At 35.9% G+C, this 115,343-nt stretch carries 95 protein-coding genes and 1 other RNA gene (1 of these 96 running past the window's edge); 89 read left to right on the top strand and 7 right to left on the bottom strand.

What is annotated here, in order from left to right; all coding sequences use genetic code 11:
- The 12 genes in view from ACWZFG_RS04510 to ACWZFG_RS04455 are tightly spaced (at most 54 nt apart) and all read left to right on the top strand, a layout consistent with a single transcriptional unit that may run on beyond the window.
- On the top strand, positions 1-401 hold the final stretch of the coding sequence (locus tag ACWZFG_RS04510) for a glycosyltransferase (protein ID WP_455577171.1). The gene continues 2,401 nt to the left of window position 1, outside the view; the window shows 401 of its 2,802 coding nt (coding positions 2,402-2,802); the start codon falls outside the window, past its left edge; the stop codon is at positions 399-401.
- Entirely contained in the window at positions 398-5,110 is a 4,713-nt protein-coding gene (locus tag ACWZFG_RS04505) for a glycosyltransferase (RefSeq protein ID WP_455577170.1), read from the top strand. The genes ACWZFG_RS04510 and ACWZFG_RS04505 overlap by 4 nt, the downstream gene beginning before the upstream one ends.
- Positions 5,111-5,130: 20 nt before the next feature.
- Positions 5,131-6,009, top strand: coding sequence for an NAD-dependent epimerase/dehydratase family protein (locus ACWZFG_RS04500; protein WP_455577169.1), 879 nt, complete (start codon positions 5,131-5,133; stop codon positions 6,007-6,009).
- Positions 6,010-6,037: 28 nt separating this feature from the next.
- A complete protein-coding gene (locus tag ACWZFG_RS04495) occupies positions 6,038-6,664 on the top strand; it encodes a D-sedoheptulose-7-phosphate isomerase (protein ID WP_455577168.1) in 627 nt (208 codons plus the stop codon).
- A gap of 34 nt (positions 6,665-6,698) precedes the next feature.
- Complete coding sequence (locus tag ACWZFG_RS04490; protein WP_455577167.1) at positions 6,699-7,523, top strand: N-acetylneuraminate synthase family protein; 825 nt, start codon at positions 6,699-6,701, stop codon at positions 7,521-7,523.
- A 5-nt stretch (positions 7,524-7,528) separates the two neighbouring features.
- Entirely contained in the window at positions 7,529-8,008 is a 480-nt protein-coding gene (locus ACWZFG_RS04485) for an HAD hydrolase family protein (protein ID WP_455577166.1), read from the top strand.
- A gap of 5 nt (positions 8,009-8,013) precedes the next feature.
- Entirely contained in the window at positions 8,014-9,789 is a 1,776-nt protein-coding gene (locus ACWZFG_RS04480; RefSeq protein WP_455577165.1) for a thiamine pyrophosphate-binding protein, read from the top strand.
- A gap of 54 nt (positions 9,790-9,843) precedes the next feature.
- Positions 9,844-10,989, top strand: a complete 1,146-nt coding sequence (locus ACWZFG_RS04475; RefSeq protein ID WP_455577164.1) for an FkbM family methyltransferase — start codon at positions 9,844-9,846, stop codon at positions 10,987-10,989.
- 12 nt (positions 10,990-11,001) lie between these two features.
- Positions 11,002-12,855: a B12-binding domain-containing radical SAM protein gene (locus ACWZFG_RS04470; protein WP_455577163.1), complete on the top strand. Its 1,854-nt coding sequence runs from the start codon at positions 11,002-11,004 to the stop codon at positions 12,853-12,855.
- Positions 12,842-14,008: a radical SAM protein gene (locus ACWZFG_RS04465; protein WP_455577162.1), complete on the top strand. Its 1,167-nt coding sequence runs from the start codon at positions 12,842-12,844 to the stop codon at positions 14,006-14,008. Before ACWZFG_RS04470 ends, ACWZFG_RS04465 begins: the two co-directional genes overlap by 14 nt.
- A 14-nt stretch (positions 14,009-14,022) precedes the next feature.
- The gene (locus tag ACWZFG_RS04460; protein WP_455577161.1) at positions 14,023-15,192 is read left to right on the top strand and encodes a radical SAM protein; all 1,170 of its coding nucleotides are present in this window, start codon (positions 14,023-14,025) and stop codon (positions 15,190-15,192) included.
- On the top strand, positions 15,185-17,359 hold the full coding sequence (locus ACWZFG_RS04455) for a hypothetical protein (protein WP_455577160.1): 2,175 nt from the start codon (positions 15,185-15,187) through the stop codon (positions 17,357-17,359). Before ACWZFG_RS04460 ends, ACWZFG_RS04455 begins: the two co-directional genes overlap by 8 nt.
- On the opposite strand, the gene ACWZFG_RS04450 is transcribed toward ACWZFG_RS04455, so the two are convergent.
- Entirely contained in the window at positions 17,356-18,471 is a 1,116-nt protein-coding gene (locus tag ACWZFG_RS04450) for an acyltransferase (protein WP_455577159.1), read from the bottom strand. The two genes, ACWZFG_RS04455 and ACWZFG_RS04450, sit on opposite strands and share 4 nt — an antisense overlap.
- A gap of 104 nt (positions 18,472-18,575) precedes the next feature.
- Between ACWZFG_RS04450 and ACWZFG_RS04445 the strand changes: the two genes are divergently transcribed.
- Both ACWZFG_RS04445 and rfbH read left to right on the top strand, forming a co-directional pair.
- Positions 18,576-20,438, top strand: coding sequence for a glycosyltransferase family 2 protein (locus tag ACWZFG_RS04445; protein ID WP_455577158.1), 1,863 nt, complete (start codon positions 18,576-18,578; stop codon positions 20,436-20,438).
- Positions 20,439-20,476: 38 nt separating this feature from the next.
- Positions 20,477-21,826 carry a lipopolysaccharide biosynthesis protein RfbH gene (gene rfbH, locus ACWZFG_RS04440; RefSeq protein WP_455577187.1) on the top strand — a complete coding sequence of 450 codons (1,350 nt, stop codon included), beginning with the start codon at positions 20,477-20,479 and terminating at the stop codon, positions 21,824-21,826.
- Positions 21,827-21,871: 45 nt separating this feature from the next.
- Here rfbH and rfbF read toward each other — a convergent pair whose 3' ends face one another.
- Positions 21,872-22,651, bottom strand: a complete 780-nt coding sequence (gene rfbF, locus ACWZFG_RS04435) for a glucose-1-phosphate cytidylyltransferase (RefSeq protein WP_455577157.1) — start codon at positions 22,649-22,651, stop codon at positions 21,872-21,874.
- A 155-nt stretch (positions 22,652-22,806) separates the two neighbouring features.
- Here rfbF and rfbG point away from each other — a divergent pair, with 155 nt between their 5' ends.
- The 32 genes from rfbG to rbsB all read left to right on the top strand — a co-directional run bounded on the left by rfbG (position 22,807) and on the right by rbsB (position 60,661).
- Positions 22,807-23,859 (top strand): CDP-glucose 4,6-dehydratase, encoded by a 1,053-nt coding sequence (gene rfbG / locus ACWZFG_RS04430; protein ID WP_455577156.1) that lies wholly within the window; start codon positions 22,807-22,809, stop codon positions 23,857-23,859.
- 12 nt (positions 23,860-23,871) lie between these two features.
- The gene (locus ACWZFG_RS04425) at positions 23,872-25,878 is read left to right on the top strand and encodes an O-linked N-acetylglucosamine transferase, SPINDLY family protein (protein WP_455577155.1); all 2,007 of its coding nucleotides are present in this window, start codon (positions 23,872-23,874) and stop codon (positions 25,876-25,878) included.
- Between the two features lie 10 nt (positions 25,879-25,888).
- On the top strand, positions 25,889-26,821 hold the full coding sequence (locus tag ACWZFG_RS04420; protein ID WP_455577154.1) for a tetratricopeptide repeat protein: 933 nt from the start codon (positions 25,889-25,891) through the stop codon (positions 26,819-26,821).
- 25 nt (positions 26,822-26,846) lie between these two features.
- Positions 26,847-29,435 (top strand): glycosyltransferase, encoded by a 2,589-nt coding sequence (locus ACWZFG_RS04415; protein WP_455577153.1) that lies wholly within the window; start codon positions 26,847-26,849, stop codon positions 29,433-29,435.
- A gap of 179 nt (positions 29,436-29,614) precedes the next feature.
- Positions 29,615-29,806 carry a YjfB family protein gene (locus ACWZFG_RS04410; protein WP_455577152.1) on the top strand — a complete coding sequence of 64 codons (192 nt, stop codon included), beginning with the start codon at positions 29,615-29,617 and terminating at the stop codon, positions 29,804-29,806.
- A 178-nt stretch (positions 29,807-29,984) separates the two neighbouring features.
- Positions 29,985-30,407, top strand: coding sequence for a PaaI family thioesterase (locus ACWZFG_RS04405; protein WP_455577151.1), 423 nt, complete (start codon positions 29,985-29,987; stop codon positions 30,405-30,407).
- A gap of 330 nt (positions 30,408-30,737) precedes the next feature.
- The gene (locus ACWZFG_RS04400) at positions 30,738-31,028 is read left to right on the top strand and encodes a zinc-ribbon domain containing protein (RefSeq protein ID WP_147670151.1); all 291 of its coding nucleotides are present in this window, start codon (positions 30,738-30,740) and stop codon (positions 31,026-31,028) included.
- Between the two features lie 117 nt (positions 31,029-31,145).
- Positions 31,146-31,919, top strand: coding sequence for a basic amino acid ABC transporter substrate-binding protein (locus ACWZFG_RS04395; protein WP_455577150.1), 774 nt, complete (start codon positions 31,146-31,148; stop codon positions 31,917-31,919).
- A 75-nt stretch (positions 31,920-31,994) separates the two neighbouring features.
- Positions 31,995-32,771 carry a basic amino acid ABC transporter substrate-binding protein gene (locus ACWZFG_RS04390; protein ID WP_455577149.1) on the top strand — a complete coding sequence of 259 codons (777 nt, stop codon included), beginning with the start codon at positions 31,995-31,997 and terminating at the stop codon, positions 32,769-32,771.
- A 260-nt stretch (positions 32,772-33,031) separates the two neighbouring features.
- Entirely contained in the window at positions 33,032-33,697 is a 666-nt protein-coding gene (locus ACWZFG_RS04385) for an amino acid ABC transporter permease (RefSeq protein ID WP_147670148.1), read from the top strand.
- Complete coding sequence (locus tag ACWZFG_RS04380; RefSeq protein ID WP_147670147.1) at positions 33,684-34,403, top strand: amino acid ABC transporter ATP-binding protein; 720 nt, start codon at positions 33,684-33,686, stop codon at positions 34,401-34,403. The genes ACWZFG_RS04385 and ACWZFG_RS04380 overlap by 14 nt, the downstream gene beginning before the upstream one ends.
- A gap of 102 nt (positions 34,404-34,505) precedes the next feature.
- On the top strand, positions 34,506-34,706 hold the full coding sequence (locus tag ACWZFG_RS04375) for a cold shock domain-containing protein (RefSeq protein WP_147670146.1): 201 nt from the start codon (positions 34,506-34,508) through the stop codon (positions 34,704-34,706).
- Positions 34,707-35,039: 333 nt separating this feature from the next.
- The gene (gene hpf / locus ACWZFG_RS04370; RefSeq protein WP_147670145.1) at positions 35,040-35,576 is read left to right on the top strand and encodes a ribosome hibernation-promoting factor, HPF/YfiA family; all 537 of its coding nucleotides are present in this window, start codon (positions 35,040-35,042) and stop codon (positions 35,574-35,576) included.
- A gap of 210 nt (positions 35,577-35,786) precedes the next feature.
- Positions 35,787-38,300: a preprotein translocase subunit SecA gene (secA, locus tag ACWZFG_RS04365; protein WP_455577148.1), complete on the top strand. Its 2,514-nt coding sequence runs from the start codon at positions 35,787-35,789 to the stop codon at positions 38,298-38,300.
- Between the two features lie 33 nt (positions 38,301-38,333).
- Positions 38,334-39,447, top strand: a protein-coding gene (gene prfB, locus ACWZFG_RS04360) for a peptide chain release factor 2 (protein ID WP_455577147.1) whose coding sequence is annotated in 2 segments (ribosomal slippage) — positions 38,334-38,405 and positions 38,407-39,447 — 1,113 coding nt in all. Because the reading frame shifts where the segments join, the coding sequence is not laid out codon by codon here.
- Positions 39,448-39,514: 67 nt separating this feature from the next.
- Complete coding sequence (locus ACWZFG_RS04355) at positions 39,515-40,204, top strand: LmeA family phospholipid-binding protein (protein ID WP_455577146.1); 690 nt, start codon at positions 39,515-39,517, stop codon at positions 40,202-40,204.
- A 68-nt stretch (positions 40,205-40,272) separates the two neighbouring features.
- The gene (locus tag ACWZFG_RS04350; RefSeq protein ID WP_455577145.1) at positions 40,273-42,321 is read left to right on the top strand and encodes a DUF5693 family protein; all 2,049 of its coding nucleotides are present in this window, start codon (positions 40,273-40,275) and stop codon (positions 42,319-42,321) included.
- The gene (csaB, locus tag ACWZFG_RS04345; RefSeq protein WP_455577144.1) at positions 42,314-43,420 is read left to right on the top strand and encodes a polysaccharide pyruvyl transferase CsaB; all 1,107 of its coding nucleotides are present in this window, start codon (positions 42,314-42,316) and stop codon (positions 43,418-43,420) included. The genes ACWZFG_RS04350 and csaB overlap by 8 nt, the downstream gene beginning before the upstream one ends.
- Positions 43,421-43,424: 4 nt before the next feature.
- Positions 43,425-44,267 carry a YitT family protein gene (locus ACWZFG_RS04340; protein WP_147670139.1) on the top strand — a complete coding sequence of 281 codons (843 nt, stop codon included), beginning with the start codon at positions 43,425-43,427 and terminating at the stop codon, positions 44,265-44,267.
- 75 nt (positions 44,268-44,342) lie between these two features.
- On the top strand, positions 44,343-45,071 hold the full coding sequence (locus ACWZFG_RS04335; protein ID WP_418626643.1) for a site-2 protease family protein: 729 nt from the start codon (positions 44,343-44,345) through the stop codon (positions 45,069-45,071).
- A gap of 116 nt (positions 45,072-45,187) precedes the next feature.
- Complete coding sequence (ftsE, locus tag ACWZFG_RS04330) at positions 45,188-45,874, top strand: cell division ATP-binding protein FtsE (RefSeq protein WP_147670210.1); 687 nt, start codon at positions 45,188-45,190, stop codon at positions 45,872-45,874.
- Positions 45,864-46,751, top strand: coding sequence for a permease-like cell division protein FtsX (gene ftsX / locus ACWZFG_RS04325; RefSeq protein WP_147670138.1), 888 nt, complete (start codon positions 45,864-45,866; stop codon positions 46,749-46,751). The genes ftsE and ftsX overlap by 11 nt, the downstream gene beginning before the upstream one ends.
- Before the next feature lie 12 nt (positions 46,752-46,763).
- Positions 46,764-47,885, top strand: a complete 1,122-nt coding sequence (locus ACWZFG_RS04320) for a murein hydrolase activator EnvC family protein (protein WP_177505039.1) — start codon at positions 46,764-46,766, stop codon at positions 47,883-47,885.
- Positions 47,886-48,137: 252 nt separating this feature from the next.
- Positions 48,138-49,268, top strand: a complete 1,131-nt coding sequence (locus ACWZFG_RS04315) for a S41 family peptidase (protein WP_177505038.1) — start codon at positions 48,138-48,140, stop codon at positions 49,266-49,268.
- Between the two features lie 150 nt (positions 49,269-49,418).
- Positions 49,419-51,473, top strand: coding sequence for an excinuclease ABC subunit UvrB (uvrB, locus tag ACWZFG_RS04310; protein ID WP_177505037.1), 2,055 nt, complete (start codon positions 49,419-49,421; stop codon positions 51,471-51,473).
- Between the two features lie 30 nt (positions 51,474-51,503).
- A complete protein-coding gene (uvrA, locus tag ACWZFG_RS04305) occupies positions 51,504-54,350 on the top strand; it encodes an excinuclease ABC subunit UvrA (protein WP_455577143.1) in 2,847 nt (948 codons plus the stop codon).
- 310 nt (positions 54,351-54,660) lie between these two features.
- Positions 54,661-55,695, top strand: a complete 1,035-nt coding sequence (locus ACWZFG_RS04300; protein ID WP_455577142.1) for a LacI family DNA-binding transcriptional regulator — start codon at positions 54,661-54,663, stop codon at positions 55,693-55,695.
- A 5-nt stretch (positions 55,696-55,700) separates the two neighbouring features.
- The gene (gene rbsK, locus ACWZFG_RS04295) at positions 55,701-56,639 is read left to right on the top strand and encodes a ribokinase (protein ID WP_455577141.1); all 939 of its coding nucleotides are present in this window, start codon (positions 55,701-55,703) and stop codon (positions 56,637-56,639) included.
- Positions 56,640-56,641: 2 nt separating this feature from the next.
- Positions 56,642-57,037: a D-ribose pyranase gene (rbsD, locus tag ACWZFG_RS04290; protein ID WP_455577140.1), complete on the top strand. Its 396-nt coding sequence runs from the start codon at positions 56,642-56,644 to the stop codon at positions 57,035-57,037.
- An 18-nt stretch (positions 57,038-57,055) separates the two neighbouring features.
- On the top strand, positions 57,056-58,549 hold the full coding sequence (locus ACWZFG_RS04285; protein WP_455577139.1) for a sugar ABC transporter ATP-binding protein: 1,494 nt from the start codon (positions 57,056-57,058) through the stop codon (positions 58,547-58,549).
- 4 nt (positions 58,550-58,553) lie between these two features.
- Positions 58,554-59,516 (top strand): ABC transporter permease, encoded by a 963-nt coding sequence (locus ACWZFG_RS04280; RefSeq protein ID WP_418627068.1) that lies wholly within the window; start codon positions 58,554-58,556, stop codon positions 59,514-59,516.
- A 203-nt stretch (positions 59,517-59,719) separates the two neighbouring features.
- Positions 59,720-60,661, top strand: a complete 942-nt coding sequence (gene rbsB / locus ACWZFG_RS04275; RefSeq protein ID WP_147670130.1) for a ribose ABC transporter substrate-binding protein RbsB — start codon at positions 59,720-59,722, stop codon at positions 60,659-60,661.
- A 45-nt stretch (positions 60,662-60,706) separates the two neighbouring features.
- On the opposite strand, the gene ACWZFG_RS04270 is transcribed toward rbsB, so the two are convergent.
- Positions 60,707-62,119 carry an acetyl-CoA carboxylase biotin carboxylase subunit gene (locus ACWZFG_RS04270; RefSeq protein WP_455577138.1) on the bottom strand — a complete coding sequence of 471 codons (1,413 nt, stop codon included), beginning with the start codon at positions 62,117-62,119 and terminating at the stop codon, positions 60,707-60,709.
- Between the two features lie 409 nt (positions 62,120-62,528).
- On the opposite strand from ACWZFG_RS04270, the gene uvrC reads away from it, so the two are divergent.
- From uvrC to ACWZFG_RS04245, 5 genes are all read left to right on the top strand, one after another.
- The gene (gene uvrC / locus ACWZFG_RS04265) at positions 62,529-64,340 is read left to right on the top strand and encodes an excinuclease ABC subunit UvrC (RefSeq protein ID WP_177505030.1); all 1,812 of its coding nucleotides are present in this window, start codon (positions 62,529-62,531) and stop codon (positions 64,338-64,340) included.
- A 322-nt stretch (positions 64,341-64,662) separates the two neighbouring features.
- Entirely contained in the window at positions 64,663-65,358 is a 696-nt protein-coding gene (gene cuyB, locus ACWZFG_RS04260) for a cysteate racemase (RefSeq protein ID WP_177505029.1), read from the top strand.
- Positions 65,359-65,422: 64 nt separating this feature from the next.
- Positions 65,423-66,271: a MurR/RpiR family transcriptional regulator gene (locus tag ACWZFG_RS04255; protein WP_177505028.1), complete on the top strand. Its 849-nt coding sequence runs from the start codon at positions 65,423-65,425 to the stop codon at positions 66,269-66,271.
- A gap of 347 nt (positions 66,272-66,618) precedes the next feature.
- A complete protein-coding gene (locus ACWZFG_RS04250; protein ID WP_177505027.1) occupies positions 66,619-67,443 on the top strand; it encodes a transketolase in 825 nt (274 codons plus the stop codon).
- Complete coding sequence (locus ACWZFG_RS04245; protein ID WP_147670124.1) at positions 67,440-68,357, top strand: transketolase family protein; 918 nt, start codon at positions 67,440-67,442, stop codon at positions 68,355-68,357. The genes ACWZFG_RS04250 and ACWZFG_RS04245 overlap by 4 nt, the downstream gene beginning before the upstream one ends.
- A 54-nt stretch (positions 68,358-68,411) precedes the next feature.
- On the opposite strand, the gene ACWZFG_RS04240 is transcribed toward ACWZFG_RS04245, so the two are convergent.
- Positions 68,412-71,192 (bottom strand): sigma 54-interacting transcriptional regulator, encoded by a 2,781-nt coding sequence (locus tag ACWZFG_RS04240; RefSeq protein WP_455577137.1) that lies wholly within the window; start codon positions 71,190-71,192, stop codon positions 68,412-68,414.
- A 450-nt stretch (positions 71,193-71,642) separates the two neighbouring features.
- On the opposite strand from ACWZFG_RS04240, the gene ACWZFG_RS04235 reads away from it, so the two are divergent.
- The 10 genes from ACWZFG_RS04235 to rd all read left to right on the top strand — a co-directional run bounded on the left by ACWZFG_RS04235 (position 71,643) and on the right by rd (position 79,352).
- Positions 71,643-72,113 carry a PTS sugar transporter subunit IIA gene (locus tag ACWZFG_RS04235; protein WP_147670122.1) on the top strand — a complete coding sequence of 157 codons (471 nt, stop codon included), beginning with the start codon at positions 71,643-71,645 and terminating at the stop codon, positions 72,111-72,113.
- 37 nt (positions 72,114-72,150) lie between these two features.
- Entirely contained in the window at positions 72,151-72,432 is a 282-nt protein-coding gene (locus ACWZFG_RS04230) for a PTS sugar transporter subunit IIB (RefSeq protein ID WP_147670121.1), read from the top strand.
- Between the two features lie 185 nt (positions 72,433-72,617).
- Entirely contained in the window at positions 72,618-73,964 is a 1,347-nt protein-coding gene (locus ACWZFG_RS04225; protein WP_455577136.1) for a PTS galactitol transporter subunit IIC, read from the top strand.
- A 65-nt stretch (positions 73,965-74,029) separates the two neighbouring features.
- Positions 74,030-74,695: a class II aldolase/adducin family protein gene (locus tag ACWZFG_RS04220; RefSeq protein ID WP_418627066.1), complete on the top strand. Its 666-nt coding sequence runs from the start codon at positions 74,030-74,032 to the stop codon at positions 74,693-74,695.
- 20 nt (positions 74,696-74,715) lie between these two features.
- A complete protein-coding gene (locus ACWZFG_RS04215) occupies positions 74,716-75,720 on the top strand; it encodes a dihydroxyacetone kinase subunit DhaK (protein WP_177505024.1) in 1,005 nt (334 codons plus the stop codon).
- An 11-nt stretch (positions 75,721-75,731) separates the two neighbouring features.
- A complete protein-coding gene (dhaL, locus tag ACWZFG_RS04210) occupies positions 75,732-76,361 on the top strand; it encodes a dihydroxyacetone kinase subunit DhaL (protein WP_177505023.1) in 630 nt (209 codons plus the stop codon).
- Between the two features lie 261 nt (positions 76,362-76,622).
- Positions 76,623-77,471 (top strand): PHP domain-containing protein, encoded by an 849-nt coding sequence (locus ACWZFG_RS04205; RefSeq protein WP_147670117.1) that lies wholly within the window; start codon positions 76,623-76,625, stop codon positions 77,469-77,471.
- Between the two features lie 90 nt (positions 77,472-77,561).
- The gene (locus ACWZFG_RS04200; protein WP_147670116.1) at positions 77,562-78,122 is read left to right on the top strand and encodes a LemA family protein; all 561 of its coding nucleotides are present in this window, start codon (positions 77,562-77,564) and stop codon (positions 78,120-78,122) included.
- A 102-nt stretch (positions 78,123-78,224) separates the two neighbouring features.
- A complete protein-coding gene (locus ACWZFG_RS04195) occupies positions 78,225-78,977 on the top strand; it encodes a TPM domain-containing protein (RefSeq protein WP_147670115.1) in 753 nt (250 codons plus the stop codon).
- A gap of 210 nt (positions 78,978-79,187) precedes the next feature.
- On the top strand, positions 79,188-79,352 hold the full coding sequence (gene rd, locus ACWZFG_RS04190) for a rubredoxin (RefSeq protein ID WP_147670114.1): 165 nt from the start codon (positions 79,188-79,190) through the stop codon (positions 79,350-79,352).
- A 185-nt stretch (positions 79,353-79,537) separates the two neighbouring features.
- Here rd and ACWZFG_RS04185 read toward each other — a convergent pair whose 3' ends face one another.
- Positions 79,538-80,041 carry a DUF3231 family protein gene (locus tag ACWZFG_RS04185; RefSeq protein ID WP_455577135.1) on the bottom strand — a complete coding sequence of 168 codons (504 nt, stop codon included), beginning with the start codon at positions 80,039-80,041 and terminating at the stop codon, positions 79,538-79,540.
- 348 nt (positions 80,042-80,389) lie between these two features.
- Between ACWZFG_RS04185 and mdh the strand changes: the two genes are divergently transcribed.
- The 15 genes from mdh to ACWZFG_RS04110 all read left to right on the top strand — a co-directional run bounded on the left by mdh (position 80,390) and on the right by ACWZFG_RS04110 (position 96,036).
- Positions 80,390-81,325 (top strand): malate dehydrogenase, encoded by a 936-nt coding sequence (mdh, locus tag ACWZFG_RS04180; RefSeq protein WP_147670112.1) that lies wholly within the window; start codon positions 80,390-80,392, stop codon positions 81,323-81,325.
- A 180-nt stretch (positions 81,326-81,505) separates the two neighbouring features.
- Positions 81,506-82,312, top strand: coding sequence for a Cof-type HAD-IIB family hydrolase (locus tag ACWZFG_RS04175; RefSeq protein ID WP_177505020.1), 807 nt, complete (start codon positions 81,506-81,508; stop codon positions 82,310-82,312).
- 12 nt (positions 82,313-82,324) lie between these two features.
- Positions 82,325-83,125: a Cof-type HAD-IIB family hydrolase gene (locus tag ACWZFG_RS04170; RefSeq protein ID WP_177505019.1), complete on the top strand. Its 801-nt coding sequence runs from the start codon at positions 82,325-82,327 to the stop codon at positions 83,123-83,125.
- Positions 83,126-83,234: 109 nt separating this feature from the next.
- A complete protein-coding gene (gene rapZ, locus ACWZFG_RS04165; RefSeq protein ID WP_177505018.1) occupies positions 83,235-84,140 on the top strand; it encodes an RNase adapter RapZ in 906 nt (301 codons plus the stop codon).
- Between the two features lie 11 nt (positions 84,141-84,151).
- Positions 84,152-85,525 (top strand): gluconeogenesis factor YvcK family protein, encoded by a 1,374-nt coding sequence (locus tag ACWZFG_RS04160; RefSeq protein WP_177505017.1) that lies wholly within the window; start codon positions 84,152-84,154, stop codon positions 85,523-85,525.
- Positions 85,526-85,531: 6 nt separating this feature from the next.
- Positions 85,532-86,488, top strand: a complete 957-nt coding sequence (gene whiA, locus ACWZFG_RS04155) for a DNA-binding protein WhiA (protein WP_177505016.1) — start codon at positions 85,532-85,534, stop codon at positions 86,486-86,488.
- Positions 86,472-87,236 carry a polysaccharide deacetylase family protein gene (locus tag ACWZFG_RS04150; RefSeq protein ID WP_177505015.1) on the top strand — a complete coding sequence of 255 codons (765 nt, stop codon included), beginning with the start codon at positions 86,472-86,474 and terminating at the stop codon, positions 87,234-87,236. Before whiA ends, ACWZFG_RS04150 begins: the two co-directional genes overlap by 17 nt.
- Before the next feature lie 136 nt (positions 87,237-87,372).
- Positions 87,373-88,410, top strand: a complete 1,038-nt coding sequence (locus ACWZFG_RS04145; RefSeq protein ID WP_455577134.1) for a copper amine oxidase — start codon at positions 87,373-87,375, stop codon at positions 88,408-88,410.
- Positions 88,411-88,487: 77 nt separating this feature from the next.
- Positions 88,488-88,628 carry a six-cysteine ranthipeptide SCIFF gene (scfA, locus tag ACWZFG_RS04140; RefSeq protein WP_147670104.1) on the top strand — a complete coding sequence of 47 codons (141 nt, stop codon included), beginning with the start codon at positions 88,488-88,490 and terminating at the stop codon, positions 88,626-88,628.
- Positions 88,629-88,971: 343 nt separating this feature from the next.
- Positions 88,972-90,330 carry a thioether cross-link-forming SCIFF peptide maturase gene (gene scfB, locus ACWZFG_RS04135; protein ID WP_177505013.1) on the top strand — a complete coding sequence of 453 codons (1,359 nt, stop codon included), beginning with the start codon at positions 88,972-88,974 and terminating at the stop codon, positions 90,328-90,330.
- Positions 90,331-90,813: 483 nt separating this feature from the next.
- Positions 90,814-91,827, top strand: coding sequence for a type I glyceraldehyde-3-phosphate dehydrogenase (gene gap, locus ACWZFG_RS04130; RefSeq protein WP_177505012.1), 1,014 nt, complete (start codon positions 90,814-90,816; stop codon positions 91,825-91,827).
- A gap of 72 nt (positions 91,828-91,899) precedes the next feature.
- Positions 91,900-93,087, top strand: a complete 1,188-nt coding sequence (locus ACWZFG_RS04125; protein WP_177505011.1) for a phosphoglycerate kinase — start codon at positions 91,900-91,902, stop codon at positions 93,085-93,087.
- Between the two features lie 66 nt (positions 93,088-93,153).
- Positions 93,154-93,900, top strand: a complete 747-nt coding sequence (tpiA, locus tag ACWZFG_RS04120; RefSeq protein WP_147670101.1) for a triose-phosphate isomerase — start codon at positions 93,154-93,156, stop codon at positions 93,898-93,900.
- 19 nt (positions 93,901-93,919) lie between these two features.
- On the top strand, positions 93,920-95,452 hold the full coding sequence (gene gpmI / locus ACWZFG_RS04115; protein ID WP_177505010.1) for a 2,3-bisphosphoglycerate-independent phosphoglycerate mutase: 1,533 nt from the start codon (positions 93,920-93,922) through the stop codon (positions 95,450-95,452).
- 167 nt (positions 95,453-95,619) lie between these two features.
- Positions 95,620-96,036 (top strand): CBS domain-containing protein, encoded by a 417-nt coding sequence (locus tag ACWZFG_RS04110; RefSeq protein ID WP_177505009.1) that lies wholly within the window; start codon positions 95,620-95,622, stop codon positions 96,034-96,036.
- Positions 96,037-96,071: 35 nt separating this feature from the next.
- Here the strand turns inward: ACWZFG_RS04110 and fliD are convergent, their stop codons facing one another.
- Positions 96,072-96,794, bottom strand: coding sequence for a flagellar filament capping protein FliD (gene fliD / locus ACWZFG_RS04105; protein ID WP_455577133.1), 723 nt, complete (start codon positions 96,792-96,794; stop codon positions 96,072-96,074).
- A 211-nt stretch (positions 96,795-97,005) separates the two neighbouring features.
- Between fliD and eno the strand changes: the two genes are divergently transcribed.
- From eno to pyk, 6 genes are all read left to right on the top strand, one after another.
- Complete coding sequence (eno, locus tag ACWZFG_RS04100) at positions 97,006-98,292, top strand: phosphopyruvate hydratase (RefSeq protein WP_177505007.1); 1,287 nt, start codon at positions 97,006-97,008, stop codon at positions 98,290-98,292.
- Positions 98,293-98,543: 251 nt separating this feature from the next.
- Positions 98,544-100,472, top strand: a complete 1,929-nt coding sequence (gene phnD / locus ACWZFG_RS04095; protein WP_177505006.1) for a phosphate/phosphite/phosphonate ABC transporter substrate-binding protein — start codon at positions 98,544-98,546, stop codon at positions 100,470-100,472.
- 412 nt (positions 100,473-100,884) lie between these two features.
- Positions 100,885-102,498, top strand: coding sequence for an anaerobic glycerol-3-phosphate dehydrogenase subunit GlpA (gene glpA, locus ACWZFG_RS04090; RefSeq protein ID WP_177505005.1), 1,614 nt, complete (start codon positions 100,885-100,887; stop codon positions 102,496-102,498).
- Positions 102,488-103,729 (top strand): anaerobic glycerol-3-phosphate dehydrogenase subunit GlpB, encoded by a 1,242-nt coding sequence (glpB, locus tag ACWZFG_RS04085; protein WP_177505004.1) that lies wholly within the window; start codon positions 102,488-102,490, stop codon positions 103,727-103,729. The genes glpA and glpB overlap by 11 nt, the downstream gene beginning before the upstream one ends.
- A gap of 18 nt (positions 103,730-103,747) precedes the next feature.
- On the top strand, positions 103,748-104,953 hold the full coding sequence (locus ACWZFG_RS04080; protein ID WP_147670093.1) for an anaerobic glycerol-3-phosphate dehydrogenase subunit C: 1,206 nt from the start codon (positions 103,748-103,750) through the stop codon (positions 104,951-104,953).
- Between the two features lie 104 nt (positions 104,954-105,057).
- Positions 105,058-106,476, top strand: coding sequence for a pyruvate kinase (gene pyk, locus ACWZFG_RS04075; RefSeq protein WP_177505003.1), 1,419 nt, complete (start codon positions 105,058-105,060; stop codon positions 106,474-106,476).
- Between the two features lie 121 nt (positions 106,477-106,597).
- On the opposite strand, the gene pckA is transcribed toward pyk, so the two are convergent.
- The gene (gene pckA, locus ACWZFG_RS04070) at positions 106,598-108,178 is read right to left on the bottom strand and encodes a phosphoenolpyruvate carboxykinase (ATP) (RefSeq protein ID WP_177505002.1); all 1,581 of its coding nucleotides are present in this window, start codon (positions 108,176-108,178) and stop codon (positions 106,598-106,600) included.
- 510 nt (positions 108,179-108,688) lie between these two features.
- Between pckA and secG the strand changes: the two genes are divergently transcribed.
- From secG to ACWZFG_RS04035, 7 genes are all read left to right on the top strand, one after another.
- Complete coding sequence (gene secG, locus ACWZFG_RS04065; protein ID WP_147670090.1) at positions 108,689-108,919, top strand: preprotein translocase subunit SecG; 231 nt, start codon at positions 108,689-108,691, stop codon at positions 108,917-108,919.
- A gap of 146 nt (positions 108,920-109,065) precedes the next feature.
- Positions 109,066-109,821: an alpha/beta hydrolase gene (locus ACWZFG_RS04060; protein WP_177504805.1), complete on the top strand. Its 756-nt coding sequence runs from the start codon at positions 109,066-109,068 to the stop codon at positions 109,819-109,821.
- A 36-nt stretch (positions 109,822-109,857) separates the two neighbouring features.
- Positions 109,858-112,203, top strand: coding sequence for a ribonuclease R (rnr, locus tag ACWZFG_RS04055; RefSeq protein ID WP_418627062.1), 2,346 nt, complete (start codon positions 109,858-109,860; stop codon positions 112,201-112,203).
- Between the two features lie 90 nt (positions 112,204-112,293).
- Positions 112,294-112,770 carry an SsrA-binding protein SmpB gene (gene smpB / locus ACWZFG_RS04050; RefSeq protein ID WP_147670087.1) on the top strand — a complete coding sequence of 159 codons (477 nt, stop codon included), beginning with the start codon at positions 112,294-112,296 and terminating at the stop codon, positions 112,768-112,770.
- Positions 112,771-113,081: 311 nt separating this feature from the next.
- Positions 113,082-114,194 (top strand): HD-GYP domain-containing protein, encoded by a 1,113-nt coding sequence (locus ACWZFG_RS04045; RefSeq protein WP_177504807.1) that lies wholly within the window; start codon positions 113,082-113,084, stop codon positions 114,192-114,194.
- A 108-nt stretch (positions 114,195-114,302) separates the two neighbouring features.
- Positions 114,303-114,655, top strand: a transfer-messenger RNA (tmRNA) gene (gene ssrA, locus ACWZFG_RS04040).
- A 213-nt stretch (positions 114,656-114,868) separates the two neighbouring features.
- Positions 114,869-115,343 (top strand): N-acetyltransferase family protein (locus tag ACWZFG_RS04035; RefSeq protein ID WP_455577132.1); only part of this gene is annotated, 475 nt, incomplete at its 3' end.

Here is a 115,343-nt window from a genome sequence, read left to right as displayed (position 1 = left end):
TGCCCCAAGACTTACAAAAAATTATTTTTGCATACTACGAAAATCGACCTATTGACCATTCCAGTTATGCATTATATAAGAATTTATTAGTGGGTGTTATAGAATACGGGACGGATATGGTTATTGGAAATTACTTAGAATTAGTGAATATGATGGATGATGATATACAATTAGAAATTAGTGAAATCTTACAACAAAATTTACGGTACAACGATGCTTTAAAGCAATTAAGTAAAATTAAAACGAAAAATGTTTTCATTCAAAAAGGAATATGCTATTTTTATTTAAATGATAGAGACCGTGCGAGATTTTACTTAAAAAAAGCAATAGAAAGTGATGAAGTATCGAGTGAACAGTTGGAATATTTAATGTGGATTTGTAAAGAAGGGACAGAACAATGATTTCAGCATGTGTGATTACAAAAAATGAAGCGAATACAATAGAAAGATGGTTAGTCGATATGCAATCTATTGCAGATGAAATCATTGTTGTTGATACTGGATCGACTGACAATACTGTTAAAATTGCTAAGGCTAGTAATGTGAAAGTATATCACTACAAATGGCAAAATGATTTTGCTGCAGCAAAGAATTTCGCGATTGAACAGGCAAGTGGGGATTGGATTCTATTCCTGGATGCAGATGAGTTTTTTAGTGAAGAAACGAGGGAAAATTTAAGAAATTTATTATCAGTCATTGCTGATGATTCTATAGAAGCTTTGTTATGTAAGGTAATTAATATCGATATTGATTTACAAAATAAAATAATAGATGAGTTTCCGCTCAGTAGGATTTTTCGCAATCGTCAAGAAATTCGCTATGTAGGTGCTGTGCATGAGAAAATTTACAATATAAATACAAAGTCTATTCATGCATTGGATATGACAAATTTAGTGAAGATTTACCATACAGGATATTCGACTTCTATAATCGAATCTAAATTAAAAAGGAACTTAGTAATGCTGCAAGCGGAAATTGTAAAAAATGGAGAAGAACCTTATTATGTATACCTGTGTGATTGTTATCATGGATTGAAAGACTATCAGAAAACGTTAGAATATATCCATAAATATTTTAAATCAGGGTATCAAATCATAGGTAGCGAAGAAAAGTTACACTGGTATTTGATTCATAGTATGATACAGTTGAATATGAATCAAAATGTCATTCTTCAGGAAGCTGAAAAAGCAGTGAGGAAATTCCCCGATAATACTCAATTTAAACTATATTACGGTGAGGTTTTATATAATTTAAAAGAATATGAGAAAGCTTTACAGTATTTATTTGAGTCTGTAGAAAAAATAGAAAGTAAAACGGAGCAAGCAAGATTTTCCAAAATTGTATTGGAATGTTTACTAAAACTGAATGACAAACGGGCAATTCATTATAGTGGACAATTATTTGATGCACAAATTGATGTCCCTCAGAATTTAAAGAGTCAGGTGCGTAAGATGCAATGCGATTGGCAGGAAGAAATAGCAGAAAAAAGAAAACATAGGTCAATGAAATTATCTGCATGTGTAATTGTAAAGAATGAAGAAAAAGTCATCGGGAGATGGTTGGATTGCATGGAAAAAATTGCTCATGAGATTATTGTTGTTGATACCGGGTCTACGGATAAAACGATAGAATTTGTGAAAAACAGAAATCATAAGGTGTATCATTATCTATGGGAAAATGATTTTTCTAAGGCAAAAAATTATGCAATTGCGCAGGCTACCGGTGACTGGATTTTATTTCTTGATGCGGATGAATATTTTACGGAGGCTTGTCTGAAAACTGTACCGATTCATATCGAGAAACAGCATCGCAATAAAAATATAGATGCGATTGTTTGTCGTCTTTATAATATTGATAGCGATTGTAAAGGGCAAATTATCAGCACTTTTAGTAATCTGCGTATTTTTCGCAATATGCCATATTTACGTTATCATGGCAATGTTCATGAAATGCTTAAAAATGATAGTCGCAATTTAAATCTTTGTATGATGGAAAAAGAAATACAAATTTATCATACAGGCTATTCAAGTAGTATTTTAAAAGGGAAATTGGAAAGAAACTTAAAATTGTTACAAGATGATATTACAAAAAATGGTGACAAACCAGACTTATATCATTATTTTTGTGATTGCTATCATGGGTTAGGCAATTTTGAGGAAACGATTCGATATGCACGTCTACATTTAGCATCAGGCTGTAGATTAATCAGTGGTAATGTGGAAATTTATAAAAAAATGATTGATGCATATATTGCATTGCAAAAATCGAAAGAAGAAATTTTGGCAGTGATTGATGAAGCAATTGAAGTTTATCCGGAAGAACCGACATTTACTTATTGTAAAGGGGAGATATACTTACAGGATAGAAAATATGAAAAAGCGGATTTTTATTTAAATCAGGCATTGGTTTTTGCGAAGAAACCGAGGGATGCACATAGTATGGATATATTTATTTCCTATGAAAAATATTTATATATTTGTCTAGGAAAATTGATGTTGATGAAAAATCACAAAGATAAGGCAATCGGTTATTTTATTGATGCACTGCAAAAAGGGAAATACGATAAAGAGATATTTCTCCTGTTCTATCAAAATTTGTCTGCATTAGAGGCGGCAGATACGATTGCATGTGTGAACACAATCTATGATGTTGATATTTATGATGATTTGTATTTTATTATGGATGCGCTGCAATATGCGAAACCATCAAAAGTATATTTATATTATGCGCGCTTAGCAAGGCAAAAGAAAATTGTTTGGCATCATAATGATGTATATCGAGATTATCTTGCGCTAGAGCAGTATAAGCAAGCAATTTTTGCATTAGATACAGAACTTGAAAATATCTATATGGATATGTCGCTTTTAGGGTATTTGTTAAACAATGAGCAAGTGCAAAATTCAATTCAAGAAATTATACCTGATGGTTATGATTTGAAACGGCAGAAATCGAAAGGGAATAAAAAGAGGTCAGAAGCTATAGAAAATGAAATTTTTAGACGAAGTACTGCAATAGGACAAACAATACAAAGGATTCCTGAAGGAGAAACGATAATGAATGATAGAAAAATCGCGCTAATTACATGTGTAAATGATGAGGCTATGTATGGAGAAGCTTTTTCTTATTTACAAAAATTAATTATTCCTGAGGGGTTTGAAATGGAATGTTTAGCCGTTAGGGAGGCTGATTCCATGGCATCAGGGTATAATGAAGCAATGCATAGCAGTGATGCGAAATATAAAATTTATTTGCAAGAGAATACATTTATTACGAATATTCATCTGTTAGAAGAGGTTGTTAGGCTTTTCCAAGGAAATCGTAATATTGGACTTGTAGGACTTATAGGTGCGCGCAATCTTGGTGAAGATTGCGTATGGTGGCATGCAAGGGAAACCTATGGGAGGATGTATGATGTAAATGCAGATGGTTCTATCGTAGAAAAAAATTATGGAAGCATACAAGCGCCATATGAAATTGTAGATGTTATTGATGGGGCAATGATGGCAACGCAATATGATATCGAATGGCGTGAAGATGTATGCAAGGAATGGAAATTTTATGATATTTCACAATCTTATGAATTTAGATTGAAAAATTATCAAGTAGTGATTCCTTTACAGCAGGAAGCGTGGATATTAAATATTCGTGAAGAACAAGCACTCATGCAAGCTGCTGAAAAATATAGAATGCTGCTACATCGCGTATATGGTACGAAGGCAGAGGATGGAACAAACCTGAAAAGTGTGACTAGTATTGTTATTCTAACGTATAATAAACTTGATTATACGAAGCTATGTATTGACAGTATCAGAACATATACAAAAGCAGGAAGCTATGAAATAATTATAGTAGATAATGCCTCTACCGATGGTACTGTTGAATGGCTGAAGTCACAACCGGATATTCGGTGTATATTGAATACAGAAAATTTGGGTTTTCCAAAAGGCTGTAATCAAGGGATGGAAATAGCAAAAGGAACAGAAATATTACTGTTGAATAATGACACAATTGTAACAAAAGATTGGTTGACTAACTTAAAAAAAGCATTGTACAGTGATGAAAAAATTGGTGCAGTAGGGCCGGTAACAAATTGTAGTGTAAATTATCAAGATATAGAAGTTGGATATAAAAATGTAGATGAGATGCAAATGTTTGCGGCAAATTATAATCATACGAATGCAAGACAGTGGGAAGAAAAGGTAAAACTAATCGGTTTTTGTATTTTATTTAAACGTAGCGTCTTAGATTGTATTGGTTTTTTAGATGAACAATTTTCACCAGGAAATTATGAAGACGATGATTATTGTTTTAGGATGATTACAGCAGGGTATAAAATTTTACTCTGTAATGATACATTTATTCATCACTTTGGGAATACTTCGTTTGTCTATAATGAAGCCTATGGAGAATTACTTAGACGGAATGAAAAGAAGTTTGCTCAAAAATGGGGATTTAATGCAGGCTATTCTGCGGGAATAAGAACTGACTTGATAGAACTTATGGACAAAGAAAATAAACCATGTCGCATTTTAGAAGTTGGATGTGGTTGCGGCACAACTTTATTGCGTATTCGTTATATGAATCCACAAGCTGAAATCTATGGGGTTGAGTTATGCCAAGGCAGCGCAAAAATTGCAGAGAAATTGATGCCTGTTTTAGCGGAGAATATTGAGACAATGGAGTTGAAATTCCCAGAAAATTATTTCGATTATATTATTTTCGGTGATGTATTAGAGCATTTACAAAATCCATGGCAAGTACTTGAAAAGATGAAGCGCTATTTAAAAGATGATGGATATTTTCTTGCAAGTATTCCAAACATTGCACATTATTCTATTCTTCATGATTTATTGAATGGAAGATGGCAATATCAAGAAGCAGGAATTTTAGATAAGACACACTTGAGATTCTTTACATGGCAAACGATCATAGATATGTTTCAGGGGGCTGGATATAAAATTGTAGACAAACGCTTTAAAAGAATCGGCGTATCCGATGCTGCTCGGAAATCACATGAGGACTTTGTAAATTCAATTGTTAAAACTTATCCAATGGTGAATCGAGAAGAAATCATGGCATATCAATACTTGGTAAAAGCTTCTAAGGCATGAATGGCAGGTTGATTTAATTGATGAAAAAAGTAGTTGTAACAGGGGCAAATGGATTTTTAGGTAGTTATCTGACCCAGCAAATGGTACTTGAAGAAATTGAAGTATATGCGATTGTTCGCTCACATGAAAAAGCAAAACAGAGATTTAAAGAAAATATTTATATCCATATCATTGAATTAGACATGAAAGATATCAGTCAGTTAGTGAATTTAATTCCAAAACCTATCGATGTATTTTACCATTTAGCATGGAACGGAGAACGAAATGCATTTGAAGAACAGACTAATAATATTCATTATGCTGTAGAAGCTTTAGAGGTAGCGGCAAAACTGGGTTGTAAAAAGTTTATTTGTACAGGCTCACAAGCTGAATACGGAATTTATCAAACGAAGACGGATGAAACTACATTACCAAACCCAAACACTGCTTATGGTGTAGCAAAATTGGCAGCTTGTTATTTAACTAGATTTCGATCTGAACAATTAGGGATTGAATGGATATGGGCGCGTGTTTTTAGTGTATATGGGAAAAATGATAATCCCAAAGCGTTAATTCCGTACTTGGTTAAAACCTTGAAAGCCGGCGACAGCCCGAAAGTATCAGCGGGATTGCAACAATGGGATTTTTTGCATGGAAATGATGCTGCAGATGCTTTAATTGCGCTAGCTCAGACGGATGTTGCCCAAGGAATTTATCATGTTGCAAGTGGAAATAGTAGGCCATTACGTTATTTTATTGAGACGGTTAGAGATATTATTGCACCAGAACAAACCATTCAATATGATACAGTTACAAGTGGTGGAGTCGAGTTATTTACATCAATTGATAAAATAAAAAAAACGACAGGTTGGACTCCTAAGTTTAAGTTTTTTGACGGAATTTACGATATATTGAAATAGTAGGATGAATGATAAGGTGGTTAAGGTCGTGGCAAATTCTATTTTTATGGATTTATTTAAACGTTATCCGATGTTACAAGAGCTAGAAGAAGAGATTTATAAAGCCTATGACACCCTTTGTTATTGTTATGAAAATGGTGGAAAGGTATTGATCTGTGGCAATGGAGGTAGTGCAGCGGACGCCGGGCATATGACAGCGGAGTTAATGAAAGGGTTCTTATTGCCAAGAAAATTACAAAAGACGGATGTCAATAATTTTTCTGTGGCGGATTATTCAATTGCGCAGCGATTACAATATGGTCTTCCTGCGATTTCATTATCTGCACAATGTGAACTAATGACTGCAATTAGCAATGATAACGGGGCTGATATGGTCTTTGCGCAACAGGTGTTTGGTTATGCAAAACCGAATGATGTTTTTATTGGGTTTAGTACATCAGGTAATTCGCTTAACGTAGTACAGGCGGCAAAAACTGCGAAAGCATTACAGCTTCCATGTATTGTTTTTACGGGCAACAATGGCGGTACTTTAAAAACGTTAGCTGATGCGAAGTTATGTGTACCGGAAAATATGACATATAAGATTCAGGAGTTACATTTACCGATATATCATGCTTTGTGCATAGCAATAGAAAAAAGATTTTTTAATAATTAAATTTTAATAAAGTCAAGATAACAGGAGTGGAAGAATGAAAACGATAGTGATAGCAGAAATAGGAATTAATCATAATGGTGATATGAAAATAGTCAAAGAATTAATCGATATTGCAGCAAATGCCGGGTGTGATATCGTAAAGTTTCAGAAACGAACAATAGACAAAGTATATACAGCTGCTTATTTAGCAGAGCCTAGAGAAAGTCCGTGGGGAACAACGCAACGGGAACAAAAGGAAGGGTTGGAATTATCTATCACAGACTACCAGGAAATTGATCGGTATTGCAAAGAAAAACATATTGATTGGATGGCATCTTCCTGGGATGTGGATGCGCAAAAATTTTTACAGCAGTTTAATTTAAACTATAATAAAGTTGCTTCGGCGATGCTTGGTAATGTAGAGCTTTTAACTGAAATTGCAAAAGAAAAACGATTTACCTATATTTCCACAGGGATGAGTACGTATGAAGAAGTGGATGCAGTCGTAGATTTATTTAGAAAATATGATTGCCCTTTTGAGATTATGCATTGTAATAGTACCTATCCAATGGAGCCGGAAGATGCAAATTTAAGATTAATTCCAGAAATGCAAAAACGGTATCAATGTAATATTGGATTTAGCAGTCATGAAGTCGGATATGTAGCAACATTAGGTGCGGTAGCAATGGGCGCAACTTCTATTGAACGTCATATTACCTTAGATAGAAGCATGTATGGATCTGATCAGAAAGCATCTACTGAACCAAATGAATTAGTTGAATTGGTGAAGAATATTCGCTTAATGGAACGTGCTTTGGGAACTGGTGAAAAAACTTTAAGTGAAAAAGAAATGGCTGTACGAAAAAAATTACGGGGTTAATGAATGTGAATAAAATACAATATATTTTTGCTGACATTGATGGTGTTGTTACAGATGGAAAAGTCAGCATTGACATAGATGGGAATGAACGCAAACAGATTTGCTATCGGGATTTAGATGCGATTGGTATTGGAAGAAAGCAGGGACTGGAGTTTTTCTTCATTACTGGTGAAGATACAAAAATGGCAGAAAGTATTGCGAAAAGATTTAATGTAAAGCGAGCAATCTTTGGTGCAAAAGATAAGTTGAGCGCGGTAAAAGCACTGATAAGTGAGCTGAATATAGATAAAGAAATCGTGTGTTATATCGGCGATTCGGACCGTGATGCACCGGCAATTGCTTATGTGGGACTGGGGATTGCCCCGGCAGATGCTTCAAAAAAAGCTTTACAAGCGGCTGATTTCGTGACGGAAAAAGTCGGTGGAAACGGAGTTTTGTTAGAGCTTGTGGAAAATATCATGGAAGATGGATACCGAAAGGATTAGGTAGAATGAAATTATCAGATTATGTAATGGAGTTTTTAGCTGAGAAGAATGTGAAAAATGTATTCATGCTGCCGGGTGGTGGTTGTATGCATTTGGTGGATTCTTTGGGAAAAAACAAGAAAATAGAATATATTTGCTGTCTGCATGAGCAGGCAGCAGCAATTGCGGCAGAAAGCTATGCTCAACACAAAAATGAGCTAGGTGCCGTACTTGTTACTACCGGACCGGGGGGAACAAATGCGATTACAGGGCTTACTGCGGCATGGATTGATTCTACTCCGGTTTTATTTATATCGGGGCAAGTAAAACGTAGTGATTTAATGGGATCCAGTGGTGTCCGTCAAATGGGACCACAGGAAGTGAATATTGTACCCGTAGTAGAATCATTAACAAAATATGCAAAGACGATTACTGAACCTAAACAAATTCGTTATGAAATGGAAAAAGCCTATCATTTAGCGATGACAGGCAGAAAAGGTCCGGTTTGGCTAGATATTCCACTAGATGTACAGGCTGCGGAAATAGATGTTGAATCGTTGGCTGCTTTTATTTCAGAGGACACTAATATGGGGGTTATTGAAGCAGCTGATATCAGTAAAATAACCAGCCTTATAAAGGCTGCAAAACGACCCTTAGTTTTAGTTGGAAATGGTGTTAAACTTGCTGGAGCTACTAATGAACTCAAGCAATTCATCCATAAAGCGCAAATCCCATTTTTACTTACATGGAAAACAATTGACATGTTTGGCTATGATGAGTCTAACTATTTTGGTTGCCCTGGTGGAATGGGTCATCGTTATGCAAATTTTATTTTGCAAAATTCTGATTTGTTAATCATTTTAGGCAGTCGCCTTGACTGTAGTTTGACTGCATTTAATCATGAAAATTTTGCTCCAAGAGCCAAAAAAATTATGATTGATATTGACGAACATGAAATTAATAAACTGCAAATGGAGTTTGAAGTTAAGTTAGTAGCGGATGTAAAAAGTGCTTTAAAAACAATCAACAAACAAACGATTCATACCGATAAAAAAGCACTGGGTGAATGGTTGAAGTATTGCAATAAAATGAAAGAAAAATATCCGGTTGTCAGACCAGAATATTATGAAGATAAAGATTATGTAAATGCCTATGCCTTTGTTGATGCACTTTGTAATCAATTAACTAAAGATGATGTGATTGTACCGGAAAGTTCGGGCGGAGCCGGCGAAATCACGTATCAGGCATTAAAAGTAAAACAGGGGCAGAGCATAAAAAATGCGGCAGGCTTAGGTTCCATGGGATTTGGGGTGCCATATGCGCTAGGCGCTTGTATCGCCAATGATAGAAAAAGGACGATTCTAATTAATGGTGATGGAGCATTTCAATTAAACATTCAAGAATTATCAACAATTGTCCAGCATAAGCTGCCGATTAAGATGTTTATTTGGAATAATGGCGGTTATGCTAGCATCATGGGAACACAACGAAACTTCTTTGATGGTAATTATGTTGCAAGTAATGCTGAAACAAAACTTTGCTTACCGAATATAACAAAAGTAGCACAGGCTTATGGATTTAAGACGTTCGCACTAGATAAAAGTCAAGCAATTCATGAGATAATTAATAAAGTTTTAACTACGGATGGTCCGGTACTATGTGAAGTAAGAATATCCCCAGAGCAAGTAGCAATGCCACGTGTAAAAGCGATGAAATTGACAAATGGGAATATGATATCTAAGCCATTGGAAGATATGTGGCCATATTTACCGAAATATGAAGTGGAGGAAAATATGTTATAAGGGATCTATGTGAATAGGGAAAGTATAAGAAAAAGTCATATTTAGGAGAGAAAAATGAACGATTATAAAAGCTTAACTATTAGCTTAATTTTAGAAAAATTTGATTTAATAAAAGAAGAAAAAGCTAATGAAAAAAGATTGTTGTTAAAAGAATCTTTAGAGGGAAAAAAACTGTGTTTATTTGGAACTGGACATCTTGGACATAGAGCGTATTTATTGTTAAAGACTCTTGGATATAAGGTGGAATACTTCTGTGATAATAACTCTATGAAGTGGGATCAAATTATTATTGATGATATTCTATGTATTTCCCCTGAAAGGCTGTCTGAGTTAGGAAATACATTTGTAGTTATATCGTTAGGTGATGTTGATAAAGTATATAATCAATTAGTTAAAATGGGAATAAAAGATACATGTAAACATTTATGTGAATATTTTTCATTGAACCAAAATGAAATATTTTCCTTTAATAAACAAAAGATCATTAATAATCTTTATGTATTATTTGATATTTTAGCTGATGATCAATCAAAAAAAATTATTTATTGGAAAATGAAAGCTTTGTTAAGTACTAAAGAGGAGCTCAAAGATATAAGCTATAGTGAAATATTTAGTGAGCAAATTTATATTCCAGGGGATATAATTGAGATAGATAATAACGCAGTTATAGTTGATTGTGGAGCATTTGATGGTGATACGTTAGAATATATTTCTTCTAATTTAGGTATAGATGGATTTAAGAATTATCTTTGTTTTGAATTAAATAAAGATAACTATCAAAAGTTAAGAGAGCGTGTAAATAATCATTTGAATGCTATTGCAGATAAAGTCGAACTTTATAATTTTGGAGTTTCGGATAAAAAAGAAAAAATTTTATATAACAATGATAGTAATGCTAGTAAAAAAACTTATGCGGGAACTATAGAAGGGCTTTTGTGTACATTAGATGCATTTTTGGAAGCAAGAAAAATTGATTACATAAAAATGGATATTGAAGGAAGTGAATTACTCGCGCTAAAAGGGGCAAAAAGATTAATAGAGAGAAATAAACCACAATTAGCAATTTGTCTATACCATCGAATTACCGATTTATGGAATGTTCCATTCTTGCTTCATGAATTTTGCTCAGAGTATAAAATATATATTCGACATCATTCATTAATGCAGAATGAAACGGTTTGTTATGCTGTAATACCTTAAGGAGAATACAGGATGAGAAAAAATATTTTATTGGTTATGCCAAAAGTGCCATATGCTTTAAATGATTGGAATATTCCACCAGTAGGTTTATTGTATATATCAGCTAGTTTAAAAAATAGAGGTTTTAACGTTTATACACTAAATCTTATGTTAGAAGATTTAGTGATGGAAGATGTCCTGAAAAAATATATTTTATCGAATAATATTGATATAATAGCGACTGGTGATTTAGTTGTTAATTATAGGGCGGTGAAAGATATTATTGATATTGCTAAAAAAATTTATCCTGAAATTATTACTATAATAGGTGGGGGGTTGGTAACACATTCTCCATTGGAAGCAATGAAAATTATTGATAATGCGGATTATGGAATTATAGGTGAAGGTGAAGATTCTATTTGCGAATTGATTGGAGCATTAGAAAATAATTTAGATATAAAAAATGTTAAAGGTGTTATTTATAATGATAATGGATATTTATATCAAACTCGGGAAAGTGAGCCAATTAAAGATTTAGATAAATTACCTTTTCCTGATTATGATGGATTTAATTATTTTCAAATAGCAAAAAGATTTTCAAGTAATCAAGATATTACAGCTGCTTTGACAACGAGTCGTTCTTGCCCATTTTCTTGTACCTTTTGTTCTTCCTCAGGAGGAAAAACATATCGTCAACGTTCCCTGAAAAATATTTTTAATGAATTGGATCTTTTGACTAATAAATATGGTGTAAATGAAGTTTTTCTGAATGATGAATTGTTTGCAGTCGATGCTAGACGGGTGGTTGAGTTTTGTGAAATGATAAAAACATACCATATAAAATGGTATGTTATGCTTAGAATAAGTAAACACATTCAAATAGATTTGTTGAAAAAAATGAATGAATGTGGTTGTATAGGCGTGTTTTATGGACTTGAAAGTGCGGATAATCAAATTTTAGAGAGTATGAGAAAAAAAATAACTGTAGAAGAAATGTCGCGAGTTTTAATTATTACTAAAGAGGCTGGATTAAAAATGCGTGGGGGCTTTATCTTTGGGGATACAAAAGAAACAATGACATCAGTGGAAAACACATTAAGTTGGATTAAGCAACATTTTGATTTATTAGAGAATGTAACATTATCTCCAATTGTTTTGTTCCCTGGATCAGAATTGTATAATAGAGCTGTTAAGACACAGCGCATTTCAAATTCAGAAGAGTTTATAAGGAATGGTTGTCCTTTAATTAACTCATCACAGTATTTAAGTAATGAAGAATATGATTTTATTGTTCATTATAAATTACCAGAATTTACTGCAGAGTTACGTAATAAAATTGCAGAATTATATCAAAAAAAATTGAACGAAAAAATTTTTGCTGATTTTAGTACAGGACAATATAGACATGTATTTACCTGTGAAAAATGTGAAAAAGAAAATTCGCGTATTTTATATTCTACAATGATGTTTCAAAGTCATTTTGTATGCCCCTATTGTAATGAGAAGTATGATTTTTTCCCAAATTATTTATATTTTAAAACTTATGAGAAAAGTATAACAGATTTTTTTAGAAAAAATAATGTTGCAATTTGGGGATGTGGAGAAACTTTACATAATTTATATGTATGTAATCAATATATTAAAAATAATGATATTCCCTTAATTGATGTTAATCCATATAAACAAAAACATGGATTTTATGGTAAGCATGTATATAGTCCGAATGATATAAAATTTTTAAATGTAGAAATAGTTATATTTTGTCTTGGTAATGTTAATTACGATAAAGTTAAAATAGACTTTGCAAAAAAATATCCATTAGTAAAGAATATTTACTGGATATACGATTATGAAATATCAGGGGGAAGAAACCATGAAATGGACTAGAAAAGGACATCAGTTTGATGAAGCCGCAGAAATAATATGCAATAAAAATACAGAATATTACATATGGGGAGCGGGAGAAACGGGAAATAGATTTTTAGAAAAAAATAAAAATCTATTTAAAATAAAAGGAATTATTGATAGCAATAAAGACTTAATTGGAGAAAGAATAGAAGATTTTGAAATTGTTTCTCCAGATATATTAGATAAAGAAAAAAATATAAAAATAATAATTACAGTCTTTTCACCAGCGTGTATTGAAGAAATAACGGAAAGGTTGGAAATATACGATAAGCGATTAAATGTAGATTATTTTTATTTTAGTTTATTTGAACGTGTTTATAATTTTTATACAGAAAATAAATTAAAGTTAGCGCAAACAGATATCATGATAACTAATATATGTACTTTATCATGTGAGAAATGTTTATTACAGATGCCTTTAATAAAAAAGAAAAAAATGTATAATTTGGAAGAGTTAAAGATTAATATAGATAAATTTTTTAAATATGTTGACTATGTTGATGAACTTCATATTGTTGGAGGAGAGCCACTAATACATAATAAAATAATTGATTTTATTATGTATATAAATGATAATTATTCAGATAGATTTCATGAAATGGATATAGTCAGTAATGCAACAATTGTACCTTCTCAGGAATTATTAAAAATTTTGAAAAAGTATAATATAACTTTTATTATCAGTAATTATTCTTTATCTGAAGCGTTTAATGAAAGACAAGAAATTATAACAATTAAAAAACTCTTATCTGAAAATAGTATTAATTTAAAAATTAGAGAACAAAAAGAATGGTTTGATTTTCAGGGGAATTATGTACAGGGAAAACTTGCAACCAAAGGGAAACTAAAAAGTTTATTTGACTTATGTCCTTGTGTTGGAAAAACAATTACGATACAGAATGAAAAAATATATCTTTGCTGTCGACAGGCTGCAGCAATAAATGGTGGATTGTTTTCGGATGCATCATATGATTATTTGGATATTAATAATTCTTATGATGATATGAAAAAATTATTGTTAGAATTTAGTTTATGCTGTACATTAAATGGATTCTTAGAATATTGTAAAACTTGTTATGATGTAAAACATATCTATAAGCGCATAGTTCCAGCGGCAAAACAATTACGATAGAGTGTGATAATTTTATGAAATATAATAATATAAATAAAGAATTGGATAATCTAGCTGAAATTCTATTAAATCCTCAACAAAATTTTTATATTTGGGGTGCAGGGATTGCTGGTAAGAATTTTTTACAGCATTTTAATTTATTAAAAATACATATAAAAGGCTTTATTGATTCCGATAAAGAAAAAATTGGAACGAGAATAGAAAATTTATATATTTACTCAGAAGATGTATTAAAAGAAGACATTAAAGCTATAATTATTGTTGCAACATTGGATTTTGTTGAAGAAATTGAAAAATCGCTAATTAAATTGGGAAAAGAGGAGAATAAAAGTTTTTTTTATAGTAATGTATTTTTAAGCATTTACAAAATGTATTCCGAAGAAAAGTTATATATGCATCATCTAAATGTGCATATAACTGATAGATGCACGTTAAAATGTCAGGATTGTTCCGTGTTTATGGGATGTCGAAATAATCCGCAGGACATAGGTTTAAATGAAATAAAATTAAATATAGATTTATATTTTCGATGGGTTGATTTTGTTCAAGAGCTTCATCTTATTGGTGGTGAGCCATTAATGAACCATGATTTAATAGAGATTGTAGAATATATAGGATCAAGGTATAGAAATAATATTTGTGAATTTGCTATAGCTACAAATGGAACGATTTTACCATCACAAGAGTTAATAAAAGTTTGTAGAAAATATAACGTATTTTTTACAATTAGTGATTATTCTCAGTCGAGTGTTTTTTATAAAAGAAATAAAGTAAATCAAATATGTAAATTATTAAATAATAATTATGTTTTTTATAGGCTATCGGACAAAAGTATATGGCTTGATTTTGGGAATCCTAAAAGGTGCTTACATTTGAATGAAAATATATTACGTGAGAAGTTTACTACATGTTTTTTTAGAAACAGAGTTATGTATAAGAATAAATTATATTATTGTCATAGACAAGTAGCAGCTATCTGGAGTAATTTAACAAATGATGATGAAGAGGCTTTTTTCAATATGGAGCATAATGTAAATAAAAGAACTCTAATGCAGTTTGATTTAGGTTACAACCAAAAAGGATATTTGGATTTTTGTAATTATTGTAATGGATATGAAAGAGTGAATAAGAATTTTATAAAAGCGGCTAAACAAATAGATTTAAAGGTGTTAAATTATGATTGACAAGGCGACAGAAGAACAAGAATATATTTTGTCTAATTTTAAAAAGAAATTTTCCAATAATTATGATATACCGATAATATTATATGGGCTTGGTATTAATACACAATACCTTTTAAAACATTTAAAACAATATAATATTATTGGTCTAATGGATGCGGAAAATAGTGGAAAGAAATTCTGGGGATATCCTGTATTAAGTATAGAAGAGGCTAGAGAAAAAGCAAAGGTTATTATTATTGTAGCAAGAAGAATGTTTCAAAAAATTATTTATAAAAGAATAAATAATTTGCAAAGTGATGGAATAGAAATTTGTAATTTAATAGAAATGGACTTCGAAATAGATAATAACCAAAAAGAATTTCAGCATAACTTGTATTGGAAAAAGAGCGAAGATGAATTAAAACAATTAATTTTGGACCATGATATAATTTCTTTTGATATTTTTGATACACTAATAATGAGAAAGGTACTTCGACCATATAATATTTTTGATATTGTAGAAAAAGAACTTAAAGATAAATTACATATAAATATACCATTTCGAGAATATCGGATTCAAGCTGAAGAGCTATTAAAAAAAAAGTGTGCAACACCTTCATATGGAGATATTTATAATAAATTCACTAACATGTTAAATATTGATAAAAAAACTAAAGGTGTAATTATGGATAAGGAATTTGAAGTTGAAATTACTTATGCTATTGCACGAACTAAAATGGTAGAAATGTTGGAATATGCGATAAATAATAATAAAAAAGTATATTTAACTTCAGACATGTATTTTAACCGAAGTCAAATAAAGATACTATTAAATTCATGTGGAATACATTCGTATACTGATATAATAGTATCATCAGAATATAAAATGACAAAAGAAGAAGGTAGTTTATATAATGTTCTAAGAAGAAATAAAGGGAAAATTATTCATATTGGCGATAATTTTCACATTGATTTTTTACAAGCAAAACGATATCAAATTAATGCATATTATATAATGAGTGCCTATGAGTTATTAATGAATTCCTCTATGAGTCATCTTTTATCAAATATTAATTCTATTTATGATAATATTATGGTAGGGCTATTTGTAGCAAAAAGCTTAAATAATCCTTTTGCGCTAAATAAAACAAGAGGATTTATAAGTATAGATTCAGCTATAGATCTAGGATATTGTTTTTATGGAGCTTTTACGTTTGTATTTATGCATTGGTTGATTAATCAAATCAATGATGAAGATGGAACTATATTATTTGCAGCTCGGGATGGATATCTAGTTTATCAATTATACAATTTACTAAGAAAAAAATTACATATAAAAAGGCTTCCTAAAGAAAAGTATTTTCTAACTTCAAGGCGCGCGGTGAGTGTGGCGACAATACATAATCGTCATGATATTGAAAGAATCATTGTAGAGACAGCATTAAATTGCACATTGGGTGATGTATTAAAAACTAAATTTGGAATTGATGCAATACCAGAAGATTCACATAAGAATCAAGTAATATCAACTACTGTAGAAAAAGATTATTTGCATCAATATGTTTTGAAGTATGAAACCGAAATTTTGGATAATTCAGAGTGGGAACGAGTAAATTATCAAAAATATCTTAATAGGGAAAATATTAATGTAAATAATAAGATATTTCTATTTGATTTGGTTAGCTCAGGAACAATACCTTTTTATGTAGAGAGATTATTAAATAAAAAAGTATCAGGAGTATGTTTTGCAACAACGAACTTACCTAATAGATATTTTAAGGATAATAAATATATAAAAAGTATGTTAGGAAATTATTTTTCATCAGATAAACAATGGAATTTTCTTAAGTATTATTTACTATGGGAAAGTATTTTTACTGCAGATACAGGACAACTGTTGCATTTTGACAATAATGGTATGCCGGTATATGTATTATCAAACTTAGCAAGAAAAAATTTCAAAGAGATTAAAAAGGTGCATAGTGGGATTATTGCTTATGTTAAGGATATTTTAGAATTGAATTTGAATTTGAAACAAAGTTACTGGAGTTATAAACTAGCTGATTTAATTTGGGGAGGGATAACGCCCCAATACTCTAAAATTTCAAATCAATTAAAATATATTTTTATATTTGAAAATGAATATGATAAAGTAAAGGAGCAATATATTTGGGATAGCTTATTTTAAGAATTTGAATTTGTTTCTTGCCAATGAGACTTATCGTCAATAAGATCTGGATTTGTTTGAGAATGTTCCCAAATCGTATTTTTTTTAAGAATAATAGCTGGATTTCCAGCTATTATGCAATTATTTGGAAAAGTTTTTTTGGTAATAACAGTATTAGCTCCAATAATACACCCATTTGCAATTAATGCACCACTTAAAATTGCAGATTTAATACCAATCCATACATGATGACCAATATAAATTTTTTTTGGTTTATTATTTAACCTTTTTTGGGTAGTTATATCGAAAATAGGATGACCATCGTTACAAATAATTGATACGTATAATGAGGTTTTTATAGAATTTCCGATGGATATTAATGAATTATATTTAACTAATGCAAAAAAGTCCTTTTGAATCGAAGCGTTATTTCCTATTTCTAATATTGAATGATCACTTGCTTTTAACTCACAATTTCGATCAGATATAAATGAATTTCCTAGTATTATTTTACTATTATTTTCAGCTGTTATAGTAGATGTAGAATGTAAATAACTTTTTTGTCCGATAATAATATGACTATTGTCAGTTATTTTTATTACGCCAGCTATGTTACTTTTTTCTTGAATTTCTATAGTGCTATTATTATAGAGAAAAATAAATTCGGCATTATTTATTTTTGCGTCATCTCTTATAATTAATGTATTATTATAACCAAAAAATTTTACTTGATTGTTTTCTACCGATCCATATATTTTATTTCCCATGGAATCAATATAATCATAAGACTTTTGCACAGAAATTGGTTTGTAAAAATATTGATAGTTTAAGAGATGATTATATTGATAGGAGTGCAATATGTTAACTAATTCATAAAAATGATTGTTAACCCCAATTAAAACATAATAAATATTTTTATTATGTTTTAAGATATCTGGTGAAAAAATAGATTTAGAAAAAAGTGTTTGTTTTTCATTTGCTGAATCTAAAAATCCATATATGTCTATTTTATACTTTTTAAAAAGTATGAAAATTCTTTGACCAACATCTCCTGTTCCCCAAATGAGAATTTTTTTATTTTTAAAATAGGATGATATAGTTAGTATACGAGCATTTTCATTATTATATTCCATATAAAATCTCCTAAATTATTATTTATGTATGAATATTTCTACATTATATATTTCACATCCTTTTATTTTAATTTTAAAAATAATATCATGAGAGGTGATATGATATGAATAAAAATATAGAAAACTTAATTTTAAATTTGTTAGATACTTGTATAGAAGCAGGAGAATATTTATATTCAAATTGCTTAAAATGCAGCAGTGATGAACTTATATTTCTTGGCAACAGCATGATTAGTGCTATTAGTAAAACAAAAGAATTTTTACACGACATGAAAGAAATTGATTCCCCAAAAATGGAAAATATATTTTTATATTGTGATAATATCGAATATTCAATAAGAAAGATTCAAAAAGAGGGGGATAATAGAGCGGCTATCTTACAATTAGAAATTTTACCATTATTTTACGAGCTAAAAGAAATATTAGACTTATATTATAACGTAATTCGCCATTCAGAAAATTGGGAGAAGTATCGTATTAAGCGTGAAAATAAATTTAGAGCTGCAATTCCATGTCTAGATATTGACGAAACTGAATATGAATATGAAGTTTCTATCGTTGTTAGAGCCTATAATAATTTGGCGTATACTAAAAAGGCGATTGAAAGTATTTTTAAGTATACAAATTTTAAAAAACTAAATGCGGAATTAATTACCATAAATAATGGATCTAATGATGGAACTGAAGAATATTTTAATAGTTTGCCACATACTAAAAAAATTAATTTGAAATATAATATTTTAGGAAATAATATTCAAAGATATAATGTTCAAGGAAAGTATGCTGTTTCATTTTCAAATGATGTTATTGCTACTTCAAATTGGTTGGAAAATTTATTGACTTGTATTAAATCAGATTCTAAAATTATAGCAGTTGTTCCAACTTGTAATCATGATGGAATTAGCAATGGACAGGGTATAATAGTTCCTTATAAAAACTCTTTTGAAGATATTAATAAAATAGATGAATTTGCAAAAGAATACAATAAGCAATCTCGCCCAGAATTATGGGAAGAGCGGTCGTTATTAATGCCGTTTATTTTAATGAGTAGGGTTAAATTTTTTCATGCGACAGATGGTATTGATGCTTTATATTTACAGCATGAATTTGTTGATGATGATTTATCTACTTCGTTACGTCGTGCGGGATTAAAACAAATTTTGGCAAAAGATACGTTTATGCATCATTTTGGTTCGGTAACTTTAGGGGATGGACAGCGAAAGCATAATTCTTTTAATAATATGCGTGAAGTTTATTATAAAAAATGGGGTGTGGATGCTTGGGATTCGAGATGCTATTTACCTGGGGTTGAACGATTATTAGAGTCTAGTTTGCCAAAGCAAAATCCTAAGTTGCTATTCATTGAACCAAGATTTGGCGGGGGTAGTTTGCAAATCAAAAACTGCTTAAAAAAACATGGGATTTTACCGGAGCAGACGGTAAGTATGGTGGTAGATCAACGTTATATTGAAGATGCTGTTCATATGTATGATGAAACGATTCGTGGAAATGACATTTATCAGATGCTAGATAAAGAAGAGAGGCTCTTCGATATTATTTCCATTGGGTGTTTATTACATGATTTAATTACAAAGGATGTCATAGAATTTTTAGAAAATTTATACAAAAGATTAACGATGCATGGAAAAATTATATTTTTAATAAAGAACTATCGCAGTGCAAAAGTTATTGTTGATTTGTTACAAAATAATATGCCTGGTGATTGTGGCTATAAAAATATTGGATTTACAGGAATTCATAGTGGTAGATTAATTGAAATGCTTGAAAAGCATAAGTTTTTGAATCAGTGTACCGTGGAACGCATAGGCAAACATACTCCGGAAGTGGATGCTATATTAAACATGGATAGTGCGTTTCATACTTTGCCAGATTCACAAAAAAAAGTGATTAGCGATGAATTCGGGACGGAAATGTATATGATTATGATAGAAAAAGTACTTTCTTGAATGGAGATATAGAAATAATTTTAGGAATTGAGGCTGAAATGACGAAAGAAGAAGAATTGCGCCAAAAAGTTTTGGCTGCAACGAAGGAATATTATACATATCAATATGATAAAAATAAATCTTTTTCTGATGGTGATCGAATTTCTTATGGTGGACGAGTTTTTGATGAGCAGGAACTTGTGAATTTAGTGGATGCTTCCTTAGATTTTTGGTTAACGACAGGACGATATTGTAAGGAGTTTGAAACGGAATTTGCAAAATTTCTTGATGTAAAATACTGTTCATTGACTAATTCAGGGTCATCCGCTAATTTATTAGCTTTCATGGCATTAACTTCTCCAAAGTTAGGAGACCGTAGCATCAAAAAAGGGGATGAAGTGATTACCGTTGCGGCGGGATTCCCAACAACAGTAGCACCGATTATTCAATATGGTGCAATTCCGGTGTTTGTGGATATAGAGCTGCCATCTTATAATATTGATGTACGTATGTTAGAAAAAGCATTGTCTGATAAGACAAAAGCTGTGATGATTGCACATACATTAGGAAATCCGTTTGATTTGCAGGCGGTAAAGGATTTTTGCGATATGCATCAATTGTGGTTGATTGAGGATAATTGTGATGCTTTAGGAAGTCGCTACCAATATAATGGGACATGGAAATATACGGGGACAATCGGTGATATTGGTACGTCTAGTTTTTATCCACCGCATCATATGACGATGGGCGAAGGGGGAGCTGTATATACGAACAATCTTCAATTAAAGCGAATTGTCGAATCATTTCGCGATTGGGGGCGTGACTGCTGGTGTCCATCGGGCAATGATGATACTTGTAAGCATCGTTTTTCACAGCAATTTGGTGAGTTGCCTAGGGGATACGACCATAAATATGTATACTCACATTTTGGCTACAATTTAAAAGTTACGGAAATGCAAGCGGCAATCGGTTGTGCGCAATTGCGTAAATTGCCTGAATTTATCAAGAAAAGACGCGAGAATTGGCAAAGATTATATGATGGATTGTGTGATTTGGATAAGTATTTTATCTTGCCGCAACCAATAAAGAATGCGAAGCCAAGTTGGTTTGGCTTTTTGTTAACTGTACAAGAAGGTGCTGGCTTTTCGCGCGAAGCGATTGTTACTTATTTAGAAAAACAAGGAATTCAGACGAGAATGTTGTTTGCAGGAAATTTGTTAAAGCATCCATGCTTTGATGAAATGCGTCAGCAGCAGCGTGATTATCGGGTTGTTGGCGGATTGGAGAATACGGATAAAGTGATGCATCAGACGTTTTGGATTGGCGTATATCCGGGAATGACGGATGCGATGATTGACTTTATGGTTACAAAAATTCGGGAATTTACTAAAAATAGAGGAAGAAGCTAAAAAACGAGCTTGAGTGAAAGAAGCATTCACTTAAGCTCGTTTTGTTTACCATATTTTCCAAGGGGCTTTATTCGATTCCCACAGCTTTTCTAAGATTGCTTTATCGCGTTGGGTGTCCATACATTGCCAGAATCCATGATGTTTAAAGGCTTGCAATTTTCCTTCTTGGGCGATTGTTTCCAGAGGCTGGCGTTCGAAGATGAGTGATTCATCTTCGGATAAGTAGTTGAAAATTTTCGGTTCGACGACCATGAAGCCACCGTTGATCCAGCCCCCATCTTCTTTGGCTTTTTCAACGAATTTTTTGATGGTTGTAGTTTCATTATTTATATCTAATACGCCAAATCTGCCACCGGGCTGAATCGCTGTCATGGTAACGATTGGTCGATGCTGTTGATGATGGGCTAATAACGCAGTCATATCTACATCACTGACGCCATCGCCATAAGTAAGCAGGAATGGTTCATTGCCAACATACTTTTGCACCTTTTTGATACGGCCGCCGGTTTGTGTATGGTACCCTGTATCGACAAGTGTTACTTTCCATGGTTCAGCGATGTTATTATGAATGATCATTTTGTTTTCAGCTGTAAAATCAAAGGTAATATCGGAAGTGTGCAGATAATAGTCGGCGAAATATTCTTTGATCATATAGCCTTTATAACCCAAACAAATAATAAACTCATTGAAGCCATAATGACTATATAACTTCATGATATGCCAAAGAATAGGATTGCCGCCGATTTCAATCATCGGTTTTGGTCGCAGGTGAGATTCTTCACTAATTCGGGTGCCAAGTCCACCGGCTAAAATAACTACTTTCATATCCAAATCGCGCCTTTCATATTTAAAATATTATATCGGATTATGTTAGAGTGTATTTTCGACAAAAGTGTATAGATATCCTGTTGTACAAAAGGTTCATTTTTTCTTACGGTTAAATGTGATAAAATAAAGAAAATAGAAAATGAGGTCGCAAAATGATAAATAAAAGTTTTTGGCATGATAAACGAGTTTTTTTAACAGGTCATACAGGATTTAAAGGAAGTTGGCTTAGTTTATGGCTGAGTATGCTCGGGGCAAGAGTTACAGGGTATGCATTAGCGGCAAATACTACACCTAGTTTATTTGAGTTAGCGCGGGTGGAACATGTCATCCATCAGTCGGTGCTTGGCGATATTAATGATTTAGCAAATTTGGAATTAGCGATGCAGCAAGCGAGACCGGATATCGTGATACATATGGCTGCACAAGCATTGGTTCGGGATTCTTATGTAAATCCACTTGAAACCTACCAAACGAATGTGATGGGAACGGCAAATGTTTTGGAGTGCGTAAGACGCACTCCATCAGCAAAGGCTGTAGTTGTAGTTACAACGGATAAATGTTATGAAAATAAAGAATGGTGTTGGGGGTATCGTGAAAATGATACGTTGGGGGGATATGACCCGTATTCAAATAGTAAAGCGTGTGCGGAATTGGTAGTCTCCTCCTATCGTCAGTCTTTTTTGCAAAATGAAGGGATTGCTGTAGCGACTGTTAGGGCAGGAAATGTAATTGGTGGCGGTGATTGGGCAAGGGATAGGATTGTACCGGATTGTTTACGTGCAATAGAAGCTGAACAAGTAATTTCGATTCGCAGTCCGCAGGCAATCCGTCCATGGCAGCACGTGTTAGAACCGTTGAATGGCTATTTGATGTTAGCAGAAAGATTATATAAAATTGGAAACGAGTGGGCGGAAGGTTGGAATTTTGGCCCGAATGATTGTGATGTTCGGACGGTTGGCGAGCTAGTCAGGAGATTGGGAGAAAAGTTAAATTTCTCGTATGCGTTTAATCCGGTAGATGAATTGCATGAGGCACAATGTTTACGCCTAGACTCAAGTAAGGCAAAGTCGCGTTTAAAGTGGGAACCGAAAATGAATTTTGTTGAGGCGTTGGATTGGATTGTTGATTGGTACAATGCGTATCAAGACAAGCAAAATATGCAAGAATTTGCATATGAACAGATTCGGTGCTTTATGAAAAAGTGATGGGAGAAGGCTATGCAGGAAATAGATGAATTGTTAGCATTGATGCAAGCTGGAGCTGTATATGGGCGCGAGGTTCTTACTCATCAGACGAAGATGTTGATTTGGCAGGGAATCTTGAGGGATAGCAAGGAAGCTCTGCGTGTCATTGAACAACATAATCGTAGTAACTTCGATAAAAAAATTGTAAAGATATATGCGTTTTTATACGATACATATAATGAGTTGTTATTTTTAAGCGAGCAAGAGAATGCTCAAAAAGCATGTGAGGTTGCGGAAGATAAACTTGTCCCGGTATTAAATTTATTAAAAAGAATGTTACATTCGGCAAAAACGGATAGCAATGTTTTATGGGAAGAAGCGAATGCTGCACTTACTAAACGAGAGTTTAATGTTGCATTAGGTGCACTTTATTGCCTCTTGATTGTCGGTGATGGTGAGGCAGATGTTTTTTATCTATTGGCTTATGTATATTGGCAGTTAGAAGAATATGAGGAAACAGTTCATTATGCTGAGAAAGCGATAGAAGGGCAATCCCAATATGATGCAGAAGCTTATAGGTTATTGGGATTGGGGCAACGCGCTAGATTTCACTATCGCTTGGCGATTCGTGCGCTAGAAAAATCAAATGCTATCGTTTGTGGTGAGCTGAAACTTGGGGGAAAAAGTGACTTTATTGGGCAGAATGCATTGATTTTGGGGCAAATGTATCTGACCGTGGGTGAGATTGCACAAGCGATGACTGCCTATCATTTGGCTAGTCAAATTTTTTCTGAAGAAAAGGCACGGCGTGATGCATTTAGTTCTTATCTTGTGTGCTTGCATTATCGGGAGAATTTATCAAGGGAAGAATTGCTAAGAGAGCATAAACGTTATGCTGCTTATTTTTCAAATGTGCAACAGTATGCGCACCATTGTAAATCACAGCGAAGGAAAATCCGGATTGGCTATATTTCCCCGGATTTTCGTCGTCATGTAATGTTTCAATTTTACTTTCCTTTATTGGTTGATTACAATCGTAATTTATTTGAAGTTATTTGTTATTCATTAGGAAATGAGGACTCATTTACGGAAACTCTGAAAGAAAAGGTTGATTTATGGCGTAATGTAAATGGAATGTGCGCCGATAAATGTGCCGCAATTATCTATAAGGATGAAGTTGATATATTATTTGATTTGGCAGGGCATTCGGCAGATACTGGACTTGCTGTTTTGGCGTATAAACCGGCTCCGATACAGATTTCAGGTCTAGGGTATTTTGATACAACGGGATTGGGTTCAGTGGACTATTTCTTAACGGATCATTATGTAGATACGAATGTGGATAAACGGTATTTCGTAGAAAAATTGTTATGGATGCCACAAAGTCATTTTTGTTATTGTAAGCGTGAAGATGCGCCAAATGTTACAGAAGCGCCATATAAGAAAAATAACTTTATTACGTTTGGCTGTTTCAATAAGTACGCGAAGATTACCGACGTTTGCATAACTGTATGGAGTAAAATTTTGTCACAAGTTCCTGAATCCCGCCTTATATTAAAAAGCATGATTTATCTTGATCCTTCTATTGTCGCGGAAGCGCAGACACGAATGATACAAGCAGGTATTGATATAAAACGGGTAGAGTTTCGTCCAGCGAATGAAAGCTATATGAAGGAATATCTGGATATAGATATTGCTTTAGATACTTTTCCGTATCCTGGGGGAGGAACTACTTGTGATGCTTTGTATATGGGAGTCCCGACTATTGTTATGGAAGGGAAGAGGCATGGCGCACGATTTGGCAAGGGCATCCTTCATAATGTTGGGGTGCCAGAATTGGTAGCAAAAGATGCAAGTGAATATATAGAAAAAGCAGTCATCTTGTCTAGAGATACGGAATTAATTGATTTACTTCATAAAAATTTGCGTGTAATGATGGAAAAATCTCCGCTAATGGATAGAGCATTATATATGAAGGATATTGAGGATTTGTATCAACGTATCATTGAGATGAGATTATTAGGAAAAGAGAAGGAATGAGGCAGAAATTATGGGAAAAAGAAGTAAGAGTATGAAAAGAAAGTCACAGATAAATAAACAAGTCGCGGTAAATGAAGAAATTAAACAGGATAGCATAATGTTAACTGATGAAGTTATTACGTTGCAAAAGGTAGCTAAAAATGCGAAAGAAAATGGTAAATATAATGATGCATTACAAGCTTTAGTAGAGCTATTGCAAATAAATTATGTGACAATTGAGGTTTTATATGAAATTGCAGAAATTTATTATTTAACTGGTGATTATAATCGAACTATTATGTGGATTCAAAATGTATTGAATAAGAATGCTGCATATAAAGCGGCTTTGTTATTGTCGATTAAAGTGGAAATCTTACGAGATAAAATGGAAGATGCATTAGGTAGCTTAAATAAATTGATTCTGTTACAAAAAGAAAATTTTGAAGATGAGTATGAAGAAAAGATTCAAGATATATTTAAGTTTTCATTCTTGGAACTGGATGAGCGGGTTTTACAAGCAAAGTATCCTGTGATATGGGAATATATTAATAAAGAAACCATAAATAGACAGATTTCTAATGAAGATAATATTGAAGTGTTTAAAGACACTATTGAAGAAGAAAATGACGAAATAAAAAAATCTATGTGCTCTTCTAAAAACCAGAAAACTTTAGATATAGAAGTTGTACAAAAATCTGTTATGGAAAAAAATATTTCTTTGATGGACAAGGTAACGTTGTGTCATACTTTAGCGCAGGATTATTTTTTGGAGGGAAATTTAAAATTGTCACTTGGAATGCTGAATTTGGCAATGGCAATTGATAATAAAAATGACTTAACAATAAAGAATCTTGGCAGTGTATTTATTGAAATGGGTGATACAGATTCAGCCTTGGCATGTTTTAAGAAAGTAAAAGAAAAGGATATTATGGTCGCTAAAATAATGAGAGATTTGCAACAATAAATAGGTGAAAGAGCGGTAATAAATTATGGCGATACCTAAAACAGAAAAAAAAAATCTAATGGAATTGGTTTATGCCGGAATTTATGATCAAGGGATACAAAAAGCTGAAACATTGTTAAAGCTGTATGGAAATGATAGCGAAATTTTTGGCGTACTATCGGGGATTTATATCGAACTTGGCAATGCGGATTTGGCTGAGCAATATGCAAAGCAAGCAATAAAGTTAGATCCATTATATGTATTTGCTTATTTCTTACTTGCGAGGGCTGACTATCTACGGGGGAATTTAGACTGTGCAGTAATCAAAATAAAACGATTTTTGCAAAACTATGATGGGCAGATATCGGAAGAAGTATTAGCAATTTCTTACAATTTATTAGCGCATATCGAGAAAATTTTCGGCAATATAATAAATAGTCTTGATCATTGGTTAATAGCTAGTCGATGTGGTGTAAATGAGTCACAAAAGTTGGAGAATTATAGTAATTATTTGTTTACGCTTAACTATTTGCCGGAAAAACATAACGAAGAAATTTTTGCTAACCATAAAAAGTATAACGAATGGTTTCATCATATTGAGCCATATAAGCATTCGGTGATTCATCATCATCCTAAAATACGAATTGGCTATATTTCGCCGGATTTTAGATATCATGTGGTGGTTTTCTTTATTTATCAATTGTTAGCTCGCTATGACAAGAATATATTTGAGGTGTATTGCTATGCAAAATGCAGTGAAGATGATACCAGTCAACAATTAAAATCTTTCGTTGATCAATGGAGAAATGTTCAAGGAATGACGGATCAAGGAGTAGCAAAAATTATCTATCAGGATGAAATTGATATATTAGTTGATTTCTCTGGACATACGCAAAATAATTGTTTGCCTATATTAGCTTATAAACCGGCACCGATACAAATAAGTGGGATTGGCTATTTTAACACAACTGGACTTACAGCAATCGACTATTTCTTAACGGATGTAAATGTTGATCCGATAGGTCAAAATGATGCATTGTTTACAGAAAAACTTTTACGATTACCTCATACACATTTTTGTTATACAGCACCATCAACGATGCCGGAATTTGGTGAGGCACCAGTTTTAAAAAATGGGTATATTACGTTTGGAAGTTTCAATAACTTTACAAAGGTTACAGATGAGATGCTGGCTATTTGGTATACTATTATGCGCCAAGTGCCAAATTCGAAATTGATATTAAAAAATAGTATTTTTGATAATGAAGATGGTAAAAAAATAGCAATTCAAAGATTAAAACATGCGGGATTTTCAGAAAATCAATTAGATTTGCGTGCGAATACACGGACGTATTTACATGAATATCATGATGTTGATATTGCACTTGATACTTATCCATATCCTGGCGGTGGAACTACTTGTGAAGCTTTATATATGGGCGTTCCGGTTATAACTTTATGTGGTAGCAGGCATGGTGCGAGATTTGGTTATAGTTTGTTAAAAAATATCGGACTTGAAGAGTTGGTAGCGTATACGAAAGAGGAATATATAGAAAAAGCAGTAGGGCTGGCAAATGATATTGAATTGGTAGTCGGGCTACATGAGAATTTACGCAATATCATGGTAAAATCTAATTTAATGAATGGGGATTTATATATTTCTGATATTGAAAGTGCATATTACCAGATATGGGAAGTATATACTGATGATTTTTGTCAGAACGTGATTGACAAAGCACTTATTTTATGGAAAATGGGAGATATAGAAGCTGCATTGGAAAAGGTATTGAATTTGTATGCTACATATGCTAATAAAGCTAATGTGGTTTATACGCTAGCCTCCCTATTACATAAAGTGAATGAGGGGCATGCAGCAATTAATGTTTTAAAACAGTTTAATGGAGTGAATGAAGACGTTACCAATTTATTGAAAAAATTGATGCAATGCAGGCAGCAAGATCAAGAATCTGAAAAAAAAATTGCTTTTATTACGTGTGTGAATAATGATGCGATGTATCAAGAGGTACTCACTATGTTAAAAGAGCTTGAAATTCCGGAAGGATATACTGTGGAATATATTGCTGTACACGAAGCCACATCCATGGCAGGTGGCTATAATAGGGGGATGTCTAGTACGGATGCAAAATATAAAATATATTTACACCAAGATTTATTTATTCTCAATAAGGGATTTTTGAAGGATATATTGGAAGTGTTCAAAAAGGATGATTATATTGGGATCATTGGTGTAGCAGGTGCAAAATCATTACCACCGAATATGGTATGGTGGAATAGCAAAGAAGTTTTTGGTAAAATAATTCATATGGATACTGATGCTTTGGGAGATATCTATGAAAGCCAATGGCAGGAGGTCTATGCTGATTATGAGGAAGTAATAGCTGTTGATGGATGTATTTTAGCAACACAATATGATATAAAGTGGCGGGAAGATATTTTTACCGGCTGGGATTTTTATGATATTTCACAATGCTTTGAAGCTGCTAAAATTGGTTATAAAGTAGTAGTTCCAAAACAAAGCGAGGCTTGGTGCGCACATGCTTCATCAGGGCATACTCTTCCAGCAGCATATGCTATGTATGCCGAAGTGTTAAAAAAAGAATATTTGAGCCGCTAACCTATTTTAAGTCTTTATAGTAACTGGATTTGTATAAGAAATAAAAAAGAAAATTTCATGACAATAAGTTTTAAAATAATATATGTAAATCATCTAGCGGAAAATTTAAAATACTTTTGTATAAATAGAATAGCGATGCTATAATATTAATAGGAGTTTACAATAAATGGGGTGCTTTTATGGATACAATGTCGATTGCGACGATGTCGGTTGGAATGAGTAATCAAAAGGTAGCGCAAGATATGGGTACTTCAGTGCTAAAGATGGCAATGGGGAGTGCGGAAAGCACTGCGGATATGTTGAATAGCGTTATGGCTGAACAACATGCAGCGCAGCCGTATCTTGGCTCTAATCTTGATATTATTGCGTAATAAAAATACCGTTTGCATCGGCAGACGGTATTTTTTTGCCTTTAATCTATAAATTGCAAATAAAACTTATTTTGTGTATAGTAATAAATAATTAAAGGTAATTGTAAAAAATTATTTTTGTATTAAATTTGTTTTAACAGAAAAAATAAAAGTATTATAAATAGCTGGAGGAATTGTTTTGGCGGAGTTTACGGAAGAATTTATGGAAAAAATGGAGCAGTTTTATGAGAATGATCCATTTATTCATGTAATTGATATGTCACTTGTGAATATCGAAGATGGACAAGTGACGCTAGGGATGCCGATTACCGAGAAGCATACGAATGCACATGGAATTGCACATGGTGGGGTATTAATGTCACTTGCGGATACTGCGATGGGAGCATCGTGTATGAGTGTAAATAAAAAAGTAGTAACAATGGATTTGAATATCAACTTTATTAAGGCGGCTAAACTTGGGGAAAATGTGATTGCAGTTGCTGAGGTTTTACACAATGGAGGAAAGACGATGGTTTCTGAGGCAAAGATTCTAAGTGAAAAAGGAGACCTATGTGCAAAAGCGCGAGGAACATTCTTTGTGATTGATAATTTTGTCAAATAGATTGCTGTATACAGAAAAAAATCTTGCTTTTTTTGTAGGAAAAATTTATACTTATGATTAAGAACAATTTGCTTAGGTCCGTGGTTGGAAGTCGATGCCAGTTGCAGGCAAAACGATCCACGTAAGGAGTCCAAAGAGGCTCTGATCATGGTGCAGCTTAGAGGTAAGACCTGCCGGGATTTATTTGTACATAATTGATGTGATACCCGAGAGATTTAGTAGTGAGGGAAGGACTTTCTAGTAGCGAACTTTCCAGCAGGCGAGTGTGGGGTCAAAAACCAGGTCGGCTAGGCATATTCTTAAAACTCAAAAGGTGAGGGGATTTTTTTAATGGCTTTCGAGGATAAAACTCTTCAATGTAAAGACTGCGGAAAAGATTTTATTTTCAGCGCAGGTGAACAAGAATTCTACGCAGAAAAAGGGTTCGAAAACGAACCAGTACGTTGTCGCGACTGCCGCGATTCTAGAAGACGTAACCGTGATGGTGGCGAATCTAGACCACAACGTGAAATGTACGATGTTGTTTGCGCTAACTGTGGCGTAACTACTCAAGTACCATTCCAACCACGCAATGATCGTCCTGTTTATTGTCGTGATTGCTTCAATGCTCAACGCCAATAAATAATTATATATTGATGTTGTGTCCCTTAGGCCCGGAGTAAAATCCGGGCTTTGAGTGTTTGTTGGATGTTTTTTAAGAAATTATTATCAAATATATTATTATTAGGAGGTTTTTTTATGTCAAGAAAGTTAATATCTCTTTTGATGCTTAGTGTTTTTGTTGTTATGGCTTTAGTAACAGGTTGTGGATCAGATACGAAAAAGAGTGATGCAAAAGTTTTAAGAATTGGGACAAATGCAGATTTTGCTCCGTTTGAATTCCAAGATGTTGATGGAAAAGAATACGTTGGTTTTGATATGGATCTAGCCAGAGCAATTGCAAAAGAAATGGGTTATCAAGCAGATATTCAAAATGTAAATTTTGATGGTTTAATTCCTGCGCTTGAAGCTGGTAATATTGATATGATTATTAGTGGAATGACAGTTACAGAAGAACGTAAACAAAAAGTAGCGTTTTCAAAACCTTATTACCAATCAGGTTTAACATTTGTTGTTAGAAATGAAAACGATACAATTAAAAGTTTTAAAGATTTAGAAGGAAAAACAATTGCAGTTCAAATTGGAACGACTGGTGCAAATAAAGCAAGAGAAATTAAAGATGCTACGGTAAAAGAATTTAACAGCTCTGCAGATACTTTCTTAGAATTAAAAGCTGGTGGTGTAGATGCAGTTGTAAATGATAGACCTGTAAATGATTATTTCCTAGCACAAGGTGGAACTAAAGACGCAAAAACTTTCCCTGAAATCCTAACAGCTGAAGATTATGGAATCGCAATTTCTAAGAAAAATCCTGAACTTGCAAAACAAATTGATGAAGCATTAGAAAAATTACAGGCAAATGGTGAATACGATAAAATTTTTGAAAAATGGTTCGGTAAGCAAGTAAAATAACTGCTAAATATTAAATAAATTTTATTGTTAATGAACTTTCAAAAGCTTATAGATTATGTCTTTGGAGGTGTATTTATGTCAAAAAGATTACTTGCATTGACTACTTTAGCGATGTTTTCTTTATCTGTTTTGCTTTTTGGTTGTGGACAGAGTAAACAAATTACAAAAGCAAGCACTGAGACGGTAATAAAGGTTGGTTCGGAAACAACGTTTGCTCCATTTGAGTTTCAAGATGAGCAAACGAAAGAATATGTCGGATTTGATATTGATTTGATGCAGGCGATCGGTGCCAAAATGGGCGTAAAAGTAGAGATTGCCAGCATGGGCTTTGATGGCTTGATTCCGGCATTAAATGCCGGAAATATTGATGCTGCGATTTCTGGTATGACGATTACAGAAGAACGCAAGCAAAAAGTAGCGTTTTCTGATCCCTATTATCAATCTGGTTTATCTATGGTTGTAAAATTGGACAATGACTCAATACATAGTTTTAAAGACTTAGAAGGAAAACGAATTGCAGTTCAGATCGGTACAACTGGAGCTGAAGCGGCTAAGAAAGTTTCAAATGCGACAGTTCGTGAATATAACAATGCGCCAGAAGCTTTTATGGAATTAAAAGCTGGTGGTGTTGATGTTGTAATTAATGATAAGCCTGTAAATGATTATTATCTAGCGCAAGATGCAGCAAAAGAAGCGAAAGCAGTGACAGAAACTTTGACTTCGGAAGATTATGGAATTGCTTTTGATAAAAACAATACAGAGCTTGTAGCAAAAGTTAACAAGGCATTAGCTGAATTAAAGGCAAATGGTGAGTACGATAAAATCTATCAAAAATGGTTTGCTCAAAAGTAAAATACATAAAATGAAAAGGGGTTGCATAGTACTGCAACCCCTTTCGCATGCATATCTTGAGAGAGTTTTTATGCATATGTGTAAATAGTAGAGAGTTTTGGAGCATTTTAAGGTAAAGTAGAGAGAAAATCTTTTATTAAGCCTTGAATAAAAGATCTATAGCCACTTTTTTCGTTGACACGTTTTCTCCTTTTTACTATAATCATTAGTATGAATATACAAGAATGGTTAGTAATTATGAATTGTTAGGATGGATATGTATGGATTTTAATTTTTCCTTGGTGGCAAATTCAATGCCATTATTATTAGAAGGTGCAATAGTAACGATAAAAATCACGCTAATTAGTGTTGGGTTAGGTTTGTTTATCGGCTTATTTGCGGGAATTGCACGATTAGCACAGTTTTGGCCGATAAGGACGCTGGCGGCAGTTTATGTTGACTTTATTCGTGGAACGCCACTCTTAGTGCAGATTTTTATTATGTATTTTGCATTACCGATAATTACTGGTATGAGGGTTGATCCGTTTATTGCTGCGATTACTGCTTGTAGTATTAATAGTGGTGCTTATGTTGCAGAAATTTTTCGGGCTGGGATTGAGTCAATTGATAAAGGTCAGATGGAGGCAGGACGTTCACTTGGGATGAGTTGGGGGCAGACGATGCGTTATATTATTGTACCGCAGGCCTTTAAACGTGTTATTCCACCACTTGGCAACGAGTTTATTGCGATGTTAAAAGATTCTTCACTAGTTTCAGTTATCGGATTTGAAGAGCTTACACGTCGTGGGCAGCTAATTATTGCGCGTACATATGGTTCGTTGGAAATTTGGATTAGTGTAGCTTTTATTTATTTGATTATGACACTTACTATTTCCCGCTTAGTTGCGTATTTGGAGCGGAGGTACAAAATAGATGATAAGTATTAAAAATTTGCATAAAGCTTTTGGTAAGATTGAAGTTTTAAAAGGTATTAATGTAGAAATAGAAGAAAAAGAAGTCGTTGTTATTATCGGACCAAGTGGCTCCGGGAAAAGTACGTTATTGCGTTGCATTAATTATTTGGAGCAGCCGACAGATGGCGAAATTATTGTGGACGGAATTCCGTTGAGCAATGAATCAAATATCAATAAAGTTCGTACTGAAGTAGGGATGGTTTTTCAACGCTTTAATTTATTTGGACATATGACGGTGATGGAAAATATTACATTAGCACCGATGAAAGTAAGAATGATTTCCAAAGAGGAAGCGAAAGAAACTGCATTGAGTCTGCTTAGAAAAGTCGGGCTTGAAGATAAAGCGAATGCATACCCATCTCAATTATCTGGAGGCCAGCAACAACGTGTAGCAATTGCTAGAGCACTGGCGATGAAGCCTAAAATTATGCTTTTCGATGAACCTACTTCTGCGCTTGATCCAGAGATGGTAAACGAGGTGCTTGATGTTATGAAGAGCCTTGCAAAAGAGGGGATGACAATGGTCGTAGTTACTCACGAAATGGGATTTGCTCGTGAGGTTGGTGACAGGGTGCTTTTTGTCGATGAAGGTAAAATTGTTGAAGAAGGATCTCCGAAAGCGATTTTTGAATCGCCACAAGAGGAACGGACAAAAACATTTTTATCAAAAATCCTTTAAACACAAGGTTTTTGAGGTTGACAAATAGTTCCATCATGGATATAATGGATAACGTGGTCATCGAGTTCGATGTGCCAGTTTATTTCTAGGAGGAATTTCATAATGATTGGTAAAGTTAAATGGTTTAGCGCAGAAAAAGGTTACGGATTTATTGAAAGAGAAGATGGTGGCGATGTTTTCGTACATTTTTCCGCTATTCAAGATGAAGGATTTAAAACTCTAGCTGAAGGTCAAGGCGTTGAGTTTGAAATCGTTGATGGCGCACGTGGACCACAAGCTTCTAACGTTACAAAAACAGCTTAATAAATAGAATTATTTTTCCCGGCTTATGAAAGTAGGCCGGGTTTTATATTTTATGAAAACAATTTGTAGTTTAATCATGCGGAAGTCTTTATGTTGTATTTATTCCTTGTCCTAAATTCTTTTAAAGTAAATAGAATTTTACTCTTCTCTAGAATCAAAAGAATTGCATAATTTAATCACTAAAAATGTAAACTTTTGATAGTGAAATGATTATTTTGGCGAAAAATATAAAATTTTGTGTAAAGTTTCAGAATATTCGTTTATGAAAAGAAGGGGTTTTTTTCTTTATGCAGAATATATAATACATAGGACACAGGAAAGGGGATGGGTGCTATGGCAACATTCACTATTAGAGGAAAAAACATTGAGATCACTCCAGCATTAAAAGATTATGTAGAAAAAAAAGTTGGCAAAGTAACAAAATATTTTGATGATGTTGGGGCAATTACCGCATTACTTACTGTGACGAAAGGACGGCATATTGTTGAGGTAACTGTACCTGTAGATGGTATGTTGCTTCGAGGAGAAGAATCCACAATGGATATGTATACTTCCATTGATCTTGTGATTGAAAAATTAGAACGTCAAATTCATAAACATAAAACAAAATTAACGAAACGTTTTCGTACAGGCGGGTTTAAATTTGAAACCGCAACAGCTCCTGTTGTAGAAAAAAATGATGAATCAGAAGAATATCCAGTCGCAAAGACGAAAAAATTCCCAGTAAAACCGATGGATGTTCAAGAAGCGATTATGCAAATGAACTTAATTAATCACGATTTCTTTGTATTTAGAAATGCGAAGAGTGAAGAAGTCAATGTTGTGTATCGCCGTAAAGATGGCAGATATGCCTTAATTGAACCAGAGTAAAATTAAAGCGAAAAGACCTCGCAAATGCGAGGTCTTTTTATGTGAAAAAAATAAAAATATAATTTTGTGTTTTGGTATACAATAAGAAAGGGAAAATGATTGAATTTTTTACCTATATAGTTTTGACTTATTGATCATAGTTTGATAAAATTCTAAAATAGGTTAATAGTGTATGAGTATATGCGTACATAGTTCAAGGAGTGATACAGTTTGTTCGGTTTTATAAAAAAAATATTTGGTGATGGCAACGAAAAAGAAATAAAACGGATGATGGAACGAGTGGAACAAATCAATGCTTTAGAGGCAGATTTGCAAAATTTGAGCGATGCATCATTGGCGGCTAAGACAAAAGACTTTAAACTTCGTTTAGATAAAGGGGAAACTCTAGATGATTTACTTCCAGAGGCATTTGCTGTTGTAAGAGAAGCATCGCGTCGCGTACTAGGAATGCGTCATTTTGATGTGCAATTATTAGGCGGGATTTGTTTGCATGAAGGTAAAATCGCAGAAATGCGTACTGGTGAAGGTAAAACTTTAGTTGGTACATTGCCTACATATTTAAATGCATTAACAGGTAAAGGTGTTCATGTTATTACGGTAAATGATTATTTAGCTCGTCGTGATAGTGAATGGATGGGCAGATTATATAATTTCCTAGGATTAAGCGTTGGTTTAATTGCACATGGACTTGAGTTTAATCAACGTAAGGATGCATATGCTGCGGATATTACGTATGGTACGAATAATGAGTTTGGGTTCGATTATTTACGTGATAATATGGTGATTTATCAAGATCAAATGGTACAACGTGAACTAAACTATGCGATTGTCGATGAAGTAGATAGTATTTTAGTTGATGAAGCTCGTACACCACTTATCATTTCTGGCGCAGGGGATAAATCTACCGAGATGTATGCGGTTATGGCAAAAACGGTAAATGATTTAGAAGAAGGCGTGGACTATACAATTGATGAGAAAGCAAAAGCTGTATTACCTACAGAGGAATGTGTAGCGAAAATTGAAAAACGTTTGCAAGTAAAAAATATGTACGATAGTGAAAATATTGCGTTATCACATCACTTTAATCAAGCATTGCGTGCCAAAGCGTTAATGAAACGTGACCGAGATTATGTGGTACGTGATGGAGAAGTAGTTATTGTCGATGAATTTACAGGACGATTAATGTTTGGACGCCGTTATTCAGATGGTTTACATCAAGCAATTGAAGCAAAAGAAGGCGTAAAAATTGAGCGTGAAAGTCAAACACTAGCAGCGATTACATTCCAAAACTATTTTAGAATGTATGATAAATTAAGTGGGATGACAGGTACGGCAAAAACAGAGGAAGATGAATTTATTAAAATTTATGGTCTTCCTGTTATTGTGATTCCAACGAATAAGCCAGTTGCGCGTGTTGATTTCCCAGATGTTATCTATAAAACAAAACAGGCAAAATACAAAGCGGTTGTGAATGCGATTATTGAAGCGCATCGCAAAGGGCAGCCGGTGTTGGTTGGTACAACGTCGATTGAACAATCAGAAGAACTTAGCCGCGTGTTGAAAAAGAGCGGCGTAGCACATAATGTATTGAATGCGAAATATCATGAAATGGAAGCGCAGATCATCGCCGGAGCAGGACAATTGGGTGCGGTAACGATTGCGACAAATATGGCAGGTCGTGGTACGGATATTGTGCTTGGTGAAGGTGTAGAAGAACTCGGTGGACTGCATATCATTGGTACAGAACGCCATGAAAGTCGTCGTATTGACAATCAGCTTCGCGGACGTGCCGGTCGTCAAGGTGATCCAGGCTCATCGCGGTTCTACTTATCATTAGAAGATGAATTAATGCGTTTATTCGGTTCTGATAATATTGCTAACATTATGGATAAACTTGGTATGGAAGAGGATGAACCAATCGAGCATGCATTAATTACGCGTTCAATTGAACAAGCACAAAAGAAAGTCGAAGCGCGTAACTTTGATATTCGTAAGCACGTGTTAGAATATGATGATGTTATGAATCAACAACGTGAAGTCATTTATGGACAACGTCGTCAAATACTAATGGGTGATAATTTAAAACAAAATATCATGGATATGATCTATAAATTGATTGACCAAGAAATGGACGTTTATGCAAATGAAAAGCTTTATCCAGAGGAGTGGGAAGTAGATAAGTTAATCAAAGCTTGTGAAGCTTTATTTGTGCCAGAAGGCAAGTTAGTGCAGTCTGAGCTTGAAGCAATGAGCCGTGATGAACTTAAAGAAACTTTACAAAAAGCAGCACAAGATGCTTATGCAGAACGCGAATTGTTATTTGGTGAAGACAGCATGCGTGAACTTGAAAAAGTAATTATGCTTAAAGTGGTTGACAGCAAATGGATGGAGCATTTGGATCAGATGGATATGTTACGTGAAGGAATCAATTTGCGTGCTTATGGTCAACGTAATCCATTGATTGAATATAAAGTAGAAGCTTTTGATATGTTCCAAGGGATGATTGCGAACATTCAAGAAGATATCGCAAAATTAATGTTTAGAGTAAATATCGCGACGGAAGCAAAACCACAGAGTCACTTAGAAGGTGCAAAAGAAGTTCATGGAGATGAAGTGGAAGAAGATCCGAAGAAACCGTATGTAAATCATGACACAACAGGAAGAAATGATTTGTGCCCATGCGGTTCAGGGAAAAAATACAAAAAATGTTGCGGCAAGGAATAAGTTTCTTGCCAATGCATTTAGGGAGATGAAAACGTGCTTTTAGAAGACTTGCGAGTAACAATCGTAGAGATAAAGAAAAAGCTTGACGAAATGGGGACTTCTCTTTGACATTGCTGGCAAAGAGCAACAGATTGCTGAGCTAGAATATAAAATGGGTGAACCTACTTTTTGGGACGATCCTGAAAAGGCGCAAATTACTACACAAGAATTAAATGCAGTGAAAGAAAGTGTTGTTAAATACCAAGGGATGCGAGCAAAATATGAGGATATGAATATTTTGTGGCAAATGGGTATGGAAGACAGTGATGAAAGTGTTTATGATGAAGTAGTTGAAGAGATAGACAATCTCAAACTAGCCATGGAATCTTTAGAATTAGAATTGATGCTGTCAGGTGAATATGATGCAAATAATGCAATTTTGACACTTCATGCCGGTGCAGGTGGTACTGAAGCGCAAGATTGGACGCAAATGCTACTTAGAATGTATGGACGCTACGCAGAGCGAAAGAATTTTAAAGTGGAAACAATGGATTTGCTTCCAGGTGATGAAGCCGGTGTTAAGAGCGTTACTTTAATGATTTCAGGTCACAATGCTTATGGTTATTTAAAAGCGGAAAAAGGTGTACATCGGCTAGTGCGAATTTCACCGTTTGACTCTAATGCACGGCGGCATACGTCGTTCGCGGCTTGTGATGTTATGCCGGAAATTGATGACAATGTTGAAGTTGAAATTAATCCAGCGGATTTGAAAGTAGATACATATCGTGCAAGCGGTGCCGGTGGACAGCATATCAATAAAACCGACTCGGCCGTTCGCATGACGCATATTCCAACGGGTGTTGTTGTACAATGTCAAAATCAACGTTCGCAAATTCAGAATCGTGAACAGTGTATGAAATTATTAAGAGCGAAATTGTTTGAATTGGAGCAAAAGAGACAGGCAGATGCAAAGGCAGAGATTGCTGGTGAATATCAAGCAATAGAATGGGGTAGTCAAATTCGCTCTTATGTATTCCATCCGTATAATATGGTAAAAGATCATCGTACGAATGCGGAAACAGGAAATACACAAGCGGTTATGGATGGCGAGTTAGATATGTTTATTGAAGCTTATCTAAACGCTGCTGCAAATGAAAATCATACATAAAAGGGGTACGGATTTATTCCGTCTCCTTTTGTGCGGTCTGGAGATATTTTGATAGGAGGAAGGAAAAATGGCAAGACGGTTAGGGATAATCGGTGGTATAATCATTTTGTTCCTCATTTTCGGTCAAATCTTAATACCTAAAACAGTTTCCAATGTAATTAATAAATCAATTGTGACTTTGACAAATGCGGAGAAAGTGGATGTAGAGGTAAAAAAGGATCCAGCGCTATTGATGCTTACGGGTCAATTTGATGATATAGTAATTAAAGCGGAAAGAGCAAAAACGGACAAAGTTGTTTTTGATCAATTTGATATAAATTTACATAATGTTCGCATTGATATGGGAGAGTTAATGAAAACATATCAACTGGGGAATGCTTCAATCGAGGATGTAGTCCTTCGTGCGTATGTTTCCCAGGCAGAATTGGCACATGCAATTAATCAATCAGTAAAAGGTGCGAAAGATGCAAAAGTAGAGATTACGCCAGAACAGGTGAAAGTCTCGAGCGTTTTAAATATTGGTGGATTAATTAATGCGGAAATTCGTTTGGAAGGAACAATTGCAAGTGAAGCTGGCAAAATTGTTTTTAAAACGGAAAAATTTTATATTGATAATGGAATGATTGGAAATTTTAGTGGAAAATTATTTACTGATTTGGTATTGTTAGATTTGAAACAACTTCCGTTTAATGTGGAAGTAAAATCTGTGGTATTAGAGCAAGGTCGGGCTGTAATTGTAGCAGATAATCATCCTTAAGAGTTTTTGGCAGCTATCAAACGGAGTAATAGCTGAATTTTAATTTTTGTCATAAGGTGGAGAAAGTAGTGACGAATTTCAAATACAATCGATGGCTGATTGGGTGTATTATTGTAGGGTTAATAGCGGCGTTATATATAGGCTGGAATCGTCATATTGTGGAAGAAAACAATATGACAGTAGAGCTGGTTTTTGATTACGATGATATCGTTGAATTGGCTCGTATTGAAGGCGTTCCAATGCAAACTGTTATGGAACAAATGAAAGATGCTGGGGTATCTTCGTTAGCTGTTTATGAGTCTACATTAAAAAAATTAAGTGAGAATGGAAAGGCAGCGACTGTTTCTGGCAGTGCACTGCTAAATAGTTATTACAGCGGCCTGCTTACAGAGCCGAGTTGGTGCCAGCTTATTGAAAAGGGTCTAATCGTACCAGAAAACATCTATATTGTTTGTCATGATGAAACTACGTTTAAAGAAGTTAAGGAAGATTTAGAAAGAAGACTCAGTGAAGATAGAATAAGCATTCTTCAAGCTGGAAATGTAAGAGTAATTTCAGCAAAAGCAAATTCAGAAAAAGTATTGAAGTGGAATTTAGGTTTATCCACAGAAGAAATGCGAATTGTGAATGAAGCTGGTTTTTATATTGTCGCTCGACCAAGCAATTATCAGGCAGTAACTCAATCAGATATTGGCTCTGTATTTGATCGCTTAAAAGGGTTTAATGTTTCTGATATTATTTTTTCTGGGGATGAAGTTTTGGGACACCCAGACTATATTACAGATACAGCAAATGCTTTTCAGGCAGATGAGCTTACTTTAGGTTTGATTGAGCATCCACAGCAATTGCAGTTCTTTAAACAAGAAGGTTTAATGGAGCTTGTTAAAAAGAATCATTATAAAGCTGCGCGGGTATATTCAATACCAAAAGATGAACAAGTGAAAATGAAAGTCAATCAAGCTGTTGAACGCTTGATTTTAACTGACGAAGAACGCAATGTTCGCATTAATTTGATGCGAATTTTTGAAAAACCAGAAAGTGGTATGACTCTTTTAGAGACAAATCTTAAATATGTAAAAGATGTAAAAGATGGTCTAGAGGAAAAAGGATTTACTATTGGTCGTGCAGGTACGTATGAGCTTTATTATCCGCAAAAAATCTGTTTTATTCTATTAACGGTTGGCGCAGTAGCGGCGGGAGTTCTTTATTTATCCTTGGTTTTCCCAATGAGAAATCGTTATCAGTATATGTTGTTAATTCTAATTTCAGCAATTTTAATTACCCCATTAGCTTTAGGCAAAGGAGCTATAGTTCGTAGCGCTGTTGCATTAGCTAGTGCGAATTTGTTCCCTGCACTCGCTGTAATTTGGCAAATGGATCGTTGGCGTACTGGGAAATTTTCATCGAATATGCCACTTGCAAAAATTATGGTAGCTGGTGCAGTTGCTTTAATTACAACCGGCTTCCTTTCTTTTATTGGCGGCGCGTATGTAGCTTCTATTTTGGGGGATGTGGAATACTTCTTAGAAATTTACATTTTCCGTGGCGTAAAGTTGACATTTATATTGCCGATAATTTTAGTTACCATTGCTTATTTACGTAGATTTAATTTGTTTGGTGGCGAAGAGTATTCAGGGAATATTCTTGGTCAAGTGAAGAAAATTTTAGATTGCCCTGTATATGTAAAAAGTTTAATCTTTTTTGCAGTTGCAGCGGTAGGTGCATTAATTTTTATTGGTCGTTCTGGGCATACTATGGGTGTTCCAGTGCCGGCAATTGAACTAAAGTTAAGAGCTTTCCTTGAACAGGTATTTTATGCAAGACCTCGTTCAAAAGAATTGTTTATTGGACATCCTGCTTTTATGTTAGCAGTTATGGCAGTGTATAAGAAATGGCCAAATTTCTTATTCTTTGTATTGGTTATTGTTGCAACGATAGGGCAAGGTTCACTTGTAGAGACATTTGCTCATTTGCGTACGCCTGTTTTTATGTCCTTTATGCGTGGTTTAGGCGGCTTGGTTTTGGGAGCAGGGGTAGGCATGATTGCAATGTTACTGGCACATCTTTTGTATAATTTGTCTTCCTTTGTGGGAAGGGGAACAACGAAAGATGAGTAGTATTGTAGTTTCTGGCTACTATGGTTTCAGAAATGCTGGAGACGAAGCCATGTTAGCTGCCATGATAGAAGTTCTATCAGATTTGGATCCTAAATTAAATATTACGGTTATTTCTGCAAATCCTGAAGATACTAAACGCAGACATGGTGTGCATGCTGTATATTGGTTAAATTATTGGCAGATTGCGAAAGTGATTCGCAAGAGTGACTTAGTCATTAGTGGCGGTGGCAGTTTACTGCAAGATGTTACGAGTGTACGAAGTATTTATTACTATATGAGCATTTTATTTTTGGCGAAAATGCTAGGAAAGCCAACGATGCTTTATGCGCAGGGGATTGGTCCAATTTGTGGCTCTTTTGCTCGTAAAGCAATGAGGTGGCTTGGAAATAAAATAGATTTAATCACCGTTCGTGATGAAGGATCACTTGAAGAGCTTGATAATTTAGGGGTAAAAAAACCGCCGATTCGTGTTACTGCGGATCCGGTCTTAGGGATTCATCCAGTAGATCGGCAGATTGGCAGAAAAATTTTGCGCAGATATGGAATTGAAGGTGCTAAACCGCTGGTTGGTATCTCAGTCCGCGAATGGCGGGATTGGTCTCATTATAAAGATATTATTTCAACGGTAACAGCAAGGATTGTTGATGAGCTTGGTGCGCGCATAGTCTATTTACCCATGCAGTATCCTGAAGATGTTGAGGTCGCAAAAAAAATTGCTGTTGATATGCCGAAATCAATCGTATTACTTGATGAAGAATATACAACGAGTGAGCTATTGTCTCTAGTAGGAAATTTGGACTTATTAATTGGTATTCGTTTACATGCTTTAATTTTTGCAGGTGTGATGGGCATTCCGATGATTGGAATGTCTTATGATCCGAAAATTGATCGATTTTTAAAATCAATGGGTGATGAAAGTGTTGGCGATTTGCAAAATGTTACAGTAGAGAAATTAATGGAGAAAATTCATCAAGAGTGGCAGGAAAAAGATTCCTTTGCTAAAACTGTTGAACCTGTAATTTCTAAACTGAGAAGAGATGCTTTCGTTAATGCTGAATTAGCGCTTGAATTAATTTCACGCGGCAAAACCAAGAGGTGATAAAGTGAAGAAGAAAGTGCGGCAGTACATTGGGATGACACTTGGGATTTTGATTACCGCAATTGCACTTAATATGTTTTTTATTCCACATAAGATTGCCAGTGGCGGCATAAGTGGTTTGGCTACAGTACTTCATTATTTATTTGGGTTGCCAGTTGGAGTTTTAATGTTAATATTTAATATCCCAATTTTTATTATTGGTGTTAAATTGTTAGGTTCACGTTATGGTCTAACAACGTTATATGGTGCAACAATGTTGTCAGTTTTTATTGATCTGACATCACCTTATACGCCAGTATTAACTGAGGATATTTTATTAAATACTCTATATGGCGGTGTATTGACAGGAATTGGAATGGGATTGATTTTTCGGTTTAAAGGAAATACGGCAGGAACTTCTTTGGTAGCAGCGATTTCCCATCATTTGTTTCAGGTGAGTATTGGACGGGCGTTACTTATTGCAGATGGATGTATCGTTATATTTGCTGGTTTTGCATTTAAAAGTCCGGAGCTTGCACTTTATGCGGCAATTTCTATTTTTGTCACTACGCAAATTATCGATTTAGTCCAAGAGGGTGCAATCACAAGCAAAGCTTTTTGGATTATGGCAGAACGTCCGGATGTGCTTGCTGAAAAAATTTTTCAGGAAGTAGAGCGTGGTGTAACTTATCTTTCGGGTCGTGGCGGATATACAGGTAAGGAAAGAGAAATGCTGCTTTGTGTTGTGGAAACGAGTGAAGTAACTAGACTTCAAGAAGTTATCCACGACCATGATGAAAAAGCATTTTTTATTATTAGTGATGCGCATGAAGTTGTTGGCGAAGGGTTTAACCAATACAAGCATTAAATTTATCGAATCGTAAAATAGCTGTTATATGCATATGCATATAACAGCTATTTTGTTTTTGATGGAGGATTTATTATGCTTTTTTTAGCTAAACGTATAATAAAAAGGGTTGTAGTGTTATTCATTGCAATGTTGGCAATAATAAAAGTAAATAGTATCGGGATGATGTTTATCAGCATGCTTATTTCTCTATGGGCGTATGCTTTAACTTTTGGTGTCGTTTATGGGGCGGGATTTTTAATCCTACTCTTTATTCATGAGCTTGGACATGTAATTGCGGCCAGAGTAGTCGGCATTCGTGCCGGTCTTCCAATTTTTATTCCGTTTATTGGTGCGGCAGTATCGCTGAATCGTTTGCCAATCAATGCAAAAATGGCAGCCAATATTGCGATTGGTGGCCCGGCGTTAGGGACGATTAGCGCAATTGTCTGTTTCATTTGGTATTTTTGGACGAATTCGATTATTTTATTGGTATTATCCTATACAGCTGCAATTTTAAATTTATTAAATTTAATTCCTTGTGAACCTTTTGATGGCGGAAAGATCATGGGGGCGATTTCTCCACATTTATGGACAGTAGGGACGTTTATTTTATTTGCTTTATTTCTTTATTCACAAAACGAAATCGTGTTTATTATTTTAGCTTTTTCTTTATTTTTTTTATGGCGTAGTTCGGGAATTGATACAAAAGATTCGTATTATGCACTCCCAAAATGTGAGCGCTTTAAAGTATTTACTTGGTATGTGGGATTAGTTGGAATCCTATCTCTTTTGACACTATATATTGCAAATCTATTGTATTAATGTTGTACAAAATTTTACAAAATATTTTTCCAAATGAAAAAGGTTTTTCGATAAAAATGTCTAAAGATATAAAGTCATGAAGTAATTTGGGACCTGAAAGAGGGGGTATGTTCAAGTTGATACATATGAAGAATGTTTCAAAACGCTATGATAATGGATCTATAGCATTGTCGAATATTAATATTGATATTAATAAAGGTGAATTTGTTTTTATCGTCGGACCAAGTGGGGCTGGTAAATCGACTTTTATAAAAATGATTTTCCGTGAAGTTTTGCCAACGGAAGGAGAATTAATCGTCAATGGACGCAATACATTGGCGATGTCTGCATCCGATGTGCCGTATTTAAGACGCGGATTGGGGATTATTTTTCAGGATTATCGGTTGTTACCGGAAAAAACGGTGTATGAAAATGTAGCTTTTGCTATGCAAGTTATTGAGGCACCGCGTCGTGAAATGCAAAAACGAGTAAATAGTGTACTTGACTTAGTTGGCTTAAATGATAAATTGAAAAGCTTTCCTAGTCAGTTATCAGGGGGAGAGCAGCAACGGGTTGCAATAGCTAGGGCAATTGTAAATAATCCGATGATTGTAATTGCCGATGAACCTACAGGGAATTTGGATCCTGAAACTTCCTGGGACATCATGCGGATTTTTGAACGAATCAATAAGTCAGGGACGACAATTGTTATGGCAACGCATGATAAGACGATTGTAGACACGATGAAAAAGCGTGTAATTGCAATTGAAAATGGCCGTATTATCCGAGATGAAGTGAAGGGAGCATACGGTTATGAAGATTAGAACTTGGGAATATTTTATTCGTGAAGTTTTTATTTCTCTAAAGAGAAATAATTGGATGACTTTTGCATCTATTAGTACAGTGGCTTTATCACTATTGATTTTAGGGATGTTTCTGATTATTGTTTTGAACTTAAATAATATGGCAAGTGCACTGGAGTCGCAAGTACAAATTAACGTGTACTTGCATGATGATTTGTCCGATCGGGAAATGAAGGAGATTGGTGAGAAAATTCAAGCGATGTCTGTTGTAGAGGAGATAAAATTTGTCGACAAAAAAGATGCAATGGATCGCTTTAAAGAACGCCTAGGTGATCAAAAAACATTATTAGAGGCATTAGAAGATACAAACCCTTTACCGAATGCTTTTGAAGTAAAGCTGAAACGTCCGGAAGAAGTGAAAGCAACTGCAAATAAAATTAATGAATTTGAGGGTGTGGAGACGGCTAAATTTGGACAAGATGTCGTTGAGCAACTGTTTGAGCTAACGAAAATGGTTCGTATTTTTGGCTTCTTTATTATCGTGTTTTTAGCGATGGCTACATTGTTTATTATTTCAAATACAATTCGTTTAACAGTATTTGCACGACGTAAAGAAATAGGTATTATGAAATATGTAGGTGCAACGAATTGGTTTATTCGCTGGCCATTCTTGATGGAGGGAATGGTTCTTGGATTTTTAGGTGCAATTGTCGCGACCGTGTTATTGAGAAATTTATATAGTGCAGTTACGGCAAAAATTTATTCAACATTAGCGTTTTTGCCACTCATTCCAGAATATCCGTTTTTAAATCATATTACATTGTTGCTTTTAGTCGTGGGAACAGCAATTGGAGCGCTTGGTAGTACGATTTCATTAAAACGCTTTATGAATGTATAAGAGGAGTTGAACATGAAAAATTTAAGACGATGGTTCTTAGCTTTTAATGCAATCGTTTTACTAGTAATGTTTACTCTAACCGTATATGCTGAATCTTTGGACAGTCAATTGAATGATGTTCAAAATCGAATGTCAAGTCAAGAAAGTAAGAGAAATCAAGCGCAGCAGGAAGTTGACACTGTTTCAAATCAGCTGAGAATTTTGCAGAGCGAATTAAAAACTGCAACGGATGAGTATGAATCGATTCAAGCGCAATTGCAAGAAAAAGAAGAACAAATTGAAAAAAATACGGAAATCTTAGAAAAAACAGAACGAGACCTCGCTAAACGGATGAAAGTACTAAATAAAAGAATCCGTGATATATACCAAAATGGGCAGATTAATTATATCGATGTATTGTTTGGCGCAACTGACTTTAATGATTTACTAACACGAATGGACTTGTTAAAACGCATAATTAAGCATGATTATGAATTAATTATGAAAGTAAAGGCCGAACGTGAGTTGATATTGCAAAAGAAAACTGAATTGGAAAATGATAGAGCCGCGATTGTTGAATTAAAAAAAGCGGCAGAAATAAAGCGGCAAGAAGTGAAAGAGCGTACGGCAAGAAAACAAGAAGTATTAGACCGTGCAGTAAATGATCGTGATGAAGCAGAACGTACTTATCAAGAACTACTTGAAACGTCGAAACAGATTGAACGGATGATTCGCGCGCAGGCAATGGGAAGTGGACGCGCTACTGGCTCGACAGGTGCGATGATCTGGCCTGTGCATGGTGTGATTACTTCAGAATATGGCTGGCGTACCCATCCGATCTTTGGAACTTCACGTTATCATAGTGGACTTGACATTGGTGCTGATTACGGTGATCCGATTGTGGCTGCTGATGGTGGAACAGTCATTTACGCCGATTGGATGGGCGGCTACGGTAATGCGGTTATTATTGACCATGGTGGTGGAATTACTACGCTTTATGGACATAATGACAGCTTGGTAGTTGGAGTAGGACAGCAAGTAAGTCAAGGGCAGTTAATTGCGATTTGCGGTTCTACAGGCTATTCTACAGGCCCGCATTGTCACTTTGAAGTTCGTGTAAATGGGGAACCGGTTGATCCATACGGTTATCTATAACGCTAAGCAAGATTTTCCCTACATCTATAGGTGGCAGGGATAACTGTAAATAACAGGCGGTGAGTATAATCTTTCGCCTCGCTGAAACGCTGAGTGGTAGGTTTTCCTGGGGGAAACCTTTAACAATGGCGTTATAATGCATAATATAGAGCAGAATGCATAGAATATAGCGAAAGTAAAGTAAGTTTAAAAAGCCACAGAGCAGGTAGACCCCTCTGTGGCTTTCTCTTTGAAGAGAATAGAGGTGGAAATGTGAAAAAACGGTATTTGTTTTTGGGGGCAATTGTATTAATTTTGTTGACTTGCTTCAGTACGATTGCAGGGCTTTATTATTTATTGGGACTTGGAAATACGAATTCTTTGCAAGTGTTTCGATTTGTGAATGCACTCAGATTCATTCAAACCCAATACGTGAATGAAGTAGATAATGAAAAGTTAATTACTGGCGCGCTTAAGGGAATGGTGAATTCACTAGACGATCCACATTCAGTTTACCTGGATGAACAGATGTATAAATTATTGTTAGAACATACAGATGGATCTTTTGGTGGTGTTGGTGTTGTTATGGGAATGCGGGAAGATAAGATCCCTATGGTAATTGCACCAATTGAAGGCTCGCCGAGTGAACTTGCGGGAATTAAAAGTGGAGATCAGATTATTTCAGTTGATGGTCAAGATACACGAGTGTTACCGTTTGAAGAAGTTGCCGCAAAAATTCGTGGTGAAATTGGGACGCAAGTTGTGTTGACTATTCGTCGTGATAATGCAGACATTGATTATATTTTGACTCGCTCAAATATTGAAACAATATCTGTTGCAGGTTCAATGAAGAGTGAAGATATTGGGTATATCCGCATCGCTTCTTTTAACGAGCATACGGCGACAGAATTTAATAAGATTTATCATGAACTAGAAGAAAAAGGAATGAAGAAAGTTATTCTGGATTTGCGTGATAATCCTGGGGGTATTCTAACAGTATGTACAAAGATTGCTGAAAAATTCGTCCCGGAAGGTGTAATCGTTTCAACGCGTGACCGTGCTGGTAATCAAGAGGTTTTTCGTTCTAGTTTGCCAGAAGCAAAATATCCGCTTGTTGTATTAGTAAATGGAGGAAGTGCAAGTGCATCTGAAATTGTAGCTGGTGCTATTCAAGATACTGGCGTTGGTACGTTAATTGGTACGAAGACGTATGGAAAAGGGTCTGTGCAGGCGGTTATTCCAATGGCAAATAAAGACGGAATGAAACTTACGATTGCCAAATATTATACGCCAAATGATCGCTGTATTGATGGAATCGGTATAGAACCGGATATAACGATAGAATTAGATAAAGAAAAAGATAATCAGTTAGAAAAAGCAATTGAAGTATTGCAAGGAAAATAAATGGTAGCTGCGATAAAGCAGCTACCATTTTTGCATGAAGTCCTGCTTTATTGGGGAAAATAAGGTAATTTCTATTTGCCGTACATATGTTTTGTGCTATAATATAACGGATAATTAATATTAATTAGAATAGACAAAGTAGGTGTTTTCATGGCAAAAGTACCTCATTTAAATACAGTGCATCAGGACGGCGGCACACCTTTTAAAGTTGTAGCACCTTTTGAGCCGACAGGAGATCAACCGCAGGCAATTGATATGCTGGTAGGGGGCATTGAAAATGGACAAACTGCACAGGTTTTATTAGGTGCAACGGGAACAGGAAAGACTTTTACGATTGCAAAAACGATTGAACGCGTACAGAAACCAACGCTGGTGATTGCACATAATAAAACACTGGCGGCTCAGCTAGCCAGCGAGTTTAAAGAATTTTTTCCGAATAATGCGGTAGAGTATTTTGTTAGTTATTATGACTATTACCAACCGGAAGCGTATATTGCGCATACCGATACTTATATCGAAAAAGATGCATCGATTAACGATGAGATTGATAAATTGCGCCATTCAGCGACATGTTCATTATTTGAACGACGCGATGTAATCATCGTTGCCAGCGTATCGTGTATTTATGGTTTAGGTTCCCCGGATGAATACCACGATTTAGTTTTATCGCTTCGCCAGGGACAGACGTATGACCGTGATTCGATTTTGCGTAAGTTGGTTAGTATTCAATATGAACGTAACGATATCAATTTTATTCGCGGTAAATTTCGTGTGCGTGGAGACGTTATTGAAATTTTTCCTGCTGGTTACAATGAACGGGCGATACGCGTGGAATTGTTTGGAGATGAAATTGATCGGATTTTAGAAGTGGATGTATTGACGGGAGAAATTTTAGGAGAACGCAAGCATATTAGTGTATATCCGGCTTCTCACTATGTTACATCGAGAGAAAATATGCAGCGTGCAATTCAAGATATTGAGGCAGAGTTAGAAGAACGTTTGGCTTACTTTAAAGCAAATAACAAATTGCTGGAAGCACAACGCTTAGAACAGCGCACGCGCTATGATATTGAGATGATGCAAGAGATGGGATATTGCTCTGGCATTGAAAACTATTCAAAACATTTGACGAAACGTCAGACCGGGGAAGCTCCATTTACATTGGTGAATTATTTCCCCGAGGATTTTCTAATTGTGATTGATGAGTCACACGTTACTTTGCCGCAGATTCGGGCGATGTATGCAGGCGATCGATCGCGTAAAGATTCGTTGGTGGAAAATGGATTTCGTCTGCCATCTGCTTATGATAATCGCCCGTTTCGCTTTGAAGAATTTTGTGATTGTATTAATCAAATTGTTTACGTATCAGCAACACCGGCTAAATTTGAATTAGAAGAGGCAAACCAGGTAGTGCAGCAGATTATTCGTCCAACAGGACTTCTTGATCCAGAGATTGAAGTTCGTCCACTTAGAGGTCAGATGGATGATTTATTAACAGAAATTAAAAAACGTATCGCCTTAAAAGAGCGTACACTTGTTACTACATTGACGAAAAAAATGGCGGAGAATTTAACGGAGTACTTAAAAGAAATGGGGATTAAAGTTCGTTATCTCCATTCAGATATTGTGACAATGGAACGAGCAGAAATTATCCGCGATTTGCGTGCTGGTGTTTTTGATGTGCTTGTGGGGATTAACTTATTAAGAGAAGGACTTGATATGCCGGAAGTATCACTGGTAGCGATTCTTGATGCGGACAAGGAAGGCTTTTTACGCTCGGATACATCGCTGATTCAAACGATTGGCAGGGCGGCACGTAATGCGAGTGGTAAGGTAATCATGTATGCCGATCGTAAAACTGATTCGATGATGCGGGCTATTGATGAAACACAAAGGCGCCGTCAAATACAAGATGCCTATAATCAAGAACATGGAATTACGCCACAGACAGTAAAAAAACGGGTAAAAGATCTCATTGAAACGACAAAAGTTGCCGAAGAGAAGGCTGAGTATAAAACAAGTAAAGGGATGAAGATGTCGGCACAGGAAAAAAATGAATTGTTGACATCACTTGAAAATGAAATGCGTGAAGCCTCTAGAAAACTCGAATTTGAACGGGCAGCAAAACTGCGTGATATGATTGTAGAATTAAAAGGAAGTTTGCCTGAGAAGAAATCAAATGCTAAGAAGCGTCAGAAAAATTAAAAGAAATAGATGGAGGAAAGGGATAAAGTAGTGAAAGATAAAATTATTGTAAAAGGGGCAAGGGAACATAATTTAAAAAATATTGATATAGAAATACCGCGTGATGAACTCGTTGTTGTAACGGGACTTAGTGGATCAGGAAAATCTTCTTTGGCATTTGATACGATTTATGCCGAAGGGCAGCGTCGTTATGTAGAGTCCTTATCCGCTTATGCACGTCAGTTTTTAGGCCAGATGGACAAGCCCGATGTAGATTACATCGAGGGATTATCGCCGGCGATTTCTATTGACCAAAAAACGACGAGCCGCAATCCGCGTTCGACCGTTGGTACGGTAACGGAAATTTATGATTATCTGCGTTTAATGTTTGCCAGAGCAGGCAGACCACACTGCCCAAAATGTGGGAAAGCAATTGCGCAGCAAACGGTAGAGCAAATGGTAGATCAGATTTTAGCATTACCGGAAGGTACGAAGTTTATGGTAATGGCGCAGGTGGTGCGTGGGAAAAAAGGCGAACATCAGAAAATTCTTGAACAAATTCGCAAAGATGGTTATGTGCGAGTGAGGATTGATGGAGAAATCCAAGACGTTAATGAAGAAATCAAGTTGGTGAAAACGAAAAAACATACGATTGAAGTGGTTGTAGACCGTCTGGTTGTACGTGAAGGAATCCATCAGCGTTTGGCGGATTCACTCGAAACTTCCTTACAACTTGGGGAAGGTGTAGTACTTATTCAGATTATTGATGGTGAAGAGCTGATGTTTAGTGAAAATTTCGCTTGTATCGATTGTGGAATCAGTCTTCCCGAACTTGCACCGCGGATGTTTTCGTTTAATAATCCCTTTGGTGCTTGTCCAGCTTGTAGTGGACTGGGCGAAAATATGGAATTTGATATGGACTTGGTTATGCCTGATTTAAACATTAGGATTGAAGAGGGGTTATTTGCGCCATTATCGAAAAATATTAATTCTTATGCGATGTGCCAAATTGATGCTGTAGTGAAAAAGTACGGCTATACGATTGAGAATACTTGGAATGAATTAAATGATCCTTTAAAGGAACTTTTACTGTATGGGTCAGGCGAAGAAAAGTTTGATTATGAATATGAAAATATGTATGGTGAAGTTAAACAGTATCATTCCCCATTTGAAGGCGTTATGCCGATGCTCAATCGCCGCTATAGTGAATGTACTTCTGATACGTATCGCGAAGAGTATGAAAAGTATATGAGCAGTAAAAAGTGTCCAGTTTGTAAAGGCGCAAGATTAAAACCTGAGACTTTGGCAGTTAAAGTGGGCGGAAAAAGTATTTATGAAGTAACCTGCTTTACCATTGCTGAATGTAAAGAATTTTTTGCGCAGCTAGAGTTAACGGAACGGGAAAAAAAGATTGCCCAGCAGATTTTAAAAGAAATCAATGCCAGGTTAGGTTTTTTGCTGGATGTTGGACTAGATTATCTTACGCTTGATCGCGCGGCAGGTACGCTTTCGGGCGGCGAAGCGCAGCGAATTCGTTTAGCTACGCAGATTGGTTCGGGGCTAGTCGGCGTGCTTTATATTCTTGATGAGCCCAGCATTGGACTCCACCAACGCGATAACAATCGTTTGCTGGCTACACTCAAACATCTGCGTGATGTTGGCAATACGTTAATTGTTGTTGAACATGATGAAGATACAATGTACGCGGCAGATCATATCATTGATATCGGGCCGGTTGCCGGAGCTGGCGGTGGTTACGTGGTAGCGCAAGGTACAGTTGAAGAAATTAAAGCAAACGAGAACTCTGTTACCGGACAGTATTTGAGCCGTAAAAAGTATATCCCCGTACCGAAAGTACGCAAAAGTCCAAATGGAAAATGGCTTGAGATCATTGGAGCAAAAGAAAATAATTTGAAAAATATTTCGGTGAAGTTTCCCCTTGGATTATTTACGGCGGTTACGGGCGTATCGGGATCTGGCAAAAGTACCTTAGTCAATGAAATTTTATATAAAGGGCTGGCAAGTAAACTGTATACAGGCAAAGGTAAAGCCGGTGAGCATAAAGAGATTCGCGGTTTTGAGTATATTGATAAAATCATTGATATTGACCAATCACCGATTGGTCGTACGCCACGTTCAAATCCAGCGACGTATACTGGATTGTTTGATACGATTCGCGATGTATTCAGTCAGACGAATGAAGCGAAAATGCGTGGATATAAACCGGGGCGGTTTAGCTTTAATGTAAAGGGCGGACGTTGTGAAGCCTGTCGCGGCGATGGTATTATTAAAATTGAAATGCACTTTTTGCCGGATGTTTATGTGCCGTGTGAAGTCTGTAAAGGCGCGCGCTATAATCGTGAAACATTAGAAGTAAGATATAAAGGGAAAACGATTGCCGATGTTCTTGATATGGTAGTCGACGAAGCGCTGGAATTTTTTCAAAACATTCCGAAACTAGAACGTAAATTGAAAATTTTGCAGGACGTCGGGCTTGGTTATATTAAATTGGGACAACCTGCAACAACTCTTTCGGGCGGAGAAGCTCAGCGCGTCAAACTGGCAACGGAGCTTGCGCGCCGCAGTACGGGAAAAACTCTTTATATCCTCGATGAACCAACAACAGGGCTCCATACAGCAGATATCCATAAGTTGCTTGAGGTATTAAAAAGATTACTTGAATCTGGAGACACTGTCGTCGTTATTGAACATAATCTCGATGTGATTAAGACAGCAGATTATGTCGTAGATTTAGGACCAGAGGGCGGTTTTAGAGGTGGAACGATTATCGCTAAAGGAACACCAGAAGAAATTGCTGCAGAACCTAGATCGTATACGGGAAAATTTTTAAAACCGCTGTTAGAAGAAAAGGTTGAAGCAGCAAAAGATTTTTCATAAAGGTAAGATTTATCGGATAGCTGACCCGTTTTAAGCTCTTGTCTTCTATAAAGTAGGAGTTATTTATTAAAATTTTTTAGGTAAAAACAAAAAAAGCTTCAGTGAAAGATAGAATGGAATTCTTTTACTGAAGCTTTTTTATTATTGTAACCAAATGAAAATATTTTGAAAATTTAAAAAATTTAAGTGTTTTTTTTGATAAAATATGGTATGATTGCGATGTAAACGTTTTCAAGTAATAATTTGGTTATTATATGGAAGAATTTATTTGGATTTTATATAGATTAAGGTTTTGATGAGGCGGGATGTAATGAATTCAGGAAAATTGGGGAATCGTACTTTTGTCACGATTAAAGATGTTGCAAAAGCTGCTGGCGTATCAATCGCGACGGTATCAAGAATTTTGAATTGTACAGGAGGGGTATCGGAAACATTAGAAGCTCGAGTACGCGAGGCGATTGAAACGTTAGGCTACTCAACGAATGATGCTGCCCGAACATTAAAAGGAAAGAATTCATTTAGTATAGGTTTGATTATCCCAGATATTCAAAACCCTTTTTTCCCTGCACTTGTGCGTAGTATTGAAGACACTGCTCATGCATCGGATCATGCAGTTTTGCTTTGTAACTCTGATGGTGATGTGGAGCAGGAAATGAGGTATATCAGATTTTTGCATGGGAAACGTGTCGATGGAATACTTTTGATTGGTGGACAGCAAAGTAATAAGAGTGTGGAGCTGGCAGAATCGTTACAGATGCCAATTGTTCTGCTGGATAGAAGAGTAAAAGGGGAAAAACTGCCTGCCGTTTTTTTAGACAATGCACATGGTGGACGACTGGCGGTAGAATATTTAATTGATTGTGGATGCCAAAAGATTGCGTTTATTGGCAGAAGATCGCTTTCGTCAGCAGAAGAAAGATTCAATGGCTATTGCGAAGCATTAAACGATAAAAATATAGAAATAAATCGAAAGCTTATCCAGTCGCAGCCATTTACTTTTGATGGTGGTTATAAAGGAACTAAAGCTTTATTAAAAGAGAAAGTTGAGTTTGATGCAATTTTTGCGGGAAATGACGTTATGGCATTTGGGGCAATTGCTTGCCTACAAAGTCATGGAATGAATGTACCACAAGACATACAAGTCGTTGGATTTGATGATATATGGATGGCAAAATGGTATAATCCTTCTCTAACTACACTTTGTCAGCCAGTAGCAGAAATAGGACAGGCTGCGGTAAATTTATTGCTTAACCTTAGGGAAAAAACTGAGCCTAAAGTTTTAGAGATGCGCTTTTTACCACAGTTGATTATCCGTGATTCAACGATGAAAAAAAGTAAGGAGTGAGAAGAGTGGAACGAGGAAAAGCAAAACCAATTTTAGTCATAGGAAGTCTGAATATGGATTTGGTTGCAACGGCAACGCAATTGCCGAAAGAAGGCGAAACCGTTTTTGGTCAAAGTTTTGCCACTTTTCCTGGGGGAAAAGGAGCGAATCAAGCAGCAGCAGCAGGTAAATTAGGTGCTGAAGTTTACATGGCGGGCTGTGTTGGAAAAGATGGATTTGGTGAAGCCTTAATTTCTGGACTAGAATCGAATGGTATTGCTACGAATTTTGTACGAACTGTAGATACTGCAACGGGAACAGCTTTGATTACCGTTAATGAGGCTGGTGCGAATACGATTGTAGTAGTTGCTGGGGCAAATGGTTGTTGTGATGCAGCAGATGTCGATCGTTCCTTACACGCATTTACTAATCCGGGAATTTTACTTTTGCAACATGAAATACCGAAAGCGACAGTGGAATATGCAATTCATAAAGCCAAAGAATTAGGCTGGCTGGTCATTTTAAATCCGGCACCAATGCGTGAAATTTCGCCTGCCCTTTATTCAAAAATCGATTTATTAACGCCAAATGAAAGTGAAGCAGCAGCACTTGCAAAAACTCCTATTGGCACAAAGCAAGAGGCAATTACAGCAGCGCAAAAGTTACGGGAAAATGGGATAAAAGAAGTGGTGATTACGCTTGGCGAAGCTGGTGCTGTATGGGTACATGCAGAGGGACAAGAAGATTCTTTGGCTTATAAGGTGCAAGCGATAGATACAACTGCTGCTGGAGACTCCTATACGGCGGCCATTGCAGTCGCGTTAGCTGAGGGAAAATCTATGCAAGCTGCACTTCGCTTTGCGTCGCAGACAGCAGCGATTGCAGTAACTCGTCATGGCGCCCAGTCTTCATTGCCTACACGGCAAGAAGTAGAAGCATTTGCAGCGCAGAAGAAGGGGATGTAAAGATGAAAAAAATTGGAGTAATAAATGGCCCTATTAGTGAAGTCATAGCGAAAATGGGACATTATGATATGCTGATGGTTGGTGATGCAGGACTGCCAATACCGCCTGGGGTACGGAGAATTGATCTTGCGCTTTGTCAAGGGGTGCCAAGTTTTATTCAAACTTTACGTGTAGTATTAAGTGAATTGAAACTGCAAAGCGTCGTTGTAGCAAGTGAGATGCAAGAAGTCAGCCCAGAGTTATATAAGAAAACATTGAATGAACTTGATGGTGTAGAAGTTGAAGTCGTATCGCATGAAGAATTAAAAGCGATGAGCCAAAAAGCAGTTGCTGTAATTCGTACCGGAGAATTTACGCCATATGCAAATATCATCTTAAAGTCTGGCGTCGTATTTTAGTCTGCGGAGGATAAAATTATGCAAAGTAAATGTTTATTACAGATGACAGGAATTTGCAAATCGTTTCCCGGCGTAAAAGCTCTTGACCAAGTAGATTTTTCAATTAAAAAGGGTGAAATTCATGCGTTATTAGGCGAAAATGGCGCAGGAAAATCGACGTTGATGAAAGTGCTTAGCGGAGTATATAAAAAAGATGCAGGCGAAATTTTCTTAGATGGAAATTCTGTTGAAATTCATGGTCCCCGTGAAGCACAGAAGATGGGGATAGGAATTATTCATCAGGAGCTTAATCTTGTACCTGAACTTACTGTGATGGAAAATATCTTTCTTGGGCGAGAACCACAAAAATTATTTGGTTTTGTAGATAAGGATAAGATGCGCAAAGAATCCATTGAAATACTTAAGCGTTTAGGTACAGAGATTCAACCAGATGACATCATTAGTGATTTGAGTATAGGGATGCAGCAAATGGTCGAAATCGCAAAAGCGCTTTCTTATAAAACTCGAATTTTAATTATGGATGAACCAACAGCAGCTTTAACAGAGAGAGAAAGTGAACATCTTTTTAAGATTGTTCGGCAGCTTGCTGCGTCAGGGGTTGGAATTATTTACATTTCACATCGTATGGAAGAGTTGTTTGCGCTTAGTGATCGCATCACTGTCATGCGTGATGGTGCGTATGCAGGAACTGTTGTAACGAAAGAAACACAGTTTGACGACTTGATTAAGTTAATGGTTGGGCGTGAATTGACAGAACGGTATCCACGCAAAATTACGGATATTGGTAATGAAGTATTAAACGTAAAAGGATTATGTAGGGGAGATTCTTTGAGGGATATTTCTTTTTCTGTAAAAGCTGGTGAAATCGTAGGTGTAGCAGGCTTGATGGGAGCAGGACGTACAGAATTGGCACGTGCTATTTTTGGAATTGATCCCTTGGATAAAGGAACGATTTCAGTGGATAAAGCAGAGCAAAGGATACGTTCTTGCCAAGATGCGATTCAAGCGGGGATTGGATTGATTACAGAAGATCGCAAGCATCAAGGGCTTGTACTTCCAATGTCAGTCGGTGATAATATTTCCTTGGCGGTTTTAGGAGAACTATCAAAGGGATCTTTTATCTCTGGCAAGCGAAGAATGGAGTTAATTCACAAGCAAATTGATGATTTAAAAATCAAGACGCCGAGTGAAGCGCAGATTGTAAGAAACTTATCCGGTGGCAATCAGCAAAAAGTGGTTATTGCAAAATGGCTTTCAACGAAGCCGCGTGTTTTAATTATGGATGAACCAACACGTGGTGTAGATATCGGAGCGAAAGTGGAGATTTACAACATTATGAATATGCTAGCTGCGAGTGGTGTTGCAATCTTGATGATTTCTTCTGAGTTGCCAGAAGTATTGGGGATGAGTGATCGAATTTTGGTCATGTGTAGAGGCCGTGTTGCCACTGAACTTGGGCGCGAAGAGGCTACGCAGGAAAAAATCATGGCATATGCTGCAGGGGGGAATTAAAAAAATGATGCAAGTAAATGCAGAAAAGGCAAGTGGATCAAATCGCTATAAAAATATGTTGCGAAAATTAGGTCCTTTATTAGGATTTATAATTTTATGTATTGTGCTATCTATTGTTTCTGAGCAATTCCTTACTGTTAGCAATTTGCTGAATGTAACTCGGCAAGTGTCCATCAATGCGGTAATTGCAGTGGGAATGACGCTCGTTATCTTAACTGGAGGGATTGACCTTTCGGTAGGTTCTATTGTTGCGTTTGCCGGTAGTGTAACTGCGGGATTATTAGTTGGTGGACTTAGCATTCCGATGGCTGTGTTGGCAGGTTTACTGCTTGGAACATTTATTGGGATGATGAATGGGATATTCATTACTTATGGAAAAATACCACCGTTTATTGCCACGATGGGCATGATGACTATCGTGCGTGGCTATACACTCGTATATACGGATGGACGACCGATTACTGGATTTAGTGAAGGGTTTCGCTCGCTTGGTGGAGGTTATGTTGGCAGTGTGCCAATTCCCGTGATTATCATGATACTAATCTTTATTCTTGCTTGGTTGATCTTAAAGAAAAATAAATTTGGTCGCTATATTTATGCGATTGGTGGTAATGAAGAGGCGGCACGACTTTCAGGGATTAATACAAGAAAAAATTTGATTGGTGTCTATAGTATAGCGGGGCTTTTGGCTGCCCTTAGTGGAATTATTTTGGCATCGCGATTAAACTCCGCGCAACCAACGGCAGGGGCAGCGTTCGAAATGGATGCGATTGCTGCGGTTGTATTAGGTGGGACAAGCCTTGCAGGTGGTCGTGGCACAATTGTTGGCACTTTGGTTGGTGCTTTGATCATCGGAGTTTTAGATAATGGGTTAAACTTATTAAATGTATCATCTTTTTATCAACAGGTTGCCAAAGGTGTTGTTATCCTGCTTGCGGTTTTAATGGATCGGAAACAGGGAAAATAAAATAGACTTGATTTAGGTGGAGTTTTTACTCCATCTGAATCCTAGCTGACCTTAGAGCAGGTTAGCCATAGGATAAGATATTATTCAAAAACTGATAGAATATGAGGCTAAAAGTGGATCAGGATTTGGATGAGAATAAAGATGGAGGAGGGCAGAGGAATTCTACAGGGGAGTCTTTAAACAGATTTAAGGAGGAAAGATTTATGTTTTCAAGCTTTAAAAAGAAAAGTTATGCGGTTTTTACATGTGCATTATTAGCAGGCAGTATTCTTTTTGCAGGATGTGGCGGCAGCCAGAGCGAGAAAAAACAAGAGGCTGCGTCGGGGGAAGTAACTATCGGTTTTTCCGTATCGACGCTGAATAATCCTTTCTTTGTTGATGTTAGAGATGGGGCAAAAGAAGCGGCTGATAAAGATGGTACCAAATTGATGATTATGGATGCACAAAATGATGCATCAAAACAAATGTCGAACATTGAAAATATGATTCAACAAAAAGTCAGTGTCTTAATCGTGAACCCAGTGGATTCCAAAGCAATTGTTCCAGCGATTGAGGCTGCAAATAAGGCGAATATTCCTGTCATTACAGTAGACCGTGGTGCTGACGGCGGTGTTGTTGTAACAAATATTGCTTCTGATAACATAGCCGGTGGTAAAATGGCAGCAGAATTAATTGCCGAAAAATTAGGCAATAAAGGCAATGTTGTGGAACTTGAAGGTATTCCAGGAACTTCAGCAGCAAATGATCGTGGGAAAGGTTTCGATGATGCGATTAAAGCAGTAAGTGGAATTACCCTAGTATCAAAACAACCAGCAGATTTTGACCGTGCTAAAGGGATGAAGGTAATGGAAAATATCCTGCAAGCAACTCCAGATATCCAAGCTGTTTTTGCTCAAAATGATGAAATGGCGTTAGGTGCAATGGAAGCAATTCAAGCGGCAAATCGTAAAGATATTATCATTGTTGGCTTTGATGCGACAGATGACGCACAAAAAGCAGTTCAAGCGGGATCAATGCTCGCAACTGTAGCACAGCAACCAAAAGAAATGGGGAAAGTCAGCATTGAAATCGCAAAGAAAATCTTAGCAAAAGAACAAGTAGATACATTTATTCCTGTGAAATTAGAATTGATTACAAAAAAATAGGCAAAAAAATGGAACCCATTGGGTTCCATTTTTCTGTCTATGGCACTAGATATAATATTGTTCTAGTTTTTGAAGATTATTTGCCAATTCTTTTTGTGTATCTTTAAGTTTTGGCTTTGGTGGAGTTTGCTCGTACACAGGAAGACGTTTTTTGATAAATTGTGTATCAATATTTCCAGTGCAGAAACAAGTATCAGCAAGAATGCGTTTATGAAGTTCAGTCGTTGTTTTTACTCCATCGATACGGAACTCATTCAATGCACGTTGCATAATTTTAATTGCATCACCACGCGTACGACCGTGGACGACTACTTTTGCAATTAAAGAATCATAATAAGGTTCTACGGCAAGACCGGCAGATACACCACTGTCAACGCGAACGCGTGGCCCCCCCGGCTCATGATAGAAATCAATCATGCCTGGAGATGGAATAAAGTTATTATCAGGATCTTCGGCATTGATTCTACATTCAATTGCATGACCAACAATTTTAATATCATTTTGATCTTTATTAAGCGGTTCGCCAGCAGCAATTCTGATCTGGCGACGAACTAAGTCTACACCAGTGACTGCTTCTGTTATAGCGTGTTCAACTTGAATGCGCGGATTAATTTCCATAAAGAAAAACTCACCGGTTTTTACATCCATTAAAAATTCTACGGTACCTACATTCGTATAGTGAACGCTTTTGGCGGCTTTAATTGCTAAGGCGCCAATTCGTTCACGCATATCTTTTGTAAGCGCTGTAGATGGGGATTCTTCAAGTATTTTTTGATTGCGGCGTTGTACAGAACATTCGCGTTCCCCTAAATGAATGATATTGCCATAATTATCGGCCATAATTTGTACTTCAATATGACGAGATTGGGCAATATAATGTTCAAAATAGAATGGTACTTTTGTTACGTCGATAATTTGTAATGTATTAAGTAATTCGTTTTCGTTGTTAATGACGAACATGGATTTTCCACCGCCACCAGAAACCGGTTTAATGATTACAGGATAACCAACTTCTTCTGCAAGAGTTGGTGCTTCTTCATTATTTTTTAATGGTTTGCTCCCTTTAGTCATTGGAAGACCAGCAGCAAGCATCGCTTCTCTTGCTACGTCTTTGTCACCAACTTGACGGATTGTTTCCGCTAAAGGTCCTACCCATACTAAACCTGAATCTGTAACTTTTTCAGCAAAGTCAGCGTTTTCAGAGAGAAAACCATACCCGGGATGGATTGCTTCGGCTTTTGTTGCCGCAGCAGCTGTAAGGATTGCTTCCATATTCAAATAGCTTTGCGTTGCGTCAGCTGGACCAATACAATAAGATAAATCGGCAAGCTGCACATGCATAGCGTTTTTATCAGCTTCTGAATAGACAGCAACTGTTTCAATCCCCAGCTCCTGACAGGCACGGATAATTCTGACCGCAATTTCGCCTCTGTTTGCGATAAGGAGTCGTTTGAACATCTAAATATACCTCCCATTTGCACTTGAATTTTGTTGCATTTCGCGTGTAGAATAAAGCAAGAGTTGATTTAAGAGGAATTTTAGCCTCCTGAATCCTAGTTATATTTATCCAGAAACTTAGCTATTCTTTACCCCTGGTTATAGAAGAGAAGAGTCTTAGCATAGGCACTTAGCGGACAAAATATAAATATGTGATTTAAATAACTTATTCAATACGCAATATCTATTTAATCATTTATTTTAGCTATGGTCAAGCGTAATTTTTGTTAATTTTAAAAGATTAATAAAGATTAATTATAATGAAAATTCAGTAAATATTTGAATACAAAATGCATATTAATTATCTATATTTTTGATGCATTTTTTATTAAAAAATAAAGGTATTTTCGATATAAAAAGGTGAGAAGCAATGAATAATAAGGTGCAAGAAAAATTACAATTATTACCTGATAGACCCGGGGTCTATCTCATGAAAGATGTAAACTCTAAGATAATTTATGTTGGTAAAGCGGTCATATTAAAAAATCGTGTCAGACAGTACTTTCAGAGTAGTCGAAATCATTCTACGAAAGTACAATCTATGGTTGCTAAGATTGATGATTTTGAATACATTATTACTGGTTCAGAGATTGAAGCTTTGATTTTAGAATGTAACTTAATCAAGAAACATCATCCGAAATATAACATCAGTCTGCGAGATGATAAAACATATCCATACATCAAAGTTACCATAAATGAAATTTATCCTAGAGTGTTTATTACGCGGCGTGTACAAAAAGACGGGGCTCGCTATTTTGGACCTTATACGAATGTAGGAGCGGTGCACGAGAGTTTGAAAGTGTTAAAAAAACTATTTCCGCTAAGAAGTTGTAAACGATTAGATGCTGTTCGTCCCTGTTTGGAATATCATATTAAACGTTGTTTAGCACCATGTGCGGGGAAAATAAGTCCTGAAGAGTATCAAGCGATGATAAAAAGTGTGTGCCTGTTTTTAGAGGGGCGTAGCGAAGCAGTAGAAGATCATATAAAAGAACAAATGGAAGACGCCGCAGAAAATTTTGAATTTGAATTGGCTGCAAAACTAAGAGATCAGTTAACATCAGTTGCAAAGATTACGGAAAAACAAAATATAATTACAGGTTCAGGCGATCAAGATGCCCTTGGGATGGCGCGTTCGGATCTTGGTATTTGCATGCAGGTATTTTTTATTCGCAGTGGGAAGATGGTAGGGAGAGATCACTTCTTATTGAAAGGAACAGAAGAAGAAAGTGACGAAGCTGCACTAACTGCATTTTTGAAACAATATTATAATCAAGTGACGTTTATTCCACGTGAAATATTATTACCAATGGAAATCGAAGAGCAAGACCTGGTTGCAGATTGGCTCAGCGGAGTGAAGCAAGCAAAGGTTGCCGTAGATACACCAAAACGAGGTACGAAAAAAGATGTTGTGCAAATGGCAAATAACAATGCGGCACTTGTGTTAAAAGAGCAGCAAATGAAATTATCGGTGGAGCATGCGAAAACATTAGGAGCAGTAGAAGAGTTGGGAAAATATCTGTATTTACCTAAACCGCCAAATCGTATGGAGTGCTTTGATATTTCTCATATTCAAGGGGCGGAAACTGTTGCTTCGATGGTGGTTTTTGAAGGGGGAATACCAAAGAAAAGCGATTACAGGCGCTATAAAATTAAGACGGCAGAAGGAAAACCGGATGATTTCAAATCTATGCGCGAAGTTGTTGGTAGGCGGTATGGAGAAGCTTTGCCAGAGGAGCTACCAGATTTAATTATCATCGATGGCGGTAAGGGACAATTGAGTTCCGCACTTGAAATTATTCGCGGGGCAGGTCATACAAAAGTTCCTGTAGTTGGACTTGCTAAACAATTTGAATATATTTTTACAGAGGGGGAGAGTGAGCCTGTAATTTTACCGCGAAATTCGCAAGCACTTTACTTAATTGAACGAATTCGTGATGAAGCACATCGTTTTGCAATTACGTATCATCGCAAACTGCGCAGTAAGCGCAATATGGTATCTGTTCTTGACCATATCGTTGGGATTGGCCCAAAACGGCGACAAGTTTTATGGACACATTTTGGTTCAATTGAAAAAATAAAAGCGGCAACGGTAGAAGAGATGGCATCGCTTGAGGGCATGAATTTTACCTCGGCACAAGCGGTATATAATTTTTTTGCTAGTCGTGTAAATTTTGAATAAATATAAAACAAATGAAGTAGACTTGATTTAGCTGCCTTTAGCTAAGAGTTAATCTGCTTGTATGTCCCCTGCGGGTATAACTCTCACTTATAGAACTTGGGAGTCTTCTAAGCAGAGGCCAAAAATTTCTGATTTTGTGTGAATCGCTTATTTCGTCAGATTAGCAGATTAGTCATCGGATAAATTGAAAAATGACGATCTATTTTAGATGGTCATTTTTTATATACAAATACTTAAAAGTATGCTACCATTTATTTAAATATTAATATTCTTCTTTTTAAATAATACGAATAATAATATTCGTTTTAAGGGTGGCGATGAGATGAAAAATATAGGAATTATTGGCGGAATGGGGCCAATGGCTTCAGTAGATTTATTTGCAAAAATTACAGCGCTTACAATGGCAAGCTCTGATCAGGAACATATTCATGTCTTTGTCGATAGTAATCCGGAGATTCCTGATCGAACGAAGGCAATATTAGAAGGTGGGATAAATCCAGTGCCTGCCTTGGTTCGTTCAGCGCATAATCTCGAATCTTTGGATGCCGATATTATTATTATGGCATGTAATACAGCACATTATTTTTTTGATGAAATCAAGCAGGCTGTTCAAGCAGATATGATTAATATGATTGAAGAAACTGCATTGGAAGCAAAGCGCAGAAAGCTATCTAAAGTTGGATTGCTTGCAACAAGCGGCACATACCGAACGGGGTTATATGAAAAGTTTTTTAATCAATATGACATCGAAATTGTGAACGCACCAACAGACATGGAAACAAATATTATGGACTTGATTTACTATGGGGTTAAAGCCGGAAGAAAAGATTATCCGCTAGATGGAATTCAAGCAGTGTTATCTGCAATGAGAATGCAAGGTGTAGATACCTTTATTTTAGGATGTACGGAATTACCAGTAGCCTTTGAAATGTATAAAATAAAAGCAAATGTGATTGACCCGACGGAAGTTTTGGCGCGTAGTGCTATCAGAGCAGCTGGGAAGATGATTGTAAGCTAGCAGATTGTTGACGTAGGTAAAGATTTCTTTATATAATTAAGAAAAATGAGAAACGGGTGTAAAAATGACGATAGAAGAGCGCGGTTATGAAGCGAAACTTTCGAAAAATGAAAGTCTTGTTTTCGAATTCATTATGAAAGAAAAAGAACGGGCTTGTTTTTTGACTTCTACAGATATTGCAACGGAGCTTAATGTGAGCGATTCATCAGTGATTCGTTTGTCGAGAAAGCTAGGGTATGGTAGTTTTGCTGAACTAAAAAAAGATTTGCAAAATGAAGTTTCTCAAAAATCGTTTACTTTACAGAAAACGAATGTTCCCTATAAAAAATTAAAGCAAGTAGATAAGTTGTCAGAATTCGAATTAATTGAAGCCATTCATGAGAGTGCAAAAGTAAAAATCATGCAGGACTTGACGACAAATCAGTCAGAAAAATATATTGAAGTTGCAAATCTGCTAAAAAAAGCGAAAAAAATTTATGTAGTTGGATTTCGCACATGTTCGGGAATGGCGGAATATTTTGCAAATATGTTATCTTTTGTTTTTCCTTTCGTGAATCATGTAACGAGTGTGAGTAGCATGGTCGATGAACTCATGGATATAGATGAAAGCGATGTGATGATTCTCATTAGTTATCCAAGGTATAGTAAAGGGGCATATTATGCACTGGAAATGGCAAAAGAAGCAGGAGCAAGAATTGTTGTCTTTACTGATAAGTTAACTTCGCCGATTACAAATGGCGCAACAAAGGTAATTGCAAATAACATTGATTCACTTACTTTTACGAATTCTTTTATCAATTTAATATTATCAATTGAAGTGCTAGTAAGCCTTGTGGCGAAGCAAAATGAAAAGCAAAGCAGCCAACGCTTAAAACGCATTGAAAAATACTTAAATAAGACTGGTCAATATTAAGAGCGTATGTTTAAAAGTATTCATGTGGTTATTTAAAATAAATATATTATAGCAGACTAGGATTCAGATGGAGTTTCTGCTCTAGCTGAATCCTAGTCGCTCTTATCTGCTGTGAATCTGCTTGCTTTGTTAGCTGATTAGATTCGTCAGCAGACAAATGATTTGAGAATATAATGAATCTCCTATTATTGTTTGATTTTGTTGAAATAATAGGAGATTTGTCTTGATTTGACTTGATAATTTTTAGCTGATAAGAGTATAATAAAAACAGACTGTTTTGAAGCGAGTCAAGCGAAATGACGGGTAGAACGGTAAAATATGTGCAGAGATAATGATGAGGTGATTATATGGAATTTCTTGAATTAGAAAAGAAGGCTAAGCAGATTAGAATTAATATTATTGAAATGTTAGCGGAAGCAGGTTCCGGCCATCCAGGTGGTTCTTTATCCATGACTGATATTTTAACAGTATTATATTTTGATAAAATGAATGTTCGTCCATCTGAACCAAAATGGGAAGATCGTGACCGTTTAGTTTTATCTAAAGGTCATGGTGCGCCTGGTTTATATGGTACATTGGCGGAAAAAGGCTTTTTCCCGAAGGAAGAGTTGATGAAACTCCGTAAATGTGGTGAAATGTTACAAGGTCATCCAGATATGAAAGGTACTCCAGGGATTGACATGTCAACAGGATCCCTTGGGCAAGGCTTATCCGTAGCAAACGGTATGGCAATTGCAGGAAAATTAGATAAAAAAGATTATCGTGTTTATGCAATCTGTGGTGATGGTGAAATTCAAGAAGGCCAAATTTGGGAAGCAGCAATGAGTGCTTCGCATTATAAATTAGATAATTTAACTGTATTTATTGATAATAACGGTTTGCAAATTGATGGTTCAAATAGTGAAGTTATGGGTGTAGATCCAATTGGAGATAAATTTAAAGCGTTCGGTTGGCATGTAATTGAAATTGATGGACATGATTTAAAACAGATTAGTGCAGCTGTTGATATGGCAAAAACGCTGAAAGATAAACCAACTGCAATCGTTGCAAAAACAGTAAAAGGTAAAGGCGTATCTTTCATGGAAAACCAAGTGAGCTGGCATGGTTCTGCGCCGAATCAAGAACAAAAAGAACAAGCAATCGCTGAGTTAAAAAGAGGTGTTCAAGCATGAGTGTAGCAACTAGACAATCTTATAGTGAAGCTATTGTTGAGCTTTCTAATAATCCTAGTATTGTAGTATTAGATGCTGATTTAGCGGCAGCAACAAAATCCGGTGCTTTTAAAAAAGCTTGCCCGGAAAGATTTTTTGATATGGGAATTGCTGAACAAGATATGATTTGTACAGCAGCTGGTCTTGCAACTTGTGGAAAAATTCCATTTGCAAGTACATTTGCAATGTTTGCGGCAGGTCGCGCGTTTGAGCAAATTCGCAATTCTGTAGCGTATCCTAAATTAAATGTGAAAATTGCTGTTACTCATGCAGGGATTACTGTAGGGGAAGATGGTGGTAGCCATCAAGCGATTGAAGATATTTCTTTAATGAGAAGCATCCCTAATATGGTCGTATTAAATCCAGCCGATGATGCAGAAGCTAAACAAGCAGTAAAAGCAGCGGCAGAGTATTATGGTCCTGTATACATTCGTTTGGGTAGAGCAGCAACACCTGATGTACATGGTGAAGGGTATAAATTTGAAATTGGTAAAGGCGAAATTTTACGTGAAGGTAAAGATGTAGCGTTAATCGGTACTGGTATTATGGTAGCGAAATGTTTAGAAGCAGCAGATGAACTTGCAAAAGAAGGCATCGAAGCTACAGTCGTTAATATTGGAACAATTAAGCCTTTGGATGAAGAGTTGGTAATCAAAGTTGCTAAAGCGACTGGTAAAGTTGTGACAGCAGAAGAACACAGCATTATCGGTGGATTAGGTTCTGCAGTTGCTGAAGTTTTATCGGAAAAATGTCCAACAAAAATGGCGAGAATTGGTGTGAAAGATCAATTTGGTGCTTCAGGCAGTCCTAAATTATTGCTTGAAAAGTACGGTTTAACAGCAAAAGATATCGTAGCAGCAGCAAAAGGATTATAATATTTAAATAAAAAACGCGAGACGTTAAAAACGTTCTCGCGTTTTTTTTATTTTTCAGCGCCAAAGAATTTTTAGAATATAGCAGACTTCATCATCGTTAATGGTTACTTGATATTCTTTTGCTAAAAGATTAACGGCAAAACGAACTTTATCAAATTCTTTTTTATGTGTTTTGATAAAGGTGTCACGGTCATCGAATTGGACAAAGTAATTGTGCCGGCAGCGGTCGAGCATGCATCCCATATGAACAATAAAGTCGATTGCATCATTGTCGTTTTTTGTAGTGTAGTTGATTTGTTCAAGAAATTTTTTGATATGTTTGATAGCAAACTTGGGATTAATATATTTTACGTATTGTTCAAGGAGGGCTTGAGATTTGTCATAGATTGATTTTGGTGGAATTAATGTCGTTTGTGCTATTTCAATTCCACCAGATAAGACTTGGATAAATTTCTTTTGAAAGGTTGGTTCTAATAATTGATGAATTGGGAAATAGGGGATGCCAAGGTTCGGGTTAGCATTTCCTACGATGGCGAGAATAGTGTAGGCTTTTGTATATTCTAGCATCTTATTTTTGACTTCGGTTGTATTTGTAACAAGTATAGGGATTGTGGATAGATGATTTTCCTCAAGGAGTGTTTCTAAGATTGATTTTGCCATTTTACTAGAACCTTCGCCAGTAGCGCAAACTGATAAGATTGCAGGTTGCTTTGTATCGGTGGCTGGCTCAAAGGTATGATTGATTTTTTGTGTTAACGTTGTATAAAGTGTGTCAATATCGTCTAATTTATAAAGGATATTGCGTAAAGCTTCCAATGCAAGTGGGGTTGATACATAATCTATTACTCGGCTGTAAATTCCGGCATCATTACGAAGTTTTTCAGCGAAGGTTAAAAGTGATCCCATATCTACAAGTAATAAGACACCTTTGCCTCGATTGACCGCAATTGCAGCTGTACGGACTTTTTGATAGGTTTCGGAAATTGTTGCGCTTAATGGCATATCGATTGCTTTGACCCATTCGGTATTCAGCAGAGCGTTTACTACATTGGCAATACTGCTTGCAGTACTATCACCGTGACAGACGATAATCAGTCCGATTTTTTCATCTTGTGGTGATTCCACTTTGTTATGGACAAGCAATAAGGTGAGAAATCCTTTTTCGTCTTCAGGAATTTTCATCGAAAACGAGGTTGAAAGTTGATTTACGAGGAGTTCAGCCGCTTGGTATTCTTTTGGATAAGATTCTTTAATACTTTGAAGATGTGGATTGAAAATAATTTTTTGCTCTTCAATCCGTTTGAATAATGCTTGCAAATGGAAAGAAAGGCCGAAAATAAATTTATTGTTTAGTTTGGTTTTGAGTTGATCTTGTGCGAGTTCAATTAATAAAGTTGCTGTATCTACAGTTTCCTTTGGCACAATCTTGTAAAGGTTTTGGATATTGGTGCGGGTGTTGTTGAATTTATCCATAACCTGCTTGAAGTGATTTTCGACTTCATCACTAAGCTCGGCATGAATTAACTCTTGATGAATTCCTCGTTTTTTGAGTGAATCGAGTTTCTTTAAAATTACTTCATAGATATTATTTTTTAAATCAAAGGTAAACGATTCTCGTTCTTTTACGGGGAAAATTACGATATCTTCGGAAAACATATTAAGATAATTTTTTATATTGTTATCCAGCTTTGCATAGTCAAATAAAACTTCACGAATTTCACGGTTGAGCATTTGAAAGTCGATAATAATTTCTTTTTGATTTTGTAAGTGTTGGAGAAAAGCTTTGGCACAAAGTAATTTTACTTCAGAGCGCAATTGCCCGATGTTGCCGATACGAAATTCAAAAATCGCTAAACTTTTAAGAACTTCTGGGGCGATCATAATCTTTCGGTTCAGATTTAATGCTTCACAATAGAAGAAATGGTCAACGATTTCTACTCTTTCGCTGATTGGTTTTTCATGAAAGGAAGGAAGGGTAATATTGACTGGAATACGGCGAATGAATGTTGCTAGCAAAGTATCACTCGGGTCTTCTGTGGTAGCAGCGATAATCAAAACATTGCTGCTGCGTCTTATACCGATTTCGCCTAGGCGATTATATTCGCCTTTATCAATTAAATAAAAGAGCATTTCTTGCCCATCGGGAGGTAATCGATGGATTTCATCTAGAAATAGGATTCCCCCATTCGCTTTTTCTACGAGACCAACTTTATCTTTATCAGCGCCAGTAAAAGCATTTTTGGCATGACCAAATAGTTGAGATAATAGAAGTTGCGGGTTATTAAAGTAGTCAGCGCAGTTAAATGTAACAAAAGAATATTCTTCTTTCGTTTTTTGACGAATTTGCATTCCGTATTCGTGCATTGCACAGGCAAAAGTCGTTTTACCGACACCGCTTTCGCCGAGAATTAATGTATGCAAGCCCTTTGGTGGATAAACGATGGCCGCTTTTGCTTGTCCGATTTGATTCATCAGACTGTTATTATTGCCGAGTAGTTTGGCGAAAGGGTCGACACTTTCTTTAGTTCCTACATAATTTACTAGTTGGTAAAGTTCTTCTAATGTATAAGTCTCTTTTGGGGATTCGTTCGCTGTTGAATTAAGAATAAGGGATACCGGGATAAATGAAACGGGACGAGTATTAATTTTAATTAGTTTATGCTCTTTCCATAATTGATTCAACAATGTGCTGGCATTATTTCGAATGATGCCGAGTTTGTCTTGAATAAAGTTAGCGGTAATTCCTGGGTTTTCTCTTGCCTCAATCCGTTTAAGAAATAAGTCGAGACAAAGCTCATTTTCTATGCACTGCATAATTAGATCAATTTTTTTCATTGTAAAATACCTCGTATGATCATATCTAGCATAATCATATAATTGATTTTTTACTAAGTAAAGAATTTTTCGTAGTATTTTATTTTCTTTATTATGCAGTAATAAAATGTGGTAATGTTAGTGCATAATTTTTGATTTCGTATATAGATTTCTGAATTTTTTATCTATTTAGTGTCTAAGTAAAATTTAAACAAAAAAATTTTTGTTTAAAAAATATGGATAATGATAGGATGATTAAATTCTGTTATCAAAAAAATTTATAGGTTGGAGGCTATAGTTTTTGCTCACTTACAAGGATAGATAGAGCGATAAACTTTTTATATTTTATCTGATTTTAGTTATTGTTAGAGATTTTTAAGAAATTTAACCCCTTTTATGCACTAAGTTGGCACAGCATTTGCATTATATAAAGGGTGAGTAACAAAATTCAAGTAAAGGAGGAGCAGAGATATGGCAGAGAATGTATCTTTATTACATGAGAATTTGGTGTTGCTTGATTACGAAAGCGAAGATGACCGTGAAACTCTTTTAACGAATTTAGCGGGGATTTTACAAAGAGAAGGCTATGTGAAGGAAAGTTATTTGGAGGCGATTTTAACGCGCGAACGGGAGTATCCAACTGGCTTAAATACTCCGGGGATAAAAGTTGTTATCCCTCATGCAGCACCACAGCACGTAAATCAAGCGGCAATTTTAGCAGTGAAACTAAAATCCCCGGTGACGTTTAAAGAGATGGGCAATAGCGGTAAAGATGTAGAAGCAAAATTGATATTTATGTTAGCCGTTACTGATCCGCAGGGGCATTTACAAACGTTGAGTAAATTAATGGCGATTTTTTCTGATGGTGAAAAATTAACGGATTTATATAATTCATTGACGAAGCAAGCATTTATCGAAAAGTTAAGCCGTATTTTAGCTTAATTTAAGCAAATATAAATAAGGATGAGGAGTGTTTATTATGAAAAGAATTTTTGTGGCATGTGGATCAGGGGTAGCGACATCTCAAACGGTAGCATCGAAAATCGCTAGTATGTGTGAAGATTATGGTTTGGAAGTAATGGTGGAAGCTGTAGATATCAAGTCGTTAGAAAGTATTATTGATCAATGTGATATTTATGTTTCTATCGTATCTAGTGGAGCAAATAATTGGAATGTACCAACAATTAGCGGAATTCCATTTTTGACAGGGATAGGAATGGAAGAAGAATTTGAAAAGCTACAAGAATATATTAGAGCTTGAAAAAGAAAAAAGCTTCTCGGCAATTCGAGTTGCTAGAGAAGCTAGAATGAGATCCCATAAATATTATAACAAACTTTTTTGGTATCAGTAAACGTGAATTTTGTATTCGTGGTTATTAGTAGAAATGATTATAGAGTGAGATAGTTTCGGATTTAAAATTTAATAATGATAAGGAGAGTTGAGAGATGGATACAATTTTAAATTATATCTTGGGGTTGGGCGCAGCAATTTTTTTACCTGTCATCATGATTTTACTCGGTTTAGCAATGCGAATGAAATTGAAAAAAGCGTTGATTGCAGGCTTGACTTTAGGAGTAGCTTTTACAGGAATGAATGTAGTATTAGGCTTTATGTTTGAAGCAATAAGCCCAGCGGCTACTGCTTTAGTAGAAAGAACAGGACTTCAATTGACTGCAATTGATGTTGGATGGTCGCCAATGGCTGCGATTGCTTGGGCATGGCCGTATGCATTAGTTTTATTCCCATTACAAATTGGTATTAATCTATGCATGTTAGGGTTTAAATGGACGAACTGCCTAAATGTTGATTTATGGAATGTATGGGGGAAAATTTTCACAGCTTCTGTAGTAGCAGCTTTAACAGGTAACTTGATGTTCGGATTCATTGCTGCAGGTATACAAATTGTTTTAGAGCTACTCAATGCAGATGTGATGCAAAAACAATTGCATGGAATCACAAAAATTCCTGGTGTTACTTGTACACATCCAATGATGCTACAAGGTGCTTTCTTAGGATTAATTAATAGAATGTTAGACTTTATTCCTGGGATTAACAAAATAAACATGAATGCAGTGCAATTGAAAGAAAAAGTTGGTATTTTTGGGGAAAACAGCGTTATGGGCTTTTTGGTTGGTGGTTTGATTGCTTTTATGGGTGGTTATGATGCAAAAGGAATTCTAACTACTGCAATGCAAGTTGCTACAGCTTTAGTGCTTTTCCCAATGGTAGCAAAATTGTTTATGCAAGCATTAGCACCTATTGCTGATGCAACGAGCTCCTTTATGAAAAGTAAATTTAAAGGCAGAGAATTTTATGTTGGTCTAGATTGGCCATTTTTAGCAGGACAAGCAGAAATATGGGTTACTGCAATCGTTCTTGTGCCGATTGAGCTTATCTTAGCTTTAGTGATGAGTCAAATGGGAATGAACAATGTTATTCCATTAGCGTCAATTATCAACGTTGTGGTAGCAGTTCCAGCCTTAATTGTAGCAGGTGGAAATTTATTTAGAATGATTATTATCTCAACGATTGCTACGCCGATGTATTTGGCTGTTGCAACAAGTTTTGCGCCAATGATTACAGATATGGCGGCGAAAACTGGGACATTACAAGTTACGGCAGGACAATTTATCACTTGGATTCAATTAGAAGCTCCTGAATTTAGATGGGCAATTGCGCATGCGTTTAATGGTGAGTTGCTGGGAATTGGAGCGTTAGTGATTTTCGCTGTTGCCTTTGCATGGTATTACAGATATATGCAAAAAGTAAATGCGCAATTAGATCAAAAATAAGAAGAGTTTTGAGAGAAGAGTTTTGAGAATAGAAAATTTTGTAGAGCAGATAGGAGAGATATATCATGTTAGAAGATTTAAAAAAACAGGTTGTTCAATATGCATTAAGCGCAGATCGTTCTGGCCTTTGCAAACATAGAGCGGGAAATTTTAGCGTTCGTGATCCAAAAACTGGTTATGTATGTATTACACCGACAGGTGTTGATCGTGAAGAGTTAAGTTATCATGATATTTGTGTGATTGATTTAGAAGCAAATGTAATAGAAGCAGAAACTGGATTGCGTCCAACAAGTGAAAGTCTAATGCATTTAGCGGCTTATAAATGTCGTAGTGATGTCCATGCTGTTGCGCATACGCATTCTAGATTTGCTACAGCCTTTGCCGTATTGCATAAACCAATTCCAGCAGTGATTTATGAAATTCTTGGCTTAGGATGTAAAAAAGGCTATATTCCGGTAGCCGATTATGGCCGCCCGGGTACGCCGGAACTTGCCCAGAGTATAGTTGAACCCTTGCAAATTTCTGATGCAGTATTGATGGAAAGCCATGGTGTATTAGCGGTTGATAAAGAGTTGAAAGAAGCTTTGTTAAAAGCGCATTATGTAGAAGAAACTGCAGAGGTGTATTATCGTGCGCTTACGATCAATGGTGGAGAGGAACCTCCAGTGGTTCCATTGGAGGAATTACAAAAATGGGAGTATCCAAAAGAAATAAAATTATTAAAAAAATAAATGCATTGGAGGTGATGAGATTGAAAAAATTAATCAATAAACCGGAAGATTTTGCTCGTGAAACAGTGGAGGGCATTGTACTTGCGCATCCAGAATCATTAAAAATGCTCAATGACAGTTATCATTGTTTAGTTCGAGCTGATGCAAAGAAACCGGGAAAAGTTGCAATTGCAACGGGTGGTGGTTCGGGACATTTGCCGGTATTTTTAGGATATGTAGGCTATGGATTAGCAGATGGGGTAACGGTTGGAAATGTCTTTGCATCGCCAAGTGCAGAAGCTATGTATGAAGTGGATAAAGCGATTGATAACGGTGCAGGTGTACTCCATTTATATGGAAGATATGGCGGCGATATTATGAATTTTGGTATGGCAGCCGATTTGGCGGCGATGGATGACATTGAAATTGCTGAAGTTTTGGTAACGGATGATGTAGCGTCAGCACCAAAGGAGAAAGCAGATAAAAGACGTGGTGTTGCTGGGTTATTCTTTGCTTATAAAACTGCAGGTGCAGCAGCCGAAAAAATGTTTTCGTTAGCTGAGGTTACGCGTATTGCGCAAAAAACGGTAGATCGGATGCGGACGATGGGTGTTGCACTTACGCCTTGTATTGTGCCTGAAGCAGGTAAAGCAACGTTTAGTATCGGTGAAGATGAAATGGAAATCGGTATGGGGATTCATGGTGAACCAGGAATTCACCGCACGAAATTGCAATCGGTAGATTGTGTAGTTGAGGATATATTGAAAAAAATACTTGAGGATTTGCCATATCAATCTGGAGATGAAGTAGCGGTTTTAGTCAATGGATTGGGTGGGACACCAAAAGAAGAATTGTATTTAGCGTATCGGAAGACCCATCAGATATTGATGGAGCAGGGCATTAATATCCACCGTAAATATATTGGGGAATACGCGACTTCACTTGAAATGGCAGGAATGTCAATTACACTTTTGAAACTAGATGAAGAATTAAAAGAATTGATAGATGCGCCGGCATATTCACCATTCTTTGAACAGAGTCGCTAGGAGGTGTTTAGATGGAAACAGTGACAGGAGAAATATTGATTAAAATTTTAGATAGTATTGAAGCGACTATGGCTGAGGCAAAAGAGCATTTGATTGAACTGGATGGTGCAATGGGGGATGGCGACTTGGGACTGACAATGTATAGCGGATTCCATGCAGTTGCCGAAGAAGCGCATAGATTAGATGAACCGGATTTAGGAAAATTTTTAATGAAGCTCGGAATGAAAATGAATGCGGTAGTTCCATCGACGATGGGGACATTAGTATCTACTTGTTTTATTAAAGCATCCGCAAAAGCTAAAGGAAAGCAGGAATTGACATTAGCAGATTTGGTTGCCATGGGACGGGCGGCGGTTGAAGGCGTTATGCAAAGGGGGCAAAGTCAAATTGGCGATAAAACAATGCTTGATGCACTTCATCCAGCAGTTGAGGCTTTAGCCGCTGCCAATCACGAAGGAAAAAATTTAATTGAGGCACATCAAGATGCTTATCAAGCGGCTCTGGCAGGTGTAGAAAAAACAAAAACAATGCAATCTGTACATGGCAGAGCAGCATATTATAGTGAAAAATCAATTGGACGGCAGGATCCGGGTGCGACAGCTGTCATGTATATTTTTCAAGGAATTGCGAAAACCTATTAAATGTAGCTCCTCTCTCCTTTATATAGAAAATATCTCCTAGTGAATTTCACTAGGAGATATTTTTCATCTATAAACAAGGACTTTTAGAGAATTGATGATATAATTATCTTGTAAAGTCGACTTGATTCATATGGAATTTTTACTTTATCTGAATCTTAATCGCCCTTATCCAAGGACTTAGCCGCTCGCCTTGCGGGTAAGTCATCGGATAAATGAAAATAGTAAGTACATGTAAGATATCTGGGAAAAGAGGTTATCAAGATGAAAACGATAGATTTACATTTACATTCAACATATACTGATGGAAGTTATAGTCCAGCAGAGCTAGTGAGAAAAGCCAAAGAAATTGGTTTATCGGCAATCGCTGTTACAGATCATGACAATTTGATTGGTTATACTGAAGCAAAGGTAGAAGCAGATAAAGTTGGCATCGAAATTTTACCTGGAATTGAAATGAGCACAATCTACCAAGGGCGCAAGCTCCATATCTTAGGCTTAGGTATGAATATAGAGGATTCTGAATTTAAAAAGCAATATAAAAAAATTCGTGCGCCCAAGGAAGAATGCTTGGATACCATTCTTGAACGCTTGCAAAAACGCGGGGTAGATATATCGCGAGAAAAAATAACACCCTATGCGAATCATCAATTCGATCGTTATGCTGTTATGCGTTTTTTTGCAGCAAATAAAAAACAAGCTGATGTGCAATATATTTGGGATGAATACTTGAATCCAGCAACAGAAGGATTACAAATTAATACACCAACCCAAGAGGCGATAGTGATGATTCGCCAGGCAGGCGGGGTTGCTTCATTGGCGCATTATCACAAAGGTATTGGATTAAAAGGGCTGTCAATTGAGGAAAAAGAAAAATGGTTAAAGGAATTAAAACATATGGGGCTTAACGGATTAGAGGCAATGTATTCAAACTTTACACCAGAGGAAGAAGGTTTGGCAAAAAAATGGGTGGAAAAATTCGGCTTAATCCCTACTGGTGGGACAGATTTTCATGGGGATAATCGTCCTTCCTATAAATTAGGAATAGGAAATGGGTCCTTGCAGATTCCATATGCATGGTTTGAAAGAATTAAAGAAGTTTGCCGTTATTAAGATGTGAGAAAATTTTTACACGGTATAATCGCTTATGATATAATGAGAAAGATCTTAAAGAAAATGAATTGCAAATTTCGGAGGTGCTATATGAAAGGTTGGACTATTTTCGGTGTAATTGCAGCGATTATCATCGCAATTGCAGCTGTGGTTATCATGGGCTACAATGGCCTTGTACAACAAAATGAAGATGTGAATAGCAAGTGGGCACAAGTTGAAAATCAATTACAACGTCGTGCTGATTTAATTCCTAATTTAGTAAATACCGTAAAAGGATATGCAGCACATGAACAAGAAGCAATTAAAGCTGTATCTGAAGCAAGAGCTAAATTAGCTGGAGCTGAAGGTGTTGCAAATAAATCTGAAGCAAATAATGAACTTAGCAGCGCGCTGAGTCGTTTATTGATGGTTGTAGAAAATTATCCGAACTTAAAAGCTGATCAAAACTTTAGAGCACTTCAAGATGAATTGGCAGGAACAGAAAATCGTCTTGCAGTTGCACGGAAAGATTATAATGATGTGGTACAATCCTTTAATACAAAAGTAAAAACAATTCCAACTAGTATTTATGCTGGAATGCTTGGATTCTCGCAGCGTGAATATTTTAAAGCGGATGAAGCAAGCAAACAGACACCACAAGTGAAATTCTAAAAATGAAGATTAAGCCGCAAAGAATACGGCTTTGCCAAAGGGTTACGTAGGTGTAGGTTTTTGTGCGGAGCGACTTTGCGGTTTTTTAAGTAGGTGAAAGAAATGCGAAAAAAATGGTTGGCATTTATGATGACGATTTTCGCTTTTTTGAGCTTTTCAATCAGCGTGTTTGCAGCAGATATTCCGTCTAAACCGACGAATAATATATATGTACAAGATTATGCACAGGTTTTAACAGCAGAGGATAAAGCGAAGCTGAATCAATGGGGGAAAAGTTTAGAAGCGCAAACGAAAGCTCAAATCGTCGTGGTAACGATAAAGTCTTTAGATGGGGAAGCAATAGAAGATTATGCATTACAACTTTTTCGGACTTGGGAAATTGGTGATAAACAGATGAACAATGGTGTCTTGATGCTTGTCGCTGTTGAAGATAGAAAGTCAAAAATTGAAGTTGGTTATGGTCTTGAAGGTGCTTTGCCAGACGGTAAAACGGGTGAAATTCAAGATAAATATATGCTACCATATTTCCGTGAAGGAAATTATTCTGCAGGTGTTTTAAATGGATATGCATCACTGCTTAAGGTAACGGCAAATGAATATGGAATAACCTTTGATGGAAAAGCTAAGCCAGCACAAGCAAAACAACTGGAAACAAACCAAGATTTGGGGTTTGTTGATTATCTTATGATCGCGGGCTTTGTATTGCTACTCATTATAGATTGGGTGTTTTTTGGCGGGGCAATTACACGGATGCTTCTCATCTTAATTAGTCGGTCGCGTGGCGGTGGCGGCGGTGGTGGTGGAAGTTATGGCGGTGGCTCTAGTGGTGGTGGTGGCTCTAGCCGTAATTGGTAAAAATTTTTTAAAAAATTTTTATTGTGAAGATATTTCAGAATAAAATAGGATATAATAGTGGAAACGGTAAAATTCGAATGTTATGAAATTGAGATAGTTCTTAGATAAATTTTCTATTATTTTGAGTTTTACCAAATTTTCAGTAGATTTTCTATTGAAAATAATATAATCTATATATTAGAATACATAATAAGGAGAGGGGGATTTTTTATGGCAAAATGGGCTTGTGTAGTTTGTGGTTACGTTTATGATGAAGCGGAAGGCGATGTAGATAATAACATTGAACCAGGGACTTTATTTGAAGAATTACCGGAAGACTTTGTTTGTCCTCTTTGTGGTGTAGGTAAAGACGAATTTGAAGAAGTAAAAGAATAAGATAAAAACAGCCTGCTGATTTTCAGCAGGCTGTTTTTATCTTATTCTTAATTTACATTTAAATTTTTGATTTTTACAAGCAAAAGTTATACCCACAGGACACAGGCGAGTGGCTAATTCCTTGGATACATATGACCAAGATGCAGATGGATATTAAAAATTGTACAGAATGAAGCTGTACAAAATTAGTGACAAGCTTTGTGAAGTCTTGGAAGCCAGCCGCGTTTCAACATAAGCTGAAGCAACTTGTAGTCCCAATCTAATCCTTTATCAAGCAGTTCGCGATACATCATTGCTATATCAAGCTGATAAGATTGATGCAATGCTGCTAACATAGCTGTTTGAGCTGCTTTTGCCATTGTACCAATTGCAATGGCTACCTCTGCGTCACTTAATTTTGCATCAGGATCAATAGCAAGCGGCCGTTTGTGCAGCGTGCGACGGCGAAAAGTAAGAGACGGAATTTGTGAACCGCTTTCTTGTAGCATTTCTTCTGACTGGTCAATTAGTGCTTTTGTTTGGGTGCTAAGCGCTTCTTTAATTAAGCCTTTCAATTCTTCATCTTGGGCATGATTATAGAGAATTTCTAGCATTGCTACATTATAGCGCCCTTGTGCGACGACTCCGTATAGACTGGCTGCTTCAAGATAGTTTAACGGTTCTTTATCAAAGAAGTTGTTGAAAAGCATGCGAGTTTCAGAGTTGATTTTGTCAAGGATAGACATAATAGACCTCCTTTAAATTTAAAATAATAAAGAGAAAAAATGGATACTTTGCAAAAAACTATTAAAATTTTAGCAAGGTACCTATGGTATAGAATCACCAAATTTTTCGTAGAAATGCACAAAATTTATTGATATTATTTTCCTTAAAAAAGCGGAAAAAAGACCTTGTCTTGTTGATTTTTAAAAATCCATTTGCTATACTTGAATGAGAGACTTCATCCCATAGATTCTATGGTTTGTTGTAGGCAAAATGTTTTTTTTCTATAGGGAAAGGGACATGCATTGCTAAATAAGAGGAGGGTTTTATTTATTATGAAAGTTACAGTTGTTGGAGCGGGTAATGTTGGTGCTACAGTCGCTAACGTAATTGCATTAAAAGGATTTGCTAGTGAATTAGTTCTTTTGGACATCAAAGAAGGTGTATCCGAAGGTAAAGCTATGGATATGATGCAAACTTCTCATATGATGAATTTTGATACTACAATTGTTGGTTGCACTAATGATTACAGCAAAACAGCAGATTCTTCCGTGGTTGTTATTACTTCAGGTATTCCTCGTAAACCTGGTATGACTCGCGAACAATTAATTGGTACAAATGCTGGTATCGTAAAAAGCGTAGTGGATCAAGTTCTTCAATATTCTCCAAATGCTATCTTCGTTATTATTTCCAATCCAATGGATACAATGACTTACTTAGCTCTTAAAGCAAGTGGCGTTCCTAAAAACCGTATTATCGGTATGGGTGGTATGCTTGATAGCAGCCGTTTCAGATACTATTTAAGCCAAGCTTTAGGATGCACTCCTACTGACGTTGATGGTATGGTAATTGGCGGTCATGGCGATAAAACTATGATTCCTTTAGCTCGTTTTGCTACATATAAAGGTATTCCAGTATCTCAACTTTTAGATAAAGAAACAATTGATAAAGTAGTAGCTGATACTATGGTTGGCGGTGCTACATTAACAGGTCTTCTTGGCACTTCTGCTTGGTATGCTCCTGGTGCTGCTGGTGCTACTGTTGTTGAAGCAATCGTTACTGATGCGAAAAAATTAATTCCTTGCTGCGCTTACCTTGAAGGTGAATATGGCGAAACTGACGTTTGTGTTGGCGTACCTGTTGTTCTTGGTAAAAACGGTATTGAAAAAATCGTTGATGTTAAATTAAATGAAGAAGAACAAAAATTATTTGATGCAAGTGTAGCTGCTGTTCGTACAATGAATGCTGCATTAGCTGATGTTTTAAAATAATTTTTAATTGATTAACAATGAAAAGCGACCTATTAAGGTCGCTTTTTTTATATGCTATTCCCAAATAGTCTCCATTTATTTCTCTTGTATTGATAATATAAATCCCGTATAATAAAAAAGTAATAAAAATAAATATGAAATAATAATAAATGATAAAAATAAAGTAAGGAGGTTTAAGTTATGGCAATAAAACTAGTCATTAGTGATTTAGACGGAACTTTATTAGATCGTGATCATCAAATATCTGAAGCGAATAAGTTGGCAATTTTTGAGGCGGTACAGTCGGGGGTAACAGTCACGATTGCGACTGGTAGGATGTATCCATCAGCACTTCCCTATGCAAAACAGCTTGGTGTTGATGTACCGATTATTACGTATAATGGTGCAGTAATTAAATCTGTTTCTGGTGAAATCTTATATGAACAATGTTTAGACACAGGGGTTGCGCAAGAAATTATTACACTTTGCCAAGAAAACGATTGGTACATTCAAACGATTGATGATGATAATTTGTATTTTAAAGAACATAATGAAAAAGCGAAGTATTATGAAAGTGTAGCGGGGATAAAGGGGCATGCTGTGGGGAAAAATTTGGCTGATTATGCGAAACGTCCGCCTAAAATGCTAATGATTACTGATAATGAAGTGCAGACAGATGAAATTGTTGCTTTGCTTGAAAAGCAATTTGCGGGAAGAATAACAGCAGTGAAATCTATGCCAACCTATATTGAAATTATTCATCCGAGCGTAAATAAAGCGGCGGCAGTAGATCGGTTGATTGAAAAGCTTAACTTATCGCGTGAAGAGGTTATGGCATTAGGCGATTCTAATAACGACTTACCAATGCTTAAAGCAGCAGGATTAAGTGTTGCAATGGGAAATGCAAATCAAAAAGCAAAAGCAGCTGCAAAAGTTGTAACTGAAGACAATAATCATAGTGGCGTAGCCGTTGCAATCAGAAAATACGTATTACAAAAGCAAGGTTAAAATGGTGACTATATGGCAATAAAATTACTTGTTACTGATTTAGATGGCACTTTATTAAATGGAGAAAAGAAAATTTCGAAACGGAATGCCCTAGCAATTCGACGTGTGCAGGAAAAAGGGGTAAAAGTAACGTTCGCGACAGGGCGGATGCATAAAGCGGCAGTTAGATTCGCTCAGGAAGTGAACCTTAATTTACCAATTATTAGCTGTAATGGATCGGTGATAAAATCTTGTGATGGTAAAACGATTTTCGAACATCACATAGATGATAAAATTGCGCGTGAAGCGATTGAATTCTGTTTAGAAAATAACTGGCATATTCAATGGTATATTGATGATGAATTATATGTAAATGAAATAAAACCTGATTTGTGGACGGGGTACGAAAATGTATTTAAAATTGATGTAAAAGAAGCTAAAGGACAGTTGGATAAATATTCTAGAAGAATTGTACAGATGGTTATTTTAGATAAAGCTGGTCAGATTCAATCTATTGCTCCAAAAGTGCGTGATAGGTTTACAGGAAGATTAGATACACCGATAACTTCAGATCATTGTATTGATGTTGTATCAATAGGGATGAATAAAGCAAAGGGCATTGAGGTTTTAGCAAGAGAATATGGGATTGGCCCTTCTGAAATTATGGTAGTTGGAGATTCTGATAATGATTTAGCAATGTTTGGGTATGCTGGCTTCAGTGTCGCTATGGGAAATGCATTTGAATCAATAAAAGCAGTTGCTGATGCGATTACGGATGATGTAGAGTCAGATGGTTTTGCAACCGCTGTAGAAAAATATATTTTAGGCGATTAAATTTATTAGGCAAAGTAGAGAAAGAAGAATTCTGTACTTTGCTTTTTTTTTACTTTTGCCATATAATTGTTGTAGCTTTCATTAAAAGCGAATTATGGAGGTGGTAAGTATGGAAGATTTTCGTTTGGTAATTATTACTGGTATGTCAGGCGCAGGGAAAACACAAGTCAGCCGTCATATGGAGGATTTGGGGTATTTTTGTGTTGATAATTTACCGCCGATGTTTATTCCTAAGTTTGCAGAGCTTTGTACGCATTCTTCTGGAAGCGTACATAAAGTCGCGCTTGTTGTTGATACGCGAGGACGTGAATTCTTCGATAAAATGATACATATTTTAGATAGCATGGATGAAAGCGGTATGAAGTATGAAATGCTATTTATGGAAGCTTCTGATGCAACGATTATACGTCGTTATAAAGAATCACGCCGTCGTCACCCGATGGCACCCAATAGCAGAATTAGTGAAGGAATTGCAAAAGAACGGGAACGTTTGGCGAGAGTGAGAGCTAGAGCAACACATATTATTGATACTTCTGATATGAAGAAAAGCAGTTTAAAAGAAAAAATTATTCGTTGGTTTGGTAATTCTTCAGAATCTAATTCTATGAATATTACGGTTGTTTCTTTTGGGTTTAAGCATGGGATGCCGCTAGATGCCGATCTGATGCTGGATGTAAGATTTTTGCCGAATCCATATTATATTGATTCTATGCGTCATAAAAGTGGTGCTGTGCCAGAGGTCGCTGAGTATATTTGGAAATGGCCGGTAACAAAAGAGTTTGTTGCAAAGCTAAATGACTTAGTAGAGTTTTTGGTGCCAAATTATATTAAAGAAGGTAAAAGCCAGCTAGTTATTGCAATTGGTTGTACGGGTGGAATGCATCGATCAGTATTTATTGCGAATAGAGTCTATACGTTGCTTTGTAATAAAGGCTATAGAGTAAATATTGAGCATCGTGATGTGTTTAAAAATGAAGGGGTTGAACACCCACAAATAACTGCTGTAATTGATTGAGGTGGAGTGCAATGCACTTATTGAAATGGTTGTATCCGGGAATGAAGTTTAAAAGATGGCTGCTCTTATTTTCACTTGGTACGATTGTTGCAAGTGTTGGAATTGCGATTGTTTTTAACTATAAATACATTGGCAATCTAGAAGAGTTTATTTTCCGCACCGTTTATATGATGACTGGAACGTATTACTATACAGTTACGGCAATCGTAGGGATAACGGTTATTTTATTTGGATTGATTACGATGCTCTTTGCAACGAGGATGATTATTCGCTCGGTAATCAGTGTGTTAATTCCTGAAAGTTCAGATAAACTGGTAGATTTGATTTTTGAAAAACGAAAATTAAACCGCGGCCCAGCAGTAACGGTAATCGGCGGGGGAACGGGTTTATCTGTTTTATTGCGGGGGATTAAAGGGATTACAAATAATATTACTGCCGTTGTAACTGTTGCCGATGATGGGGGATCATCTGGAAGGTTACGTGAAGATTTGGGTATGATACCGCCAGGCGATTTACGGAATTGTTTAGTTGCTCTGGCTGATACAGAGCCTCTGATGGAAAAATTATTTCAGCATCGATTTGGTGGACATGGGGATTTGAAGGGACATAGCTTTGGAAACTTATTTATTGCCGCCATGACTGAAGTTTTGGGTGATGTAGAAATAGCTTTGACTGAAGCTAGTAAAGTATTGGCGGTAAAAGGACGCGTTTTACCAGCGAGCACACAAAGAGTGCGTTTAGTTGCAACAATGGAAGATGGAAGTATCGTTGAAGGGGAATCAAAGATCCCTCTCGCGGGAAAGAAAATTAAACGCGTTCATCTTTATCCGCCTGATGTAGATCCTGTACAGAGTTCAGTAGATGCAATTTTGAATGCAGATGTAATTATTTTGGGACCAGGAAGTTTGTACACGAGCATTATGCCGAACTTATTAGTTGATGGTATCGCTGATGCTTTACGTAGCAGCAGTGCAGTGAAAGTTTACGTGTGCAACGTAATGACACAGCCTGGGGAAACAGATGGTTATACTGCATCTATGCATGCAAAAGCTATCCTTGACCACGTTGGTATGGGCGTTATTGATTATATCATCGTCAATTCTCATGAATTAGGCAATGATGTAAGACAAGTATACGCAAGAGAAGAAGCGTATCCTGTAAGAGTAGACGAAGAAGAAATAGAGTCTTTAGGGATTCGGACGATAAAAGCCGATATCGTCAGTGAAACGAATTTGGTTCGTCATGATCCAAGAAAGTTGTCGCATATTATTATGAAAATGATTTATAAATTTAGAACGGGGACGGATAAGGTAGGGTTATTTGATTATTACTTTCTTAAAGAACAATTAAAGAAAGAGAATAAAGAAAAAGTTAAAAAGGAATGAAGCATAATGCCATCGTTTTCAACAGAGGTTAAAAATGAATTGGCGCGGTTTATCAGTGATACAGAATGCTGTAAAATTGCTGAACTTGCTGCATTGATGCGCATGGGTGCAACAATGTTGATTGGTGGTAGAAATTTTGGCTTAAATTTTACTACAGAAAATGCTGCAATTGCGAGGAAAACGTTAACGCTGTTAAAAGAAAGTTATCCAGTTGAGACTTCTGTAATGGTGAGCAAGGCGCGTCGGTTAAAAAAGAATAATCATTATTTTATCAAAGTTGCACCATCTCCGCTTGTGACTGAATTGTTGACCACATTGGGAATTATGCAGGGAGACAACCTTAATGTCGGGAAAGATGTTGGCATTTTGCGCAGGGAATGCTGCCGACAATCCTATTTAAGGGGAGCATTCCTTGGCGGAGGTTCGGTAAATAAGCCAGAGAGTGATTATCATTTAGAATTAGTTACAGGAAATTATAGTTTTGCGCAAGTTCTAGTTTCTTTATTCAAGAAATTTGATTTACCAGTTGGTATCACAGACCGTAAGAATGATTATATTATTTACTTAAAAGATAGTGATGCTATTATGGATTTTCTGGGCATCATTGGAGCTGAAGGAGCTTTAGTTGAATTTGAAGTTGCGAAAAATGTAAAAGATGTTCGTAACCAAGTAAATCGTTTAGTGAATTGTGAAACGGCGAACCTTCAAAAGACAGTAAATGCAGCTTGCAGGCAGGTGGAGAGAATCAACTTAATTAAAGAAAAAATCGGCTTAGACAAGCTGCCAGAAAATTTGCAAGAGGTTGCGAAGGTGCGCTTAAATTATCCGGAAGCAACATTGCAGGAGCTAGTAGTAGTTATGGGAAACACAGTGGGAAAATCAGGGATAAATCATAGATTGCGCAGATTAGAACAAATCGCTATGGAATTAGCAGAAGGTGACATTCATGAAAGTAAAGTATAAAATAACGGCAATTGCGTTAGCTGTTGCTTTCGCCATTGGATTTGGAGTATTAGGGAGCATTCCAGCGGATGGAATACCCATTTTGGCTTATCATATGGTGAGTGATGAAGATAATCATTATAGTATTTCAATCGCTGACTTTGAAGAGCAAATGAAATATTTAAAAGAAGAGGGCTACGCCCCGATTTCTTTACTTGAATTTGCAAAAGCGAAAAAAGGTAAATTTAACTTACCGGAAAAACCGATCATTATTACTTTTGATGATGGATATGTAGATAATTATACAAATGCAGTACCTATCATGGAGAAATATGGTATGCGTGGTACGATTTTTATGGTAGTGAATGAAATTGGTAAAGAACGTTACTTAACGCTTGATCAATTAAAGGATTTGGAAAAACGTAATATTGAAATTGGTTCGCATACGGCTAATCATTTGCCTTTAGCAACGTTATCTAGTGAAGAGAAAAAATCAGAAATAGATAAATCAAAGCTACTTTTAGAATGGAAAGGGTTAAAAACTGTATTTTTTATGGCATATCCAAATGGAAGCTATGATAAAGAAGTTGAACAAATGTTAAAAGATGGTGAATATTTGGGTGGACTTACTGGAGATACAGGCCTTAATACTTTTGCAACAAATCCTTATCAACTGCATCGAATTAACATTCCACAACCGTTTTTTGGATTGACGGAATTTAAATTGCGTTTTATGAGAGCAAATGTTGCTGCGCATATGGGTTGGTAATTATGTAAATTTACCAATGCGTCTTTCATTTACAGGAGAAAAAGAACATTATATAATATAGGCAGTTTGTAAAGAGGGGAGAATTGTAAAAAGGATGGGGTTTTTTGTTAAAGTGGTTTTGGCTTTATTTATATCAATGACTTGTATTAGTTCAACATTTGCTGAAGCTAGTCAGCATAAAAATGTAAAACGTGTGGACCTTGTCAATGTGAATGAATGGGAAGTAAGTTCTGCTGATACTGGAGGAACGCTGTTATTTTCTGATAGCCCAGAGGAAGCTAAAGAAGATGGAATTTTGTATACTGATAAAGTAGAAGGAAAGACAAGACTTTTTTATTATCATACAAATGCAACGAACAAACCTAAAAAGGTTGTTGCAGTAATGGAAAATCTAACGGATGATAAAGTGAGTATTGTTGTTAACCGTTATGCATTGACAGGACCGAGTAAAGATTATTTATACGTTGGAAAAACTGCCCAAAAAGATTTTTTTGATGGTAAATATATGACCTATGTACATTTAAAAGCAAATCAAAGTAAAGTAATTCATCCAATGATGGAGCAACAAAAAATTGATAAAGATGAGCTAGTAAATGGAATTTTTGAATTTGAAGCAAAAACACCTGTAAAAGTTACAGTTGCAATTATGCCAATGAATGCAGATCCAATAGAATTTTTAAAAACTGCGAAAGTTTTACCACGAGATAAGCATGGTCTTCGTGGGACTTTTACCGGAATGGATAGAGTTATTAAAAGTGAACGCGAATATGATCCTAAAAAAGATGGGATTGTTTCAATTACATTAGCAGATGGGAAAATTGATCAATATCGTACTGGTATTGATGCTACTGATGGAAGTATTACAGAGAATTACGGCAATTATGGAATTTTATATAAAATCAATATCCCGACAAAAGGTAGAGCCAGTACAAATTATTACCTCTGTCCAAGAGGCGGAGTTTATGCTGGCGCCATTGGCGTGAAAGACAATGTGTTTAATGATATGACAGTTATAGAAACTCCGAGTGAAAAGCCGTTTTTTGGAACGGAGAAAAAGGTAGATGAAATTGCCTATTTGGGGAAATATGAAAATAGACATCCTTTGTGGATTGAGTTCTCTCCACCAGGAGCATCTAACTTACCGGTAAAACTTATTTTGGCACCGGTTGAATGAATTTCCCTTGCGAACTTAAGTAAAAAAGGCTAAAATAAATGAAGTATCATGATTTTGTTTTAAGGAGGACTTTTACTATGGCTAAACGTATTACAACTGTGAACAAAGCTTCACTACAAAGCACAGTACATACTGGCGGTTGCGGAGAGTGCCAAGCATCTTGCCAATCCGCTTGCAAAACTTCCTGCACAGTGGGAAACCAAGTTTGCGCGAAGTAGTTATCTAGTAGCGGGGACAGATGAATCGCGGGCAGCTGAAAAGCACTCATCTGCGTCGTTGCTCCTCATGGGTTCGGTCGACGTACAGACGTACGAATTCCTCACGCCATTGCGGTGCGCCTAGCATCTAAGCACTTTTCAGCAGCCGGCAATTCATCTTCGTGCTAGTTTATAATCTTTTAAGGGGATGTTGCATTTTGCAACATCCTTTTGTTTTGTGTGATGATAAAATCCAAAGCCTTCTAATCTTCTGTTTATAGGGGCGGTACTGTCTAAGAAAGCAAATGGTTGAAGGAATTTGTGGTATAGATTAAGTTTATATATTTGGGAGGTAGTTTTTTTCATGGGAGACAAAGAAAGAATTCATAAGTTTTACCTAAATGGCATGTATATTATGTTGGATATTAATAGTGGTGCAGTACATGTAATTGATAAAATGATTTATGATATGATGGATATTTACGATGGAACGAACGGCGATAAGGTTGTTGAAATGTTAAGTAATCGATATGACAAAGCTGATCTTATCGAAGCAGTAGATGAGTTAGGAACACTTGTTGAGCGGAAAGAATTATTTGCACCGGATTTAGATGTACCGCCAACCTTTAGTGCAAAACCTTTAGTTAAATCGCTTTGTTTACACGTAGCGCATGATTGTAATTTACGTTGTAAATACTGTTTTGCGGGAACTGGTGACTTTGGTCATGACCGTAGCTTAATGAGTAAGGAAGTTGGCGAAAAAGCAGTTGATTTTATTATTGAAAATAGTGGGCAACGTAAACATTGTGAATTGGACTTTTTCGGTGGCGAGCCGTTAATGAACATGCCAGTAGTAAAGCATGTTGTTGAATATGTTCGTAAAAGAGAAAAAGAAACGGGAAAAGAATTTAAATTAACGCTTACGACAAATGGCGTATTATTAAACGATGCAAATATTAAATATTTAAATGATAATAATATTAGTCTAGTATTAAGTTTAGATGGTCGCAAAGAAGTACATGATAATATGCGACCGAATGTTGCTGGTAAAGGAAGTTATGATGGGATTTTAGCTAACTTTAAAAAGCTAGTAAAAGCCCGCGATGGACAAAATTATTTCTTACGTGGAACGTTCACAGCGTACAATCTCGATTTTACCACGGATGTACTTGATATGGCGGATAAAGGATTTACCCTATTATCGGTAGAGCCTGTAGTTGCAAAAGATTGTGACTATGAATTAAAAGAAGAACATTTGCCGAAACTGTATGAAGAGTATGAGCGCTTAGCTAAAGAATTTATTACACGTAAAGAAAATGGCGAAGGGTTTGAATTTTTCCATTTTAATATGGATATTAATAATGGCCCATGTGTAGCCAAACGTTTAAGCGGCTGTGGCGCTGGTCATGAATATTTTGCAGTTGCGCCAAATGGAGACTTGTATCCATGTCATCAATTTGTTGGTCGTGATCAGTATTTGTTAGGGACTATTTTTGAAGGCGTAAAGAAGAAAAAGATGATTGAGCATTTTAGACAAGCACATGTCTTAAATAAACCTGAATGTAGTAATTGCTGGGCTAGATTCTACTGTAGTGGTGGTTGCCATGCAAATGCGGATTTATTTAGTGATGATATTAAAAAGCCTTATAAAATTGGTTGTGAATTACAGAAAAAACGGATGGAATGTGCTTTGATGATTCAAGCGTATTTGGCGATGAAATAATAAAAGCTTTCATTTAGATAGTAGAAGTGCTATTTGTACCGTGGATGTTCATAATTTGCATTTATTTGAAGATTATTTTTGTAATGATGTATAAAAAAAGATTTTTATGAAATGATATACTAGGGTTTTTTATTTTTGTAATTATTTTTCATAAAATTTCGTGTTTTTCTTACAAAAAAACCTTGCATGAAAGAAGAATAAAGATTATGATTAATAATGGTTCTAGGTACTAAAAAAAATAAATTCTTTCATAAAATTCAAAAAAAATATCGTAGTAAAGCAGGATATTTTAATTGAATGAAGAAGAATTAGAAGGTATAGTTTAATGAGGTTTTCGTCTGAATTGTATTGACAATGATTGTGATGAATTGTCAATTTATATTTTAAAATTGATGTTTCATTGTTGGCATACATATTCAGTCAATAATAAAATTCTGAGAAAGCTCAGAAAACTTTTTAAAATTTTTAGGGGGTATTTACACAATGGCAGTAAAAGTAGCTATTAATGGTTTTGGCCGTATTGGTCGTCTTGCATTTAGACAAATGTTTGGAGCTGAAGGATACGAAGTTGTTGCTATCAATGATTTAACTAGTCCTAAAATGCTTGCTCACTTATTAAAATATGACTCTGCACAAGGAAGATATGCTTTAGGCGATACAGTAGTTGCTGGTGAAGATTCCATCACTGTTGATGGCAAAACAATTAAAATCTATGCAAAAGCTAATGCAGCTGAATTACCTTGGGGTGAAATCGGCGTTGATGTAGTTTTAGAATGTACAGGCTTCTATACTTCTAAAGAAAAAGCTTCTGCTCATATTACAGCAGGTGCTAAAAAAGTTGTTATCTCTGCTCCAGCTGGTAACGATCTTCCTACAGTTGTATACAATGTTAACCATGAAATCTTAAAAGCTAGCGATACAGTAATTTCTGCTGCTTCTTGTACTACAAACTGCTTAGCTCCTATGGCTGATGCATTAAACAAATTAGCTCCTATTCAAAGTGGTATCATGAGCACTATTCATGCTTACACTGGTGATCAAATGGTTCTTGATGGTCCACAAAGAAAAGGTGACTTAAGAAGATCCCGTGCTGCTGCAGTTAACATCGTTCCTAACTCTACTGGTGCTGCAAAAGCTATCGGTTTAGTTATTCCTGAATTAAACGGTAAATTAATTGGTTCTGCACAACGCGTTCCAACTCCAACTGGTTCCACTACTATTTTAGTAGCAGTTGTAAAAGGCAAAGTAACTAAAGAAGAAATCAATGCAGCGATGAAAGCAGCATCTAACGAATCTTTCGGTTACACAGAAGAAGAATTAGTATCCAGTGATATCGTTGGTATCAGATACGGTTCTTTATTCGATGCTACTCAAACAATGGTAGCTCCTATGGAAAATGGCGATACTCAAGTGCAAGTTGTTTCTTGGTATGACAATGAAAACAGCTATACTAGCCAAATGGTTCGTACTATTAAATATTTTGCTGAACTTGCATAATTTTTAAAAATATGATCTTTAAGGTCCGGCCTTGTTGGGCCGGACCATTTTTAAATTTAGGGAGGCACATAAATGCTTAACAAAAAATCTATCGTTGATATTGATGTCAATGGCAAAAAAGTTTTTGTTCGTGTCGATTATAACGTACCAATGGATGCTGAACAAAATATCACAAATGATACAAGAATCAGAGCTACATTACCAACTGTAAATTACTTACTAGACCATAATGCTGCTGTTATTCTTGCTTGTCATGTTGGTCGTCCGAAAGGAAAACCCGTTCCTGAGTTCTCCGTTGCGCCAATTGTAAAACGCTTAAGCGAATTACTTGGCAAAGAAGTAAAAATGGCTCCGGATTGTGTTGGTGAAGAAGCAAGCAAAATGGCTGCTGATTTAAAACCAGGTGAAGTTTTATTATTACAAAACCTTCGTTACCATAGTGAAGAAGAAAAAAATGATCCTGAATTTGCAAAACAATTGGCTTCCTTAGCTGATATTGCGGTGAATGACGCATTTGGTGTGTCTCACCGTGCACATGCTTCTGTTGAAGGAATTACAAAATACATTCCTACAGTTGCAGGTTTCTTAATGGAAAAAGAAATTAAATTCGTAGGTCAAGCTGTAGCAAATCCGCAGCGTCCTTTTGTTGCTATTATTGGTGGGGCGAAAGTTTCTGATAAAATTGGTGTAATTTCTAACTTACTTGAAAAAGTAGATACATTAATTATCGGTGGTGGTATGGCACATACTTTTGATGCTGCTAAAGGATACAAAATTGGAGCATCTCTTTGCGAACCAGATAAAATCGATTTAGCAAAAGAATTGATCAAAAAAGCAGAAGAGAAAAATGTAAATCTTGTTTTACCAGTTGATATTATTGCAGCTGATAAATTTGCTCCAGATGCAAATACACAAATCGTTGATGTTAAAGAAATTCCAGAAGGTTGGTTAGGTCTTGATAGTGGTCCTAAAACTTCTGAAAAATATGTAGACGCTTTAAAAGGTGCAAAAACTGTTGTTTGGAACGGACCTATGGGAGTATTTGAAATGGATGCTTTTGCACAAGGGACAAAAGATGTTGCACAAGCTGTAGCTGATTCTGGTGCGACTAGTATCGTTGGCGGTGGAGATTCTATTTCCGCACTTAAGAAAACTGGTCTTTCCGATAAAATTACACATATCTCAACTGGTGGCGGTGCAACATTAGAATTCTTAGAAGGTAAAGTATTACCTGGAATTGCTGCACTTGCAGATAAATAAGCGATTAAATAATATCAGCAACAAATAAATTTAAATAAAATAAAAATTATTAGGGGGATTATTCACATGCGTACACCTATTATTGCGGGTAACTGGAAAATGCACAACACTATGGAACAAGGTACTAAATTAGTAAAAGATTTAGCTGCTTTAGTAAAAGATGCAAAAGCTACTGTTGTAGTTTGCGCTCCTTATACTGCTCTTCAAGCTGCGACTAAAGCTGCTTCTGGCACAAACGTTCACGTTGGCGCACAAAACGTACATTGGGAAGAAAAAGGTGCTTTCACTGGTGAAATCTCCGTACCTATGTTACAAGAAATTGGCGTTGAATACGTAGTTATCGGTCACTCCGAACGTCGTGAATATTTCGGTGAAACTGATGAAACTGTAAATAAGAGAGTAAAAGCTGCAATCGCTGGTGGGATTGTGCCAATTATGTGTTGTGGTGAAAGCTTAGAAACTCGTGAAGCTGGTACTACAAATGAATTCGTTGGGGCACAAGTAGAAGCTGGTCTTGCTGGTTTAACTGCTGAGCAAGTTTCTAACCTTGTAATCGCTTACGAACCAATTTGGGCGATTGGTACAGGTAAAACTGCAACTTCTGATCAAGCAAACGAAGTATGCGCATTTATTCGTGGCGTTGTTGCAAAAGATTTTGGTAAAGATGCTGCTGATAAAGTTAGAATTCAATATGGCGGTAGCGTAAAACCTGCTACAATTGCTGAACTTATGGGTAAAAGCGATATTGATGGTGCTTTAGTTGGCGGTGCTTCTCTTAAAGCAGAAGACTTCAGTCAAATCGTAAAATTTTAATTTAGGTGGAATGAAAGAAATGGAAAAATTAACTGCACCTGTGGCGTTAGTTATTCTTGATGGCTGGGGTATTGGTAAAGCAGATGATCCTAACAATGCAATAGCTGTAGCCAATACACCAGTAATGGACGGACTTCTTGCAAAATATCCGAATACTTCCCTAGCTTGTTCTGGCGAAGCTGTAGGACTTCCAGATGGCCAAATGGGAAATTCCGAAGTAGGTCATTTGAATATTGGTGCAGGCCGTGTAGTATATCAAGAGCTTACTAGAATTACAAAAGCTATTCGCGAAGGCGAATTCTTTGAAAATCCTGTACTTTTAGATGTAATTGCAAAAGCAAAAGTTGCTGGTGGGGCATTACATTTAATGGGGCTTTTATCTAATGGTGGTGTGCATAGTCACAACACCCATTTATATGCATTATTGGAACTTGCAAAAAAACAAGGGGTTAAAGATGTTTATGTACATGCTTTCCTTGATGGGCGTGATGTTCCTCCATCTAGCGCAGTTGAATTTATCGAAGCGCTAGAAGAAAAAATAGCTGAAATAGGTGTAGGCAAAATTGCAACTGTATCAGGACGTTACTATGCAATGGATCGCGATAAACGTTGGGATCGTGTTGAAAAAGCATATTTAGCGATTGCGTGTGCAGAAGGAAATAAAGCAACTACAGCAGTAGAATGTGTAAAGAATTCCTATGCAGATGATAAAACAGACGAATTTGTTGTGCCTACAGTAATTGGCGATTATACTGGCATGAATGCAAAAGATGGCGCAATCTTCTTTAACTTTAGACCAGACAGAGCTAGAGAGTTGACACATGCATTTACGGATGTAGAATTTGATGGTTTTGCTCGTCAAAAAGGTTATATGGAAATTGCCTTTGCAACAATGACACAGTATGAAAAAGGTCTTAATGTAGAAATTGCTTATAATCCACAAACTTTAACAAATACATTTGGTGAAGTGTTAAGAGATAATGGATTAAAGCAGTTGCGCATTGCAGAGACTGAAAAATATGCTCATGTAACTTTCTTTTTCAATGGTGGTGTAGAAGCTCCACTTGAAAATGAACAACGTATTTTAGTACCTTCACCAAAAGTTGCAACTTATGATTTACAACCAGAGATGAGTGCAATTGAAGTCACTGATAAAGTTGTTGCTGAAATTGAAGCAAAAAATCATGATGTGATTATCTTAAACTATGCAAATGGTGATATGGTAGGGCACACAGGTGTAATTCCTGCAGCAATTAAAGCCGTTGAAACTGTAGATACTTGTGTTGGTCGTTTGGTAGACGCTATGCTTAAAATTGGTGGTACGGTATGCATTACTGCCGATCACGGTAATGCAGATCAAATGGTTGATCCAATCACTGGTGGACCATTCACTGCACATACAACGAACAAAGTACCGTTTATCGTTGTTGGAAAAGACAAAATTGGCAGGACTGTAAACAATGGTCGCTTAGCTGATATTGCACCAACAATTCTTGATATTATTGGTATTAAAGTTCCTACTGAAATGACTGGGAAATCCTTGCTAAAATAAGATGAATTAGTAAAAAAGAGCGCTAGAATGAGGTTTATTTTTCTAGTGCTCTTTTTGTATAATATTCATTTCTTTTGTTGATTTTTCATACTCTTTGCTATATGCTTAATTTTAGAGAGAAGTTTGTATAGGATTATGGGGCATTATGGTGAAGAGGAGATGATTGATTGAATATTGCTTTTTTTCTAATACCCAAAGAAGAAGTTGTAACTTTAAATGTGAATTCAAATATGCGGCAAGCATTAGAAAGAATGGAATATCATCGCTATACTGCGGTTCCCATTATTGATGATAAGGGAAGATATGTAGGAACATTAGCTGAGGGAGATTTATTATGGAAGTTAAAAAATACGCCTGGATTGACGTTTGCAAAAACTTCGCATATTAAAATCACGGAAATCAATTGGCGAATGACGAATGCACCGGTGAAGATTGATGCTGAAATTGAAGATTTACTTACACTCGCGAGTGCGCAAAACTTTGTGCCTGTTTTAGATGATAACGGTATTTTTATCGGGATTATTAGACGGAGTGATATTATTAACTACTATGCAAAAGAGATTTTAAATAAAATTGAAGAATAAAAAAGATCTAAATCGCTAAAAGCGATTTAGATCTTCTATGCATATAAGTCAAGAAATATTCCAGGCATGAAGCTGTTTACAGAACTGTTTAGCAGCTTAGGAAATGAAATTAAATTTGTAGAATTTGCGATAGAAGAATCCGCCTTAAGTGCGGTCTTGTTCGCTAATCCATTGCTGCCACCTAACAATTCATTTACTTTTCCTAAATCATTGGTTAAGGCAGTCATTAGTTTGTTTTCGTCAATCGTAAGAGTTCCTTTATCGTTTACACTAATCCCTATGGAGGTAAATGCACGACTGTTATATTTCGGCGAAGCAAAGGATTCTGCCAGGTTGGATATTTTATTAGATAAGTTACTATTCGCATTTAAGACATCTACAGTTTTATTATAATCTGATGCAAAGTTTTTAACTTTGGCTATTATTGTATCAGCTGATGCTGTGGAATCTGATAAGGTATTATTCAATGCAGTAGAAGAATTTTTTAAATTTTTCATTGCGGGCAAATAATCATTATAAAAACTTGTTGAAGTTTTATTATATGTATCTAAATCACTAAGTAATTGTTTGTGTTCATTTAAACGATTTGATAAAATATCCTGTAAATTTTTATAATTTAGAGTGTTGTTAGTTGAACTAAATAAAGAATTAGTACTTGAACCTTGATTTAAAACATGATTAAACAATGCGTTATTTTGTGATGTATGAAAAATTTTATAAAATATCTGACTCATAGAAGCAACAGAATTAACATTCATAATTAAAACTCCTTTCATAAGTATTTACAAACCCTTCTTTATACTATTTGTATAACACATTTTGTTATAAAGTGCAAGAAGAGTTTATTTAGAGAGTTTTCACTTAGATATTAAAGGTTGTTATAGTTTGTAATAGTACTACTTTTACATAATATGCAATATGAAAATGCATACTATGGTTGATATCAAAGTTTTTTTAGGAGGTAAGAAAATGAATAGAATAATTGAAGATGTATTTGCACGTGAAATTTTGGATTCGCGTGGAAACCCCACGGTTGAAGTTGAAGTTGTACTAGAAGATGGAACAATTGGCAGAGCATCTGTACCATCAGGAGCATCTACTGGAATGTATGAAGCTGTAGAACTTAGAGATGGAAATAAAGATCGCTATTCAGGAAAAGGTGTGCAAAAGGCAGTTGATAATGTAAATTTGATTATTGCACCAGAAATTGTAGGTTTTGACTCAACAGATCAAATTGGTATTGACAAATTACTTTGTAAACTAGATGGAACAGAAAATAAAAGCAAATTAGGTGCGAATGCTACTTTAGGTGTATCAATGGCAGTTGCACATGCAGCAGCGAAATCGTTGGATTTACCATTATATCAATATCTTGGTGGTTTTAATGCGAAACAGTTACCTGTGCCAATGATGAATATCTTAAATGGCGGTGAGCATGCTGATAATAACGTCGATATTCAAGAGTTTATGATTATGCCGGTTGGTGCAAAATCTTTCAGTGAAGCTCTGAGAATGGGGGCGGAAATCTACCATCAATTAAAAGCAGTGTTAAAGTCGCGAAACCTAAATACAGCAGTAGGTGATGAAGGCGGATTTGCTCCTAATTTAAGCTCTAATGAAGAAGCACTTAAAGTTATTGTTGAAGCAATAGATAAAGCTGGCTATAAACCGGGTGAAGAAGTAAAGCTTGCTTTAGATGTTGCAGCATCAGAAATGTATAAAGATGGTACTTACTATTTGCAAGGTGAAGGTGTACGTAAAACGACATCTGAAATGATTGAGTATTACGAAATGTTAGTTAATAAATATCCAATTATATCAATCGAAGATGGTATGGATCAAAATGATTGGGATGGGTGGCGTCAGCTGACAGAAAAATTAGGTAGCCGTGTTCAATTGGTTGGTGATGATTTATTTGTTACAAATCCAAAACGCTTAAAACAGGGAATTGATAGTAAGACTGCAAATTCTATTCTAATTAAAGTAAATCAGATCGGGACGTTAACTGAGACTTTTGAAGCGATGGAGATGGCAAAGCGTGCAGGGTATACATGTATTGTTTCCCATCGTTCTGGAGAAACGGAGGACTCGACGATTGCAGATATTGCTGTTGCCGTAAATGCGGGACAAATTAAAACAGGAGCACTTTCAAGAAGTGATCGCATTTCCAAATATAATCAATTATTACGAATTGAGGAAGAATTGGATTGTTTGGCCGAATACAAAGGTCGATGTGTATTTTATAATTTAAAATAAGTTAGAAAAACTACTGGAAATTATAATGGACTTAAATCGTTCATATAAAATTCAGTAGTTTTTTCTTTAAAAATATAGGAAATATGTCTCGTAAAATAGAGGAAAAATCAATTAAATGTTTAAATAAAGTTAATATATATTAACTTTATTTTTATTTGCATGAGGTGTATCATGAATAATTTGAGGTGATTTAATAGAAATAATTTGCTGATTTTTGCATATAGTATAACGAGTATGGAGGAGGCATAATCGTGGACAAAAAAGTAGTATTGTATCAAGCCTTTATTACATTCATTGGTAGTGGTATTGGTATCTTTGTTTATGGTGCGACAAATAGTATCATTTTAGCTCTAGGGGCTGCTTTAGTAGTTGCAGTGGGAGCAAGTTTGCTTATGGGACAGAGCTCTTGCGCACAACATAGTGGGAATTTAGAGCCTTCGATTGTTAAGCCAAAAGAAGTCAAGAAAGATACAAACGTAAAAGAGCTGGATCCTGAACAAGATATGTTAGGTATGGCAGAAGAGTTGGGATTTTCAGCGCAACAACTTGTTTGGGGTGTATCGCAATATCAAAATGTTTTACAACGTTTAGGTAAGTTATCTGATGAGATTAGTCGTAATAGTGAAATTAATGCAAGTAATATCGAAGAAGCTACTGCTGGTGTAGAAGAGATTGCTTCTGCAGCCACTACTGTTTCACAGGCATCCCAAGATAGCTTTTCGCAATGTCAGACTTCTTCCCAGATTGCGCGCAAACATCACGCACAAATTGAAGAGGTAAGTCAATCTATGTTGAATGTTGTACGAGTAGTACAAACTGCAGTGCGTGATATTGATGATTTAAATATTGCGTCGAGCAAAATTACAGATTTCGTAGAAAAAATTCGTGGGATAGCAAGTCAAACTAATCTATTAGCATTAAATGCTGCAATTGAGGCAGCTAGAGCAGGCGAAAACGGTAGAGGCTTTGCAGTCGTAGCAGAAGAAGTTAGAAAATTAGCTGGTGAAAGTGAATTAACGACGAAAGAAATTGAAGATATAGTTCGTGAAATTACTGAAAAAACGGCAGAAGTAACGCGTAATATGCAAGCGGGAAATACTGAATTGCAGAATGTAGAAGCTTTAGCGAAGAGTTCGGCAGACGCGATTAATGAAATTGTCAGTGATGTACAAGGTATTGAGAAAAATGTAAATCATTTGTGCAATCTAGCTGGTAACCAAAGAGATACAACAGAGCAAATGGCAAAAGTGATTGAGACAATTGGCCATGCAACTGTACATATTGCGGGAAGTACACATACTTCATTAGAAAGTGTGAACAGTCAAGAGAAAAATATCGAAGAGATTTTTGGACATGCAAAATCCATGTTGTCAACAGCGGAAAAAATGCAAAGAATTGCTAGCCGTTATAAGCAATCAGATGAAATCATTTTTGGTGTAAATCCTTTCGTTTCTCCACAAGCGATTAAAGAAAACTATGTACCTATTTTAGAACAAGCGGCAAAAAGTATTGGCTGCAAAGCTAGAGTAATTATCGTTTCGGACTATGATGCATTGGGAAAAGCCGTAGAGCAAAAAATGGTTGATGTCGGCTGGTTTTCACCATTTGCTTATGTTTCGACGAAAGAAAGAGCCAATATTATCCCAATTGTAACGCCGATTGTAAACAAGGCAACTTCTTACTTAGGATATATTGTTGCACGTAATGATAGTGATATTGATAGTGTTAATCATATGCAGGGAAAACGTTTCGGCTTTGTTGATAAAAAATCAGCATCCGGCTATGTATATCCAAAGGCTTTACTCGTAGAGCAGGGAAAAAATCCTGATACATACTTTGCTGAAACCCACTTCCTTGGCAGTCATAATCGGGTAATTGAAGAAGTCCTTAACGGTGGGATTGATGCTGGAGCAACTTATTCTGAGGCTATGGATGCAGCGAGAAAGGCTGGAGTTCCAGTAGATAGACTAAGAATTATTTCGCAAACAGAGCCAATTCCAAAGGATGTTATCGCTGCTTCCCCTGGATTTGATGAAGAAATCGTTGAAAAACTTCGCAAGGCTTTCGAATCGCTTTCAGAAACGCAGACACAATGCAGCAAGACAAAGATTAATGGATTCGTAAAAACTAACGATAGTGATTATGAAGTGGTAAGAAAAGCTTCATCGTTAGTGCAATAGTTGTAATATATATTGAAGAGACTCAAGACATTTTATATGCCTTGGGTCTTGTGTTTATATTGCAGAAAAATAAAAATTTTGGATGTTTTTAAGCAAAATTTGATTGAAAATTATTTTCATAATATTTTGCATTTTACCAGAAAATATTGTGTATTTATGTCAAAATTATAGTATAAAAGTATTGCTCTATTTACATTATGCGATTATAATAGTATTGGCGTGAAATTTAATAGCGTCGGATGAGAACTTGAGAATCCGAGTAAAGGCATGAAGAGTGCCTTTTTTGGGATTGCTTATTTTGCCGGTTGCAGTAAAATAAGCCAAGTCATAATTTATCAGAGCAGTCCCTGTTGGTGAGATATGCGCCAGTGTAAGGTGGATTGTTCTATTTTTTTACAAAGGAGAGTCGGATATGCAAAAAGCAACAGTTGTAGTAATTGGTGGTGGAGCTACTGGGGTTGGGATACTCCGTGACTTGTGTATGCGTGGAGTAGATACAATTTTGGTAGAACGTGATGATTTGGGCTACTGGACTAGTTCGAGATATCATGGATTACTTCATAGTGGCGGTCGTTATGCTGTAAAGGATAAAGAGGCAGCAAGAGAATGTATTGAAGAAAATATGATCTTACGCAAAATTGGTAAACACTGTGTAGAAGCTACAGAAAGCTTATTCATTCGTACTCCGGAAGATGATGAAGCTTTCGAAGAAGAATGGGTAAAAGCTTGTAAAGAATGTGGTATTTCTGCGATTCCTATTTCTGTAGATGAAGCTTGCCGGTTAGAACCAAATTTAAGCCGCAAAATTTTATCTGCATATCGTTGCCCTGGTGCTGCGATTGATGGTTTTAGAATGACATGGCAAAATGTTGCCTCCGCAAAAAAATATGGCGGACGTTGTATGACTTATACTGAAGTTATCGGTATTGATGTACAAAATGGTGTTGTTCAAGGGGTTACAATCAAAGATAGATGGACTGGAAAAGTCGATAAAATCGCTTGTGATTATGTAATCAGTGCTGCCGGCTCTTTTGCAGGTCGAGTTGCTGCGATGGCAGGTCTTAACGTAAACGTTAAACCAAGTAAAGGTACTTTGATTGCATTCAATCATCGTATTTGCGATCGTGTAATTCATAGACTTCATAAGCCTTCTGATGCTGATATCTTCGTTCCACATGGTTCTATTACAATTTTAGGTACTAGTTCCATTGATAGTGCGCCAGAAGATACACATACTGAAACAGATGAAGTATTAAAAATGATGGAAGTTGGTAAAGCAACTTTTGAAAATATTTATGATTACCGTATTTTACGTGTATTTGCGGGTACTCGTCCACTTTATAGTGCTGATCCTAATGCTGGTGGTCGTAACGCTTCCCGTGGATTCGTTGCCCTTGACCATGCGCATGATGGCGTAAAACACTTTATGAGTGTATGTGGTGGTAAATTCACAACTTATAGATTAATGGCTGAAAAAGTATGTGACATGGTTTGTGCTCAATTAGGTGTTACTACAAAATGTCGTACAGCTGAAGAAAATTTAGTAGATGATCCAACTCCTGCTTTGATGAGCAGAGCAAAAAAAGTATTCCCAACGTATGGTGCTGAACTTGCAGCTTCCAGACTTGGTAATGAAAAATTAGAACGTGTAATGGATCGTATGGAATCTAAACCGGAAACAAAACAATTGGTTTGCGAATGTGAAAACGTTACACTTGCAGAAATTCAAGAAATTGCTGCTGAACCAAGCAGTCATACAGTAAGTGACGTACGTCGCAGAACTCGTTTAGGTATGGGGACTTGCCAAGGGGCTTTCTGTGCTTACCGTGCAGTTGGTGCGTTAGATAATGAAGAATTCCCTTGGGCAAAAGATACAACTTTCTTGTTCAAAGAATTTATCGAATCCCGCTGGAAAGGTATCCGTCCTGTTCTTTGGGGCAATATGTTTAGAGATACTGAACTTACGCGCGGAATTTATGATGCGACTTTAAACATAAATGGAGCGATGATTAACGATGAGAAATAGTGATGTATTAGTAATTGGCGGCGGTTTAGCAGGTTTAGTAGCTGCATGTGTGGCAGCTGAAAAAGGGAAAAAAGTTCAACTTCTTACGTATGGTGCTGGTACATTAACTATCGGCGGTGGTATTATTGATGCAATTGGGTATACTGATGATGCAAAACCAGTTGCAAAACCAAGCGTTGCTTTAGCAAATGTAGCAGAATCACATCCTTATGCCAAAGTTGGTAAATCAGTAGTAAGTGCAGCTTTCAATGCTTTCAAAAAAATTACTGAAGCTGAAGGTTATGCTTATATTGGTGAATTAGATCACAATCAATGGATTCCGACGGCTGTTGGCACATTCAAACCAAGTTGCTTAACTTCTAAAACTATGGATGTTACTGTTTTAGAAAATGCGAAAGAAGTATTAGTTGTAGGTTTTGATACTTTAAAAGATTTTTATGCACATATTGTGGCAAAAAATTTACAAAAATTCTATGGCGATAAAAAATCCGTTAGTGAAACAGTTGTGAATTTAAATTTCGCTGGACGTGATGTAAACGCTATGGACGTTGCTCGCTGGTTAGATTCAGCTGAAGGCCGCAATGAATTTGCTGCTCAAATTAAAGATAAAGTTAAACCTGGTATGGCAGTTGTGGTACCTCCAGTGCTTGGAACTGCTCCAGATTATAAAGTTTTAGAAGCTTTAGAAAAAGGCCTATCTTGCAAATTTATTGAAGTTTCAGCTATGCCTCCATCTGTAACAGGCTATAGATTACGCGTTATGCTTTTAAACTATGCTAAAAAATTAGGCGTTAAAATTATTGAAAAAGCAAAAGTAACATCTTCACATATCGAGAACGGTAAATGCGAATATGTTGTTACAGAAGGTTTTGATAGAGAACGTAAATACTATGCAAAAGAATTTATTTTAGCTAGTGGTGGCGTTTTCGGCGGCGGTTTAAAAGCTGAAATTGGTAAAATGGTTGAGCCTGTTTTTGGTTTACCAATTCCTGCACCAACAGTACAAACTGATTGGTCTAACAAAAACTTATTCTCTGAAGAAAAACAACTATTTGCGCAATTGGGTGTTCTTGTAAACAGCTCACTTGCACCAGTTGACGGTGAAGGAAATGAACTTCTTTCCAATGTTAAAGTGGTTGGTCGCAGCCTAGCAGGTTACGATTATTGCTTTGAAAAATCAGGTAATGGTGTAGCGATAGCGACAGCTTATAAAGCGGCTATATCTTTATAAGGGAGTGCAGATGATAAGATGACTAAACATTTAATTGATCCAGATAAATGTACCGCTTGTACTGTGTGCGTTGCAAATTGTCCTGTAACTGCAGCTACAAGAGAATTCCGCGGACCTAAAATGACTGGTCCTGCTTTTGAAAGAATGAGAAAGTTAACAGATGGCGACGATGTTATGCTTGACTATTGTTCAAACTGTAAAAATTGCGATATGTCTTGCCCATCTGGTGTTCCTGTATCGACACTAAATATGCTTGCTCGTGCTGAATACTATAAAACTCATAAACGCAAAACTCAAGCTGACGATATGCTTGCACATAGCGAAAAAATGGGTAAATTAGTGACTTCTATTCCATTTGGTTCTAGCCTAGTTAATATGGGAATGTCAATTGGTAAAGGTCTTGGCATTATGGAAGCAATGGGAATTGCTGCTGATGCACCAACTCCTGCTTTTGCTAGTGAATCTTTTATAAGCAAATTCAAAAAAATTAAACAAACTAGCTACCCTAAAAAGGTTGTATTCTTCCCTGGTTGTTTCATTAACTATAACCAACCGGAAGTTGGTGTAGATCTAGTAAAAGTATACCAAGCTAACAAAATTGAAGTTATCGTTGATGACGCATTCGTTTGCTGTGGGTCTCCATTAGTTGTTGGTGGATATTTAGATGAAGCTCATGAAAATGCAAATAAAAATATTGCCTTAATCAAAAAATGGATTGATAAAGGGTATGATGTAATTACTGCATGCACAAGCTGTGGCTTAATGCTTAAACAGGAATATCAAGAGTTATTTCATTCTGAAGATGCAGAAAATAACGCAAAACACTTGTACGATTCTATTGAATATCTTGAAATTCTTCATGAAGAAGGCAAGTTAAATACAAACTTTGCACCAATTAACGAGAAATTTATTTACCATGCAGCTTGCCATTTACGTGCACATGGTTTTGGTTTGCCAAGTCTTGAAGTGCTTAGCTTGATTCCAGGTCTTGAAATTGAAAATGCCGATGCTGGTTGCTGTGGTATTTCTGGTAGTTATGGTTTTAAAAAGGATAAGCGTCCTGTTTCTCTTAAAGTTGGTGAAAAATTGTTTAATCGTATTAAACAATCTGGTGCAAAAACAGCTCTTTCTGAATGTGGTACTTGCCGTTTACAAATGACAAGTGGTAGTGGTTTAGAGTCGTTGCATCCATTGACTATTTTAAGCAGGGCGTATAGCAAATAATAATTGATTAGTATTGCGGTTGGTCATGGCTTTAAGTGCTTGCTTAAAGCCATGATGTAATATAATAAGAATAAATTTATAAAAATAGGTAGGGATAGTTTAAAATGCTAAAGAAAACGAAAATTGTTTGTACTATGGGTCCTAGCGTAGAAAAAGAAGGAGTTATTGAAGCGTTATTGCAAAACGGAATGAACGTTGCTCGTTTCAACTTTTCTCATGGTGATCATGCAGAGCATCTTGATCGCATTAATAAAGTAAGAGAAGCTGGTAAAGCTACTGGAAAAATGCCTTCTTTATTATTAGATACAAAAGGGCCAGAAATGCGTCTTGGTAAATTCGCTGATGGTAAAGTACAATTAGTTGCAGGCCAAAAATTTACTTTAACAACTGATGATTCAACTCCTGGTACAGCAGAACGTGTATCCGTTAGTCATAAAGAACTTTACAAAGAAGTAAAACCAGGTAACACAATTTTACTTTCTGATGGTCTAGTTAGCTTGACTGTAGAAGAAATTAACGGTACAGATATCGTTACAACAGTTATGAACTCTGGTATCATGGGAACTTTAAAAAGAGTTGCAGCTCCTGGCGTAGCTGTTAATTTACCACCGATTTCCGATCGTGACCGCCAAGATATCCTTTTTGGTATTAAAAATGATATGGATTTCATTGCAGCTTCCTTCATTCAACGTGCTTCTGATGTAAAAACAATTCGTGCATTAGTTGAAGAAAATGGTGCTAGAATGGAAATCATCTCTAAAATTGAAAACATGGAAGGCGTTCAAAATATTGATGAAATCATCGAAGCTTCCGATGGAATCATGGTAGCTCGTGGTGACCTTGGTGTAGAAATTCCAGCTGAAGATGTACCATTAATTCAAAAAATGATCATTGAAAAATGCAACAAACTTGGTAAACCAGTTATCGTTGCAACTCAAATGCTTGAATCCATGATTAACAATCCTCGTTGTACGAGAGCGGAAGCTAGTGACGTAGCAAATGCAATTATGGATGGTACAGATGCAATCATGTTAAGTGGTGAAACTGCTTCTGGTGACTACCCTGTAGAAGCTGTTCAAACAATGAATAAAATTGCGCATCGTATTGAAAACTCTTTACAATACAATGAGCTTCTTACAAATAAAGGTATTGAAAGACAAGCTAACACTACAGATGCAATCAGCCATGCAACTGTACAACTTGCTTATGAATTAGATGCTTCTGCAATTGTAACTCCAACTGAAAGTGGTTACACAGCTCGCATGGTATCCAAATACCGTCCAAAAGCTGGTGTTATTGCTGTAACTCCTAATGCAAAATCACAACGTTTATTAAACTTACGTTGGGGCGTATACCCAATCGTTGGATCTTGCTGGAGCAGCACTGACGAAATGATTGAAGGTGCAATGAAAACTTCCATTGAAGAAGGCTACTTGAAAAAAGGTGACATTGCTGTTGTAACTGCTGGTATTACTTTAAGTGCCGCTGGCAACACAAATATGATTAAAGTTCATACAGTTTAATTTTCTAATCTTTAGCGATTTATTAAAACTTTGGATTTTGTAAAATAAACATAGAAAAGCTGCATTCGCTTTAAACGAATGCAGCTTTTTATATTGAAGTGAACTTGTAGTGAGAAAGATTTTATTCGTGCTTTGGACCGGCATTTAAAATCTCGTCGGTCATTTCACCTTTGAATTTTACGACATTTTTGTTAAACAATTCAGCAAGTTTTTTTGCTTGTCTTTCATAAGCGTCCTTATCTTCCCAAGTATTGCGAGGATTTAAGATAACAGAAGGGACATCTGGACAATACTTAGGAATTGCAATATTAAAGATAGGGTCAAGTTCCCATTCTACACTATCTAATTTGCCATCTAAAGCAGCAGTTACCATTGCTCTAGTGTAAGGTAGGTTCATGCGTTTTCCAATGCCATAAGGACCACCGGACCAGCCCGTATTAATTAAATAAACATCAGTGTTGTGTTCTTCTATTTTTTCTCCTAGTAATCTTGCATATTTAAGCGGAGAAAGTGGAAGGAAAGGCTCGCCGAAACAAGTGGAGAAGGTAGCTTGTGGTTCAGTGATGCCGCGTTCCGTACCAGCAACTTTACTGGTGTATCCGGATAAGAAATGATACATTGCTTGCTCTTTGGTTAATTTAGCGATTGGAGGAAGTACACCAAATGCGTCAGCTGTTAAGAAAATCACAGTCGAAGGATGTTCAGCAACGCTAGGGATAATTGCTCCTGGAATAAAATCAAGTGGATAAGCCGTTCTTGTATTTTCCGTAAGTGAACCATCATCAAAATCAGGAATACGCGTTTGCGGATCAATAATGACGTTTTCTAGTACGCTTGTAAATTTTATTGCATTCCAAATTTGAGGTTCAGTTGCTTCTGTAAGTCTAATACATTTTGCATAGCATCCGCCTTCAATATTAAAAATCCCATTTTCGCTCCAGCCATGTTCGTCATCACCAATCAGATAGCGATTTGGATCTGCTGATAAAGTTGTTTTACCTGTACCGCTTAGCCCAAAGAATAAAGCAGATTTACCATCTTTACCAACGTTTGCTGAGCAATGCATTGTCAAGATTCCTTTTTGCGGTAATATGTAATTCATTACGGAGAAAATGGATTTTTTCATTTCTCCCGCATAGCGGTTACCGCCAATTAGAACTGTGTGGGTGTCAAAGTTTATAATAATAAAGCATTCCGAGTTTGTTCCATTTACTTCAGGTACCGCCTGTACACCTGGCAAACAAATTACAGTGAAATCTTCAACCTCTTTCAATTCCTCTGATTTTGCTTTAATAAATAATTGTTGTAAAAAAAGATTCTGCCATGCAAACTCAGTAATGAAGCGAACTTGAAGACGATTTTCAGGATCAGCACCTGCGAAACCATCGCCAACATATACCTGATGATCTCTTACATAGTCTGTCATAATTTTGTACAAACTATCGTAAGTTGCTTCACTGCATGGTGCATTATTTGTCCAACTAATTTTGTCGTGAACAGCTGCCGTATCAACGATAAATTTATCTTTAGGTGAACGGCCTGTGTGCTTTCCTGTAGTAACGCAAAGCGCACCTTTGTGAGAAATAACCCCCTCTTTGTGAACTACTGCTTCCTCCATTAATTCAACATAAGTAAGGTTGCGTTTAATTTTACGAGCTCCTTTTAAGAAATCCTTGCTTCCGCCGCATGATAAGTTAGTCATATAAATCATCCTTTCCCTTAAACCGTAATGGTAAGTATATACTAAAAGTAAATAAACTTGGGTAATCTGATTTTATACTATATCTAAATTTCAACAAAATTTATGATTCATTTATCATTGCCTCTTTATATATTTGTTAAATTTCAACAAATATTTTAAAATACCTTCCTAATTTTCTAAAAATATTTAGATTTTTTTAAATATTCTAACAATTATAAATTTAATTTATTATTACTAAGTAGTACCTTAAGAGAAAATAATCGTGAAAAATAAATCTCATTGATTTTTATTATTATAAATTATGTTCATGAATTTATAAATAGAATCAATTGTTTATAAATTTGTTTTATTAAAAATTAAATTTATAAATTTTATGAATAGGGAGTTTTTTTATAACTAAAAATGCAAAAAAGAAATCATTAAATTCTTGATTATGCGGTTCTATCTCTTGCTAATATTCATCTTTATATGATAGAATAAATAGGATTAGTTTAAGGGAGGTGCAGGATTTTGACCACAACATTAATGGTAATTGATGCTATTATTTGTTTAGCGTTAATTGTAAGCGTAATTTTACAATCTAGCAAAAGTTCGGGTATGGGCGGTTCAATATCTGGCGGTGCTGACGCTGTATTTGGTGGCAAAGCTAAAGGCATTGATGCTTTATTAGCAAAAACGACAATGGTTTTAGGCGCACTATTCGCAATTATTACATTGATTATTGCAAAAATGCAAGCTTAATAGATATTTTTACTTATGACGTCCTGCATGATTTGTGCAGGACGTTTTTATATATGGCGATTTTTGTTATGAAAATTAATTTAAATAAAGTATAATAATATATATTGTAATGATAATTTAAGACGATAAATCTGGGGGAAGATTTTGTGGCAATATTAAAAGGAGCTGAACCTTTTTTATTATACGGTAGTGAAAAAGGGGTGTTACTTATTCATGGGTTTACTGGTTCGCCAGCGGAGATGGTTTTACTAGGAAAACATTTAAATGCTTGTGGATATACTGTTTTAGCACCTCGATTATCTGGACATGGGACCACACCGGAAGAAATGGAAGTCACCAATTGGGCAAATTGGTATAATTCTGTAAGAGATGGATATCATTTATTAAAAGGAATTTGTACATCTATTTCTGTTATTGGATTATCCATGGGAGGATTACTTGCGATTAAATTAGCAATAGATAATGATATTGATAGAGTCGTGGCACTTAGCTCTCCTATTTATATTATGAATAAGGCAGTGCGTTTTATTCCAGCTCCAAAAGATTGTAAGGGAAGATATGTGCCGAAAAAAAGACGACAAATCCAAGGTGTTGATTCGATTTATACAGTTGCTTATAATAAGATGCCATTGACAAGTGTTCATAGTCTATTGGCGTTAATTCGCCATATTGCTAAGCATTTACCCGATTTGCAAAGACCATTTTTAGTCGTGCAAAGCAAAAATGATCATACTGTAAAATATCATAGTGCAGCATATATTTATCGTTCGGCTGGGAGTAAAGAAAAAGAATTATTTTGGCTTGAAAACTCAGGCCATTTAGTTACTTTAGATACAGAGAAAGAAATTGTTTTTGCTAAGATTGTAGAATTTCTTGACAAAGACCGCAGTAATCCTATTTGAGTTTTTTAATGAAAAAAAGTTTTGGGGGACAAAACGATGCTACAAGAAAAAATTCTTGATTTTATGAGACATGAAGCCTATAGACCTCTTAGTGCGGAAGATTTAGCAGAAGCTTTAGAAATAAAAGGGGAGGAATTGACGGAATTTTGGGTTTTGCTCGATCAAATGGAGCATCATGCGCAAATTATTCGCACGCGCTATGATAAATTTGGTGTACCCGAGCGCATGAATCTAGTTGTTGGAACGCTTAGTATGACCAGTAAAGGATTTGGCTTTGTAATTCCTGATGTAAAAAATAGTGAAGAAGAGACGGACGTATTTATTCCAGTTTCGGCGCTCAACAGTGCGATGAATAATGATAGAGTTGTCGTAAGACTCCATGGAGCTGCTGGAATTGGCAAAGCACGTGAAGGCGAAATTATCCGCATTATTACAAGAGCAAACAAAAGAATCGTTGGTACGTTTGAAAGTAGTAAAAGTTTTGGTTTTGTTACGGCGGATGATCCTAAAATAGGACAGGATATTTTTATTCCGAAAGCCTCTTTTAATGGGGCAAAAATTGGTGCAAAAGTAGTTGTTGAAATCACAAAGTGGCCTGAAAATAGAAGAAGTGCAGAAGGAAAGGTCATTGAAGTTATCGGGTATATTGGTGATCCGGGGATAGATATTCTTACTGTCATTAAAAAGCATGATTTGCCGTTAGAATTTCCGGTGAAAGTCGTCAAAGAATCAGAAAATGTTCCAGAAACAATTGATCAGGCAGAAATCACAGGACGACGTGATTTACGTGAGTTCAGTATCGTTACGATTGATGGCGATGATGCAAAGGACCTAGATGATGGTGTTTATGTTGAAAAGCGCGAGGATGGAACGTTCTTTCTTAGTGTGCATATCGCGGATGTAAGTTACTATGTCAGAGAAAATACCGCACTCGATTATGAAGCAAAAAATCGTGGCACAAGTGTTTATTTAGTTGATAGAGTAATTCCCATGTTGCCCAGAAGGTTATCTAATGGAATATGTAGTTTAAATGCCGGTGAAGATCGCCTAGCAATGTCGATTGAAATGATTATTGACCCAAACGGTAACGTTAAGAAATATGAGATTTTTCCAAGTGTTATTCAAGTATATCGTCGACTGACGTATAATATAGTCCGTAAAATTCTCGTAGATAGAGATGAAGCATTAACGCAAGATAATCAAGATATTTTACCAATGCTCCACAATTTAGAAGCGATTTGTCATGTACTTAGACAACGGCGAATGAATCGTGGTGCAATTGATTTTGACTTCCCAGAAATTAAAGTAAAATTAGATGAAGCAGGAAAACCAGTTAAGCTGGTAAAACGGGAAAGAAACTTAGCGGAATCTATAATTGAAGAATGTATGCTTATTGCCAATGAAACGGTAGCTGAGCATATGTTTAAATTAAAATTACCGTTTATGTATCGTGTACATGAACAGCCGGGCTTGAGTAAACTTGAAAAATTAAAAGATTTGTTAAAATCCTTTGGCTTAAGCTTACCAAGTCTAAAAGAGGGCGAAGAAATTCAGCCAGCAATACTCCAAAAGATATTAAAGGCTACAGCTGGCAAACCGGAGGAAAGAATTATCAGTACGGTCATGCTTAGATCTCTTAAACAAGCACGTTACGAGGCGCAAAACCTTGGACATTTTGGCTTAGCGGCAAAGTACTATACACACTTTACTTCGCCGATTCGTCGTTATCCAGATTTAATTGTTCACCGATTACTAAGAGAAAACTTCAATGGCTTATTGAAACCAAAGCGTCAAGATAAACTAAAAACTATTTTACCTGATATTGCGCTATCTTCATCACAACGTGAACGTCTTGCGGCAGAAGCAGAACGTGAAACTGTTGAAATGAAAAAAGTTGAATATATGCAACAATTTATTGGGGAAGAATTTGATGGAATAATAAATGGCGTCACAGCGTTTGGTATATTTGTAGAGCTTGATAATGGAGTAGAAGGTCTTGTCAGAGTTTCCAGTATGGAAAATGACTATTATCAATATGTAGAGGAACAATATGCACTTGTCGGTGAACGGACAAAGAAAGTTTATCGCCTTGGTGATCCAGCAAAAATTATTGTTGTGAATGCAAATGTAGAAGATAAAACAATTGACTTTATCCTGGCTGATAATGGAACCTTTAGACCAGTTGCACCAAAAAAAACACGTTCACCTATTCGGAACCTAGAAATACAAGAAGAAAAGCAGGATGAACGCAAAGAAAAATCGAAAAAGAAAAAGAGTGGTGCAAAATGGTATGAATCTGCACCGAAAGGAAAAAGTCGCTCAGATAAGAAAAAATGTAGTACCGTCAAAAGAAAAACCAAGACGAAAGCAAAGAAAAAATAAAACCTATTTGGCATAGTGTAGATAAAATAGGCTGATATTTCAAAGCTAATAGTAGAGGGTTTTCGGGCGATTGAGTTATGGAGTGAGAATATGGGTAGAGGAAATGAAGGAATTAAAATTGCTACAGAAAATCGTAAAGCGAGACATGATTATCATATACATGAAGTCTTTGAAACTGGAATGGTTTTAACGGGAACAGAAGTAAAATCATTACGAGCAGGAAAAGCAAATTTAAAAGATAGCTTTGCACAAATTAGAAATGGTGAGATTATGTTGCATAATATGCATATCAGTCCATATGAGGAAGGCAATATCTTTAATCACGAACCGCTTCGTACGCGTAAACTCTTGATGCATAAGGCTGAGATTATTAAACTATTCAGCCAAACGCGAGAAAAAGGGTTTACCTTAGTTCCCTTAAAAATATATTTTAAAAAAGGGAAAGCAAAGCTAGAATTAGGATTAGCTTCAGGGAAAAAGAACTACGATAAGCGTCAAGATTTAGCTGAACGCTCAGCTAAACGAGAAGTAGACCGTGCACTAAAAGAACGGCAAAGAAGTTATTAAAGAAAAATGGGGGTGTATTTATAAAAATACACCCCCATTTTTATATCTTATTGATAAATTATTATAAAAAATTAAAGTTAAAAGAAGAAAAAGGAATTATATATCCTTGTGTAAAATTGTCTAGTGACTCGGCAGACAATTTTCTGTTAAATATTCAAATTAATTAATAAATAGTATATAATAAATAATTATATACTGTTTATAAAGTAGAACTTTGTTTATCGTGAAAAGGTTTATTTTAGATAATGGATTTGTGTGATGGTAAATGCGGAAAATCTTCTGTTTAATTTATAGAAATGGAAGGAGAAAATATGCACAAGTTATCAATAAAAGCTTTGAAACCTGGGATGGTAATTGGGCGGAGCATTTATAACCCGGAAGGATGTTTTTTGTTAACTCGTGGGCAAGTACTAACAATAACATATATTCAGAGATTAACACGATTGAATATTCCCTCTGTTTATGTTTTATCTGGGAATCCTATATTAGACATTTCTCCCGAAACTGATGATATCGTAAAAGAAAAGACACGTACTCACGCATTGCAAAATGTTTTTGCGGTTTTTAATAATTGTCAATTGACGGAATCAATCAATGTTGATTTCATGAAGCAGACAGCGTCTTCAATTGTAGAGGATTTGATTTCTAATCACAACAACTTAATTCAAGTTACAGATATTCGTCGCTATGATGATTATACATTTTCGCATTCAGTAAATGTTGCTATTTTATCTACGATGCTTGGCACGATGAGAAACTATACGAAATCACAGTTAAACATCCTTACTCTTGGTGCGTTACTTCATGATATAGGTAAAACGAAAACGCCTATAGAAATTTTAAAAAAACCTCGTAAATTAGTTCCTTTTGAAGAAGAAATTATGCGTCGACATCCCCTTAAAGGTGCAGAGATACTAGAAAGAGCTTCACTAGCTTCAGATATTCCGATTTATATCGCTCAGCAACATCATGAAAAATGGGATGGGACGGGTTATCCGCATCAACTGCAAGGTGAGGAGATTAATGAATTTGCAAAAATCGTGGCAATTGCTGATGTATATGATGCCTTGACTTCAGATCGCCCCTATAAAAAAGCATATAGACCTGATTTGGCGTTTAATATTATGACTAAATTTAATGCGAGTCATTTCGATGCGAATTTACTAAAACTTTTTTTTGATAATGTAGCGATTTATCCAGTAGGAACGATATTGAAGTTAAACGAAGGATCTTATGCAATTGTTGTTCATGTACAGACTGGTAGAACGCAAACTCCAATTGTACATATTATTGCAGATAAAAATATGAAACCATTTAAAAATCCAAAACGAGTAGATTTATATCAAAATAGAGATTTACAAATAGAATTGGTTCTTGACGAATATGAATTAATGGGAATATTTTCTGCCTTTAATCGTATTTAAAATTGATACATATTATCCCTTCCTAAAGTTTACAATTGAAAAATTTTTTTAGATGTGATATACTGTCATGTACAGTAGAAGAAAAAGAATACTGTACACTACTCAGTTGGGGACGTAATGGTTTCGACGGGGGTAGTTGGTGCATAGGTAGCGAGTCGGGGGGTCATCAACCCGTTAGTAAGGTGAACCTTTTATATTAAATATAAAAGCTAACGAAGATTACGCTTTAGCAGCTTAATGCTAACCTCTCTCGGTCTAATCCCGCGGGACTGAACAGGGGCAAATAGTGGGATACCTGAGAGCCAATTCTCGGAGGCTTGACTGGGAAATTTTATCGAGATCGAACCAATGAAGCCAGTTTGTGAGCGTCGGCGGTTTTAAATTCAAAACACAAAATGCACTCGGAGAAGCCTATGAAACAATACTTTCGGACAGGAGTTCGATTCTCCTCGTCTCCACCAGCAATAATGCGATTTGGAAAATTGCTTTAGATATAAAATCAGGCGTTAAGACTTTTTTGGTCTTAACGCCTTTTTGGTGTGGAAAGCGGAAATATTTCTCTAAAGCAGAATGAGTATAGGATATAATAAAAAGAAAACTATAATATTGCTAAAATATTTAATAGTTTAAATTTGGGGTTATAATAATAAGCTGCTAAAAAGGGGAGAGTATTAATGAAGTACTTAATAGAAAGAATGACAGAAAATCATTGGGAAAGAGTAAAAGAAATTTATTTACAAGGGATACATAGCAATTTAGCAACTTTCCAGACGGTTGCACCAGAGTGGGAAATTTGGAATTCTGGGCATATTAAAGATTGTTGTTTTGTGGCAATTGTAGAGGGGAAAGTTGCAGGATGGGTGGCAATGAGTTTAGTATCATCACGTTGCTGTTACCAAGGAATTGGTGAAGTTAGTTTATATGTTGATGAAGTTTTTAAAGGAAAAGGAATTGGTGCATTCCTATTGAACTATTTAGTGGTAGAATCGGAGAAACAGGGCTTCTGGTCACTATATTCTGCAATTATAAAAGAAAATGAAGCAAGTATTCAACTGCATAAAAAGTGTGGATTTAGAAAAATTGGAATACGTGAAAAGCTTGCTAAAATGAAAAGTACAGGAAAATGGCATGATGTCGTTCTTATGGAGC

It is taken from the genome of Anaerosinus sp., from assembly GCF_965318445.1.
This window is presented reverse-complemented; position numbering and strand designations above follow the sequence as displayed.

Bases quoted from the DNA above. Each gene is read 5' to 3' on its own strand.
- ACWZFG_RS04475 (WP_455577164.1), top strand. From the start codon at position 9,844: ATGAACGATTATAAAAGCTTAACTATTAGCTTAATTTTAGAAAAATTT.
- ACWZFG_RS04270 (WP_455577138.1), bottom strand. From the start codon at position 62,119: ATGTTCAAACGACTCCTTATCGCAAACAGAGGCGAAATTGCGGTCAGA.
- rd (WP_147670114.1), top strand. From the start codon at position 79,188: ATGGCAAAATGGGCTTGTGTAGTTTGTGGTTACGTTTATGATGAAGCG.
- ACWZFG_RS04410 (WP_455577152.1), top strand. From the start codon at position 29,615: ATGGATACAATGTCGATTGCGACGATGTCGGTTGGAATGAGTAATCAA.
- ACWZFG_RS04235 (WP_147670122.1), top strand. From the start codon at position 71,643: ATGGCAGAGAATGTATCTTTATTACATGAGAATTTGGTGTTGCTTGAT.
- gpmI (WP_177505010.1), top strand. From the start codon at position 93,920: ATGGAAAAATTAACTGCACCTGTGGCGTTAGTTATTCTTGATGGCTGG.
- hpf (WP_147670145.1), top strand. From the start codon at position 35,040: ATGGCAACATTCACTATTAGAGGAAAAAACATTGAGATCACTCCAGCA.
- ACWZFG_RS04500 (WP_455577169.1), top strand. From the start codon at position 5,131: ATGAAAAAAGTAGTTGTAACAGGGGCAAATGGATTTTTAGGTAGTTAT.
- ACWZFG_RS04280 (WP_418627068.1), top strand. From the start codon at position 58,554: ATGATGCAAGTAAATGCAGAAAAGGCAAGTGGATCAAATCGCTATAAA.
- ACWZFG_RS04160 (WP_177505017.1), top strand. From the start codon at position 84,152: ATGCACTTATTGAAATGGTTGTATCCGGGAATGAAGTTTAAAAGATGG.
- rfbG (WP_455577156.1), top strand. From the start codon at position 22,807: ATGATAAATAAAAGTTTTTGGCATGATAAACGAGTTTTTTTAACAGGT.
- ACWZFG_RS04170 (WP_177505019.1), top strand. From the start codon at position 82,325: ATGGCAATAAAATTACTTGTTACTGATTTAGATGGCACTTTATTAAAT.
- ACWZFG_RS04320 (WP_177505039.1), top strand. From the start codon at position 46,764: ATGAAAAATTTAAGACGATGGTTCTTAGCTTTTAATGCAATCGTTTTA.
- ACWZFG_RS04385 (WP_147670148.1), top strand. From the start codon at position 33,032: ATGGATTTTAATTTTTCCTTGGTGGCAAATTCAATGCCATTATTATTA.
- ACWZFG_RS04465 (WP_455577162.1), top strand. From the start codon at position 12,842: ATGAAATGGACTAGAAAAGGACATCAGTTTGATGAAGCCGCAGAAATA.
- ACWZFG_RS04145 (WP_455577134.1), top strand. From the start codon at position 87,373: ATGACTTGTATTAGTTCAACATTTGCTGAAGCTAGTCAGCATAAAAAT.
- ACWZFG_RS04380 (WP_147670147.1), top strand. From the start codon at position 33,684: ATGATAAGTATTAAAAATTTGCATAAAGCTTTTGGTAAGATTGAAGTT.
- mdh (WP_147670112.1), top strand. From the start codon at position 80,390: ATGAAAGTTACAGTTGTTGGAGCGGGTAATGTTGGTGCTACAGTCGCT.
- ACWZFG_RS04150 (WP_177505015.1), top strand. From the start codon at position 86,472: ATGAAAGTAAAGTATAAAATAACGGCAATTGCGTTAGCTGTTGCTTTC.
- ACWZFG_RS04460 (WP_455577161.1), top strand. From the start codon at position 14,023: ATGAAATATAATAATATAAATAAAGAATTGGATAATCTAGCTGAAATT.
- smpB (WP_147670087.1), top strand. From the start codon at position 112,294: ATGGGTAGAGGAAATGAAGGAATTAAAATTGCTACAGAAAATCGTAAA.
- ACWZFG_RS04240 (WP_455577137.1), bottom strand. From the start codon at position 71,192: ATGAAAAAAATTGATCTAATTATGCAGTGCATAGAAAATGAGCTTTGT.
- ftsX (WP_147670138.1), top strand. From the start codon at position 45,864: ATGAAGATTAGAACTTGGGAATATTTTATTCGTGAAGTTTTTATTTCT.
- cuyB (WP_177505029.1), top strand. From the start codon at position 64,663: ATGAAAAATATAGGAATTATTGGCGGAATGGGGCCAATGGCTTCAGTA.
- ACWZFG_RS04175 (WP_177505020.1), top strand. From the start codon at position 81,506: ATGGCAATAAAACTAGTCATTAGTGATTTAGACGGAACTTTATTAGAT.
- ACWZFG_RS04375 (WP_147670146.1), top strand. From the start codon at position 34,506: ATGATTGGTAAAGTTAAATGGTTTAGCGCAGAAAAAGGTTACGGATTT.
- ACWZFG_RS04300 (WP_455577142.1), top strand. From the start codon at position 54,661: ATGAATTCAGGAAAATTGGGGAATCGTACTTTTGTCACGATTAAAGAT.
- glpB (WP_177505004.1), top strand. From the start codon at position 102,488: ATGAGAAATAGTGATGTATTAGTAATTGGCGGCGGTTTAGCAGGTTTA.
- ACWZFG_RS04450 (WP_455577159.1), bottom strand. From the start codon at position 18,471: ATGGAATATAATAATGAAAATGCTCGTATACTAACTATATCATCCTAT.
- ACWZFG_RS04445 (WP_455577158.1), top strand. From the start codon at position 18,576: ATGAATAAAAATATAGAAAACTTAATTTTAAATTTGTTAGATACTTGT.
- ACWZFG_RS04250 (WP_177505027.1), top strand. From the start codon at position 66,619: ATGGAATTTCTTGAATTAGAAAAGAAGGCTAAGCAGATTAGAATTAAT.
- rbsD (WP_455577140.1), top strand. From the start codon at position 56,642: ATGAAAAAAATTGGAGTAATAAATGGCCCTATTAGTGAAGTCATAGCG.
- rapZ (WP_177505018.1), top strand. From the start codon at position 83,235: ATGGAAGATTTTCGTTTGGTAATTATTACTGGTATGTCAGGCGCAGGG.
- ACWZFG_RS04220 (WP_418627066.1), top strand. From the start codon at position 74,030: ATGTTAGAAGATTTAAAAAAACAGGTTGTTCAATATGCATTAAGCGCA.
- tpiA (WP_147670101.1), top strand. From the start codon at position 93,154: ATGCGTACACCTATTATTGCGGGTAACTGGAAAATGCACAACACTATG.
- scfA (WP_147670104.1), top strand. From the start codon at position 88,488: ATGGCTAAACGTATTACAACTGTGAACAAAGCTTCACTACAAAGCACA.
- rfbH (WP_455577187.1), top strand. From the start codon at position 20,477: ATGACGAAAGAAGAAGAATTGCGCCAAAAAGTTTTGGCTGCAACGAAG.
- ACWZFG_RS04415 (WP_455577153.1), top strand. From the start codon at position 26,847: ATGGCGATACCTAAAACAGAAAAAAAAAATCTAATGGAATTGGTTTAT.
- rnr (WP_418627062.1), top strand. From the start codon at position 109,858: ATGCTACAAGAAAAAATTCTTGATTTTATGAGACATGAAGCCTATAGA.
- ACWZFG_RS04420 (WP_455577154.1), top strand. From the start codon at position 25,889: ATGGGAAAAAGAAGTAAGAGTATGAAAAGAAAGTCACAGATAAATAAA.
- ACWZFG_RS04125 (WP_177505011.1), top strand. From the start codon at position 91,900: ATGCTTAACAAAAAATCTATCGTTGATATTGATGTCAATGGCAAAAAA.
- ACWZFG_RS04245 (WP_147670124.1), top strand. From the start codon at position 67,440: ATGAGTGTAGCAACTAGACAATCTTATAGTGAAGCTATTGTTGAGCTT.
- ACWZFG_RS04225 (WP_455577136.1), top strand. From the start codon at position 72,618: ATGGATACAATTTTAAATTATATCTTGGGGTTGGGCGCAGCAATTTTT.
- scfB (WP_177505013.1), top strand. From the start codon at position 88,972: ATGGGAGACAAAGAAAGAATTCATAAGTTTTACCTAAATGGCATGTAT.
- pckA (WP_177505002.1), bottom strand. From the start codon at position 108,178: ATGACTAACTTATCATGCGGCGGAAGCAAGGATTTCTTAAAAGGAGCT.
- ACWZFG_RS04400 (WP_147670151.1), top strand. From the start codon at position 30,738: ATGGCTTTCGAGGATAAAACTCTTCAATGTAAAGACTGCGGAAAAGAT.
- ACWZFG_RS04335 (WP_418626643.1), top strand. From the start codon at position 44,343: ATGCTTTTTTTAGCTAAACGTATAATAAAAAGGGTTGTAGTGTTATTC.
- ACWZFG_RS04205 (WP_147670117.1), top strand. From the start codon at position 76,623: ATGAAAACGATAGATTTACATTTACATTCAACATATACTGATGGAAGT.
- ACWZFG_RS04480 (WP_455577165.1), top strand. From the start codon at position 8,014: ATGAAATTATCAGATTATGTAATGGAGTTTTTAGCTGAGAAGAATGTG.
- csaB (WP_455577144.1), top strand. From the start codon at position 42,314: ATGAGTAGTATTGTAGTTTCTGGCTACTATGGTTTCAGAAATGCTGGA.
- ACWZFG_RS04390 (WP_455577149.1), top strand. From the start codon at position 31,995: ATGTCAAAAAGATTACTTGCATTGACTACTTTAGCGATGTTTTCTTTA.
- ACWZFG_RS04455 (WP_455577160.1), top strand. From the start codon at position 15,185: ATGATTGACAAGGCGACAGAAGAACAAGAATATATTTTGTCTAATTTT.
- uvrC (WP_177505030.1), top strand. From the start codon at position 62,529: ATGAATAATAAGGTGCAAGAAAAATTACAATTATTACCTGATAGACCC.
- ACWZFG_RS04470 (WP_455577163.1), top strand. From the start codon at position 11,002: ATGAGAAAAAATATTTTATTGGTTATGCCAAAAGTGCCATATGCTTTA.
- ACWZFG_RS04230 (WP_147670121.1), top strand. From the start codon at position 72,151: ATGAAAAGAATTTTTGTGGCATGTGGATCAGGGGTAGCGACATCTCAA.
- ACWZFG_RS04395 (WP_455577150.1), top strand. From the start codon at position 31,146: ATGTCAAGAAAGTTAATATCTCTTTTGATGCTTAGTGTTTTTGTTGTT.
- ACWZFG_RS04285 (WP_455577139.1), top strand. From the start codon at position 57,056: ATGCAAAGTAAATGTTTATTACAGATGACAGGAATTTGCAAATCGTTT.
- ACWZFG_RS04355 (WP_455577146.1), top strand. From the start codon at position 39,515: ATGGCAAGACGGTTAGGGATAATCGGTGGTATAATCATTTTGTTCCTC.
- rbsB (WP_147670130.1), top strand. From the start codon at position 59,720: ATGTTTTCAAGCTTTAAAAAGAAAAGTTATGCGGTTTTTACATGTGCA.
- glpA (WP_177505005.1), top strand. From the start codon at position 100,885: ATGCAAAAAGCAACAGTTGTAGTAATTGGTGGTGGAGCTACTGGGGTT.
- fliD (WP_455577133.1), bottom strand. From the start codon at position 96,794: ATGAATGTTAATTCTGTTGCTTCTATGAGTCAGATATTTTATAAAATT.
- uvrB (WP_177505037.1), top strand. From the start codon at position 49,419: ATGGCAAAAGTACCTCATTTAAATACAGTGCATCAGGACGGCGGCACA.
- pyk (WP_177505003.1), top strand. From the start codon at position 105,058: ATGCTAAAGAAAACGAAAATTGTTTGTACTATGGGTCCTAGCGTAGAA.
- rfbF (WP_455577157.1), bottom strand. From the start codon at position 22,651: ATGAAAGTAGTTATTTTAGCCGGTGGACTTGGCACCCGAATTAGTGAA.
- eno (WP_177505007.1), top strand. From the start codon at position 97,006: ATGAATAGAATAATTGAAGATGTATTTGCACGTGAAATTTTGGATTCG.
- ACWZFG_RS04255 (WP_177505028.1), top strand. From the start codon at position 65,423: ATGACGATAGAAGAGCGCGGTTATGAAGCGAAACTTTCGAAAAATGAA.
- gap (WP_177505012.1), top strand. From the start codon at position 90,814: ATGGCAGTAAAAGTAGCTATTAATGGTTTTGGCCGTATTGGTCGTCTT.
- ACWZFG_RS04185 (WP_455577135.1), bottom strand. From the start codon at position 80,041: ATGCTTTTCAACAACTTCTTTGATAAAGAACCGTTAAACTATCTTGAA.
- ACWZFG_RS04080 (WP_147670093.1), top strand. From the start codon at position 103,748: ATGACTAAACATTTAATTGATCCAGATAAATGTACCGCTTGTACTGTG.
- dhaL (WP_177505023.1), top strand. From the start codon at position 75,732: ATGGAAACAGTGACAGGAGAAATATTGATTAAAATTTTAGATAGTATT.
- ACWZFG_RS04045 (WP_177504807.1), top strand. From the start codon at position 113,082: ATGCACAAGTTATCAATAAAAGCTTTGAAACCTGGGATGGTAATTGGG.
- ACWZFG_RS04505 (WP_455577170.1), top strand. From the start codon at position 398: ATGATTTCAGCATGTGTGATTACAAAAAATGAAGCGAATACAATAGAA.
- ACWZFG_RS04490 (WP_455577167.1), top strand. From the start codon at position 6,699: ATGAAAACGATAGTGATAGCAGAAATAGGAATTAATCATAATGGTGAT.
- ACWZFG_RS04425 (WP_455577155.1), top strand. From the start codon at position 23,872: ATGCAGGAAATAGATGAATTGTTAGCATTGATGCAAGCTGGAGCTGTA.
- whiA (WP_177505016.1), top strand. From the start codon at position 85,532: ATGCCATCGTTTTCAACAGAGGTTAAAAATGAATTGGCGCGGTTTATC.
- ACWZFG_RS04195 (WP_147670115.1), top strand. From the start codon at position 78,225: ATGCGAAAAAAATGGTTGGCATTTATGATGACGATTTTCGCTTTTTTG.
- ACWZFG_RS04200 (WP_147670116.1), top strand. From the start codon at position 77,562: ATGAAAGGTTGGACTATTTTCGGTGTAATTGCAGCGATTATCATCGCA.